Source organism: Helicobacter pylori, assembly GCF_011140715.1.
In the GTDB taxonomy this organism is placed as follows: Bacteria; Campylobacterota; Campylobacteria; order Campylobacterales; family Helicobacteraceae; genus Helicobacter; species Helicobacter pylori_DA.
The window spans coordinates 1-107351 of the sequence record NZ_SFZZ01000013.1 but is presented as its reverse complement, the minus strand read 5'-3'; the positions used below and the strand labels follow the sequence as shown (position 1 = coordinate 107351).

Below are 107351 nucleotides of genomic sequence, written 5' to 3'. Positions count from 1 at the left end.
TATTCAACCCTAAATCTAAAGAAGTCTTAAAGAAAATGAACGCTGAAAAAAGAGCGAATTTAGTGGATGAGAGGGAAGAGATAAAAGAACAAGCCAACCAAGAAGTGTATAGACCAATGAAAAAAGCATCTAGTGGTGATTACGACATGGGGATGTGAGTTTCACTAATGCGTTCAATAACATGTTATTAAATAATGTTATTGAATTTAGCGTAATGCCTTTTAATATTCTTTTTCTCTAAACTTTTCCCTTTTTAAAAACACCCTAAAAAACCACTACTAATAAAATTCTACTAATCATTTCAAAAAGAACTAATAGATAATATAACTATTTACAATAACATAGTATTAAGTTTTTCTATTTTATATACTTTTAAGCTATTTATCTTTAAAATATGTTTAACAAAATGATAAAGGAATAAGAGATGATAATCACCATAGCTAATGAAAAAGGAGGGAGCGGTAAATCCACTTTGTGTTTGAACTTGTGCGTTCAATTATTGCTAGACAAGAAAGATATTGCCGCATTAGACACTGATAGTCAAAAGAGTTTGGAAGTGTTCAATAATATTAGGAGTGAAACCAGTTTGCCCAATTTCACGCTCTTTAATCGCACAGGTAATATCACAGACACCTTAAAACAGATGATGGATAAATACGAATACATCCTTATTGACACTAAAGGCGAACATTCTAAAGAAAGCCAAAGGGCTATGTTATTGAGCGATTGGGTGCTAATACCCACCACGCCAAGCCAACTAGACACAGCGGTGCTATTAGACATGCTAGAAAGGATTAGAGACATCCAAGCGTTGAATGAAAACTTAAAAGCTTGTATTGTGATGAACCGCATTCCTACTATCCCCACTCTTAAAGAGAAAAAAGCTCTCATTGATTTTATCAACCAAAATAACGCTAATGAAAGCGTGTTTTTAATGGATAATATATTAAGCGAAAGGATAGCTTATAAGCGTTCAGTGAGTGAAGGTATGGGCGTGATGGAATACAATGATAATAAAGCTAAAAACGAATGGTCTCAATTCTATGATGAATTGAGCGGGTATTTAAGGATCAAAAAATGATGAAATGGTAGAATTTATAGTTTAATTCTAAATAACGCTTAATTGTGTTATGATATTAAAAACAATCTACTTTAAAGGATAAATATGGAATTTAAAAACACTAAAAAAGACAGGCTGAGCGATTTAGAAAATCGCTTTGAGAATGCCAACAAGCATGAAACAAACCAACATGAAAAAGAAGACAGGAAAAAAGCCCACACGCTCTATATTTCAGAGAAAGTGATGAATAGCGTAGAAGAGTATTTGAATGAATTTGGAGCGTTCAGGGAAAATAAAAGCGTGTTTGTTCAAGACGCTATTGTTTTTTATTTAGAACACAAGAAAAAAGAAATGAAGCAAATGCTTTTAGATAAGGCGAGCAAGTTGTGATTTTATGGTGTTTTCATACCAAGGAGCTTAAATGAAAAAAACAAGACTTTTAAAGTTGAGAGCGTTGAGTTTGGCATGTTTAATGGGATTAGGCGTGAGCGGGTGCATGTTTGTAGATAAGCAAATTTTAAACGACCACTTGACTAAGGCTAAAAATAACCCAAAATATGATTGCCAAAAAGAAATGGGGTATTTCCCTAAAAAATACGATGGAATAAATCAGTGTTTAAAGGCTCAAGAAGAGCTTATTGAACCAATCATCACTAAAAAGATTGATCAGTATCAATGCGATGATTTCACTAATGAAGGCTTAAAAGATAAGTGCTTTAAAAGAAACGATGCCTATTTAAACACTCTCTTAACTCCCATCATTCAAAAACAAGAGCGTCGTTTTAGCTGCTCTGATTTCCATAACCCAGAGCTGCAAGAACAATGCAAAAACAAAACTAACGCTTATGAAAAACAACAATACCAACAAAAAAGGCTGATTAATCTTGCGCAATGAAGCGTTTGAAAAAGAATACGCACAATATAAACCATACATTATCCCTTATTTCACCAAAGAATGCGTTAAAAATTCGCCCCATTTAGCTAACAAGGAAAGGCTATGCCAAAAAGAAGCGTATGAGAAATTTCACGACCCTTATTCTAGCTCTAAAGAATTGAGCGTTCAATTGGCTATTTCTTTTTGCATTAAAGAAATTGATCCCAAATTAGAAAAAGCCGCTCTGATGAATGGCGTTTTTATAAGCCCTTATAAAAAATCCACCCATTGCCAAAGAACGCATTTAGACAATAAGAGCTTGAAAGAAATCGCTTTGGATATGAACCCTAAATTAGAAAAGCAAAGCCCTTTTATTGATGCGGATAAAATGGCTATGCAATCTGCGGGGTTATTGAGAAAGAATAAAGGTGTCTTGATCGCTTTTGCTACAGATATTTGCATGGAGCGTAACGAACACAAAAAAGAAGAGTTTATCAGCTTTAAAGATAGCTGTGCCCAATCGCAAGCCAAAATCTATAACAACAAAGAGCGCTTTGACAAATTCATACAAGATTACCAAAAAGACTTAAAAACTTGTCTTTTAGACACTTCTAACACTAAAGAAGAAATGGAGCAAAATGTTTCACAATGCCAAAAAGAGCAATTGAGAGACGATAACAAAGGATTCACTTTAGAAGAATTGGTTCAAAAATACGCTAAGTAAAGTTATTAAATTTTATGGATGGTTTTAAAAATCCATTTCATAGTTATTGTTAGGGCTTATAGGCTCATTAGTAGTTTTGTTAAAATCTTTGAGTGGTATTTTTTTGAGCGTGTTTGTGTTTTCTTGCGTGTCTTGTGTAACGGCTGTGATTTGATGGTTATTTTGCAAGTTTTCTAAAGCTATGCTTGCACTTTTTGATAGGGTTTTAAAGCATTGCAATTCTTTCTGTAAAAAATTAAGCGATTTTTCACAGCGTTTGATGATTTTATCCCTTTGCCCTCTTTCATAAATGGGCAAATCATTTTCATTAGCTTGCGTTAAAAATTTCAAATCTTTTGATAGTTCCATAGCTCTAGTCTCTAAGAATTCTTTTCGCTTCTTAGCAAAACAATAATTTTCCTCTTCAAGTCTTCTTAAATGTCCTAAAAGATTGAGCCAAGCCTGTCTATCCAACAAATTGTCTTGTGGGCTAGAATTTCTAACATTATCATCTATCTTTTTTATTTCAAGCCGAGCAATACCAACAAGTAAAGCGCTATCTTTAAAAAACTTAGCCACTAAAAACATATTACTTTTATCAGTCAAGCTTAAATTTTGATAATTCATATACCTAAAAAATTCAAAAGCTCTTTGCGAAATACTGTGTCTATCGCTTTTAAAATCTAAAGCAATTTTTTCTAAATTTTTAACAATGTTTTTGCTTATAAAAACTTTGCTCATGCTTTTTAGTTTAGTGTAAAGTTCAAAGCGTTTTTTTGAATGGGATAAATCAGTTTCTAAATCTTTGCTAAATTCTTCCTTTAAGGCTCTTAAATCTTTATAATCTTTTTCTAAATCTATAATCTTTTTTTGTGTGGCAAAAAGTTTTTTGATGGTATAAAGATAGTCTTTTATTAAAGGGCTTTTACAGACAGCTAATTTTTGAATTTTTTTATAAGTGTTTTTAGGAGTTGGAGTTTCTTTATTGAGCCATTTCATTTCTTTAAGTTGCCTATTAAGTTCTTTTTCATTTGTAGGGGGCGTGAAATTTTCTTTTTCCCAATGTGTTTTTTCTAATAGATTTTTTAGACTATCTAAATGATCAGATAGGGCATTTTCTCTTTTTTCAAGCTTTCTATTTGAGAAGTTACACTGCCAAAAACTTTATAAAAATAGTTTTCATGCCTAAAACTCTTATTATTTCTAGCCTGTGTTTCTAGCGTATCTAACTCTGTTTCTATACTTTTAATCGCCTTATGAATATTGGGCGTGTTAGAATATTGCAATTCGCCTTTTGAGTTAGCAAACAAATAATTTTTAAATGTTTCTCTCAGTGTGTGGTAAAACTCTTTACAGCTGTCTTTAGAATGAAAGCGTAGTTGCTTATTGGTAATTTTGTTAGTTTTGTTGATAATCACATGCACATGCGGATTGTTTTGGTGCGCATGGAGTTTTATTATGAAAGGATAATCATAACCTATCGTATTAGTGAGTGTTTGATACACGCTTAATTCCAAAGCTTTTAAAATTTTTTCATTACAATTTTCATCAATGCTAAACACCAGATGTAAAGCGCAATTTTTAACACGGCTCTTATTTTCTAACAAGTTTTCAAATTGCTTATTCCATTGCTCTGCTATATCATCATAATCAACTGCACTAAAAAATTCATCTCTCACTAGCTCACCATGCTTAGCGATATAATCCATAGCCCTTTTTGAATGCAAGCGTGTCATGTTGCCTATGTTTTTGATGACCACTTGTTTTTGCGGCTCTCTTAAACGCATGAATTTTTCTTGTGTGAGTTGGGTTAAATTTTTAGCAAACTTTTCTGCTTCTTCATAATAGCGTTTAGCATAAGTGTATTGTATCTTAAGCGTCTTTTTGGGCTTGATGATCTCATAATCAAAAAGCTCATCGCTTTCAAAGTCTTTACTATAACTTTTTTCTAACGCCATTTTGTTGTAATTTTATCCTCCCAAAAACTTTGCCGCTTGTTTTAATTTTTAGCTCTTATCCTACATTATTATTCCCTCTTTTCAAAGTGCAGGATAACACTTCAATTCCGTAAAAATTGAAGTCAATTTGACCTTGCAGGTGGCTAAAACACGCACTTTTAAGATATTCTTAAATCAAACTTAATCAAAAAAACTTATTTTAAAACTTTCAATTTGCTTTTTTAAGATCATTTTTTACAAGAATTTGAAATCTTTACCGACAAGAAAAGGGGGGAGAGATAAAATAAAAAGGCGTTTGTAATGCGTGCGATTTTTGATTGAGAGAAAGAATCAATGCAAATAACGCTTATGACAAGTTGCGCTAAAATCAAAACAAGTTGCGCTAACTATCATTTATTAGAAAGGAGTTCAATATGCCAAATGTTATTACAGATTACTCGCAATACAATGAAAAGCAACTGCACAATTTTTTAAACTCCATTGAAAAACAATTGCTTAAGGCAGAAGGGGATAAAAATAAAGCGATAAAAAAATCCAAGAGTGTGAATTGCAAGAACAAATGATCAGACAGGTTTTAGCCCAAAAACATTCTCAAGAAAAAGAACCCACACCAAGTTTGTTAAATACGATTAACTCAAAAGATGACCCAGAATACGATGTTTCGTTTGGAGACTTCAATGATTTTTTACAAATAGCAAAACAAGAAAGAGAAAGGCATGATACTTAAAGTCAGAACTAAGAAAGATTTTCTTAAAGAGTTTAATAAGCATATTTTAGTCTTGGCGTATTACAGAAAGCGATGTTACAAGCGTTGTTGATTGCCTAAAAGAACAAAAACCACTCCGACAAAAATATTGCGACCATGCTTTGAGCGGCAATCTTAAAGGGTTGAGAGAATGCCATGTCAAGCCAAACTTGTTATTGATTTATGAAATCAAAAAACAAGAAAACGAACTTGTTTTATTGCGTCTAGACACTCATAGCGAGCTATTTAAAAAGTGATCAAACAATATACAAGAAAATTTATCTACAACAACAATCCGTGCTAATTTTTAATTCAAGTTGCGCTAACTTTAAAATAGAACATGCTAATTTCTAAAAATAAGTTGCGCTAAGCCACACTACAAAAATGTTAATCTTTATTTTTTAAATCTTACTCATGCGAGTCTGCGCTATAAATCAGCGCATTCCTTTTAACAATAAGGATAAAAAGTTGCAGAAAGCGATTTTCAAAAAGCAATTAAAAAATATTCATACAACCTTTTTTGACTCATCAAACACTTCTTCATTGGGTTTGACTTCCCAGTTAATACGAGAGAGTAATTCTTTGTTTTTGAAATAATAATTCGCTTTTAATTTTAGGGGTTTAGCCTTATGGCCGCTTACTAAAACGATCACTTCATCTTTATCAATATTCATAATGTCTTGTGCGCTCAATAAATCCCACGCTTCTTTTCCTATACTAGAAGTCCCACCCATAATGAGCTGTCCTTTTTCTGTAGAGTGGCTTCGTGTTTTTCTAGTCATCTTGCCGATTTCTTCGCTCACTTGTTTAGCGTATTCTAAATCATCCATTTTGAAAATTACTTTGTAAGCCACGGTGCTATTAACAATTCTTGCGTCTTCTTTGCCGTAATATTTTTCAATAAGAGCGTTGGATTGCGTGATAAAAATTAAAACCACACCATAGCTCCTACTCAATGCGGGCATTTCTAACAAAAAAGGCAATTTACCAAAACGCACAAATTCATCTAAAAAGAGATAAACCCTTTCTTCAAATTTCTTACTCTCTTTCAATAAAAGATTTTTAGCAATACTTTCCAAAAGGATACGGATAAGCGGTGCGAGCGTGTCAATATCTGTTTGAGCGATTTTAATATAGAGTGAAATATTATCAGCCCTTAAATCCTCGTATTCAAAACTCATGCTATCTGTAGCGCTTTTAACCTGATAGCTTGTAAAGACTTGCATAAAACGACTATAAACTGATTTAATGCTCGCAAACTCTTTGTCATTTGCTTTAGCCCATCTGTTCGCTTCGTTTCTAATAATGGGGTCTAACATGCCCTCTTTCATTATAATATTGCCTTGATCGTCTTTTTCTAAATGATTCACAGAGCCATCATAATTTTTAGGATTTTCTGGGTCAGTATAGACTTGTTCGGCTACTTGTTTATACCATAGCAATTCCACATTGACATTAGGTTTCATTTTTTTAACGCCATTTTCTACTTTAGCCATATAACGCCCATTCTCTTTAACAAAACCATTATCGCTACTTTGACATTCATATAATTCAGTATAAAATCGGCTTTGTGGATTGATTAAGGGGACATAATTTTTTATAGGAGCGCTTGCAATTTCAAAAAAGGTGCTGGTGTTATGCACGCACAAATCATAAAGGGCGTAAAAGACAAATAAGTTTTTAGCTTGCTGTGTCCAATGAGGGTCTTTATTTGCCCCATCTTCAGCAAAAATAGTATTACCCACTTCATCTACAAGCCTTCGCTTTCGGTTAAAATCTAATTTTTCTACAATGCGTTTGTCAAATGGATTGAATTTAAGCGTGTTATCATTTCCTAAGGGATCAAATACAAAAATTTTATTTTTTAGAACTTGTTGTCTGTAACCAGCCGTTAAATCAAATAACTCCCCTTTAATATCCAACACCACACAAGAGCTAGGCACATTTAAAAGATTAGGAACAGCCACAGCTGCGGTTTTACCACTTCCAGGAGGAGCGATGATTAAAGTAGAAAGTGGAGCATCATAATAAGTAGGCTTAAGCGAATTTAAACCTTTATATAGCCCCACACAAAAACCTTTGTTAAAATTTAAGGTCATAGGATAACTTTTAGAAGAACCCAGCGTAAAGACATCTTTGCAAGCCTTAGGAAGAATTTTAGTGTAATAATCTTTTTGAATGCTATTAAGCTTATGGAATAAATTGCTGGCTTTATCCTTAAATCTATCTTTTAATGTTTTGGACTTTTCTCTCATTTAAAATAATCCTTTTAGATATTTCATAAATAGCGTTAGTTTTACACTTAAAAATCCCCTAAATATAAAGGTTAAGACACAAATCACTACTAAAAAGGATAAGATCGTAAAGAAAATCTTAGGTCTTTTCTTGGCAAAATGATAAACTTCATAAAATATACACCCTATAAAAACAGGCAATAGCGTAAAGCTAGAGACAACAAGTATTAGAGGTAAAAACAAAATTAAAAACAAGCCTTTAAAAATATTAAAAATATTGTATTCGTATTTAATAATATCTTTCATTTCAGCCCAAACCGCCTTGCCATGACTATCCATATTGCGCCCATTAAAAAATAAGTAGGCTGTCAAAAATAGCGGTAATAACGCACAAAAAAATGAAAAATAAATCTCAAATTTAAAATGGGAAAAATTATGTAGATTAAGAATAATTTTTTTTAGATAGTTATAGCTCGCTGAAAAACTAGGAAAATCTAAGAAATAATGCGATACACCTAAAAAGATAAAAGGAATGGCTAAAATAGAGATAATATAGCAATAAGGCTTATAAATTTGCATTTATTCTACTTTGATTTTACTATCTAATAAACTCATAAAATGCATAAAATCATTCTCAAAACTCTCATCTTTCATAAACTCTTCAAACTCCTCTTCGCTTTTAGCCCAAACTTCACTAACATATTCCATTAAAAGAGTGAAATTTTCTTTTAGATTTTCTTGCAATATTTTTGCTTGGTTTTCATCTTTTAGAAAATGGGGGGCATTGATAATGCTTTGAGAATTTTTAATAATAGACGCCATTTTTTCTAAATAATTTCTAATCAAATCAATATCAGTTTCTTTTGTCATAAATTCATCCCTTTAAAAATTTTCTTATCCCCTTTTAAACAATGCGCTACGATGAAAGCGCTTTTTTTGATAGCTAGGTTTAAAATTTTTGTTTTTTCGCTCCAAGCTTTCAGTTGCATTTCAATATCTTGCAATAAGCCAAAATGGATAACATTTTCTCCTAAAAGTGCCGCATTATTTAAATGGTAAGCAATCTGGTTAAAATTAGAACAAGTCGCATTCAATGAGCTATATAGCATCGCTAAACTGCCTAAAGCGCTTGTGATTTTTTGCTGTTTGTAGAAACTAATTTGGCTATTTAAAATAAGATTTTCTACAATTTTGGTGTAAGACTTGTTATGTCTCGTTTTTAAATCATTTAAAATTTGGACACATCTAACATCCAATAAAAATTCCATCCTTTTAGCACCCCCTTTTTGTTTAGATTTTCTATAAAGTCTTGGATTTTTCATAACATCAGCTCCTTTTTAAATTCGCTTTTAACATTTAAAACATCATCAATTATCCTATCGCTACCTTTTTTTTTGATTTGGATAACGTAGTCCATACCAGTGCAAAAATAATCTAAAAGCGTTTCTTTAGGCGTAGGTTTACCGCCTTTATTCAAGTTGATATTTTGACAAATAGCTATAAAAGCATCTACCACACTATTAGCGTGTAAGGTGCTTATCATTCCGCTATGCCCAGTATTTGCTAAACGCAAAAATAACGCAGTGTTATGCGTGTCAATTTCGCCTAATAATAATCTATCAGGAGACATTCTCATAGCCGCATTTAAGCCATCTTCATAAGTGAAAAACCCGCTCCCGCTTTTATCCACTAAAATATTGACTTGGTCTTCGTTACTGATTTTTAATTCAGGACTATCTTCAATAGTAACCACCCTTTCGTTTTTGGGAATATTTTCAATCAAGGAATTAACAAAGCTAGTCTTGCCACTAGCTGTGCCGCCACTGATTAAAATATTTTTACCTGAGCTTACTAAGCTAAGTAAAAAATCATAGGTAATGTTTTTAGCCAGACATTTCTCACTTAATTTAAAGGCGTTAATTTCAAACTTGAAATTGCTAGGCACTCTAATATTGATAGAAATATTAGAACTAGCAATAATGCTAGGGTGTAATGCGTTAATTCTAATTTGCGTGTAAGGCAAAGAAGTGTTTAACTTAGGCGTTTTTAGAGTGAATTTTTGGTTTCTAAAAATGGCTAATTGCTCACAAAAAACTAACAAATAATCATTAGTAAATTTTTCATTAAAACACCTCACTTTTTCCTTTGGGCGGTGCAAAAAATACTCTTTTTCTTTATTAAAAACCACTTCGTTTAAATTAGGTTGGCTTAAAATAGGCATAAAGTCATCAAGGTAACTTTTTAAAAGATTGGAAATCATTATGGTTTTCCTTGATAATTATCAAAATCCCTTAATATTTTTCTTTGAAGCTCAATGCACTCTTTCTCTCTTTTATCTTCTATTCTTTTAGCTAAAGAATAGAGATAGTGGATTTTAGAAAGCCTTTTATTATTATTTTTAATCTCTAGGGTTTTTTCACAATTTTCGCGCTTCTCTAATAAGTACTCTTGATAAATTTTATGGCTTGTGATTTTTAGATTAGATAGCTCTTTTTCTAAATCTAGTTTATCTAACTCATTAAGCTCTAATTTTAATAATTTGTCTAGTTTTTCTTTCATAATTGTTTCCTTAAGTTTTCTAGTTCTTTTAATAAACTATTGAGTTCTTGCTGTTTTTGTTCGCACAACCTATAAGTCTCATCAAATTTTTTTTGGATTTCAACATTTTTGCTCACATAGGAGGCATAAAAATCTAAACTCTTGATTTTAGAATTTCTAGGCTTTTTAGGTTTTTTATCTTTTTTAGGCGCTTCTAAAATGGGTTGCTCTTCATTTAAATGAGCAAGCTTTTTATCGCAATTAACATCATCACCAATCATTGTTATAAGTCCTCTCTATATCAAAAATAATTTCAAGCGTTTTCTCGTTTTGGATAATCTTTTTTGAAAAATGCTCTTCGGTATTTAAAATTTCTGAAACCAGCCTTTCAGTAATCCTTGCTTGCATTCTGGATCTTACCTCTTTGGTTTCATTTTCTAGGCGTTTATCCATAACTTTCCTTAATTCCATTTGCATCTCTACTGCTTTTTTGCAAAGCTCCACATATTCTGCATCTTTGCTTTCTTCTAGAGTGTTCAATAATTCTCCTTCAGGGTTGAATTCCATTGGCAATCCTTATGTTTAATATTGTATTTTAATTTTACACTATTTAGAATAAAATTATTATTAATAATGCTATTTTGTATCATTGTTTTGCTCCTTTTCTTCATTAAAAAATTTCGCTAAGACTTCATTGTTTTTAGGGATAGGAAACCAAATATCCGTATTAGGACTAATAAAGATATGGCTTCCTTCTCTAATAGTGATAATGGGCTTAATCCTGATTTGCTCTCGCATGATTTGAGCGATAATGTTATTCAGGCTGATACCAGTTTGTCTTGTCATTTGCATCATCATGTAATCTCCAAAATAGTTTTGATTGAAACCACCTCTTTTGTTTTTCATCGCTTCGGTAAGACCGCTAGTAAGACCTATGAGTAGCCCGTTTGACAAAGTGCTTAAGGATAAGGGGATACCATAGCGTTCCCAATATTTGTTATGGAGTGTGCCTATCATGCCGTTATAGCCCTTAACATCAGCTCCCTTAGCATCGCTTAAAATAATATTAACCCCTTGTGGCGTGATGATCCTGTTCCAAGCAATTTCTAATCGGTATTCTCCTATTTTGTTATTAGAGTTGTAATAGCCTATGGCTCTACTCCCTTTAGGGATTAAAACCGCTCTACCCATCGTTGCGTATATATCGCTCTCCACTTGAGCGACTATCTTACTCCCCCCTATTTCACTGCTAATAGGAGTGATCAGAATGGCTGGGATCATCCTGTCAGCTGTAATCGTTCTTAAAAGTTTGTTTTCACTGCTCGCTACATTTTTTCTTTTAAAATTTTTAAACCCGTTAGAGCCGTATTCTTTTTCAAGCTCTCGTTTTTCTTTATATTTTATGTGAGAAACGCTATTTTTTATAGAAATGGGAGGTTGCGTTTCTTTTTGGCTGCTAATACGAGACGCTAAAATCACAAGGCGGGTTTTTTCATCTTCGTTAGCGGTATTGTAGTTGAAGGATGGACTTTGTGGTTTGATAAGTGTTTTATTAAAGTCCTTAGGCAAATTTGGTAATTTTTGCACTAGTGCATTAAAATCATCTAAATCTTTTTGTGTTTTTTCTATATTCTCATTAACGCTTTTAGTTTCATCGTTTGGTTTCACTTCATTGATAGCATCTATTTTATTCTTAATGCCTTCGTAAGCTTGAAACAAATAAGACGAAGTAGGGAATTTACCTTGAGAAACATTAACAGCTTTTTCTTTGATTTCTTGTTCATAAAAAAGAAAAAAACCCACTAACACAATCACAATAATTAATCCAATTTTTACGATCTTATGCTCCAAGAGTAAAAGAAGTTTTTTCATTTCTTGTTTTCTTTATCCCCTTTAATAGGGTTCGCTTGATTTTGTTTTTTGGTGTTATTTAACCCCTTTTGATGCTTCTCTAAACCATCAGTGGTTTTTAGTCTTTCAATATAAGGGATAGGCACGCAATACTGGGTTTTGATGGTGTGTTTTTTGAGCTTGTTTTTCAAATCTTTTTGCAAAGGCTTAGGAGCTTTTATGATGTTTTTAACCTCTTCTAAAGTTTTAACTTATTCTTCATTTAAGGCTCGGCATTCTTTGCTTGGAGTTTGGTTTTTGATTTGAGTTAACAACTCCGTTACGCTAATGGCATTTTTAGGTTGAGGCGTAGTGTCTTCAATCAAATGCATGTTGTTTCGTTTGGCTTTCATGGCTTCATCTTGCTCTAAAAGCCTTTTTAAAAGCATGAAGTCCTTAGACTTTTGGTATTTGCGCTTGTCTCTTCTCACGCACACGTATTCCTTACCGCTCCTTAAAGTCCATTTTTTAGAAACGTCTTCAGCAATAATGTAATTCCCTACCACACGGCTATTGATAGGATTATCATACCCATCTACAACCTTATAGGTGTAAGGAAATTTTGAAAAGGCTTGATCCCTGTCATATCTAAAATAAGTGTATTTGCCATCATCAAAGACATCTAGCACCTTTATATCAAGCGCGTCATCACTGGGTTTTTTATAGAGCCACAAACTCCACCAGGTGCGTTTGTGTTTGGGGTTTTGCAAATAACCACGATTGATTTTAGCTTTTTCAATGAAAATGTGATTGACTTCATCTCCAATTCTTATAAACTTGCCATCATCAATTTCCTTGCTCTCATAATTGATTTTTCTGTAGTCAAGCTTGTGCTTATCTTGTTTATTAAAGTTATCTGTTTCTGTTTTAGCCAATTGTTCTTGCTCCCTTTTTTCTAACTCGCTCTTAGACAAAATATTGAGCTTGCCAATAGATCTTTTATTAGAAACAAACACTGAAAAATAGCTTTGAAACTTGCTGGTGTAAGTGGTACTAAACAAGTAAAAGGTATAAATTGTGCCGCTCGCTCCGACTACGGTTAGGTTCGTATCCACCCCTATAAGTAACGGCTTGATCACTAGCATGTTAGACAAATCGTAATGATCATTAGTAGGATAAGTGAGTTCAAAACCGCTAGGATCTCCTAAACTCACATAGATAATAGGATCATTATCAAAAATAAAAGTAGTGGTCATCGCATAGCGCAAGCGGATTTTATTGGTGTTGCCTGCCACATATAAGACATTGAAATTATTGTCTTGCAATTTTCTATTTTTAGAAAAATACACGCTCTGTAGGGCCTTTAAATCCATAAGCTGTTTGGCTTTTTCTTTGTTTTCTTGTTCTTTGAAACTTTCTAAACTATCGGATTTTGCTGGGATAAGATTGTTGTTTTCTTTGCCATGTTCAAAAGAACTTGTAGGATCAGTTTCATTTGTGTTGTTCCTAAAAATATCCTCTTCAGCGCTAAGTAAAGCGCAATACAAAAATAGCGATAGGGTAAATTTTTTCATTATTGTTCCTTAACATCTTTATACTGGCTCATATGAGGGTCTTTTTTCTCGGTATGGATAATCCTAGATTTCACACCATCATCTTTGACTTTATTTTTCTCATCTAAGTCTTTTAAAATCGCAATCTCAGTTACATCATAACCTGTAACAATAAAGCCTGTAGGGTTTAAAGACATGGAGTCAAAATTGATTTCTTGTTTTTTAAATTCAAAACTCATCACCACTTTATAGCGCTTTAAGCTCTCTAATTCTCCACTATGATACAAGCTCACTTCAATGTCAATATAGGCTAAATCTTTATCTAAGTAAATATTTGCAATCTTTACTTTTCTTGTGAGTAAAGGATTAGTGTAAATGCTGTCATAATGAGCGATGAGTTTTTCAAATTCATACCACACCTCATTGGAACTTTGCTCTTTAATGGTGTTTTGACGCATTTTTTCATGTTGCTCAATATGAGTAATGCTTTCCCTGTTTAGCACATACGCTCCCACTAATGAACGAATAAGAGCTTTATTGGCTGTAATGGTGCTATCTGCCTTTTGAACTAAAGCAAAATTTTCTTTATTGTTAGAAAATTGCACTAAATACGGTTCTTTTTGTTTTAAGGGCAACAGAACAGTCAGTAAGATAATAAGCAACGCTGTTGTGCCAAAGAAGAAACACGCTACATAAAAGATATAATCGCCTAATTTTTTCTCTAAATGATAGATAACGCTTGCATCTCTCACTTCTTCAAAGAGCATTGTGGGGGCAATGCTTTTATCAAAGCCTATTCTGGAGAAAAAGTTTTTAAAAATTCTTTCTTTTTTTTCTTGGATTGGCTCGTTTTGGGGCATTTCTTTTTTCTCTGTTTCTATCACAGGCTCTTCTACAAATTCTTTAATTCCATTGATGGTGGTTTGATTGGGCAATGGCAAAGAAAACAAATCGTTAGATTGGTTTTCTTTAGTGTCTTGAGTTTCTTCTTTAAATTCTGTGTTGTTGTCTGCTTTAAGATTTTCTTTGTTTTCTAATTGCTTTAATTCATTTTCAATTTCTCCTAAAAGCAAAGTTTGTTCTTCATTCTCTTTTAGATCGCCCCACAAATCCATGCGTCTTTTAGTTTGTAATTCTAAATTTTTTAAACCGCCATGAAATTGTTCTAAAACTTCGCTTCTTTTTGACATCAACTAGCCTATGGATTGATTTAAGTGAAAAAAGGCACAAGGGCTTTTATACATTTCATATTGTTTATTAGAACATCCACTTAGTGCTAACAAAATTATTCCTATTAAAAATATTCTCATTTCTTTGCTTTTTTGTGTTTATCAATCCATTTAGAGATAGCGAATTTGTCATTCAATATTTTATTGGTGGGCATTGCCAATTTACACTCTTCACAAATTTTTTTAACCAGATTTAGTTGTTTTTGACTAGGTTTTTCTTTAACATGCTCTGCAATCCAATCAGAACATTTTTCCTTATTCTGCAGGATTTCTTGACTGGGTTTTTGTAATTTTTTATCTTTACAGATTTTGTCTATGAGTTCAAATTGCTTATCAGTAGGCATGTTGTTGTCAGTAGATTGTATTTGATAAAACTTGGCGGTACTTTTTAATTTGCTTATGACTTCAAGCATGAACTTTTCATAACTAGCTTCACCTCTCATAATTAAATCCAAACATTCTTCAAATTGTTTGGTAGTGCTTCCTAATTTGCTCTTATCCTTGCTTGTAAGAGCGATGAAATCCACTTCTTTATCTTTCTTGAAAAATGAAATCACTTCTAATCCTTGACTAGTAGGGGTGATAGCGTTAGTTTTTGCATCAATGCTAATGTATTTACGCTTCAAAAGAAGATCTAAGAAGCTCGCATAAGTGCTAGGACGACCAATCCCCTCGCTTTCCAATAAGGGAATAAAGGCACTTTCTTTATAAGGTTTGGGACTGGGTTTTTCTATTTTTTTAATAAAAACTTCTTTTAATGGGACACTATCATTTTCTTTTAATGAAAAGTTTTCTATTTCACTTTCTTGTTCTTCCTTGTTAAATTCTTCTTTGCCTTGAATGAGTTCTTCAATCTCTAAAAAACCTTTTTCTTTTAAAAGTTTGAAAGAGAGCTTAAAACTCTCGCTTTTAATTTTAAAGTTACAATCATATTGATTGTATAAGGCGTTTCTACTTTGAGAACAAATTGTATTGGCATAGATAAGTTGATACAACTTCAGCGCTAATTCTTCGCTTATTTTAGCGTCACTGCACACTTTTTCTAAGTCTTTTAAAGCATGCGGATGTGTAATTCTTATGGCTTCATGCGCTTCAGCTTGTGAGTTTTTGCCAGCCTTATATTCCCTGTATTGATAAACACTCGGATAAATAGGTTCAAAAAACACTTCATGTTCTTTGAGATACTCAGGACTTAAAAATTCACTATCAGTTCTATGATAAGTGATGAGACCAGCTTCAAAGAGTTTTTGAGCAAGTTGTGCGATTTCTTTAGTGGGTATTTTTAAGGATTTGCTCGCTTGGGATAAAAGTTTAGAGGTGGTGAAAGGTTTTTTGGGTTCTTTGTTGGATAGACTTTCTTTTAATGAAACTAGAACACTCATAGAGCCTAATCCGTCCTTTAGATCTTTTAAAAATTGAGATGCTTCGTTTTTGTCTTTAAATTTAAAATCTACTAGTTCGTTTTTTTCATTCGCCCTTACATGCTTAATAATCACTTCTTTTTCATTGCACACAATATTAGCTTGGATTTGATATTCTACTTTTTCTTCAGCATCCAACTTATCAAAATCCCTTATTTCTTGATCTCTTTGGCAGATTAAAGCTAGAGCTGGAGTTTGCACTCTACCAGCGCTCAATTCACTAATATTTAAACTTTTTCTTAAATAGCTTGTTAGAGCAAATCCAACAACCTGATCGCTTGCAATCCTGCCTAAGAATGATTGGTATAAATTAGTGTTAGAACGAGAAAATAACACCGCATTTTTTAAGCCGTTTTCAATACCGCTTGGTGTGATCTCATGAAATTCTGCACGATAAATTTCATTAGCTACATTTTTAATTTTTTCGTAAAATTGATAGCCAATACCATAGCCCTCTCTATCAGGGTCAGTAGCAATATAGACTTTTTTGTCCCTACAAGCATTGATTAAAAAATTTATTTTCTTAGCCTTGTCTTCTTTGATTTCAAACTTACAAGCAAAATTATTTTCAATATCTACGCCTATAAGGTTAGTAAAATGCCCTATAGTTGCATAAACTTCCGCACCTGTTAGTTGTTTAATCTTTTCAACCTTATTAGGGCTTTCAATGATAATCACGCTATCTTTCATTCCTACTCCTTTGTCAAGTAAATTTCTTTATAATTCTTTGGATTATCCTTTTTAAGCATCTCTAGTTCAAAAACGCTAGACGTGCTAGAGCTATACGCTCTTAAAAATTTTTTACTGGTGCTGTTTAGCTTTTCTAAATTGATTTCTAAAAATACGCTAGATTGAGTGAGAAGGTTTTTCACTAATACTTGCCTAGCGTTTAACGGCGTTTTGTTTAAAAAGGATTTTTCAATAGGACTTAATAAAATGCCATAGCTCTCTAATTTCTCAAAATTGTTTGTAGGATAGAGTATGACTTGAGCGGCGTTTTCAATAATGGACTTTGCTCCCTCTACGCCATCAAGTTGGTTAATGTCTTGAAAGGCTAAAGTTAAAACCCCATTGAGTTTTCTAGCTTGAGCGAGTGTGTCTTTGATTTTAGCTAGCATGATGGGATTTTCAATAACAGATTTTGCTTCATCAATGAAGATATAAAAAGGCTTATTTTCTAATTTAGCTCTATTCATGACTTTATAAAATAGATATAACACTGCCAAGTTAAAATCTTTTTTACTACTAGAAAGAGCATCCATATCAATAACAGAAAGCTTTTTAGCAAAGTCTAAACAATCAGTAGAATGCTTGTATAAGTCTTTTGAGCTCTCTTTTTCTAAAATGTCTTTACTATCTAAATAGTCTCTTTCTAGCGTGTCTTTAAAATCTCTTAACTTAAAAATAGCACCCCCTTGTTTTGTGATATTGTTATAGCAAACTCTGATCGTTTTGGATAAAGCGCTTAAAGTCTTTTTTTCTTTTTCATCTTTAGTATCTTCATCAATATTGAGCATGAATGCCAACCAACTCACTAAAAAGGTGCAATTAGCGCTTGTATCTTTTAAAGAAAACGGATTAATGTAGAAATCATTGCTATCGTTGTATTGACCATCTAAAAACTCAGTCATCACACGCATGCCATTATTTCTGTCTAAAGCCAAAATACTTAAATCTTCATATTTAAAACAATTGGTGATTAAAAATTCAATTAAAGTGGTTTTACCAGCCCCTGTGCCACCAAAGATGATGGTATGCCCTGATACCATATCATTTTTTCTTTTTGCCTCATAAGCATGGAAATTGAATAAATAAGGCGATTTGTCTTGGTTTCTAAAAATAGTTAAATGGCGATCACCCCATGAATTTCTAGAAAAACCACAATTTTGTTTTTCCAATATGATTAAAGAAGCAATATTTTGACTAGACAACAAACGCTTTCTAAAATTCAAGCGATTACGATTGGGGAAAAAGCTAAAAAACATAGGCAACATGCCAATACTCTCTTGTGTGCTTACAATACCTTTTTGTTTAAGCAAGTTGGTAATTTCTATACAAGCACTATCTAAATCGGTTTTAGTTTTGGCATGAACTAAAATGTTTAAAGAAATCTCCTGCATCAAAACCCTGTCTGTTTTAATCATGTCATTCAATTTATCAATTTCAACTCTAATGCTCTTATTCGCTCTTTTTCTTTTAGTTTCAATCCTTTTTTCAGCCTTTGCTTTAGGAATATTGTCAATATTTAAAATCACATCGAATTCTAAAGATAAATGCAATACTGAAGAAAGAGCGGTGCTGACAATTTTGTCTATATCATAAGTCTTAATGCTGATGAAACGCTTGAAAATCTCTTTATTATTATGAATGTGAGTGAAAAAATCTTTTTTAAAATGCACATCAGAATTAATCATGCCATCATGCAAACGACCTCTAGCAAAAGTGTATTCACTAGGAACGCCATTGATATATTCCGCATAAAAATTAAGCAAACTGTTGGCATCTATTTTTTCTACAAACAAGCCAGAAAGCATGTTTTTAACATTATTGATAATGCTGTCTAATATTTTAGATTTATCTAATAGATTAAAATTATCAAAGCCTATGAAATAGTTTTCTTGATATTTAACTTCATCTTGTTTGTTATTTTCTTGAATATTTTCTAATTCATTAGTAGTGATTTTTTTCTTAAATCGTTCCAAATAACCTTTAATGCTATCATTCTTAGTTTCAAAAATTAAGTAATAGAAATTTTGATAAACATCCTCAACCCCCTGCTCCCATAAATTGATAACCTCTAATGCAAAAGGATTGCTTATCTCCTCTTGAGTATATTCATGGTGCATGAAAATCTTACGCCTTTTAGCTACGATTTTAAAATGCACGCCATCTACAATCTCATTAAGAGCTAAAATGCGTTCATTAAATTTTTGCGCTATTTCTTTGTCATCTAAAGATAAATAAGAAATTCCATCTAACTTAAGAGCGCCTACAAGGTTTGATTTTTCACTTAAAAGATAATGCTCATTGTAAATGCCCACTATGTTAGTTTCTTCTTTCATGCTATAACGCTTAGGAACTAGCGAGCATAAAGAATTAAAAATTTTCTCAAGCATAATAATTTCTAGCTCCTGTCCTTAATGTGAAAAGCACATGCAAAATGGCTGTTATATCTTCATCAAAAAATTCTAAAATATAGAATACAAACACACAACTAGCCATTAAACCCATAGCATAAAGTGGTTGGAATGAAAGTAACCATGCCGACATTAAGAAACTAACAATCCAACTATCCAAGTTTAATCCCAAAAAAGTTTCTCTTTTGCTAATTTCTCTAATGTTGATACTTTCAACACAAACAATATGCAATGCCATCTAAAATAACCATTGACTTAAAGTTTTAGCATTAGAAATAGCAGCGGTTATAATGATAATCCCAACGCATTTCCAACCAATTTCTCCAAGCCTGTCCCAATTTTTATAGGCGTAAATGCAAGTCCCAACAATGATTAGACCACCAATAGCTTTGATAAAGTCATTGCTTATGAAATCCAATATTTGAGTGAATTTTTGTTTGTAATCTGGCACCGCCAATAAAAAACTAGGCATTAACATTGCCAAACTCATCATTCTACGAATTTGCTTAAACATTCTTATTCCTTTATGTTTTATTTTCATCTTTCATGTCCTTTGTTTTGAGATTGATTGTTGGTGTAATAGACAGAATTAGCTACATATTTAGATCCAAAGCCATGATCTTGTTGGTAACCATGAAACACTCCTTGTAGTAGTTTAGGTTTTGGCATTAGATCTTGTAGTTTTTGTAATTGGTTAGCCAAGATGCTTTTTTGTGATGGTGTGGTAGTAGGGTTTCGCATTTTTTCTTTGGCATCAAATAAAAAATCTTGTAAAATCCTATTGCTAATTTGCTTCAATCCTAATGCTTTAGCGATTTTCAAATCATCGTTCGCATCTTTGCTGATAGGCGTATAAATGTTTGGAATTTCTTTAGTGTGAGCGTAAAAAATTTTTTCCAAAATAGCGTTGAATTTTCGCCCCTGTTCATCATTATCCATTGCTAAAATAACATTAAGACTTAAATTAGGAATTTTTGGTTCTTTTAGGCGTAAGGCTAGAACAGGCTTAAAAACGGGTCTAGGGATAAGATTATTTTTATCTCTTATGGGCGAGAAAATGGGATCATTAGGGACTTTTTTAGGCTCATTATCGTGTTTAGCTAACTCTTTAGCACGCCATTTTTCATATCTTTTTTGAAAATTTGTGTAATTTTCATAGTCCTCTAATTGCTTGTTGTAGCGATCAATTTCTTTGTGGTATTCATTGTATTCCTTACACTTATAAGTGCTGATGGTATTAAGAAATTTATCTACAAATTTTTGCATTCTTTCTTCTGTGAAATTACCAATAGTAGAAATAATAGCTGTTTGATTAGGATCAAACCCTTGCATTTCTAGCACGCTTAAGCCATCAAAAACGCTTTCAGCTACAATGATATTTTGAATATTTTTAATATTTTGTGGAGATAAAACTTCAAAACCCTTGATAGAACCTGCTTGCATTAAGTGTTTAGTGGGATTAGTAGCGCCTTGCATAGTGAAAGGTTTGGATAATCGCTTGTTATACCCACCCTGTATTAAGTTTCCATTATCATTGGTCAAATAGCAAGGTACACATAAATTTGCATGTCCATCTTCTTTGATTAAATGACTATAAGGTTTGAGTAAAGTTTTATCCAAAGAGCGACTATCCAATAAAGTGTGAAACAAATCTGAGCTTTCTATATCGTAGGTAGGGAGCTTTTCAAATTGTTTCACTACTTTTTGACGCTCTGCTTCCTGTTTTTTGGTAATGATTGTATAAGGCTTGGAATTGTTATATTTGTGGTTTGGCTTATCGCTAATTTCTAAATCATCTCTATTTTTGATCAAATCATTAAAATCTAGCCCACGATTTTTACAAAAGGCGATAATCGTGCCTTTATCTTCATCATTATGAGTGTTGAAATAATGATAACTCCCATCAGGTTTTCTTGAAACAATAAGTGTGCCTTTAATGGTATCGTACTCATTGTAAAGAGCCGGGTTATTTTTGCTTGATTTCTCTACTTTGTGTTTATAGCCATTAGAGAGTAAAATCTCATCTAATGGTAAGAATTGTAAATTAGAGATATAAGCCATAATCTTTCACCCAAATCTACTTTTTTTAATCTTTTTGGCTAGTCTCATTTCATAATGTTTGGCTCTCGCATCATACAAAATACGATCCATTGCTTGAGTGAAAAATTTCATGACTTCAATTGCAGTCTCTACTTCGTTGATTTCAAATAATAATTTCATAGCGATTTCAACTTCCCTATACACTGATTTGGGTAGATCTTTTACCAAAAGATTTTTGTATTCTTTGCTTGTAGGATTAAAGCCTTTAGGGATCACATATTTTTGTGAAATTTTTAAATCTTTTTTGAGTGGAAATTGCATTTTTTATCCTTTGTTTTCTTTATGATGCTAGAATTTCCTTATCTATAGATAGTTCATCTAATGCTCTATGGATATTCTTTTTTACAATTGCTTGTTGGTAAGAGCACTTGATGTTTGGAATTTTTTTGCCAACAAGTTGATCATAAGTCAATCTGTAAGAAAGACAAGGATTATTAACCGACACAAACTCCAAAAAAATATTGTTAAAGTTTTGCATTTGAAAATGCTTAGGAATTTTCAAAAAGAATACACCGTGCTTGTTTGCGAGCTTGAATGCTCTATCTTTTAATTTCTTGAAAATTTTTTTCAAATACCCACAAATTCCTAAAAAGAAGTTATTAGGTAAGTTGCTCTCCCCATTCAAACCTAAATGTTCGTAGTCTTCTATTTTAGTGAAGTCATGCATAGACAAAAAAACATAACCCTTTTTGTTCTTAAAAGCAGTTAAAAATCCTATTTCCTCTAAAATCTGGAGATTATGTCTTAAGGTTCTATCACACCATTGCAAGCGAGTTAAGGCATAATGGCGGTTTAACGCGATTTTAGAACTTCTAGAATCTATAACAATTTCACTTAAAAGTTCCATGAGTTTCTTACAGCCTGTGCCACCAAAGAAAGTTGTATTGCTAGAAAAGTTCAATATCTTTTTAAAGAGTTTACATTCAATATAACCAAATTTATCAAATCTGAAAGGAATAAACCTATCTTTTGAATGCTTGGAATAACCGACATTGTTCGCATGCATTTCTTTTAAGATGTTTGCATCTAAAACTTTTCTTTCAAAAACTCTTTCTTGCATAGTCATAATCCCTAGATATTGATTTCTTAAAGATTAGAAAATAATTGCATTCCCTAAAGAATGGTGCCAATCTTTTTGGAGGTAAAGAAAGGTTTAAGGAAAATAATTATGAGTAAAAAGACACTCATTTATACAGAAGGAGAAAGTGATAAAAAATTTCTAAGTTGGTGTCTTGATGTTTGGAAAAATGAAGATCATTTTGATCAAGCTCATTTTGATATAATCCATGTAGAAGGTAAAGATAAATTATTCTCAGATGAATTTTGTAAAAGAATCGAGAATATTTTAAAGAATAAAAACCAAGAATATAGACAAGTGTGCATTATTTTTGATACAGACATAAAAAAAGAGAACCAAGAAAGAGATGCAGGTAAAGAGAACCAAGAAAGAGATGCAGGTTTTGATAACAAGCTTAAGCATATTCGTGAAAAATTCAAAGAAAAAGGGACTGATTTTCCAAAAGAACAAATCTTTTTATTCCCTAACAATCAAGATGATGGTGATTTAGAAACCCTATTATTAGAAATTGCTAAACATGATGATTTTCTTAAATGCTTTGAAGGATACTTAGAATGTATTAAAAGTAAAGAACATTATAAACCGATTAACAACATAAGAAAAAGTAAATGGTATGCCTATTTAGAAGCACTTGGATTAGAGAATTTGACCAAGACCAATATAGATGTTTTTGATGATAAAGGTAAAATAAAGGAAAAACACAAAGAAGAATATGAAAAACTAAAAGAAGCGATTGATTTTAACTCGAATTCTCTCATTCCCCTTAAAAATTTTCTAGGGCAATTAGCAGAAAATAAACAAAAAACAAAACTTAAGATTTTCTAATTTAACAAAATATATTACAATTATTTAAAAAATACTATTTTTACAAAAGGTGCGCGGTGAAATTGTGGTTTCCTTATTTTTTAGCGATTGTGTTCTTGCATGCGTTAGGTTTGGCGTTGCTCTTTATGGCCAATAACGCTTCGTTTTATGCGGCGGCGTCTATGGCTTACATGCTCGGGGCAAAGCATGCGTTTGATGCGGATCACATCGCTTGCATAGACAACACCATTAGAAAGCTCACCCAACAAGGCAAAAACGCCTATGGCGTGGGGTTTTACTTTTCTATGGGGCATTCAAGCGTGGTGATTTTAATGACCATCATCAGCGCGTTTGCGATCGCTTGGGCTAAAGAGCATACGCCGATGCTAGAAGAAATAGGGGGGGTAGTGGGGACTTTAGTTTCAGGGCTTTTTTTGCTCATTATAGGGCTATTGAATGCGATTATTTTAATAGATCTATTAAAAATCTTCAAAAAATCGCATTCTAATGAAAGCTTGAGCCAGCAACAAAACGAAGAGATTGAACGGCTCTTAACGAGTAGGGGCTTACTCAATCGCTTTTTTAAACCCTTATTTAATTTCGTTTCCAAGTCGTGGCATATTTATCCTGTGGGCTTTCTTTTTGGGCTAGGCTTTGATACCGCTAGTGAAATCGCGCTTTTGGCCCTCTCTAGCAGCGCGATTAAAGTGAGTGTGGTGGGCATGCTTTCTTTACCCATTCTTTTTGCCGCTGGCATGAGTTTGTTTGACACTTTAGATGGGGCGTTCATGCTCAAGGCGTATGATTGGGCGTTCAAAACCCCTTTAAGGAAAATCTACTACAACATCTCCATCACCGCTTTAAGCGTGTTTATCGCGCTTTTTATCGGGTTAATTGAGCTTTTTCAAGTCGTTAGCGAGAAACTCCATTTAAAATTTGAAAACCGCCTTTTAAGCGCCCTACAAAGCCTGGAATTTACAGACTTGGGCTATTACTTGGTGGGCTTATTTGTGATAGCGTTTTTAGGCTCATTCTTTTTATGGAAAATCAAATTTTCTAAATTAGAGGGCTAGATTTTAAGCCCTCAAATTATCGCTCAACAAATCTTTAAGGCTTTTATTTGAAAAACTTTGTTTTGGCATGAAAGCTTTAGGGTTTGAAAGGCTTTCGCTCAAATAACCTAATAATTCCTTAATTTCGTTTAATTTTTCTTCCAAATAAGCTTGAAACCCGCCCGCATTTTCCAATAAATCCAAAGGATTAGCCACAATCATGGAAAAAACCTCATCGTTAATGGCAATGTTGAGCTGAGTGTCAAACAAAGGGGAGGCTAAAAACTGGCAATTTTCTACAATTTCTCGCAATTCCTGTTTAATGATAGAAGCTTGCAAAGTGTCTTTATCTTCCAAACCCATGCTCTTATTCAGGAGCTTTTTGCAAGCGATTTGCAAGATTTGCAACGCCCCAACGCTCTCGTTTATATTTTTCATGTCCCTACTGAATTTAGCGATTTGTTGGGATTTTTCTATCGCATTGGTTTTGAAATCGCTTGTTTCAACATCGCCCAAATGCTTTTGAAGAGTTTTTAAAATATCCATAAAAAACCTTTTAAATAGAATTAAACGATCACAAGCATTTTTCGTTCCTTTTTTATGGAAACTTCAAAAAACACCCTTAAAAAGGTTTTTAGGTATAATTAGCGATCTTTTAGTTTTAAATAGTAGAGAGATTGGATGAAAAAAATATGGCTTTTGGTGTGGGGCTTGTATTCTTGGGTGTTTTTGCATGCGATAGAAACGATAGAAAAAGCCCCTACAAATGTAGAGGATAAAGACAAAGCCCCCCATTTGTTGCTTTTAGCAGGGATTCAAGGCGATGAGCCTGGAGGGTTTAATGCAACTAATTTGTTTTTAATGCACTATAGCGTTTTAAAAGGCTTGGTGGAAGTGGTTCCCGTATTGAATAAGCCTTCCATGTTAAGAAATCATAGGGGCTTGTATGGGGATATGAACCGTAAATTTGCCGCTTTAGACAAGAATGACCCTGAATACCCCACTATCCAAGAAATCAAATCCTTGATTGCAAAACCCAATATAGATGCCGTCTTGCACTTGCATGATGGCGGTGGGTATTATCGCCCTGTTTATATTGATGCGACGCTCAATCCTAAACGCTGGGGGAATTGCTTTATTATTGATCAAGATGAAGTTAAGGGGGCGAAATTCCCTAATTTGCTTGCTTTTGCTAACAATACGATTGAGAATATTAACGCCCATTTATTGCACCCCATTGAAAAATACCATTTAAAAAACACGCGCACCGCTCAAGGCGATACAGAAATGCAAAAAGCCCTGACTTTTTATGCAATCAATCAAAAAAAGAGCGCTTTTGCCAATGAAGCCAGCAAAGAACTCCCACTAGAATCAAGGGTGTTTTACCATTTGCAAGCCATTGAGGGCTTACTCAATCAGCTCAATATCCCTTTTAAGCGCGATTTTGAGCTTAACCCTAACAGCGTGCATGCCCTAATCAACGATAAAAATTTATGGGCAAAAATCAGCTCTTTGCCCAAAATGCCCCTTTTTAACTTGCGCCCTAAACTCAATCATTTCCCCTTGCCTCACAACACTAAAATCCCACAAATCCCCATAGAGAGCAACGCTTACATTGTAGGGCTAGTCAAAAATAAACAAGAAGTGTTTTTAAAATACGGCAACAAGCTCATGACACGATTATCGCCTTTTTACATAGAGTTTGATCCTTCTTTAGAAGAAGTGAAAATGCAAATTGACAATAAGGATCAAATGGTTAAAATAGGGAGCGTGGTTGAAGTGAAAGAGAGTTTTTATATCCATGCTATGGACAATATCCGCGCGAATGTGATTGGCTTTAGCGTTTCTAATGAAAATAAGCCTAATGAAGCGGGCTATACGATTAGATTTAAAGATTTTCAAAAACGCTTTTCACTGGACAAGCAAGAAAGGATCTATCGCATAGAATTTTACAAAAACAACGCATTTAGCGGGATGATTCTAGTGAAATTTGTGTAGGAATGGATAAATCTTACCAAAATTTAAGGCAACGCCTAATATAAGATAACTGCCAATAAAGGATAGTCATGCTAGACATTAGAAATCTTTATTTATCATTACCTAACTTAACGAATAGGCTATGCAAAATAAGCAATAGACTCTACACCATGCATTCATCTTGTTCTTTTTCAGCAAGGGAATATCGTGTTTTAGAAATAATGCATGAGATAATCCAAAAGGGTCCAAAAGGGTATGGATGGCTTAATACAGCGACTAGACAATGACTTAAAAGATAATCACTCTCGTATTCTTGTCCCTATTGGATGCATAAGGGGCTTAAGTCTCGTTGACAATAAAAAAACCTGATGGAGCTATGCATGTTGTTTATTAAAATCTGTGAACTTATTCGCTCATCATTCAAAAGCCATTTATCTCGTAGCTCTCTTTCTTTTATTGGTGGTGTAATTAGCGGCTTGAACAAGCAGATCCGTATGTATAAAAAATTGGAGTAAGAAAAGGAGAAAATGCGATAATTTCTTTCTCTTATTTGTTATGATAAATCACCATTGAAAGGCGTAAAAACACCCAAACACATTAAAAGACAACAACCCTTTTGCATGTTGCGGTATTTGGCTTATTTTTATACTAAACCACTTTCAACATTAATCCGCTAACTCTATATCACACCACTTCTATATCACACCACTTCTATATCACACCACTTCTATATCACACCACTTCTTGCCCCGCATCTAGTAAGGCTTCCTTAATCAAATCCTGTGTCGCTGGAGCGTCAAATTCTACAACCACGCTCTTTTTTTCCACGCTCGCATCAATAAAGCTCACGCCTTCAATTTCGCCCACAAATTTTTCAATCTTATCCACGCAATGGCTGCAAGTAATGCTTGGCACTTGAAAAGTAACTTTCATTCAATGATCCTTAATTTTAAAATTCCTTAGCCTTTGGGAGTTTAAGACCACACTCACAGAGCTTAAGCTCATCGCTAAACCCGCAATCGCTGGGCTTAACATGATATTAGCCTTATAAAGAACCCCACAAGCTAAAGGGATAAACACGCTATTATAACAAAAAGCCCAAAACAAATTTTCTTTGATATTTTTAATGGTCGCCTGGCTCAATTTAATCGCGCTATAAACCGATTTAATGTCGTTATTAAAGCTCACAATGTCCGCTGCTTGCACGCTCACATCGCTCCCTTTAGCCATCACCACCGCTACATCGCTCATAGCAAGGCTAGGAGCGTCATTCAAGCCATCGCCCACCATCATAACGATCTGCCCTTTTTCCTTAAGCTCTTTAATCTTGTTGAGCTTGTCTTGTGGTTTAGCGTTGCTGATATAACCATCTATCCCTAATTCAAGCGCGCATTTTTTGACATTCTCCCTATTGTCTCCGCTTAAAAGAAAAGTGCTAATGCCTAAATTTTTGATTTGAGCGACATGCTCTTTCACGCCTTTTTTGGGCAAATCCTCTAAAACAAACGCCCCTAAAAGCTCGTCTTCTTTTTCATTGATCGCTCTACCCACAAACACTAAAATCCCGTTTTCTTGAATTTCTAGCGTGTTAATAGGGTTAAAAAACTCACTATTACCTACTTTAATGATCTCTTTAGTGCCTTGATAATCTACTTTAGCGCTGATGCCAAAGCCCGTTTTCACTTTAACTTCACTCATTTCTTTTAAGGGAGCGTTACGCTCTTTTGCGTATTCTACAATCCCCTTAGCAATGACATGTTCGCTGCTCTTTTCAATGCTGCTCGCTAAACTCAATAGCTCTAATAATTCTATGTTAGAATGAACGCTTTTAACGACAGGTTTGCCGTTAGTGAGCGTGCCGGTTTTATCAAAAACGATCGTATTGACTAGCCTTGCTTTTTCTAAACTTTTAGCGTCTTTAAAAAATAAGCCCAAAGAACTCGCTTTTTGGTTCGCCACTAAAATACTCATAGGCGTAGCCAACCCCAAAGCGCAAGGGCAAGAAATCACTAAAACCGATACAAACACTTCTAAAGCGGTGCCAAAATTCCACCAAAAATCAGGCTTAGGCGCGATGATGAGCCATACCACAAACGCTAAAACAGCGATAGCGATCACGCTTGGCACAAACACGCTTGAAACCTTATCCGCTAAGCGAGAAATCTCTGCCTTTGAGCTTTGAGCGTTATGGATCATTTCTATAATTTGAGACAAAGTGCTGTTTTTGTTATTTTGCGTGGCTTTCATTAAAAAACTCGTGTTGCTATTGAGCGTCCCTGAAAAGACTTTATCGCCGACTTTTTTATAAACCGGCAACGCTTCGCCGCTTAACATGCTCTCATCTAATTCCCCTTCGCCCTCTATGATTTCGCCATCCACCGCAATCGTGCTTCCAGGGAGGACTTTTAGAATATCCCCCACCACAATGCTATCCACTAAAACCTCAATCTGTTGGTTATTTTGCATTTTAAGGGCGGTTTTTGGGGCGTTTTTCATCAAGGCTTGCATAGCGTCTAAAGCTTTGTCTTTAGAAACATTTTCAATGCGTTTGCCCACCATCACAAACATTAAAATCACGCACACGCTTTCAAAATAATAATGCCCATAAGACCACTGATTGGTATAAACGAAATACAATTGCCACAAGCTTGAAATTAAGGCAGCGCTTGTGCCTATGGCGATAAGGCTGCTCATGTTAGGTTGTCTGTGCCATAAGGCTTTGAACCCTTGAATGTAAAAATCCCTCCCCCAATGCATGACAATGAGCGTGCCTATAAGCTGTAAGCAAGCGTTTAAAAAATTACTATGGTTGTTAATCGTGAGCAAGCTTTCAGGTAAAAGGCTAGGGCTAAGCATCGCCCCCATAGAAAGATACACCACAAAAAGCGTGAAAATAACCGCCAACGCTAATTTAACATTAGGGCTAAAAAATTCTTTTTTTTCTTCCGCCAAAGTTTTTTTAGGGCTATAGCCCAATTTTTCAATGAGTTTAAAAATTTCGTCTAAATTGGTTTCGTTTTCGTTAAATTCAATGTTAGCACTCTTATTTAAAAGGCTCACTTCTATTTTTTTCACAAAACTCTTACGCCCCAAAGAGCGTTCAATCCCACTAGAACACGCCGTGCAAGTCATTCCCTCTATGTAAAAAGATTCTTTCATGCGCTTTTATTTTTATTAAAAATAATTTTTACCATTAAAAATAGCCACCGAATGATGCCATAAATCAAATACAGCCCCATAAACACGCTCAAAGCCTCTAAAGGGCGCACAAACACTAACGATAAAAAAATCAACACTAAGATGAAAAGCTTGAGATTCCACTTGACTTTTTTAAAATTAGGGTAGCGGATATTGCTCACCATAAGCACCCCTAGTAAAACAATAAAGCCTAAAAATAACTTTTCGGTATTGCCTTCTAAGAAATGGTATTTATTATCTAATAACACGCAAAGCACCACCAATACCGCCGCCGCAGGAATGGGGATACCGATGAAAGAATAGGGGTCGCTTGTGTTGGTGCTGATATTGAATCGCGCCAATCGTATCGCTCCAAAAATCACAAACAACGCGCTCACTGCCATACCTATGCGCCCAAAATTATACCCCACATAAAAGTAAGTAATAAGGCTTGGGGCGACTCCAAAAGCGATTACATCAGCTAAGGAGTCAAATTCAATACCAAACTTGCTGGTGGTGTTGGTAAGCCTTGCGACACGCCCATCAAGTCCGTCTAAAATAAGACTCGCTACCACTAACCAGCATGCCATGACAAATTGGTAACTGGAAGCGTAAAAAATACTCATCATGCCTAAAAAAATACTGCTAGCGGTGAAAAGATTGGGGAAAAGATAGAGAGGGTTAATAGGCATTAGAGATTCTTTTTAACTTGGCTTTTAGAATAGGAATAAAAACGATTTTAAAATCCATTATGGGAATAAAAATTTTACAAGCACTAAAAAACTCACAAAAAAAGAGCGTTAGAGCAAACGCTTTATAACGCTGTTGGTAAGCATGAGTTTTTAGAAAACAAAACCTAAAAAAAAACTTTAAACAAACAGAATGTTTGTAATAAGGCTTTAAACCCTTATCAAAAATCTGTTTGTAAGCTAGCACTCTTAACTCGCTTGCTCTTCTAAAGGGATCAAACGGCTTTCTAAATTATTGGCGGTCTCGTATTCGCTGATGATTTCACGCACCCTTTCGCCCGTAATGACTTCTTTGTCAAACAATTCTTTGACCATGATTTCAATCGCCTCTCTATAGTCGCTTAAGGTTTGTTTGACATGCTGATAGCGCTCTTCTAGCAGGTTTTTAATGAAAAGATCCATTTCTTCTGCGGTTTTTTCGCTAAATTCCCTACTGCTCCCATAACCGCCTCCTAAAAAGGCGTTCCGTTGCTTTTCTAACACCATAAGCCCGCTGACACTGCTCATGCCGTAGTAACTCACCATGCCTTTAATAATATCAGTCGCTCTTTCTAAATCGTTGCTCGCACCGGTAGAAATTTCTTCCAAAAAGACCTCTTCAGCCGCCCTCCCGCCTAAAAGCACATCAATTTCAGCGATGAGTTCATGCTTTTGCATCAAGTATTTGTTTTCTTCAGGCGTGTTAAGGGTGTAGCCTAAAGCCGCCATGCCCCTTGGAATGATAGAGACTTTATTCACCCTAGCACTCCCTTTAGTCATTTCAGAAATCACGGCATGCCCGCTTTCATGGTAGGCGACGATTTTCTTTTCTTTAGGACTGATACGCCTGCTTTTCTTTTCTAACCCTGCAATCCCTCTTTCAACCGCTTCTTTTAAATGCTGTTGTTTGACTTCTTTTTGGTTGTTTCGTCCCGCTAAAAGCGCAGCTTCATTGATGATATTCGCTAAATCCGCTCCCGCAAGCCCTGCGGTGAGTTTGGCGACTTCCTGCAAATTCACATCATTAGCGAGTTTCACGCCTTTAATATGCACTTTTAAGATTTCTACCCTGCCATTAAAATCAGGCTTATCCACTAAAACCTGCCTGTCAAAGCGCCCTGGACGCATTAAAGCCGGATCCAAGATTTCAGGGCGGTTCGTTGCGGCTAAGACAATCACAGGCGCGTTTTCGCTCCCAAAACCATCCATTTCAGCTAAGAGCTGGTTTAAGGTTTGCTCTCTTTCATCGTTCCCGCTTATCATGCCTCCAGCCGCTCTGCTCTTACCTATGGCATCAATTTCATCAATAAAAATGATGCTAGGGGCTTGTTTTTTAGCGGTTTCAAACAGATCCCTAACCCTGCTTGCCCCTAAGCCCACAAACATTTCAATGAAACTGCTCCCTCCCATAGAGAAAAACGGCACATGCGCTTCGCCAGCCACCGCCTTTGCTAAAAGGGTTTTACCGGTTCCTGGAGGCCCTACTAACAGCACGCCTTTAGGGATTTTAGCCCCTAAATTGGCGTATCGTTCAGGGTATTTTAAGAAATCTACGATTTCTACCACCTCTTCTTTGGCTTCTTCATTGCCTGCCATGTCATTAAAACGCACATTGGGTTTTTCAGCGTTAATGAGTTTTTTCGCACTCCCCATGCCAAAAATACCCCCACCCATATTTTTTTGCATGCGGTTTGCCATAAACATCCATAGCCCTAAAATCACTAAAATAGGCATGAGCCACCCTAACATGTCGGTAAAAAAGTTAGATTCGCTAAAACCAGAATAATTGATTTTTTTCTCGTCTAACAAAGGCACTAAGGTTAGATCAGGCACTCGTTTAGCGATATAAATCACACGATTGTTGCCCTCTTTATGGCTGGCTTTGATCAAAGTTTGACCGATACTCACATTTTCCACTTCATTATTACTGATGAGCTGTTTGATTTCATGGTAGCTCACATTTTTAGTGCTAGAAGCTAAGAAATTGTCCGAAAAACTGCCATCAGAATTGAAAGAGCGTAGAAAAAAAATGAGTAAAATCCCTCCAAGAACCGCAAGGACAATGGGACTTTGAAAAAAAGGTTTTTTAGGTTCGTTCGTTGGTTTCATTATAATCCTTAATTTATTGATTGTTTTTTAAGCAATTTTAGAGCGACCCATTCGTTACGCTGTCGCTGTTCTAAAACATCAAATCCATTATAATAGATCTGTAAAACAGAGTTTAAATGGGTTTCTAAAATCCCTGATAAAATAAGAGTGTGGTTACAAAGCCGCACAAATTCACTATACAAACTCTTAATCACATCAGCGACAAGGTTCGCCACAATGATATCAAAACGCCCTCCAATTTTTTGCGTAGATCCATAAATGATTTTATCTTGCGTTAATAGGGGTATTTCATTCAAGCTAAAATTTTTTAGGGTTTCTTCAATGGCTAAACTATCCGTATCGCAAGCAGTTAAAGCGCTAACGCCTTGTTTTTTTAAGGCGATGCTTAAAATCCCGCTCCCACAACCCACATCTAAAGCGTTTTTGCGTTTTAAATCAAGGTTAGAGAGCAATTCCAAACACATAGAAGTGCTTTCATGATGGCCTGATCCAAAGGCCAAAGCTGGATCGATCATTATGCAATCATCTATAGCGGCATGGCTTGGTTTTTGATGCCAGCTAGGGTGTATGTAAAATTTGGCGCATCGCACCGGTAAAACAGCTTGTTTGTAGGCTTCTAGCCAGTCTTTTGAAGCGAGGTTGCGTGAAAGGTAGAAAAAATCAAACTCGCTTTGCAAGCTTTGCTTTAAGTTCAAACAAAACGCTTCTAACGCCGGAAAAAGCGAATCGCTCAAATTTTTTTCAGAGCGTAAAATAACGAAATTTTTGAGGTGCGGGGGTTTTTCTTTTAAATTTTCTTTTAGGGGGTCATGAGTGGTGAAATAACGCCAACTGGATTGGCTTACAAATTCAATGGTTTCTTCATCGTCAAACGCTTTTAAATTGTCTAAGCTTGATTCTTCTAAGGCTAGATGTGTGGTGTCTAAAAGAAAGCTCTCAAAAAGCTCTCGCTCCTTAGGGAATATAAAGAAAAACTCATAATACATTGATTCTAACACTCAATCGTTTGTCCCTAAAACAACCTCTAATTTTTCTTTCAAAACTTGGGGGGTAAAAGGTTTCACAATGTAGTTATTCACGCCCGCTTTTAAAGCCGTAATGACCTCAGCTTTACCGCCCTCTGTGGTGATCATAATGATAGGGATTTCTTTAAATCGGTTATCCGCACGCACCTTTTTAACGAGATCCAAGCCGTTCATTTCAGGCATGTTCCAATCCGTAATAAGCACCTTAGTGTCCGCATTAGCGTCTAGTTTTTCCCAAGCTTCCACCCCATGCTCAGCTTCTAAAACGTCTTCATAACCTAAGCGTGAAAGTGTGTTTTTAATAATCCTTCTCATAGTTGAGCTATCATCTACTACCAGTAGTTTCAAAGCGCTTCTCCTTTTAAGATTGCATTTAAATTAGGCTCTTTTTAAACAGCCAAAGCGTCCTAAACGCCTTATAATAATAAATCATTCCAAATAATAGCATGTTTTGATTAAAATTACCTTGACCGACAATAATCATTGACTAAATGGAGCGTTCAATGAGCGTTCTCATTTGTAAAAAAATTCAGTTTGTTTGCTATCATAATCGTTTAAAAGTAATAAAATAACTTTTGAGTGCGATAAAGGGTATTGGATGGTTTGAAAAAAGAAAGACAAGGATTTTACAAGTAAGTGTATTATTTAAGAATTTTAATACTGGGTATAAGTTTTTTAAATATTTTAAATGCTGAAAATTTGAGTTATATGTCTTCTTCTTATCAAATAGGCACGGTATTTATGCGCCCTTTAAACACCAACAAGCTTTTACAAGGGGCTTCAATCCTTCAAGGCTATGAAGTGAATCCTAAAAACGATTGGGCTTATTCTAGGTATTATTTCTTTATAGATTATGGTAATGTGCTTTTCAATAATGATTCCACTTTGCAAGCGAACATGTTCACTTATGGGGTGGGAGGGGATTTCATGGTCGCCTACGCTAAAAACCCTATCAACCGCTGGGCTTTTTTCTTTGGCTTGCAACTGGCCGCCAACACATGGATACTCAATAATAAAGTCAAAGATTTGGTGGTGAATACTTGGGATTCGTTAAAAGATTTCAATTTTCATAACACTTATTTCAGGGCTATCGGGAAATTTGGGGTGCAGTTTCGCACGATCGTTTTGTATCATAAGGTGGATGTAGAAATTGGCATGAAAATCTTTCTAACCCCTGAAAGGCACAGTTTGTTTGAAAGGAGCTTTTTGTTTTTTGTTTCACACTCGTGGCATTTTTAAGTGGCATTTTTAAATGGCGGAGAGAGAGGGATTCGAACCCTCGAAGGCTTGCACCTTACACGCGTTCCAGGCGTGCTCCTTCAACCACTCGGACATCTCCCCTTAAAAAAGGGCTTATTATAACTAAGATTTGTTTAAAAAGGGCTTATTTTAAAAGGAGTGAATCTTTAGAAATAACGCCATCAATCTGACTTTTAGCGCAAATTTCCCACGACTCTGTATCGTTTAAATCCATAGAAAACAAGATTTTGCTATCTAATAAGTAATTAGTGGCGTGTTGTTGGGCGAGTATGGCTTGCTTAATATCCTTAAAAATACAATAGAGCGGTTTGAAAGCGTTGAATAAAAAAAAGGTGTCCGTCTCTATCTTGTGCGATAAAAAGATCACGCTAAAATGGACGCCATTTTCACAGCAATACTTAGCTAACTCCAAATTTTTTGGGTTTGCTTCAAAACACACTATATCGTTATTGGTGCTGGAATGAATAGCATCGGTGTTTTTAATGAAAACAAAACGAGCGCTAGGGATTAAAGGGTGTCCTAAAATAAGCATTTTTACCTCTTATCTTTCAAACAAGTTTCACTGCAATAGGCTACCGCCCCGCTATAAATAGCGTCTTTGCTAGAGACATAGGTTTGGCATTTAGAGCATACAATCATGTGATCTTCTAATTCTTTGGGGGTTTGTTGCGTATAAGAGTGGTTGTCTTTGGGGTCGTCTTTAAGGGGTTTTTGCTTTAAAAACAAACGCCATAAAATCCATGCGATAATGAGTAAGGGGATTAAAATTCTTAACATAAACTTTCCTTTGATTTGTAAAAATAAACTCGTTTTTGATGCATAAAACATTCAGTGTCTTCACAAGCGATTTCATTCTTTAATTGCTCGCCTTTATAGAATAAAAAATACCCCTTATCTTTTAGGAAACATCGGCTTTTTTCTATCAAAAAAGAAGAGCTAGCGACCGCTCTAGAAGTGATCAAATCCACTTGTAAAAGATTTTGATAATCTTCTAAACGCTTTTTAATGATTTCAATATTTTTTAAAGGCAAAACGCTTTTAAGGTAGTTTAAAAAAGCCGCTCTTTTTATTCTTGGCTCTAAAAGAATGAATTTGACTTCAGGTTTTTCAAGGGCTAAAGGGATAGCAGGAAGTCCTGCTCCGCTCCCAATATCCAAGCAGCTTTTAAAATCTTTGACAAATTCTAAGGGCTTTAGAGCGTCTGTGATCTGGGGTTCTAACTCGCTTAAATTTTTTGCACCGCTCAAGTTGTGCGTTTGATTCCATTCTAAAAGGATGCGTGCATAATCTTGTAATAAGGGGTTCATAAAATCAGCATCCCATCGCCATAAGAATAAAAACGATATTTCTTTTCTATGGCTATTTTGTAGATTTCTTTGGTTTTTTCTAAGCCTATCATCGCGCTCACAAGCATTAAAAGGCTTGATTTGGGCAAATGGAAATTAGTGAGCAAATAATTGACATGCTGGATAGGATTAGCAAGATGCAAAAAAATGTCGCATTCAAACGATTCTTGATTAGGGTTTTTTAAACGCTTAAAGTATTCCACGCTCCTTAAAGCGGTTGTGCCGATGCATAAAATCTCTTGGGATTCTTGCAAAATTTCTTGGCTCTTTTTAGGAATGCGTAAAACTTCTGTATGGATTTGATGCTCTCTAATATCCTTAGTTTCCACGCCAAGAAAAGTCCCAGCTCCCACATGCAAGGTCAAAAAAGCGTGCTTGAAATCTTTCAATAATTTTTCTAAGGCATTTTGAGAAAAATGCAATGACGCTGTAGGGGCAGCCACTGCGCCGGTGTGTTTAGCGAACACGCTCTGGTATTCATGCGCATCCAAACTTTCATCCGTTCTTTTAATATAAGGAGGTAAGGGCATATGTCCGTATTGCTCTAAAAGCTTTAAGATATTTTCTTGATTTAAGGGGGTTTGATTGTCATAAAAAGCGATCAAGCGCTGGCCGTTATGAAGCAATTCCAAAACTTCAGCGTAATAATTTGCATCAAAGAAGATCTTATCCCCCGCTTTGATCTTACCCTTGATTTGAGTTAGGGCGGTGTTGCCTTTAAAAAAGCGGTGGAAAAACACTTCAGTCGTTTTTGATGGCAAAAAGGCATGCTTAGATCCAAAAAGCCTGGCCTTAATCACTTTAGTGTCGTTCAACACCACAAGGGCGTTTTTAGGGAAAAAGTCTAAAACATGCTCAAAAGTGGTGTGCGTGATTGTTTGCGAACGCCTTTCATAGACGAGTAATTTAGCCTTTTCTTTGGGCAAAACGGGGTAATTTGCGATCAATTCCTTAGGCAAATGATAATCATAGCTTTCTAAATCAAATTCTTTCAACTACGACTCGCTCTTTGTATGCTCTTTGGTGTCATTTTCGTGATCGCTTTCGTCGTCTTTAGGAGCCGGATTGACCATTTTGGCAATCAAAATAGAAAGCCCATAAAGCCCCACTAAAGGCAATGCCATAAAGATTTGACTCACCACATCAGGGGGAGTGATAATGGCTGCTACAATAAAAATCACTACAATAGCGTATTTGAAATACGCTTTCAAGCTCGCATCGGTAATCAAGCCCACTTTGGCTAAAAAATACGCCAAAACAGGCAATTCAAACGCCACGCCAAAGCCTAAAATCAAGCGCGTGAAAAAGCTCATGTAACTGGATGCAGAAATATTGGCCGCAAACACATCGCTCCCAAAAGTGGCTAAGTATTCAATGATGAAAGGAAACACCACATAGTAAGAAAACGCCGCCCCAATTAAAAACATGCCACTCCCAAAAAACACAAAAGGCAAAATCACTTTTTTTTCATTCTTATAAAGCCCTGGAGCGATAAAGAGCCACAATTGCCAAAAAATAATGGGCATGGAAATGACAATAGCGGCTGAAAAACTGATTTTAACCGCTACCATGACCCCTTCAATAGGGGATAGCTGAATGAGCGTGCCTTTATAAGAATTTTTAACAAATTCAAAAATATTTTTCCAAAAATGAAAGCACCCCAAAAACGCCACTAGAATCGTCCCTACAGAAACCATCAAACGCTTTCTTAATTCCTGTAAATGCGGTTTTAAATCTTCAAACATGCTCTTTTTCTTTGTCGTGTTCTTTGGTGTTGTTATCGGTTGCTAATTTGACTTCTTTAGGAGGTTCATCGCTTGAAACTTCTTTATTTAGGGCCTCTTCATTGGAAACTTCTTCGTTTAAATGGTTAGGGGTTGTGTTGGTTTCTAAACTGCGTTGGTAATCTTGCATCAAATCCTGAATGCTTTTAATCTCATTTTCTGCAGTTACCTTAGCGTCTTCTAATTCTTCAATCTTAACGCCTTTAAGACTCTCCACTTTGTTTTCAAAGAGTTTTTGATACTCTAAGGTTTCTTTTTTGATTTCTTCAATATTGATTTCTTTATCTAAAGTGTCCTTAGCGTCATTGAGCGTTTTTTTAACCGCGCGAAAAAATTTCACTATATCCACGACAGCTTGGGGGAATTTTTCTGGCCCTAAAAAAATAATCGCTACAATCAACACCACAAGGATTTCAAAAAAGCCCATGCCAAACATAATGATCTACTTTCACACCCTTTAAATTTTATCGTTATTGTAGTGTAATTTTCTTTCTAAACAAGATTAAAAAGTAAAAGTTTGAAATGAAAAGGGTTTAGGGAGAATATTCTCAAAAGATAAATCCTTAAAACAAACTTTGAGATCTTAAAGTGGGGATTTTTAAAAGTGCATGGGTTTTAGGCGTGGCGATCCTGCCTTTAGCGGTGCGCTCTAAATAACCATTAGCGAGTAAAAAAGGCTCAATCACGTCTTCAATCGTGCCTTCATCTTCTCTCATAGATGCTGCAATCGTGTTCAAACCCACCGGCTTTCCTTGAGCGTTAGCCAACAAAGATAAATACGCCAAATCCGCTTCATCAAAGCCCAATTCATTCACGCCTAATTCATTCAAAGCATGCAAAGTGATGTTTAAATCCATCAAGCTTGAATTTTTGACTAGCGCAAAATCGCGCACCCTTTTCAAAAGCCTTAAAGCGATCCTTGGCGTGCCTCTACTCCTTTTAGCGATTTCATCAGCGCTTTCTTCTTTGATGTCTTGGTTGAGTTTAGCAGCGGCTTTTTTGATGATGAGAGAAAGTTCGCTAGGGCTATAAAATTGCATCCTAAAACTCATGCCAAATCTGTCTCTTAAGGGGTTAGAGAGCATTCCGGCTCTAGTGGTAGCGCCAATAAGGGTGAAAGGGGGTAAATCAATTTTAATGGTTTGAGCCGCTGGGCCTGAGCCTATGATAATATCCAATCTAAAATCTTCCATAGCCGGGTATAAAACCTCTTCAATCGCTGGGCTAAGCCGGTGGATTTCATCAATAAAAAGAATGTCTTTAGCTTGCAAATTCGTCAAAATGGCGGCTAAATCACCGCTTTTTTCTATCATGGGAGCGGCGGTGATTTTGATATTGGTTTCCATTTCTTTAGCGATGATATGGCTGATTGAAGTTTTACCCAAACCGGGCGGGCCAAAAAAGAGCATGTGATCCAAACTTTCTTGGCGTTTTTTAGCCGCACAAATAGAAATTTGCAAGTTGCTTTTAATCTTTTCTTGACCGATAAAATCTTCCCAAAGATTGGGGCGCAAACTCACTTCTTGAGAAGTTTCAAAATCCAAAGTTTCTAAATTGACTATCCGTTCTTTCATTTAATGGTAACTTTCTAATTCGTTAGGGAAGTTTCCCTTTTTCACATCATCAGCGTATTGCTTGATAGCGTTTTGAACCAATTCTTTCCCTTTAAGGTATTCTCGCACGAATTTAGGCTTAAAACTATCAAAAAAGCCTAACATATCGCTCCACACTAAAATCTGCCCATCGCAATCCTTGCCGCTCCCTATGCCGATCGTGGGGATTTTGATTTTTTGCGTGATTTTCTGAGCGATAGGGGTGGTTATACCCTCTAAAACCAACAAACCCACCCCAGCTTCTTCTAAACTCAAGGCGTCTTCTAAAAGCTTTTTTTGTTGCTCTTCATTTTTGCCCTTAATCTTATAACCTCCATCAAGACGCACGAATTGAGGCATCAAGCCAATATGCCCTACCACGATAACGCCCTCATCAGTGAGCGTTTTAACCAGTTTCGCTTTTTCTTTCCCCCCCTCTAGTTTGATCGCGCTCGCTTGGGTTTCTTTATAAACCCTAATGGCGTTTTTTAGGGCTGTTTTTTCATCTTTATAGCTTCCAAAGGGCATGTCTGTGATGATAAAAGGAGTCTTAGCGCCCGCGCACACGGCTTTAGTGTGATAGAGCATCATTTTTACACTCGCGCTTAAAGTGTCGTTTTGATTGAAAAAACTCATATTCAAACTATCGCCCACTAAAATCACATCCACTAGTGGATCAAATATTTGAGCGAATAGTGCGTCATAAGCGGTAATGGCGATGATTTTTTCTTGATTTTTTTTAGCTTGGAGGTGGTTGAGAGTGATCTTTTTAATTGGGGCGGTTTGCATGCTCATTAAAAATCCTAAGTGTTAAATATAGTGGCATTGTAGCATGACTTTATTAGGGTGGGTAAAAATTTTACTCCATTTTAACCGGTCATTTTAATTATTTTAGTATAATTGAAAGAAACTTTTAACAAACAATTCAAGGGATTTAGCGATTTTGGGTCTTAAAAAACATGCTATTTTATGGTCTTTAATGGGGTTTTATACGGGATTGAGTGCGCTTGATTATGATACCCTAGACCCGAAATATTACAAATATATCAAGTATTATAAAGCTTATGAAGATAAAGAAGTTGAAGAATTGATCAGAGACTTAAAAAGGGCGAACGCTAAAAGCGGGCTTATTTTAGGGATCAATACCGGGTTTTTTTATAACCATGAAATCATGGTCAAAACCAATAGCTCTAGCATCACCGGGAATATTTTAAATTATTTGTTCGCTTATGGCTTGCGTTTTGGATATCAAACCTTCAGGCCGTCGTTTTTTGCGCGCTTGGTTAAGCCTAATATTATTGGCAGGCGTATCTATATTCAATATTATGGAGGGGCTCCTAAAAAAGCGGGCTTTGGGAGCGTGGGGTTTCAATCGGTCATGCTGAATGGGGATTTTTTATTAGACTTTCCTTTGCCCTTTGTGGGGAAATACCTTTATATGGGGGGGTATATGGGTTTAGGCTTGGGAGTTGTGGCGCATGGGGTGAATTATACGGCGGAATGGGGGATGTCTTTTAACGCAGGATTGGCTCTAACGGTATTAGAAAAAAACCGCATTGAATTTGAATTTAAAATTTTGAATAATTTCCCTTTTTTGCAATCTAATTCTTCAAAAGAGACTTGGTGGGGAGCTATAGCAAGCATTGGGTATCAATATGTGTTCTAAAAAAATAAGAAATCTCATTTTATGCTTTGGTTTTATTTTAAGCTTGCGCGCTGAAGAGAGTATGACTGAAAGAAATATGACTGAAGAAAATACCCCTAAAGACGCTCCCATTCTTTTGGAAGAAAAACGCGTCCGAACGCTAGAGTTTAAAGAAGAAAATGAAGTGGCAAAAAAGATTGATGAAAAAAGCCTGCTTGAAGAAATCCATAAGAAAAAACGCCAGCTTTACATGCTCAAAGGGGAATTGCATGAAAAAAATGAATCCATCTTGTTCCAGCAAATGGCTAAAAATAAGAGCGGTTTTTTTATAGGCGTGATCCTTGGCGATATAGGGGTTAGCGCTCATCCTTATGAGAAGTTTGAACTTTTAAGCAATATTCAAGCTTCTCCTTTGCTGTATGGTTTAAGGAGCGGGTATCAAAAGTATTTCGCTAACGGGATTAGCGCCTTACGCTTTTATGGGGAGTATTTAGGGGGGGCGATGAAAGGGTTTAAAAGCGATTCTTTGGCTTCTTATCAAACCGCAAGCTTGAATATTGATCTATTGATGGATAAGCCTATTGACAAAGAAAAAAGGTTTGCGTTAGGGATATTTGGAGGCGTTGGAGTGGGGTGGAATGGGATGTATCAAAATTTAAAAGAGATTAGAGGGTATTCACAGCCTAACGCCTTTGGGCTGGTGTTAAATTTAGGGGTGAGCATGACGCTCAACCTCAAACACCGCTTTGAATTAGCCCTAAAAATGCCTCCCTTAAAAGAAACTTCGCAAACCTTTTTATATTATTTTAAAAGCACTAATATTTATTATATTAGTTACAACTATTTATTGTAAAGGCTCAAGGGTTGAAACTCAAATACTGGTTAGTTTATCTGGCGTTCATTATAGGACTTCAAGCGACAGATTATGACAATTTAGAAGAAGAAAACCAACAATTAGACGAAAAAATAAACCATTTAAAGCAACAGCTCACCGAAAAAGGGGTTTCGCCCAAAGAGATGGATAAGGATAAGTTTGAAGAAGAATATTTAGAGCGAACTTACCCAAAGATTTCTTCAAAGAAAAGAAAAAAATTACTCAAATCTTTTTCCATAGCCGATGATAAGAGCGGGGTTTTTTTAGGGGGTGGGTATGCTTATGGGGGATTTAACTTGTCTTATCAAGGGGAGATGTTAGACAGATATGGCTCAAATGCCTCTAGCGCGTTTAAAAACAAGATCAATATTAACGCTCCTGTTTCTATGATTAGCGCTAAATTCGGGTATCAAAAATACTTCGTGCCTTATTTTGGGACACGATTTTATGGGGATTTATTGCTTGGGGGTGGGGCGTTAAAAGAGAACGCGCTCAAGCAGCCTGTAGGCTCGTTTTTTTATGTTTTAGGGGCTGTCAATACCGATTTATTGTTTGACATGCCTTTAGATTTTAAGACCAAAAAGCATTTTTTAGGCGTTTATGCGGGTTTTGGGATAGGGCTTATGCTTTATCAAGACAAGCCTAATCAAAACGGGAGGGATTTGGTAGTAGGGGGTTATTCAAGCCCTAATTTTTTATGGAAATCTTTGATTGAAGTGGATTACACTTTTAATGTGGGCGTGAGTTTAACGCTTTATAGGAAACACCGCTTAGAGATTGGCACCAAATTACCGATTAGCTATTTGAGGATGGGAGTAGAAGAGGGAGCGATTTATCACAATAAAGAAAATGATGAACGATTGTTGATTTCAGCTAACAACCAGTTCAAACGATCCAGTTTTTTATTAGTGAATTATGCGTTCATTTTTTGAGGCTTGATCTTGGGGTTAGGGTTTAAAATTTTAGCGTTAGTCGTTTTAATTTTGGGGGGTTATTTGATTTTTAACGCCTTTATCACAAAACCCAGAGCTTTAAGTTTTAGTTTAAAGAGCGAAGAAAATGCGCTTAATGACAACAATGAAGCGCTTTTTTGGGATCTAAAAAAACCCATTAAGATTAAAATAGCAGCCCCAAAGGGCATCAAACGCTATGAGATAAAAGTAACCACAAAAGACAATTTGATCTTATATAAAAAAGAAAGTCTGGTATTGGATAAACCCAAGTCTTTAGAAGTGCCTTTAATTAGGCCTGAAATCATGGGGTTAGAAGACAAGTGCCTTTTGTATGAAATTCAAGCTAATGATTGGAGCTATGCTAATTTTTTCAATGGCAATAAGGCGTCTTTCAAACAAGAAGTGTGTGTTGATACGATAAAACCCTCAATCGCTATTTTATCTCGTTCTCCAAGCATCGCTTATGGAGGGAGCGCGATAGTTGTCTTTGAAGCTTTGGATAAGAATTTGTCTCAAGCGTTTGTGCGCGTCAAAAAAAAGGATTTTAAAGCTTTCAGGCTTTTAGAATTCAAACAGCGTAATGTTTTTATCGCTTTAGTGCCTTGGTCTTATAAAAATAAGGATTTTAAAGCGTTCATTGTCGCTAAAGATAAAGCTTATAACTCTAATACCACCCCTTTATTGTTCAAGCGAAAAACCCATCGTTTGAGGGAAAAAGATATAAACTTAAGCGCCTTAAAAGATAAGATTGCAAAGCAAGAAAAATTTCAAAATCACACTGAGCAAACTTTATTAGAAATGTTTTCCAACGCGCGCTTAAAAGATTTAGAAAAAATCCAAAAAATCGCTTTAGAGCAAGGGGATTTTGATAAGGATTTTTCCCATTTTCAAGCGCTAAAACCCTTGAATGGGTCTTTTAAAATGATAAGCAATTTTTTAGAAAATCGGCGGTTTTTAAAGGATAATCAGGTGTTGTTTAAATTCTTGCATTTAGGGGTGGATTTGATGCCCAGTAAGGATTTATCCTTAGCGTTTGATCCATCGGTGAAGAGGGTTTTTAAGGGGGAATTGGATTTTTATGGTAATAGTTTAATGGATTGCTATGGTTTAGGTTTGTGCGTTTTTTTAGCGCATTTAAAAGATGATGAAAGCGTGGGGAGTAGTGGTTTGAAATTAGGGATCGGGTTGCATTTAGGGATGCTTTTGCAAGGGGTGTTTGTCCGGCCCAATGAATGGCTTAATGAGCAATGGATAAAAACCAATATCATTGCCCCCATAGAGCAAGCCAAACGGCTTTTAATGAAAGGATAGTCATGTTAAAAACCAATCAAAAAAATGTGCATGCGTTTGAAATTGAAAAGCAAGAGCCTGAAGCGGTCATAGGATTTTTAGAAAAAAACCACGCCCTTTTGCAATATTTTCTTATTATTTTTAAATATGATATTGAACCAGAAGTCAAAGCCGTTTTGCGCAAACACCAGCTTTTGTTTTTAGAAACGAATCGCGCTTTAAACGGGCGCTATATCAAAACCACAGAAAAAGACGCTAACCCTTTAAAGCAAAATAGCCCTAATGCGATAGAACCCAAGACAACGATTTATGAGCGTAATATTAGGAGTGGGGAAGAGATTTATAGCGCTAACCACCTTATTTTTTTGGGTAATATCCACAATGGGGCGAAGATCATTTCAGAAGGTTCTGTGTCAGTTTATGGGGTTTGCGAAGGGGCGATTGTGTGCTTTGGAGAGTGCTTGATTTTGAAAGAAGTCAAGAGCGCTCAAATCGTTTTTCAAAATCAAATTTTCTCTTTAAAAGAGGTTGAACGGCTTTTGGTAAATAAAAATATTAAAATAATCACTAAAAATGACGATATACTAGACATAAAGGAAGTATTATGAAACAAACAACCATTAACCACTCTGTGGAATTAGTAGGGATAGGCTTGCATAAGGGCGTTCCTGTGAAGCTTGTTTTAGAGCCTTTAGGAGAAAATCAAGGCATTGTTTTTTACCGCTCTGATTTGGGCGTGAAGCTCCCCTTAAAACCTGAAAACATCGTGGATACCAAAATGGCAACCGTGTTGGGTAAGGATAACGCTAGAATTTCTACGATTGAGCATTTGCTTTCAGCTATTCATGCGTATGGTATTGATAATCTTAAAATCTCTGTGGATAACGAAGAGATCCCTATCATGGATGGGAGTGCTTTGATTTATTGCATGCTTTTAGATGAAGCAGGGATTAAAGAATTAGACGCTCCTAAAAAAGTGATGGAAATCAAGCAAGCCGTTGAGATTAGAGAGGGCGATAAATTTGTTAAAATTGAGCCAGACAGCCAACTTTCTTTGAATTTCACGATTGATTTTAACCATCCGGTTATCGCTAAGCAAGCCCATCATTTCATCTTTAGTAAAACCGCTTACAAAGAGCAAGTCGCTAAAGCCCGCACTTTTGGGTTTTTGCAAGAAGTGAATTACTTGCGATCCATTGGTTTGGCTAAAGGAGGAAGCTTGAATAACTGCATTGTGCTGGATGAAAACAGCATTTTGAATAAAGAGGGCTTGAGGTGCGAAAAGGAATTCGTGTGCCACAAGATTTTAGACGCTATGGGGGATTTAATGGTCTTAGGCATGCCTGTGATGGGCAAATACACTTCTTTTTCGGGGAGCCATAAACTCAATTCCATGTTGGTTAAAGCCATTTTAGCGGACGCTAAAAATTACGAAGTTTTGATCGCTACGGATCCGGCTAAAGAATTTGCGTTGCAAAAGGCTTTCGCTTAATCCTAAATTAGGGTTTATTTTTTGGAATTGGATTTAGTGCTTATCTCTTTAGGCGATGGGGTTTTGCTTGGGGTGTATCAAAACAATTTTTTATGCACTTCTTACACTTCCAAATCAAAAACAAGCGAAGCTTTAGTGGAAGTTTTTTCACAATTATTCAAAGATTTTAAAAACCCTACTTTACCGGCGATTAAAGGGGTTTATTACGCTAAAGGGCCAGGGAGTTTCACTAGCCTAAAGCTCACGCATGTTTTCTTACACACTTTGGCTTTAATCCATGACTTTGAACTCTATTCAACCACAGGCTTTGATTTTAACGACAACACGCCCATTTTGGCGTATGCCAATAAATACTTTGTTTCACAAGAAAGGGAAAGCTTAACCGATTTTAAGGATTTGAAAATTGCACCAAAAGATTTCATGCTGCCCTCTTTTTTAGAGAAAGACAAATTCACCCAATTGAACACGCCGTTTTACATTTTGCCTCCTATTTAGTGTATAATGCTAGTTTTAAAAATGAAAGGGTATCAACAATAGGGGTTTAAAATTTGGTAGTGAGTGTTCCTGCAACAAGTGCGAATTTGGGCCCCGGTTTTGATTGCTTGGGTTTGAGTTTGAATTTACGCAATCGTTTTTTTATTGAGCCTAGCAGCTTCCATGCGGTGAAATTGGTTGGGGAGGGTGAAGGAATCCCTAAGTTTTTAACCAACAATATTTTCACTAAAGTGTTTTATGAGATTTTAAAAAAGCATGGGAATGACGGCTCGTTTAAATTTTTATTGCATAATAAAGTCCCTATTACAAGGGGCATGGGATCTAGCTCGGCGATGATTGTGGGGGCGGTCGCTTCAGCGTTTGCTTTTTTAGGGTTTGCTTTTGATAGAGAAAATATTGTCAATACCGCTTTAATTTATGAAAACCACCCGGATAATATCACCCCAGCGGTCTTTGGGGGGTATAATGCAGCGTTTGTGGAAAAAAAGAAAGTGATAAGTTTAAAAACCAAAATCCCTTCTTTTTTAAAAGCGGTGATGGTGATCCCTAATAGGGCCATTTCCACTAAGCAATCGCGCCACCTCTTGCCCAAGCGTTACAGCGTGCAAGAAAGCGTGTTTAACCTTTCGCATGCGAGCTTGATGACCATGGCGATTGTGCAAGGGAAGTGGGATTTGTTGCGTTGTTGTTCTAAAGACAGGATGCATCAATATAAGCGCATGCAAACTTATCCTGTATTGTTTGCGATCCAAAAGCTCGCTTTAGAAAATAACGCCTTAATGAGCACGCTTTCAGGGAGCGGTTCGTCGTTTTTTAACATGTGTTATGAAGAGGACGCCCCTAAATTAAAGCAGGTTTTGAGCAAGAAATTCCCTAAATTTAGGGTAGCGGTTTTAGATTTTGATAATGATGGGGTCCTTATTGAGAAAGACTGAAATTAAAATCCGCATGTGTGTGGCGTGCAGAATGCGCCAACCCCAAAAGGATTTGTTGCGTTTGAAAAGCTTTGAAAATCAAATCATGGAATTTGATGGCACAGGCCGTAGTTTCTATGTGTGTGGAAATTGTTTAAAAAATGGAGAAAAAAAGTTGTTGAAAGCGGTTTCAAAAATAAAGAACGCCCCAAAAGATACCAAAAATATCATTACTTGGATTAAGGAGAGAAGCATAGCATGAGCGAGATGGTTGATTTAAAAGAATTTTTAGCCGAGCTTGGTAAGACCCAAAAAGAGCTTAAAAATGTGATCGAGCAAGCCAAAGATATTGGTTTAGAGCTTAAGACAAATTCTAAAATGACCCCAGAGCAAGCAGGCAAGCTATACAAATACATTGTGGATGGCATTAAAGAACAAATACAAGCCAATCAACCCACTAAAAATCCTGAACAAGACAATAAAGACGATTTGAATATGGCCCAAACGCCCAAACCTCTTAACAAAAAGGTTTCAAAAACGCCTAAAAAAGAAGAAAAAAGCCAGCCAAAGCCCAAAAAAACTAAAGAAAAGAAAAAAGAAGCTCCCACGCCCATTGCCAAAAAGAAGGGAGGGATAGAGATTGTCAATACTTTTGAAAACCAAACGCCCCTTACAGAAAACACCTCTAAAGCACTAACCCCCTCTCAATCTCAAATAGAAAAAGCCAAACAAAAGCTCCAAGAAATCCAAAAAAGCCGAGAAGCCCTAAACAAGCTCACCCAAAGCAACGCTAACAGCACCAATAACGCTAATAACGCTAAAAAAGAAATCAGCGAAGTTAAAAAACAAGAGCAAGAGATCAAACGCCATGAAAACATTAAAAGACGCACCGGTTTTAGGGTGATTAAACGCAACGATGAAACAGAAAATGAAATTGAAAACAGCGTAACCGAAAGCAAAAAACCCACTCAAAGCGCGGCGGCTATTTTTGAAGACATTAAAAAAGAATGGCAAGAAAAAGACAAGCAAGAGGCTAAAAAAGCCAAAAAACCCAGTAAGTCCAAACCCACCCCCACAGCCAAAAACAACAAATCCCATAAAATTGATTTTAGCGATGCGAGGGATTTTAAGGGCAATGATATTTATGATGATGAAACCGATGAAATCTTATTGTTTGATTTGCATGAACAAGATAATCTCAATAAGGAAGAAGAAGAAAAAGAAATCCGCCAAAACATCAACGACAGGGTACGCGTCCAAAGAAAAAACCCTTGGATGAATGAAAGCGGGATCAAACGACAATCCAAGAAAAAGCGCGCATTCCGTAACGATAACAGCCAAAAAGTGATCCAAAGCGCGATTGCAATCCCTGAAGAAGTGCGCGTCTATGAATTCGCGCAAAAAGCGAATTTGAATTTAGCCGATGTGATTAAAACCCTCTTTAATTTAGGGCTTATGGTAACTAAAAACGACTTTTTGGATAAGGATAGTATAGAGATTTTAGCCGAAGAGTTTCATTTAGAAATTTCTGTTCAAAACACTTTAGAAGAATTTGAAGTAGAAGAAGTGCTAGAGGGGGTGAAAAAAGAGCGCCCGCCTGTGGTGACTATCATGGGGCATGTTGATCATGGTAAAACTTCATTACTGGATAAAATCCGTGATAAAAGAGTCGCTCACACGGAAGCCGGGGGGATCACTCAGCACATTGGCGCTTACATGGTAGAAAAAAATAACAAATGGGTGTCTTTCATTGACACTCCAGGGCATGAAGCTTTCAGCCAGATGCGTAATCGTGGGGCTCAAGTTACAGATATTGCAGTGATTGTGATAGCGGCTGATGATGGCGTGAAGCAGCAGACTATTGAAGCTTTAGAGCATGCAAAGGCCGCTAATGTGCCTGTGATTTTTGCGATGAATAAAATGGATAAACCCAATGTGAATCCGGACAAACTCAAAGCCGAATGCGCTGAACTTGGTTATAACCCTGTGGATTGGGGCGGAGAGCATGAGTTTATCCCTGTTTCGGCTAAAACGGGCGATGGCATTGACAATCTGTTAGAAACCATTCTCATTCAAGCGGATATTATGGAATTAAAAGCCATAGAAGAGGGCAGTGCTAGAGCGGTTGTTTTAGAAGGGAGCGTGGAAAAAGGGCGTGGGGCAGTAGCCACTGTGATTGTCCAAAGCGGGACTTTGAGCGTGGGGGATAGTTTTTTTGCCGAAACGGCGTTTGGTAAAGTAAGAACGATGACTGACGATCAAGGCAAGAGCATTCAAAATTTAAAACCCTCTATGGTGGCTCTCATCACAGGCTTGAGCGAAGTGCCGCCTGCGGGATCTGTTTTAATAGGGGTAGAAAACGATTCTATCGCGCGCTTGCAAGCTCAAAAGAGGGCGACTTATTTACGCCAAAAAGCGTTGAGTAAAAGCACTAAAGTGTCTTTTGATGAGCTTTCAGAAATGGTCGCTAATAAGGAATTGAAAAATATTCCTGTAGTCATTAAAGCGGATACGCAAGGAAGCTTAGAAGCCATTAAAAACAGCCTGTTGGAGCTTAATAACGAAGAGGTAGCGATTCAAGTGATCCATTCAGGGGTGGGGGGCATTACTGAAAATGATTTGAGCCTAGTCTCTAGCAGTGAGCATGCGGTGATTTTAGGTTTTAATATCCGCCCCACCGGTAATGTGAAAAATAAGGCTAAAGAATACAATGTGAGCATTAAAACTTACACGGTGATTTATGCCTTGATTGAAGAGATGCGATCGCTGTTATTAGGCTTGATGAGTCCTATCATTGAAGAAGAGCATACCGGGCAAGCGGAAGTGAGGGAAACCTTTAATATCCCTAAAGTTGGCACGATAGCCGGGTGTGTGGTGAGCGATGGGGTGATCGCTCGTGGCATTAAGGCGCGTTTGATTAGAGATGGCGTGGTGGTTCATACCGGCGAAATCCTTTCTTTGAAACGCTTTAAAGATGATGTGAAAGAAGTTTCTAAGGGCTATGAGTGCGGGATCATGCTAGACAATTATAACGAGATTAAAGTGGGCGATGTGTTTGAAACCTATAAAGAAATCCATAAAAAAAGAACTCTCTAATGAACGCTCATAAAGAACGCTTAGAATCCAATCTTTTAGAATTACTGCAAGAGGCTTTAGCGAGCTTGAATGATGGCGAGTTGAATTCTTTAAGCGTTACTAAAGTGGAATGCTCTAAAGGGAAGCACCACGCTTATGTGTTTGTGCCTTCACAAGATCATAAAATCCTTTCTAAATTAAAAAAAGCTGAGGGTTTGATCAGGCAATTTGTTTTGCAAGCGAGCGGGTGGTTTAAATGCCCAAAACTCAGTTTTGTTTTAGATGATAGTTTAGAAAAGCAGCTCCGCCTAGACGCCATATTCAATGAAATCGCTAAAGGGAAAGATAATGACTAAAAGAATAGAAGAGAAAATAGAAGGCGTGATTGAAAGCTTGGGATACTTGCTTTATGATGTGAGTTTGGTTAAAGAAAACGAGCAGCATGTTTTAAGGGTGAGCCTTAAAAACCCTAATGGGGCGGTTAGCTTGGATATTTGCCAACAAGTGAGCGAGATCATTTCGCCCTTATTAGATGTGTGCGATTTTATTCAAGACGCTTATATTTTGGAAGTGAGCTCCATGGGATTAGAAAGAACACTCAAAACCCCTAAACACTTCAAGCTTTCTTTAGGCGAAAAAGTGGAGGTCAAACTCACAAATAAAGAAAGCTTTCAAGCACTCCTTAAAGACGCTAACGATTTGAGCGCAGATTTTGAATTAGAGGATCACGCTATCAAAAGCGTGGAGTATAAGGATTTAAAGAAAGTTAAAACGCTTTTTGAGTGGTGAAATAATGCGAAGCGGTAGCGTTTCTGCACTCTATAAGAGATGCTTGATTGAAATTAGCTCTTGTTATTTGGCTAAAAAACGCTAAAAAGCATTTTTTAGATTTCACTCCTCCATTTGAACGATACTCATTATTTCTTTAACCACATTCACATCTTCCAGCGTGCTTAAATCTTGAGTGATGGGCTCTTTTTTGGCGATAGATTTCAAAAGCCTTCTCATGATTTTCCCGCTCCTGGTTTTAGGCAAACCTGGCACATACATGACATTGTCTAATTTAGCGATCTTTCCAATTTCAACGGATAAGATATGATTCATTTCTTTTAACAATTCTAAACTCTCGCCAAGATTGCATTTAGCCCCATCGCACAGCACCACAAACGCAAACAAGCCCTCTCCTTTAATCGTATCAGGGATACCCACTACCGCGCATTCAACCACCATTTCATGTTTAGAAATAGCGCTCTCCACTTCAGCCGTGCCAATCCTATGCCCGCTCACATTCACAATATCATCTGTGCGCCCAATAATAGTGATGTATCCGTTTTCATCCACGATAGCGCCATCTCCAGAGAGGTAGACATATTCCCCATTCAACTTGATCTGAGAAAAATAGCTATCAATGTATCGTTTTTCATCGCCCCAAATGTTTCTTACCATAGAAGGCCATGGCTTAGTGATGCATAAAAACCCTTGCTCTCCGGGCTTTGTTTTGGTGCCGTCTTCGTTTAAAACTTCTGCATGGATTCCAGGCAAAGGTAAAGTCGCACAACTGGCCCTTATAGGCGTAGCTCCCGGTAAAGGGCTGATGATATGCCCGCCTGTTTCTGTTTGCCACCAAGTATCCACGATACTGCATTTTGAATTGCCGATTTTTTCATAAAACCATTTCCATGCCGTAGGGTTAATGGGCTCTCCCACCGTTCCTAAAACTTTGAGCGATTCTAAATTATACTTTAAGGGTTCGTTTTCGCCTTTAGCATGCAGCATTCTTATAGCGGTGGGAGAAGTGTAGAATTTATCCACGCGGTATTCTTCTATCATCCTCCACCATCTCCCATAATCCGGATAAGACATCGTGCCTTCTAGTATCAAAGTCGTCGCCCCACAAGCTAAAGGCCCATAAACCACATAAGTGTGCCCTGTGATCCAGCCAATATCAGCGGTGCACCAAAAATTATCGTTATCTCTAATATCAAAAACCCACTCCATCGTCATTTGTGCCCACAGCAAATACCCCGCACTGCTGTGTTGAACGCCTTTAGGTTTCCCGGTTGATCCGCTTGTATAGAGCAAGAATAAAGGATCTTCAGAGTCCATCATTTCAAGTTCGCATTTATCGGATTGGTAATTGACCATTTCATTATAGACAAAATCGCGCCCTCTCACATAGTCAATCTCTTTGGCGTTTCGTATCACAATGAGCGCTTTTTCCACACTAGGGCAGGCATTATTTTCTAGAGCCTTGTCAAGGGCTGGCTTGAGCATGTAAGGTTTGCCTTTTCTAAAAGTCCCGTCCGCTGTGATAACTAATTTGGCTTGAGCGTCGTTGATCCTATCCCTCAAGGCTTCAGGGCTAAACCCAGCAAAAACGATGCTATGGATCGCTCCAATCCTAGCACATGCGAGCATCATATAAACGCTTTCTACAATCATGGGCATATAGATAATGACTCTGTCGCCTTTTTTGACATTGAATTCGTTTTTTAAAAGGTTGGCTGTTTTATTGACTTCAGAGTGGAGTTTTCTGTAAGTGATGACATTATAATCCCCCATTTCCCCTTCAAAAATGATCGCCACTTTATTTTTTTTGTCTTTTAAATGCCTGTCTATGCAATTGTAAGAAACATTGATTTTGCCGTTTTCAAACCATTTGAAAAAAGGGGCGTTATCGCTGTTTAAAACCTTATCAAAAGGTTTAAACCATGTGAGTTTTTGCTTGGCTAACTCGCCCCAAAAATGTTCGTAATCTTCATTGGCTTCATGCACTAAATCCTTATATTCGCACATGTTTTTAATCCTGGCTTGCTTGGCAAACGCTCTGTTAGGGTTAAAGACTTTTGTAACGAATTCTAAATCTTCGTCTAATTGCATTATATCTCCTTTCTATGGCTTTAAGCGCATTTTTTATTATTATATCCAAACTCACACTCTTTTAAAGGGAGGGATACTTTTCTCTTTCTGTGGGGATTGAGACTGATAAAAAAGGAAATAGCACGATGAAACCTAAAGGGTGCATTAGCGTTAATATGCTAATATAGTAGAACATTATGACTGCAAAAAGGGTGGTATGCTGATCTCCATAGCGTTTTTATTGGTTTTGTGTCTTTTGAATTATAGTTCTTTTAGGATGTTGAAATCGTTTTTAACCTTAAAGAAAATCTCTCAATACGCTTATTTGGGGTTTTTTATCCTTTTGAGCGCGGGCGAGGCGGCTTTTGCTTTTTATAGAAATGCTATGCCTAGCCATTTGTTTGTTTTGACTTCGGCGTGTTCGTTTGTATCTTTTATTATTTTTATCCTTTCTTTAAGTTTTTACGGGTTTTCTTACTCTGTAGAAAAAATAGATTTCTTACCTTCAAGGCGTAAAGGTTTAAAAAACTTTTTAAGAATAGGGTTTTATCTGGCGTTGTTAGGGTATTTTTGGCGCGGGTTTTATGAAGGGTTGGCCCGCCCTAAAATCAAAGAAACCGCTATTTATTTGGATAAGCTAGACAAGGAATTAAAGGTTATTTTACTCACAGACATGCATGTGGGGAGTTTGTTGCAAAAAGATTTTGTCAATTACATTGTAGAAGAAGTCAATCAAAAAGAAGTGGATATGGTGCTGATTGGGGGGGATTTAGTGGATGAAAACATTGAAAAAGTCAAATCCTTTTTACTGCCTTTAAACAACCTTAAAAGCACGCATGGCACTTTTTATGTGCCAGGAAATCATGAATATTATCATGGTATAGAGCCGATTTTATCGTTTCTTAACACGCTTGATATGACGATTTTAGGGAATGAATGCGTGCATTTAGGGGGGATCAATTTGTGCGGCGTGTATGATCATTTCGCACGAAAGCGTCAAAATTTTGCCCCCAATATTGATGAGGCGTTAAAAAAGCGTGATAGTAGTAAGCCCACGATCCTTTTAGCCCACCAGCCTAAACAAATTAGAAGCCTCAAAGAAAGCCACTCTGTAGATTTAGTGCTTTCAGGGCATACCCATGCAGGGCAAATCTTTCCTTTTAGCCTTTTAGTCAAGTTAGCGCAAACCTATTTATATGGTTTATACAAGCACAGCCCCACCACTCAAATTTATGTGAGCAGTGGGGCAGGGTATTGGGGGATTCCTTTAAGGTTTTTAGCCCCTAGCGAGATCGCATACCTTAGGCTTTTACCTAAAAATCAAGCTTAGTTGAACAAAATCTTAAAATCGTAATCAAGCGGTTAAAAATAAGGATAAAAAACAACCGCCAAGACAAAGGGAAAGGAGGGGGAGGTGACCCTTCAATCTTAGCGGTGCCAACCAAACCATAAGGAATGGTTGGATTGTAATTATACAATAAAATGGTGATTTTTAGCAAATGATTTTAAAAATTATCCATAAAAAACGCTTAAAGGCATTTTTTACAACCAACAACCAAACACAAAAGAGCTTGATTTTAACTAAAGCTTTTATTAAAATTTTCTTAAACTAATTTAAATTTATGATATAATCAGTGCTTGAATTACTCTTAAATGCAGGAGTCCATACACCATGCGCGTTCTACTGATTGAAAAAAATTCTGTTTTAGGTGGAGAAATTGAAAAGGGCTTAAATGTTAAAGGCTTTATGGCTGATGTAACAGAGAGTTTAGAGGATGGGGAATACCTTATGGATATTAGGAATTATGACTTAGTTATGGTTAGCGATAAAAACGCTTTGAGTTTTGTTTCTAGAATCAAGGAGAAACATTCTTCTATTGTTGTTTTAGTTTCTTCTGATAACCCTACAAGCGAAGAAGAAGTCCATGCGTTTGAGCAAGGTGCGGACGACTATATCGCTAAGCCTTATCGCAGCATTAAAGCTTTAGTCGCAAGGATTGAGGCTCGTTTGAGGTTTTGGGGTTCTAATGTGATTGAAATTGGGGATTTGACCATTAGCCCTGATGAAGAAAAGATTATTTACAAGGGGCGTGAAGTTGAGGTTAAAGGGAAGCCCTTTGAAGTACTGACCCATCTTGCTAGGCATAGGGATCAAATCGTCTCCAAAGAACAGCTTTTAGACGCTATTTGGGAAGAGCCTGAAATGGTTACCCCTAATGTGATTGAAGTGGCTATCAATCAAATCCGCCAAAAAATGGATAAACCCTTGGGGATTTCCACGGTTGAAACCGTGAGGCGCAGAGGCTATCGTTTTTGTTACCCCAAACCGGCATGTGAAGAGTAAATTCCATGGTTTGCTAAAAAATAGATTAAAATGAGGGTGTGGAGCGGGTAAAATCAAATATTTTAATAGCGATAATAGAGACACTCATATCATGTTGGTGTTTAGCTAGGAGCATGATCATTTCATCTGCGATTAGTAGGGTGTTTTGGTTAAAAAAAACACTCAAATAAATTCATATCAACTCATGGATTTAAATATCCATCAAAATACAAAAATATAAGATTTGGCTCTGTTTTCATTGGATATTGACAAAGTCTTATTTTTGTGGGATTTTTATGGGATACAAGAAAAATACACAAAGAAAACGCTGGCAAGATTTTAAGCTTGTGCTGAAATTTTAGTATAGTGGCGTTGCGAGAACCATTAAAACTATGACTAATCGTTTCATAGTTGGTCATCTCCTTTTTAAGATAACCGCTCGCTATTACCCCAAACCCTCTAACATGCTCCAAATACCCGCAACACAAAAACAATAAAATAGAGGGATAACTTAAACCACTATTGGCTGTGATTACGGATTAAAAAACCTAAAAATATTAAAAAGCATTTTTTACAATCAATAATAAAAGGGCTTGATTTTAATCAAGCGATGAATTTTTAAGCGACCTTTTGGGGGTTAGGGGGATTTAGTTGGAGGTTTGTAGGGGAATAGTTTTTAAAATACCCCTTTACCTTAAAGAAATGAGTTTATACAAAAATGATAAAATAAAAATTTTTAAACCTTTCAAAAAGAGTTTTAAACTCTTAGTTTTTATAACTAACGCTTTTTACAAACAACTTATTGTTAAGCGTTGTTGAAAATTTCTTCAACTTGCTCTTTAATGTCCTTATAATTAAAGCTTTCTTTAAAGCCATCAATCTTGCCTCCGCTCGCATTCCTATGCCCGCCCCCATTGAAACACATTTGACTGAGTTCGCACACATCGCAATTCCCATTCGCTCTTAAGCTCACATTCCCTTTAGCGTTCACATCTATATAAAAATCAAAATCCGGATTTTGCGTTAAAAAAAGGTTAGCCAACACGCTAATACCCCCCATAGAATAGCTTAAAAACCCTTTCTTATCCTGGTAATAAACGCTGCAATCATGCTTTTTTAAAGAGAGCAAATGCGTTTGCGCATTTGAAGAGATATTGTCCATCGTTTCTGTAGTAGGGTCGCCTCCTAGAGCGATTTTTTTGAGTTTGAACAAATCGTTATCGTAGGCTACAGGGGCGTTTTCTAAAAACAAATAGTTTTTAACTTCTTCTAAAAGCTTTAACTTATAGTTGCGGTTTTCATCATCAAACATGAAGCGGTTCAATTCAGAGCTTTGAGTGATCATGCGCATGCACACTTTTCCTAATTCAAAGCCATAACCTTGCGTGTCCCAAATATCCACAGAATTGACCATTTCCACTAAAGGCTCTAGCCATAGTGTGTTTTTTGGCTCTAAAATAGCGTAATGCTTTTTCAAAAATTCATACACGATTTTAGTCGCACAGCGGTTCGTGTCTAAAAAATACCAATGGAAACTCTCAGCCACTTCTTTACCACTAATATGGTGATCCAAAAGCTGGATTTGAATGTCTTTATTTTGCAAGCGGTGTTCTTGGATTTTATCTTGCAAATACTCTGCTTCGTTTAAGTTCAGATTCAAATCGCTAACCAAAATAAGGAATTCACTCTCTTTAGATTGAGCGATTGCGTTTAAAATTTCATAAATTCTCGCTGAGACTTCACGCCCGTAATTAGCGTTATAGTATTGGATATTTTTAAAAAATTGTTTTGAAACAAGCTGGCATGCATAGCCGTCTAAATCAATGTGTGAAAGGTGGTAAACTTGCATCATTCTCCTTTTTATTTTATAAATTAAATTAAAAGTTAATATGGATCGTGCCTAAGGCTTCAAAATTAGAGTTAGGATCTAATTCCGCATGGCTTAGCACGACCACATCAATCCTGGCCTGCTCCATTTGATTGGAAAGGGCTTTTCTTAAATTAGGCTCTACGATCAAAATCACCGGAGCGATCCCTTTTTGCAAGACTTTCATAGCCTCTTCAGAAACCCCTTCAATGAGTTTTTGCAATTCGCCCACATTGAGTAATAAGCTCTTAGAAGCGCCATTTTCTCGTAATTTATTAAGCAAAAATTGTTCGCTATCGGTAGAAAAGGTTAAAAATTTCAAACGCCCATCTTCAGATTTAAAAGCGTTAGTGATCACCCTAGAAAGCCTCGCCCTCACTTGTTCGGTTAAGATATTCACATCGTTTTGAACCAATGGGGCAATATCGGTAATCGTTTCTAAAATAGTAAGCATGTCTTTAATGGGGATTTTTTCATGCAACAAGGCTTGCAAGACTGAGCGGATCGCACCGGTGGGGATTTTTTTACTCTCTTCTACAATCGTAGGATAGTCTTTAGCCAAGCGCTCTAAAAGGGATTTCACTTCATCTTTGGTGATAAAATCTTCAGCGTATTTTTTCACTAATTCGCTGGTGTGCGTCGCAATAACGGTGCTTGGATCAATAATGGTGTAGCCTTGAATGATGGCTTCTTCTTTATTTTTAGCGTCAATCCATAAAGCGTCCATTCCAAAAGCTGGCTCTTTAGTGGGAATGCCCTCAATTTCTTTATTCACAAAACCGGTATTCATGGCTAAAAACTTATCCGGCATCACCATGCCCTCACCAATCACAATGCCCTTAAGCTTGATTTCATAATGCGTTGGGGGGAGTTGTAAATTATCCCTGATTCTAATTTGAGGCATCAAAAAACCATAATCGCTCGCTATCTTTTTTCTAATGCCCCTAATCCTTTCTAACAAATCGCCCCCTTGTTTCATGTCCGCTAAGCTAATGAGCTGATAGCCTAAAGCCAGTTCTAAAAATTCAATTTTTAACACTTCATCAATGGCTTGCTCTTCTTCTCTTTTAATCTCTTCTTGGGTTTTAGTTTTTGTGGTGGGGGCGTGGGGTTTGATTTTAGAGCTGTGGGGTTTTTCACTCAAATCCAAGCCGAATTTTTGACTCAAATAATTTTCTAATTTAGTGAGCAGCCCGTCTTTTCCCTCCCTACTAATCAGCCATGCGATGAATAAAAAGAGGGTCCCTACAAACGCTAAAGAAAAGGTAGGGAGTCCAGGAATGGTGGCAAAAAGCAATAAAATCGCCCCCACAATCACTAAAGTTTTGCTTTTATTCGTAAGCTGTGTGATGAGCTTAGAAGCGAAGTCTTCTTCTTCGTTTTGCGTGGTGCGAGTGGCGACAATACCGGTCGCTGTCGCAATGATTAAAGCAGGGATTTGCCCCACAAGCCCATCGCCAATGGTTAGGATAGTGAAAGTGCTAGCGCTAAAGCTCAAGCTCATATCCCTTTGAAACACGCCCACTAAAAACCCTCCAATGATATTGATAAGCGTGATAATGATAGAAGCGATCGCATCGCCTTTGACGAATTTAGACGCGCCATCCATCGCGCCATAAAAATCCGCTTCTTGGCTTAGAGCGGCACGCCGTTTTTTGGCTTCCTTATCATCAATAAGTCCTGAGTTTAAATCCGCATCAATCGCCATTTGCTTTCCTGGCATAGCGTCTAGGGCGAATCGCGCCCTCACTTCAGTCACCCGAGTAGAGCCATTAGTAACCACTAATAGATTCACCAGCACTAAAATACTAAAGATAATCGCGCCAATCACATAATTCCCGCTCACGCTAAATTCCCCAAACGCTGTGATAATATCGCTCACCGCGCTAGGCCCTTTATAGCCTTGGGTTAAAATCATTCTAGTAGTCGCTACATTTAAAGCCAAGCGGTATAAGGTTACAATGAGTAATAAAGTGGGGAAAGCGCTAAAATCAGTAGGCTTGTCAATATAAAGCCCAATTAAAATAATCAACACCGATAGCGCGATAGAAATCGTGAGTAAAAAATCCAACACAAAAGGCGGTAACGGCACGATAATGATCGCCAAAATAGCGATCACAAAGACCACAAGGGCTAAGTCTTTGGATTGCAAGAAGCGTTTAAAGACAGGGAAAGTCTTTTTAAAAGCTAATTTGGAGCGTTCGTTTGCCATAATCTAAAATCAATGCCTTAATTTTGGTAGGTGTGTTTGTCTTTTTAGGCTTATTATAATATAAAGTTTAAGAGTATGGTGCAAAAAAACTTATTTTACGCTATAATGCGATCTTTATTAAATTACCAATTAGGAGGTCGTTATGGCTTTGAATCTGGAGAAAAAACAAGAAATCATTAAAGCGTTTGCCACTAAGGAAAACGATACGGGTTCTTGTGAGGTGCAAGTGGCGTTGTTGAATGAAAGGATCAAGCTTTTAACCGAGCATTTGAAAACTAACCCTAAAGATCATTCCAGTCGTTTAGGGCTTTTAAAATTAGTCGCTCAAAGACGCAATTTGTTGAAATACATCAAACGCACCGATCATGCCCGTTATGTGGTTTTGATTGAAAAGTTAGGCATTAAAGACAGATAGTTTTTATCGCTTTTAGGGGATTTTAAATCATGGCGATTTTGTGTTGAAAGAGCGTTTGAAAGCCTTTTTCAGTGCGGACTCTGTTTTCACTTTAATTTTTGCCCTTTTTTTTCTCACTTCGTTTAAAAAACCTTTAACTCAAGTCTTGTTGATTGTTTTAATGGTTTTTTTGTTTTTTAGGTGTTATTTCCAAGCGTCTTTGAAAGAAACTTTCACGATTAATCATTTAAAAACCATGCCCTTTAAATGGCTCACTCTGGCTTTTTTGGGCGTGTTTTTAAGCATCTTCCCTAACATGTTTAACATGTATGATAGCCAAACCTTCCGCTACAACTTATTCGCTCTAAACATGTCCTTAACTTATGCTTGCGGGGCGTTATGCTTGCTTTTTGCCAGTCGTTTAAGAATCAAATTGAATCAAAAAATCCTTTTTTATAGCATGGCTGTGGCAAATTTTATCAACGGCTTGCTTTCATTGGTGCAAAAAATTTATTTTAACATGCCCAGAGCGCAAGGGTTTAGCACGGTTAAGGAGTATGTGGTTTTAGTGAGCGTGTCAATCTTAGGCTGTTATATTTATGCACTTTATTCGCACAATCAAAAAGAAAAACTTTTTTTCACCCTTTCTGTTTTCGTGGGGTTTTTAGTCGTTATTTTAAGCGCTACAAGGAGCGCGACAATCGCTTTTGTTATTACTTTTTTGATCCTGTCTTGCTTTATTTTATACGCCAAAAAATCGCTCAAACCATTGGGTTATATGATCGCTGTGAGCCTTGTTTTGAGCGCTTTGTATGTGGGGAGTAACGCTTTAGAAAAAAGGGGGGCAATAGAGCAATCTAGGGTTCAAAACCAAAGCTTTGAAGAGGATTTGAAACGCTACGCTAAAAAGGACGCTGATAGCAGTATCGGGTGGCGTTTGGAGCGTTGGAAAGAAGCCCTAACGGTGGCGCGTTTAAGGCCCTTTTTTGGTATGGCCGCTAGCGAGAAATGCCAGAGGTTAGAAGAGATTTTATCTTTATCGCATTCTTACAGAGCCAAAGATTTGATTCTTTGTTATGAAAGATACGACAATCAAATCATTCATGTTCTAGCCACTAGGGGGATCATAGGCTTTTTAATCTGGCTCTTTTTTTTACTAGTCATTATAAAGATTTTTTGGAGCGGGATAAAGCAAAACTCTTTAATCTCACTCTTTATATTAACGACGCTCACTTTTTACCTCGTTTTTGGTATTGGGTTTGACCCCTTTGATTTCTTCATTACGGGAAGTTTTTTTGCAGGAATGGTCATGATGGCTGTTTTTTTAAAAAAGGATAAAAGCGCTTTTTAGCATCAAAGGGTTTAATGTTAATCAAGCGGTAGTTTCTTGTGATGCGCTCTTATGGGGATTTAAGGGGTAAGATAAAAACTTATGCTATAATGCGATCTCATTCCATATTAAACAAGGAGAAATCAACAATGAAAATTTTAGTGATTCAAGGGCCTAATTTAAACATGTTAGGACACAGAGACCCAAGACTTTATGGCATGGTAACCTTAGACCAAATCCATGAAATCATGCAAACTTTCGTGAAGCAAGGCAATTTAGATGTGGAATTAGAGTTTTTTCAAACCAATTTTGAGGGTGAAATCATTGACAAGATCCAAGAGAGCGTGGGCAGCGATTATGAGGGGATTATCATTAACCCTGGAGCGTTTTCGCACACTTCTATTGCGATTGCTGATGCGATCATGCTAGCGGGCAAACCCGTTATTGAAGTGCATCTCACTAACATTCAAGCCAGAGAAGAATTCAGGAAAAATTCTTACACTGGAGCAGCTTGTGGAGGCGTGATCATGGGATTTGGCCCGCTTGGTTACAACATGGCTTTAATGGCGATGGTCAATATTTTAGCCGAAATGAAAGCGTTCCAAGAAGCCCAACAAAACAACCCTAATAACCCCATTAACAACCAAAAATAAAGGGGGCTATTAATGAGAGAATTAGAGAGAAATGCCCATTTCACGCTCAATGAAAATGCGATGTTTTTTGAGTGTGCTTATAGTTGCGATAACGCTTTGTTTTTGCAATTAGAGGATCGCTCGTTTTTTATCACTGATTCTCGCTACACTCAAGAAGCTAAAGAAAGCATTCAGCCTAAAAATGGCGTTTTAGCGGAAGTGGTAGAATCTAGCGATTTAGTGCAAAGCGCGATTGATTTGATTGCTAAACACTCGGTTAAAAAGCTCTTTTTTGACCCCAATCAAGTGAATTTACAAACCTACAAGCGTTTAAACTCAGCACTTGGGGATAAGGTTACTTTAGAGGGCGTGCCTAGTTACCACCGCCAGAAACGCATCATTAAAAACGATCATGAAATCCAACTCCTCAAAAAATCTCAAGCGCTGAATGTTGAAGCTTTTGAAAATTTTGCTGAGTATGTGAAAAAGGTTTTTGATGAAAAAGAGTCATTGAGCGAGCGGTATTTGCAGCATAAGGTTAAGGACTTTTTGACTAAAGAGGGGGTTTATGATCTGAGTTTTGAGCCTATTTTAGCCTTGAATGCGAATGCGAGCAAGCCTCATGCCTTGCCTAGCGCGAAGGATTTTTTAAAAGCGGATCATAGCATTCTTTTGGATATGGGGATCAAATACGAACGCTATTGCTCTGATCGGACTCGCACGGCTTTTTTTGACCCTAAAGATTTTGTCTTCAAAAGAGAGCAGAGTTTCAAGGATAAAGAGCGTCAAAAGATTTATGACATTGTGAAAGAAGCGCAAGAAAAGGCTATTTCAGGCATTAGAGCGGGCATGACCGGTAAAGAAGCGGACAGCTTGGCTAGGGGAGTGATTAGCGATCATGGTTACGGGCAGTATTTCACTCACAGCACCGGGCATGGCATTGGCTTAGACATTCATGAGCTTCCCTATATTTCATCGCGCAGTGAAACCATTTTAGAAGAGGGCATGGTGTTTTCTGTAGAGCCTGGGATTTATATCCCTGGTTTTTTTGGGGTGCGCATTGAAGATTTAGTGGTGATCAAAAATTCTAGGGCTGAGCTTTTGTGATGCGAGAGATCCTTACTAGCCGCTTTTTCCCTAGCCTTTTTAAAAAAAGGCTTGATTTTTCTAACAGGGTGGTTTTAGGGCTGGGATCTAATCTTAAAAATCCTTTAAAAATATTAAAAAATTGTTTTTTATATTTTAAAAATCATAGTAAAATCGGGAAAATTTTTTCTTCGCCTGTTTATATCAACCCGCCTTTTGGTTACACGAAGCAACCTAACTTTTATAACGCTACGATTATCCTTAAAACATCTTTAAGTTTGCGCCATTTTTTCGCTCTGATTTTTTATATAGAAAGGCGTTTTGGGCGCCAAAGGAAGCGCGATTTTAAAGACGCTCCAAGAACTTTAGACATTGATATTATCGCTTTCAATCAAGTCATTTTAAGACAGAATGATTTGACTTTACCTCATCCTAAATGGAATGAAAGGGATTCGGTGTTAGTGCCGTTAGCTTTGCAACAAATTCTTTTTAAAAAAGGGGAGTGGTGAAATTCTATACCTATAGTGGGGAGACGGCCGCTGAAGCTTTAAAGATCGCTCAAAGCCACCATGGGGTGGATACGCTGGTGTTTAAAACCCAAGAAATCCGTAAAAAAACGCTCACTTCTTCTGGGCTTTATGAAATCGTTGTAGCGGTTGAAGAAGAGAACGAAAACAAACCCCCTAAAGCCCCCCTTATTCCAGAAAGTTTGTATGATGAAGAATTGAATGAAGAAGATGTGATCATGCAGCTTTCAAGCACTGTGGAAGAAATGCGCAAACTCGCCGGGGTTTCATCCAGTCAGCGCAATTATAGTTTTTCAAAAAATAAGACCCTTTTAGAAAAAGACGCTCCATTAGAGGATACGCCTTTAGAGGCTAATCAACAAGACGCTTTATTGCAAGCTTTAAAAGATGAAGCCAACCATAAAAAAGAAAGAGAAAAAAGAGAAGTCAAACAAGAAGAAGAAATTAAAGACATCAATCTGCAATTAAGTAAAATCAGAGACAGCCTAAAACTCATTCAAAACATGTTTTGGGATGAGAAAAACCCCAATTCTGTCAATATCCCTCAAGAATTTGCCGAAATTTACAAACTGGCCAAACAAAGCGGGATGAAATCCAGCCATTTAGATGAGATCATGCAATTGAGCCTGGAATTGATGCCTTTACGCATGCGGGAAAATTCCGTAACGATCAAGCGCTATTTCAGGGAAGTGTTGCGTAAAATGATCTTGTGCCGCCCTGAAGATTTGAATTTAAGGCAAAAACGCATCTTAATGCTTGTAGGGCCAACAGGCGTGGGGAAAACGACGACTCTGGCTAAATTGGCCGCGCGTTATTCTAGAATGCTAGCGAAAAAATACAAGGTGGGCATTATCACTTTAGACAATTACCGCATTGGGGCTTTGGAGCAATTGAGTTGGTATGCTAATAAAATGAAAATGAGTATAGAAGCGGTGATTGACGCTAAAGATTTTGCTAAAGAAATTGAAGCGTTGGAATACTGCGATTTTATTTTAGTGGATACGACAGGGCATTCGCAATACGATAAAGAAAAAATTGCCGGTTTGAAGGAATTTATAGATGGGGGTTATAATATTGATGTGTCCTTAGTGCTTTCGGTTACCACTAAGTATGAAGACATGAAAGATATTTATGATTCTTTTGGGGTGTTAGGGATTGACACTTTAATCTTTACGAAATTAGATGAGAGTAGGGGGTTAGGGAATTTGTTTTCTTTAGTGCATGAAAGCCAAAAGCCTATCAGTTATCTTTCTATCGGGCAGGAAGTGCCTATGGATTTGAAAGTGGCTACTAACGAATATTTAGTGGATTGCATGCTAGATGGCTTTAGTAACCCCAATAAGGAACAAGCATGAACAATCAAGCGAGCCATTTGGATAATTTTATGAACGCTAAAAATCCCAAAAGTTTTTTTGATAATAAGGGGAATACCAAATTCATCGCTATCACAAGCGGTAAGGGGGGCGTGGGGAAATCCAACATTAGCGCTAATTTAGCTTACTCTTTATACAAGAAAGGTTATAAGGTAGGGGTGTTTGATGCGGATATTGGTTTAGCGAATTTGGATGTCATTTTTGGGGTGAAAACCCATAAAAATATCTTGCATGCCTTAAAAGGCGAAGCCAAATTGCAAGAAATCATTTGCGAGATTGAACCCGGGCTTTGCTTAATCCCTGGGGATAGCGGTGAAGAAATTTTAAAATACATTAGCGGCGCGGAAGCTTTGGATCGATTCGTAGATGAAGAGGGGGTTTTAAGCTCTTTAGATTATATTGTGATTGATACAGGCGCTGGGATTGGAGCCACTACACAAGCGTTTTTGAATGCGAGCGATTGCGTGGTGATTATCACCACACCAGATCCATCAGCGATTACCGATGCGTATGCATGCATTAAAATCAACTCTAAAAATAAAGACGAATTGTTCCTTATCGCTAACATGGTAGCCCAACCTAAAGAAGGCAGGGCGACTTATGAAAGGCTATTCAAGGTGGCTAAAAACAATATCACTTCATTAGAATTGCACTATTTAGGGGCGATTGAAAACAGCTCCTTATTGAAACGCTATGTGAGAGAGCGGAAGATTTTGAGGAAAATAGCCCCTAACGATTTGTTTTCGCAATCCATTGACCAGATAGCGAGCCTTTTAGTTTCTAAATTAGAAACCGGCACTTTAGAAATACCAAAAGAAGGTTTAAAAAGCTTTTTTAAAAGGCTTTTAAAGTATTTGGGGTAGGCTGATGAAAGTTCAAAATTTTATCCATTTTTCTGTTGTGGTGGGGTTTTTCTTAGGGTTAGTGTTTTCGGTGTTGAAATTCAATGAGCCAGAGAGCATTCTATTATGGACGGTGTTATCCACGCTTGGGGGGTATTTGATCGCCTTATTGTTCGCGTCTATTTTTATCGCTTGCACGGATTTAGATATTTGTCTTTTTGACAAAAAAGGCACTGAAGAGAGTTTGCTTCGTTTCAACCATGAGTTTAAAAACAGAGAAAAAGAAGTGGCTAGTATTTTAAATTACATTAGAAATTATGATTTTGATGATGGAAAATAGAATGCCCAAAGAAATTCAAAAAACTGAAGCGAGCGAAAAAAGTATAGAAAAGGTTTTGAACGCCTATGACAAGCAACAACACCACCATCAAGACGCGCTCGCTATCCAGTATTTACCAGCCGTGCGTGCCATGGCGTTTCGTTTAAAAGAGCGCTTGCCCAGCTCTATTGATTTTAACGATCTGGTTTCTATTGGCACTGAAGAATTGATTAAATTAGCCAGGCGTTATGAGAGCGCGTTAAACGATTCTTTTTGGGGGTATGCGAAGACTCGTGTCAATGGGGCGATGTTAGATTACTTGCGCTCTTTAGACGTGATTTCTCGCTCTAGCAGAAAGCTGATTAAAAGCATTGATGCTGAAATCACCAAATACCTTAATGAGCATGGGAAAGAGCCTAGCGATGAGCATTTAGCAGAAGCTTTAGGTGAAAATATTGAAAAGATTAGAGAAGCCAAAACGGCCTCAGATATTTATGCGTTAGTGCCAATAGATGAGCAATTCAATGCGATTGAGCAAGATGAAATCACTCAAAAGATTGAAGCAGAAGAGTTGTTAGAGCATGTCCAAAAAGTATTGAATCAAATGAGCGAAAGAGAGCAAATCCTTATCCAGCTCTATTACTTTGAAGAGTTGAATTTGAGCGAGATTAAAGAGATTTTAGGCATTACTGAATCGCGCATTTCTCAAATCATCAAAGAAGTGATTAAAAAGGTGCGCCAATCCTTAGGAGTGAATCATGGCTGATATTTTAAGCCAAGAAGAAATTGATGCGCTTTTAGAAGTCGTTGATGAGAACGTGGATATTCAAAATGTCCAAAAAAAAGATATTATCCCCCAACGCAGTGTAACCCTCTATGATTTCAAGCGCCCTAATCGTGTGAGTAAGGAGCAATTGCGCTCTTTTAGGAGTATCCATGACAAAATGGCTAGGAATCTTTCCAGTCAAGTCTCTTCTATCATGCGTTCTATTGTAGAGATCCAGCTCCATAGCGTGGATCAAATGACTTATGGCGAATTTTTGATGAGTTTGCCTAGCCCTACGAGTTTTAATGTCTTTTCCATGAAGCCTATGGGAGGAACAGGGGTTTTAGAAATCAATCCTAGCATCGCTTTCCCTATGATTGACAGACTATTAGGGGGCAAGGGGAGCGCGTATGATCAAAATAGGGAGTTTAGCGATATTGAATTGAATTTATTGGATACGATTTTACGCCAGGTGATGCAAATTTTAAAAGAAGTGTGGTCGCCCGTGGTGGAGATGTTTCCTACCATTGACGCTAAAGAATCCAGCGCGAATGTGGTCCAAATCGTCGCTCAAAATGAAATTTCTATCATGGTGGTTTTAGAGATTATTATCGGTCATAGTCGTGGGATGATGAATATTTGCTACCCGGTGATTTCCATTGAGAGTATTCTTTCTAAAATGGGGAGTAGGGATTTGATGCTTTCAGAGACGAACTCCAAAAAGAGCCGTAATAAGGAATTGCAAGCGCTATTGAGTGGGGTGAGCGTGGATATGATGGTGTTTTTGGGTGCGGTGGAATTGAGTTTGAAAGAAATGTTGGATTTAGATGTGGGGGATACTATCCGGTTGAATAAAGTCGCTAATGATGAAGTGAGCGTGTATGTGCATAAAAAAAAGCGTTATTTAGCGAGCGTGGGGTTTCAAGGGTATAGGAAAACCATTCAAATTAAAGAAGTGGTTTATAGCGAAAAAGAACGCACTAAAGAAATTTTAGAAATGCTAGAAGAACAACGCAGAGGCAAAGTGGGCGATATTATGAAGATAGAAGAAGAGTGAGAAATGCAAGATTTTATTAAGATTTTTATTCAAGAGGTTGTCTCTACTTTAGAAGGGTTAGTGGGTAAGGCTCCAAGCGTGGGATTAGAAAAAGAAGTTTCTAACAATGAAGAAGCGAGTTTAATCAGCACTCCTTATGCAAGGGTTAAGATTAGCGCGATTGAAAAAAATGAAAGTCCTATTGAATTACTGGCTCCGGTAGATTTAGTTACCGCTTTGAGCGATTTGATGCTAGGGGGTGATGGGGCGAGCAAGGAAGAAATGGATAATGACGATTTAGACGCTTTTAAAGAAATGGCTTCTAATATTTTTGGCGCTATCGCTACAAGCTTGAAATCTCAAGAATTGCTCCCTAAATTGAATTTCACCACCACGAACGCTGAAATCGCTAAAGAGCTTCCTAAAAAAGAAGATTACGCTAAGGCGATGGTGTTTTCTTTTAAAATGGAAGCCATCAAAGAAAGCCAAATCGTTTTATTGATCACTTCAGCGTTTGAGGGCCAATTTGAAAAAACGCATAAAGAAGAAAAAGAAGAAACGACAAAGAGCGCTACTGAAGAGACTAAAACCCACGACGCGTCTTTAGAAAATATAGAAATCCGCAATATCAGCATGCTTTTAGATGTGAAATTGAACGTTAAGGTGCGAATCGGGCAAAAAAAGATGATTTTAAAAGATGTGGTTTCTATGGATATAGGGAGCGTGGTGGAGTTGGATCAATTGGTAAATGACCCTTTAGAAATTCTCGTAGATGATAAGGTGATCGCTAAGGGCGAAGTGGTGATCGTGGATGGGAATTTTGGCATTCAAATCACGGATATTGGCACTAAAAAGGAACGATTAGAGCAACTGAAAAATTAAACCATTTTAAAGTAAAGAAGGAAGGAATTATGGCTGTTTTTGGGGAATTAGGCTCGCTTGGGCATTTGTTTAAAAAAACGCAAGAATTAGAAATTTTGCATGGGTATTTGCAAGATGTCATGCAAAAGGGTAGTGAAGCTAATCAAAGGGTTTTAAACCTCGCTATTAATACAGAATTTCAAGCGCCTTTAGGGCATGGCATTTTTAGCATAGAGCAGAGCTATTGTTTAGAGCATGCTAAAGAGGGCGAGAAAGGCTTTTTTGAAAGCCACCGACAATATGTGGATTTCCAATTGATCATCAAAGGCGTTGAGGGGGCTAAGGTGGTAGATATAAATAGGGCTGTCATTAAAACCCCTTATAATGAAAAAAGAGATTTGATCGTTTATGAGCCAGTCAGTGAAGCTTCTTTTTTGCGTTTGCATGCGGGCATGCTGGCTATTTTTTTGGAAAACGATGCGCATGCGTTGAGGTTCTATGGAGAGTCTTTTGAAAAATATAGGGAAGAGCCGATTTTTAAAGCGGTCGTTAAAATGCCTAAAGGATTGATCAAATTAAAATTATGAAATTGGTGAGTCTTGTTATAGTTTTTTGTTGTTTTTTATGGGCTGTAGAGTTGCCTGGAATTTATCAAACTCAAGAATTTTTATACATGAAAAGCTCTTTTGTGGAGTTTTTTGAGCATAATGGGAAGTTCTATGCTTATGGTATTTCTGATGTGGATGGCTCTAAAGCCAGAAAAGACAAGCTCAATCCTAACCCAAAGCTAAGGAATCGCAGCGATAAAGGCGTGGTGTTTTTAAGCGATTTGATTAAGGTTGGAAAACGATCTTATAAAGGCGGTAAAGCGTATAATTTTTATGACGGCAAAACCTACTATGTGAGAGTTACTCAAAATTCAAACGGGGATTTAGAATTCACTTCAAGCTATGATAAGTGGGGGTATGTGGGCAAGACTTTCACTTGGAAACGCTTGAGCGATGAAGAAATCAAAAATCTAAAGCTCAAGCGTTTTAACTTGGATGAAGTCCTTAAAACCCTTAAAGATAGCCCTATTTAAGCTAGCTTCTTTAAATTTTTTTAATCATCGTTCTCTTGGCATTCTTTGCACCACACAAACATTTTCATGTCATGGCTGATCAGCTTGGCTTGATATTTTTTAACGACTTCATTCTGGCGGTTTTCAATTTCAGGGTCTGCAAATTCAATGATCTTACCGCAATGCAAACAAATGATGTGATCATGGTGTTCTTTAGCCGCAATTTCATAGCGCCGACCGCTTTTTGAAGTCTCTAAAACACAGATAAAATTTTCTTTTTCTAAGAAATTCAAAATGCGATAGACTGAAGAAATGCTGGTGTTTTTGTCCTTTTGGCGGATAGAATGCGTGATTTCTTCAGGGCTTAAGTGTGTGCCGCTGCGATACAAAACGCTCACCACTTCTTCTCTCTGTTTTGAATTTTTGAGTCCGTTTTTTTTGATAGACATTCTCAAGCGCTCTAAAATGGATTCCAAAGTTTCTAATCTTTTCATGCTGATATTTTCCTTATCCGTAAAATGATTTTTATAACTAGAATATTATTATACAATAATAATGCGATGAACCATAGATAAAACTCATTATTATTTTAATTTAATCAAAAAATATTGATTTTTTATTACCATTGTCGCATTTTAATGCAACTTATAAGATCAATTTTTTATTTTATCAAGCCATTCTAAAAGGGTTTTTTCAAACCCTATGCCTTGAGAAGAAACCAAATTGAGGGGTTTTTCCAAATAATCTTGTTTGACATAGCCGTTATAATCATGCGGGTAAAGGTAGTCTTTAGCGTTAGGCAGCAGGTGTTTAGGAATAGGGTAGAGTGAGCCTTTTTGAACGCAATCCAAAGCCTGATTGATCGCTCTATAAGCCGTGTTAGACTTGGGCGAACAAGCCAGATAAATCACGCACTGGCTTAAAATAATGCGCGCTTCAGGGTAGCCGATTTGTTTGACTGAAAACAAGCAAGAAGAGGCTAAATTAAGGGCGTTTGGGTTAGCGTTACCAATATCTTCGCTCGCAAAAATCACCAGCCTTCTGGCGATAAATTCCGGGTTTTCCCCGCCAGCAATCAAGCGCGCCAGATAATAGATGGAAGCGTTTTCATCGCTCCCTCTTAAAGACTTGATTAACGCGCTAGTGAGGTTATAATGCGTATCATCGCTATAAGATCCGTCATTTAGGCTATGAGGCCGTAAGGATTTGAGCGTTTTTAAAGTGATAGGATTTTCTATTTTAGTGCTCAAATCTAAAAGGTTTAATAACGCTCTGGCATCGCCAGCGCTGTTGTTTAAAAGATAGGTTTTAGCGTCAGGCTCTATTTGTTTTTTTAACAATGTTAAAGCCTTATCGCAAAGCCTGTCTAAATCGCTCTTTTTTAGGGGGGTTAATTCAAAAGTAAAACTTCTTGATCGGATCGCATGGCTTAGGCTGTAATTAGGATCTTGCGTGCTAGCCCCTAAGATTAGAGCGTGATCTTTTTCCATAATGGGGAATAAAAATTCTTGTTGGGTTTTATTCAATCTGTGGGTTTCATCAATAAAAACAACGGGTTTTAAAAGGGTGTTTTGGTAATTTTTAAGCTTAAGGCGTAAATCCTCCAATTTGAAATCCGTCGCATTAAACAAAAGAATGGGGCGCTCTAGGGAGCGAGCGATGATTTGAGCCAGGCTTGTTTTACCCACGCCAGGAGGGCCATAGAAAAAGGCATGGGGGAAGTGTTTGGATTGTAAGGCTTTAAATAAGGGGGCGTCTTTCCCTATTAAATGCTCTTGGCCTAAAAAATCTTCTAGGCTTTTTGGGTTTAAAAGCGAAGTCAGGCTCATTTTTTAAATAAAATCAGTTCATAAAAATTCGTAGGGGTGTTTAAATTTTTCGTTGGGGTTTTGGTGTTTTTAGAGTGTTTGTGCAGAGCGTCTTGCAATTCTTTATTGAGGTTGTCTAATTCATCAAGCTTTTCTTTTAAACGCAAGATAATATCCACGCCCGCTAGATTAACCCCCATATCCCTTGTAAGGCGTAAAATCGTTTTGATTTTGTCCATGTCTCGTTGGGAATACAAGCGCATTTTCCCATCAGTCCTGCTAGGCTCTATCAAACCCTCTTTTTCGTATTGGCGCAAGGTTTGAGGGTGCACGCCTAAGATTTTAGCCACGACGCTGATCAAATAAAGCGGTTCATCATAATCGTACACGATTCCTCCTTACAATTCTTTTTCTAATAACGCTTTTAACTCATCAGAAAGCGTTTCGGTTTTAGGCAAGATCAAACGAGCTTGCAAATACAAATCCCCCACATGCGAAGTTTTTCTGTTTTTGATCCCTTTGTCTTTGATGCGGAATTTTTGCATCGCTTTGGTGTTAGGAGGAATGGTTAGGGTTAAGGTTTTATGCCAAGTAGCGATTTCAATTTTTCCTCCAAAAAGAGCCGTCTTTAAGGGTAAATCAAAGATTTGAATAATATCGTCTTTCTCGCGCCTATAAATTTCATCTTCTTCAATATGGATCTGCAAGAGCAAATCGCCCCTACCCATTCGCCCCGTTTTCCCTTTGTTGCGAACCCTGATTTTTTCGCCCTCTTCCACGCCGATAGGGATTTTAAGGCTAAAAGTCTCATTATTGATGCTCACTTGTTTTTTATTGCCTAAAAGGGTGTCTAAAACAGAGACATTTAAAGTGGCGGTCATGTCTAAATTTTCAGGGGCGAAATTGGAAAAATTAAAGCCAGAAAAGCCTTGCGAGTTTTGAGAAAATCTTTGCGAAAAGCCTCCTCTCCCAAAAATAGAGCTTAAAATATCGTCTAAATCTTCACTAGTGCTACGGCTTCTTGCAAAATCGCTGAAATTCTGCCCCCCAAACATGTTGTCGCCAAACTGATCGTATTGGCGGCGTTTTTCTTCGTCACTCAAAATTTCATAAGCGGCGTTGATTTCTTTGAATTTTTCTTCGGCTTCTTTGGTTTTATTCAAATCCGGGTGGTATTGTCTGGCTAAACGGCGGTAGGATTTTTTGATTTCATCTTGGCTGGCGTTTTCGCTCACGTTTAAAGTTTGGTATAAACTCTTGCTCATGGATCACCTTTAAAATAGTTTTATTAGAATACTATCATAAATCTTTAGTGTTAGTCAATCAAGTTTATTGATAATGTTTAGTGGTCATTGAGATTTTAAACCCGTTTCAGCGCAATTAAAAGGAATTTTAACTAAAATATTGAGTTTAAATCCACGATGAGTTTTTAATGCAATATAAGAAAAATAAGAAAAGATATTATTATTTAGCGTTAGGGATCCTTTTTTTAAATGGTCTGTCTTTGAAAGCTTTAGAAATCGCAGTCAAACCTTTTGGCTATCTGGGGTTATTATATAATCAAGGGGCGCAAAAAAACCCTCACAGCTATGTGGGGGCTTTAGCGCGTCTTGGGGTGGATTTTTCTTATAGCAATGGGTGGTCTTTTGGCATTGGAGCGATTGGGGCTTGGAATATTTATAACAAACAGCGTTTGGCTAACCTTTACATCAGTCTAGGGAATTTTTTTGGTAACCCTAACAACGTTAAACCTTATTTGAGTGCTGGCGATGTTTCTGATGCGTATGTTCAATACACTAACCAGCGTTTTAAAATCGCTTTAGGGCGTTTCAATACCGATTTCGTGGATTTTGATTGGATAGGGGGCAATATTCAAGGGATCTCTGTGGCTTTTAAGCAAAATTCCATGCGTTATTTTGGGATTTTTATGGATAGCATGCTTTATAATGGGCATCAGATCAATAAAGAGCAAGGGAATCGGATCGCTACTTCCCTAAACGCTCTAGCGTCTTATGATCCTGTGTCTAAACGCTTGTATGTAGGGGGGGAAGTGTTTGTTTTGGGCGCAGAATACAGGCATGAAAATCTTAAAGTGGTGCCTTTTATTTTAACGGATACCCGCTTGCCTTTGCCCACTCAAAATGTTTTAGTGCAAGTGGGGGGTAAGTTGGAGTATAACGCTTCTTTAGCTAAGGGTTTCACTTCGCACACTCTAGTGCATGGCATGTATCAATACGGCAACACTGATGCGGTTACAAGCGCTAAAAATGCCGGCTTGTTTTTGATCGATCAAACTTTTAAATACCAAATTTTTAATTTTGGAACGGGTTTTTATATCGTTCCGGCAAGAAACAATAAGGGCTATCTATGGACTTTTAATGACAGGACTAAATTCTATGGCCGTGGGATCAATGCGCCCGGCGTGCCAGCGATTTATTTTGCAAACTCTAGCATTTCAGGCTATGTTTTTTTAGGGCTTAAGACTAAAAGGGTGCGTTTAGACGCGATGGTGGCTTTTGGGGATTATCAAGAATATTCTTTAATGAGCAGCTTTAGGGTTTGGACTTATAGGGATTTGTCTTTTGATATGGGTGGGGGGTATGTGTATGCTTATAATTCTAAAGCCACGAGAAAAAGCCTTGGAGATAGCTCTTTTGTCTTTTTTGGGAAGTTTTTGTTTTAAAAAATACCATTTTATAATCAATAGTGAAGAGTTTGCAATAAAGTAAGCGATAAAACAAGCGGTAATTTCTTTTTTAAAAAATCAATATTAAAAGAAGTTTTTGTTTTAAAAATGTTTTAAGAAATTCTTTTGAAATCAGGTTTTTGTATTTTTTTAGGGAAAAAAGTTTTTTTAAACTCAGGCTCCCATAGTTTGATCACGCCATGGTGGGTCATCTGGTGCATATTGACTAAACGCATGTTTAAAAGAGCCTTTTCTTTAGCTTCGCTGTCGCTCAAATCTTCTTTAATTTTGAACGCTTGAATGATTTGCTCCCACAATTCATGCTCTTTAGCGTCTTCGTTTAAAAAATCTTTATAGTTGAAGCCGCCAATCCCTTTAACCCCTTTAATATTATCCCCTTTATCCCCCACAACGCATTGGTAATAAGCAAAAAAATGAGCCTCTTTTTGACTCACATTAAAAAAAGCGTTGGTTTTGAGATTGAAATGAGAACCTCTATTGGAATACAAAATATCCTTATCCATGCTGGCTATCACGTAATTGTTGGGGTCTTTCTTTTTGTAAAAAGAGATAATATCATCGGCTTCATATTCAAAACAATGTTCGCCCTGGATTTTAGCCCCTTTTTTTAGGGGGTATTTTTCCACGATGGCGATTTTTAGGGTTCCTAGAAGGGCTTTAAAATCTTCATCAAATTGGTGGCGTTTTTGTTTGTAATGATCGCACAGCTGGTAGCGGAAACTCTCTCTGCCCCTAGTGATAAAAAAAAGCGTTTTAGAGCAACGGGTTTTGCGCATGATAGATAAAATTTGAGTGGTGAGAAAAATAACGCCCACTTCTTGCAAGCTATAAGCGGCGAATCTTTTGGGGAGCGTTTTATTAGAGAGCAAACGCCTAACAATATTAGGGATAACGCAATCAATGTCCAGTAAAAGAGTTCTTGAATGCATGGATCTTGTTTTGTTAAACGCCTGTCTAATGGTTAATCCTTAAGTTGAATTTCACTTTTTTAAAAGTTAAACTATTATAGTAAATACATAGCAAATAATAAGTTATTTTAATAATAATTAGCTCTATTCTCATTAAATACGCTAAATTTTGAGAGATCACCGCTTGTTTTAGCTCTTTTGATTGCAAAAATGCTTTTGGCATTCTTGCATTTTATGATCAACGCCCCACAAAAAACAGGGCTTAAGGATTTTCTGTTATTTGCGCGGTAAGTTATATTTCCGGCGTTTTTCCCAAAGGCTTTTGCGGCTAATGCCAAGCTTGTTGGCTAATTCTGTATCGGTGCAAGTGGAAGAAAAATGCCTGATCGCTTCTTTTTCATACTCTTGAATGGAAAGGAAAGTCGTGTGGTTATTAAATAAAGATAGGGGCTTATTGCCGCATTCAATGCTCACAATTTTAGGAAATTCTAGGGGTTCTTTATGGGTATAAGATAAAACAATAGGGCATGAACGGGCCAATTCTAACAATTTCAATTGCTCATCTTTTTTAAGCTCTTCTAAATGCATGATGTAAAAAGGGCGTTCTAGTTTGTCTTTATTCTTGTATAGATCTTTCCAAGTGGTATCCTTTAAAGAGAAAAAAGAAAAATCCATTTGCCTTTCTTTAGCGTATTGCAATAAATAAGCGTTCGCAAGCTCTTGAGAGGGCGTGTGGATGATGAAAGGCGGCCGGTAGGAAAAATCTTTAGGCAAGGGCAATTCCGCATGGATAAAGTCTAAGTAATTTTCATAAAATCCCAAGCGAGCGGTCATTTCTTGGTAGGCTTTGTGGTATTGGATCTTACGCAACAATTCATCCATTTTAAAAGGTTTTAGAATATAATCTCTCGCTCCCGCTTGAATGGGTTTATTCACGCCATCTTCATTGACATGCGAAGCCATCATGATAATGATTTGCTTGGAATTATAACGCACAAAGTGTTCGCAACGCCCTTGAGTGCAAACTTTAGAAGAAACCAAAATCACATCATAAGGCTCTTTATTTTCTTCTGAAATGCTAGAGATGATCTCGCAAAAATGCCCTAAATCATGCAAATTATGAGAGATACTCCTAGCTAGCGCTAAATCGTCTTCAATGATTAAGATTTTCATCCATTCTTCCTTTTATCGCGTTTAAAGTTTTTGTTTATAATGCATGCTCACATGCGCTTGGACTAACAGCCCTTCTTGTTTGCCAATGAACCCCATTTTTTCCATTGTAGTGGCTTTCAAGCTGATTTGAGATTTTTCTAAACCTAAAAGTTGGCTCAAATTCTCTAAAATCGCCGGTTTGTAAGGGGTGATTTTAGGGATTTCGCTAAAGATAGTCGCCCCCATTTCAAACAATTCAAACCCAATGCTTTGTGAAAAATCCAACACGATTTTTAAAAGCTCTTTAGAAGAGGCGTTTTTGTATTTGGGGTCATTATCAGGGAACCATTCGCCAATGTCCCCCCCTTTAATCGCCCCTAAAATCGCATCAATAACCGCATGCAACAAAGCATCGCCGTCGCTATGAGCCTTTAACCCAAACTCGCAATCCAAAACAACCCCCCCTAAAACCATAGGCTTATTTTTAACAAACGCATGCGTATCAAAACCCATGCCGATAAAAGTGTCCTTTGCTGGGTTGAAAAAGAACGCGAAATGTTTCAAATCATCGTTCGTGGTGAGTTTGTGCAAATTTTTACTGCCTTCAATATAACTCACACGATTAGGGAAAGCTTGTAAAATCGCGCTGCTTTCATCTTTAAAATCCCCTTGGTTTAGGGCTGATCGGAGCGCTTTGGTGTGGCTTAATTGCGGGGTTTGAATGAGTTTGATCGCCTCTCTGTCTAAAGCCTCGTTATAATAGATCGCTGTGTCATAGCAAGGCAAGTAAGGAGCGATGCAATAATGGCTGGTTTGTTGGAGGGTTAAAAACAAACTTTTAAGCGCTTCCATATTGGCTAAACCCCTAGCCACATCGCTTGTGAGCGTGTAAGCGCTATCAATTATTTTTAAAGCGTTACGGACGGATTCTTGCCTTGATGCCCCGCCTTTTACAAGCTTGATTTCAGGGTAATGGCGTTGGATATAAATATAATCCAATCCGCTTACAACTAAAATGATTTCCTTAAAGTCTAGGGCTTCTTTAAAGCTCTCATAAACGCTGAGCCATAAGGGGGTATGATTAGAGCGCAACCATTGTTTTTTGATGGTTTGAGAAAAACGCTTAGACTCCCCAGCGGCCAATAAAACAACGCTCGTTTGTTTAACAAGAATCTCTAGCGTTTCTTTAGTTTCAAAAGGGTCTTCTTCTAAACTTTCTAAAGAGAGTTTAAAAGCTTCCCCATTCACTCTAATCAAAGACATGCGACTAACAACCCATCTCTATCATTTCACCAAAATGATCCTATAACCTTGATTCAAGTCTAAAACTAAGAATCGTTTGGGTTTGCCTTTATACTTTTCTAAAGCATGGTTAAAATCCGCAACGCTTTTCACTTCAATCTCTTCAATTTTTGTGATGATGTTGCCTTGCCTGAAGCCGGCTTGCTCTGCTGGGGAATTTTCATTCACTTGAGAGACTAAAACCCCTTGAACATCATCGCTCAAACGCATAGACCTTTTGGTTTTTTGGGTTAAATCTTCTACTTGAAGCCCGTTCAATTGGCCTTGTGCACCGTTTTGAGCAGAAATGGTTTCTTTTTTGTTAGGGTTTTTCCTTTCAGCTAGAGTGAGGGTGAAGGTGCGTTCTTTTTTGTCTCTAATGACTTTTAAGGTTACTCTTTGATTGGGTAGCATGGAGCCGATTAGATTTCTTAACTCATTCGTGTTTTTAACCTTTTTCCCATTGACTTCAGTGATCAAATCCCACACCAAAATCCCTGCTTTTTTAGCCGGAGAGTCTTTTTCTACGCTAATGACTACCGCCCCTTCTTTGTTGTCATAAGAATTTTGCAAATCGCCGCTCAAATCTTGCAAGCCCACGCCCAAGTAACCTCTTTCAATCTTACCGGTTTTGATGAGTTGGGTTACAATATCTTTAACCATGTTAGAAGGGATGGCAAAGCCAATGCCGTGGTTGCCCCCGGTTTTAGAGATAATAGCGGTATTGATCCCCACTAACCCTCCACGGCTGTCAATCAAAGCGCCACCAGAATTTCCAGGATTAATGGAAGCGTCTGTTTGAATGAAATTTTCATAGCTGTTGATCCCAATCCCGCTTTTATTGAGCGCTGAAACAATGCCTTGCGTAACGCTTTCGCCCACGCCAAAAGGGTTACCGATCGCAAAAACCAAATCGCCCACTAAAATATCATTAGAATCAGAGAATTTGATCGTGGGCAGGTTGTCTTTAGTGATGCGAATCACAGCTAAATCGCTTTCAGAATCCGTGCCTACTAAAGTGGCGGAATATTCTTTATTGCTCCCTGGAATGGTCACTTTAATCTTATCCGCGCCATCAATCACATGGTTATTCGTAACAATATAGCCATCTTTAGAAATGATTACGCCGCTGCCTAAAGCCCTTTCCATTCTTTCTTTAGGGATCATACCGCCCAAATCCCCGAAAAATTGTTGGAAAAAGGGGTCGTTAAACACACCGCCACCTATAAAGTTGTTTTTAATCTTCTTTTCAGTGGAGATATTCACCACCGCTTTAATAGAATCCTTAATAGAATCGTGGTAAGAATAGATCGTATCCTCTTTAGAAGGGACGCTTATTCGCTCTTTCACTTTGGGCATGTTTTGGATTTGGATATTGCCCGCATTCAAACTTAGCGCTAAAGCCAAAGAGACAAAAAAAGTTTTTTTCATCATGGTTACTTCCTTGATTGATGTCAATTTCAAAATTAAAAAAAGATTATATCAAATCTTTTTTGTTATTTTCATTAGCTTTTTGTGTAAAATAGTATCCAATGTAACACACAACAGCAAAAACAATCGTTAAAATCATCCCAATGCGTTGATCCTTATCCATAGCCGAACCAATCACGCCGATAATACACCCAGTGATCCCTATGAGTTGCAAAAAGGGCAGGAAAGGGGCTTTATAAGGCAAATCCTCTAAAGAATGCCCGGCTTTTAAGTATTGCTTGCGGAAAGAATATTGCGAAATGGACACGCTAACCCACACGATAATCACCGTGAAACTGATCACATTAATCAAAGCTTCAACGACATTTTCTTTGGCATAAATTTGGACTAAAAGTCCTATAAGGGAAAAAGAAAGGGAAAAAAACATCGCATAAGTGGGCGTACCTTGTCGGTTGAGCTGGGAAAAAACTTTAAAAAACATCTTTTGTTTGGACAGCCCATAAATCATGCGGCTCGCCCCATAAAGCCCTGAATTAGCGGTAGAAAACATCGCCGTAATGATAACAGCGTTCATTATATCAGCCACATAAGGGATACCCATGCCAATAAAGGGCAAGTTGATGCGTTCTAAAACGCTCACAAAAGGGCTTTGTGCGATAGAAGAATCGCTCATGGGTAAAAAAACAGAAATGACAAACACAGAGCCTAAAAAGAAAAAGACAATCCGCCACAAGGTCGCTTTAATCGCTTTGGGCATCACTTCGCTAGCGTTTTTAGTCTCTCCTACAGCCACCCCAATGACTTCTGTGCCAGTGAAAGCAAAAATAACAGCGAGCATCACAGAAAAAACCGCCGCGCTCCCGTTAGGGAAAAACCCCCTATCGCCAAAATGGAAATTATCAAAAACAGAACTAAACCCATGCAAATAGATTTGATAAATGATCCCAATTACGCCAATGCCTATAAAAGCGATCACCGCTAAAACTTTAATCAGGCTAAAGAAAAACTCGCCCTCGGCAAAAATTTTAACCGAAAAAAAGTTCAATAAAAAAACCAATGCAATGCATAAAATAACCCAATAATGGATAGGAATACCCGCAAACCAGCGTTGCATGAGCATGCCTATAGCGATGTATTCTAACGCAACCGTGATCACCCAGCCAAGCCAATACATCCAAAAAACCATATAGCCCGTGCCAGGGCCTATGAATTTAGCCGCATAATCCCCAAAGCTTCCCGTAGTGGGATAAACGCTAGCCAATTCGCCTAAAGAGAGCATGATACAATAGACCACAAGCCCTCCAAAACAATAAGCGATCAAGGTCCCTAAAGGGCCAGCGCTCGCAATATTACCCCCAGTGCCTACAAAAAGCCCTGTGCCGATCGCTCCCCCAAAGGCAATCATCAAGAGATGGCGCATTTTCATGTCTCTTTTAAGCTCGCCTTGTTTTTGCGTGGTATTTTGATGCGTTATCTTTTGATTGTCCATGCGACACCTCCTTAGATTAAAAATAAAAATAGCTTGAATTATAACAAAAATAAAATAAAAAGATTTTTTTTAAATAAAAATAAGGATTTGTTTTAATCAAATTGGATAAGCCTTATTAAATTTTAATATTTTTAATTTTTAAAAAATGGGATTTTGGTTACTTTATTAAACTCGTTTTCTTAAAAAGCTATCGCTTGGTTGGCATCAATTCTTTTGTGTTTTTTATTATCAGTATTATAAAATTAATCTAAAACTTAAGATTTATAATATTTAATCGTGTAATCTATCCCCGAATAAAGGGTTAAAAAAACCGCTATAGCCACAAGCACATAAGAGTAAGTTAAATTGGCTAATAAAGCGCCAATCGCCACGACTTGAGACACGGTTTTATACTTGCCTAACGCATTGACAGGAATATCCTTTTTTTCATTAGCGGCTAAGACTCTAAGCCCTGAAATAAAAAATTCGCGCCCTAAAATCACAAACGGGACCCACGCATTCACACGATCCAAATAAACTAACCCTAAAAACGCGCTCAAAATAAGGATTTTATCCGCTAAAGGATCAAAAATTTCCCCAAAGCGCGATTTGGCTTTATAGCTTCTGGCGATATAGCCGTCCAATAAATCCGTGAGAGCGGCAAACAAAAAAACCAATGAAGAGATCATGTTGATGTGAAAGGGGGTTAAAAAACTAAAATAAGTGCGCGTGTTTAACAATAAAAACAATAAAAATAAGGATAAGACAATGCGTAAAATCGTTAAAAAATTAGGTAGGAGTTTTAAAACTTTCATGCTTTCAAAAAGACTTGTGAAAAATTCAAGAACGCGCGCCCTAAAAAACTGAGCGCCACACACATTAAAATCACAGCGATCGTTAAAAAAATGATAACTAACGCTTGCGCTAAAACCCCTAAAAGAGCCAGCATGAAACTAAAAAGCAACAATCTAAAACCGCTTAAAAAAAACCTTTCTTGCGTGTAAAGGCTCAATTCTCTATAGAGTTTATGCAGATAAAAAACAGAAACACCATTACCGATTAGTGAAAGGGCGTTACTGGCGTTAGGGACAAGATAGCTTAAAAGAGCACATAAAATCACCGCCAAAAAACTGAAAGCAAAATTTTCAAAAAAACTCAGATGGCGTGTGATTTTAGAAAGCCTGTAAAAACCAATCGCTCCGGCAATAAACCCAAGCGCGCACAAAAAAAGAGACAATAACACGATATAAGCCAATTGATTATTGAAGAGGTTAGAAATTTGAAACGATTTTGTTCCGCTTGAAACAAGAAAAAGCACCAACAAAATAGCCCCACACAAAGGGGCGAAAAAATAGCCCAACAAGCATTTTTTAATGAATTGCAACTCTTTATTTTGGTGGATATGGATAATGTTTTTCAAAAAAAATCTTTATTTAAAAGTAGTCCCACCATCCACAACGATCGTTTGCCCTGTAAGCCAACCGCTTTGGGTCTCATCGCATAAAAAATAAGCCGCTCCGGCTAGATCGTTAGGATTACCCATGCGCTTTAGGGGCGATTGCTCTTCTACTTTTTCTTTAATCTCCACATAATCAGGGAAAGCTTTCAAAGCGTCCGTATCAATAGGCCCGCCACTAACCGCATTCACTCTAATGTTAAATTCGCCTAAATCCACGGCAGCGTATTTGACCATGGTTTCTACGGCGTTTTTAGAATTGCCATGCCCAGCATAATTGGGCATATAGACCAGATTCCCAGTAGAGCTTAAGCTCACGATCGCCCCGCCGCCTATTTTTTGCATGCGTTTTGCCGCTTCTTGAGCCCCCACCACAAACGCTAACACGGTGGCTGTGTAAATGTTGTTTAACCCCTTAGGTTTTAATCGCATGAAAGGCGCAAATCCGCCCACGACAGAGCGCCCATAAATAATAGCGTTAGAAATAAAAAAATCCACTCTGTCAAAATCAGCGTCAATTTGCTTAAAAAGCTCTGTGTATTGCTCAGGCTCTAAAACATTAAGGGGGTAGGCTTTGGCTTTAATGGAATATTTTTGCTCCACATCTTCTATAATTTTGTTGGCTTCTTCAACATTTTTATTGTAAGTGAAAGCGATATTCACGCCGCTTTGAGCGAAACGATACAATATCGCCTTGCCAATCCCTCTCGTCGCGCCGCTAATCACTAGGGTTTTATTTTTCATGTGATTGGAACCATTCATGCAATTACCTCATATTGTTGTAAAGTTTTTTCTAAAAGTTTGATCGTTTCTTTGCTTGGGGCTACTAAAGGCAGTCTGTAATTTGGGTTTTCAATCAAGCCGGCTAAATGCATGGCCATTTTAATAGGGATAGGGTTCGTTTCCACAAAAAGGGCTTGATGCAAATCAAAAAGCTTATCTTGGATTTCTAGGGCTTGTTGGTATTCAAGTTTGAGCGCGCAATTGACCATTTGTGAAATCAAATTGGGCATTAAATTACCGGTCACTGAAATCACGCCGCACCCCCCTGAAAACATGATAGAGTGGTTGAGCGAATCTTCCCCACTAAAAATTTTAAAATCTTTTTCATAGTAATGCAATTCTGTTACTCTTTTCAAAGAGCCAGACGCTTCCTTAATGGCTTTAATGTTAGGGACTTCCCTAAAGAGTTTGAGAGCGGTTGGGACTTCAATAGACACGCCTGTGCGGCTTGGCACATCATAAAGCATGACAGGGATTTCCACCGATTGAGCGATAGTTTTATAATGTTCAAACAAGCCTTGTTGCGTGGGGCGGTTATAATAAGGGCTTACGCATAAAATCGCATCCGCGCCGATTTTTTGAGCGAACTTTGCTAAAGAAAGGGACTCGCTCGTGGCGTTACTGCCCACGCCGGCCAACACTTTCATGCGTGAATTGGAGGGCGTTTGAGTGTTTTTGCAAGTCTCTATGGCGATTTCAATGCAACGCATATGCTCTTTGTGGGTGAGCGTGGCGGATTCTCCTGTCGTGCCAACAGGCACGCATGCGTCCATGCCCTGAAAAATTTGGCGCTTGATCAAGGTTTCATAAGCGGCCTCATCAACGCTCAAATCTTTTTTAAAAGGCGTAATTAACGCGCTAGATGAATGAAATTGCATGCGATAAGGCTCTTTTAAGGTTTCAAAAACACGGTGGTTGATTGGGTGTCTTTAAAATATTCATTAGCCACGCGTACCAAATCGCTCACTTTCAAATCCAAAAATTGTTGCTGATAATCAGTCAAGCCTTGAAGATCGTTTTGCACTAAATAGTCCGCAAAAAGCCCCGCCACATCGCCAGAACTTTCTAAATTAGAAATAAAGTCAGCTTTTTGATTGATTTTGATTTTGTCTAATTCCGCTTGAGTGATTTCGCCTTTTTTCAGCTTTTCTAAAAGCGCTACGATTTCTTTTTGTAAGGCTTCGGCTTTGATATTAGGATTACCCCCAGCGATGAATAAAAACACGCTTTCATCTTGTAATTGCATGTTGTGCGAGAAAGCTTGAGAAGCTAGGCGCTTTTTATCCACTAATTCGCTTTGCAACCATGAGCTTTTGCCTTCGCCTAAAAGCTTGCTTAACGCGTCTAGGGCGACTTGATCTTTATGCTTGAAAGCAGGCACTTTATACCCTAACGCTACCCATTCTAAATGGACCCCATCTTTATGCACGACTGCCGTTCTTGCCCCATCTTGTTTAGGCTCTTTCATGTAAGGAGTGGGGATAGCCTTTTCATCAAGGTTTTTTAAGGATTCAAAATGCTTTTTAGTCAATTCAAAAACCTTTTGGGAATTGACATCGCCCACCACTAAAACGATAGCGTTTTTAGGCTGATAATAGAGCGAATGGAATTTTTTAATGTCTTTTAAAGTCCAGTTTTGAATATCGTCCATAAAACCAATGGGCGTCCAATGGTAGGGGTGATAAACATAAGCGGTGTTAAAAAAGCGGAAATAAAGCATGCCGATAGGGGAATTATCGGTACGCCATCGCCTTTCTTCAGCGACCACTTGACGCTCAGGCAAAAACTCATCTTCTTTTAAATTCAAAGAACCCATGGTTTCAGCGAACAATTCTAAAGACTTATCCAAGTTAGCCTGACTGGTTTTAATGAAATAGCGCGTGATGTCAAAGCTCGTAGAAGCGTTACTCACGCCCCCAAAACGCTTAACAATCTTATCAAATTCGCCGGCTTTAAGGTTTTTGGTGCTTTTAAAATTCAAATGCTCTAACATGTGAGCGATCCCGCTCTTGCCCATGACTTCGTTTCTAGAGCCGACTTTATAAAGCACATCCACTTCTATAACCCCGGTTTTATTTTCTAAGGGGACGCTCACGACTTGCAACCCGTTTTTTAAGGTAACGCTCTCATGTTTGGGTAAGTAAGATTGTGCGTGCATGCTCGCTCCTAAAGTGACTAACAAGACAGAACTAAGCCTTAAAAGTCTTTTAACAGAAAAATATTTCATCTTAAATCCGCTCCTATAGCCTCTTTAACGCTCAAAAATCCATCTTTTTGGAGTAATTTTACCAAATCTTTAAGAATATTTTGGCATAAATTTGGCCCATTGTAAATAAAAGCGCTATAAATTTGTAACAGACTCGCTCCCATTTTAATCCTTTCATAAGCTTCTTTCGCGTCGCTAATCCCCCCCACAGAAACAAGAACGCTTTTATTAAAAAAAGCTTTAGCCAATTCTTTAAAGACTTCACGGCTTTTTTTAGTCAAGCATTTCCCGCTCAAGCCCCCCATTTCTTTAGGAGCGAATACCAAGCTTTTATCAATCGTGGTATTAGTCGCAATGATCCCATGCGCTCCTGCTTTAATAGCGCTATTGACGATTTCTAGCATGTCATCTGTTTCTAAATCTGGGGCGATTTTTAAAAATAAAGGCTTATGAGTCATTTCTTTAGCCATGCAAAAAAGCTCATGCACAAACGCTTTATTTTGTAAATCCCTTAAATTAGGGGTGTTGGGCGAAGAAAGGTTGAAGGTGTAATAATCGCCAATATCTAAACATTTATTTAAAACCGCCTTGTAATCTTCTAAGGCATGCGCTTGCTCTATGTGTTTGTTTTTGCCTAAATTGATGCCAATGGGGGTTTTATAGGGAGCGAAGCGCTTAAACGATCTTACTCCTAAAATCGCCCCGTAATTATTAAACCCCATCGCATTTTGCAAGGACTCTTCTTCAATGTGCCTGAAAAGCCTTGGTCTTTCATTCCCCATTTGCGCTTCATTGGTGAGAGTGCCTGCTTCTAAATAGCCAAACCCAAAAGCGGTTAACGCCCTGAGCATGGAAGCGTTTTTATCAAAACCGGCGGATAAGCCTAAAGGGTTAGGGAAATGCAAGCCTAAAATTTCATTTTCAAGCTTTGGGTTTTGATAACCCCATTGAGAATCAATCAAATTGCACAAAAAGGGCGATGAAGAAAGCATTCTTAAAATCTTACAAATTTTTTCATGCGCGTCTTCAGCGTCCAAGCTAAAAAGATATTTTTTTAATAACGAATAAAGCATTTAAATCCTTATCTTTTATGATTTGAACGATAACCTTTAAAAGGTTTTAAGGGCTTGTTTTTCAAAATAATCCTGCGAATTTAAAGGATCGTTAGGGTTTGAAACTTTAGTGTAACGGCCTTTAGAATTTAACTCATAGCGTTTTAAGGTGTCTTTGAGTTGGATTTCTAAAATACGCAACAATTTATTGGCGATCTTTGGGTTTGTGGCGGGAATGAGCAATTCCACGCGCCTTTCTAAATTCCTGGGCATTAAATCCGCGCTAGAAAAATAAATATTTTCATGTTTAAAATAATAAATGCGTGCATGTTCTAAATATTTCCCCACGATAGAATACACCCTGATATTTTCGCTCAAGCCCTTGACTTGGGGCTTTAAACAGCAAATCCCCCTGATAATGAGATCAATTTTAACCCCTTTTTGAGAGGCTTGATAGAGCCATTCAATGATTTCGCTATCCACTAGGGCGTTGGCTTTTAAAATGATATAGCCTTCTTGTTTGTGGTTCATTTCGTTTTGAATGAGTTCAATGATTTTAGGTTTGATCTGTTTGGGCGCCATAAAAAGCGTTTCTAATGCGCTATTAGTCGCGCTGCTAGTGAGCAAGGAATGGAAAAGCTTGATAATGTCGTTAGCGATTTCATTTTTAGCGCTAAAAAAACTCACATCGGTATAGATTTTAGCGCTCAAAGGGTTGTAATTGCCCGTGCTTAAATGGGTGAAATGGCGTAATTGGTTGTCTGTTTTTTTAGTGATCACTAGCATTTTAGCATGCACTTTGAGTTTGAAAACGCCATAAACGACTAACGCGCCCGCCCTTTCTAAAGCTTTTGCCCAATGCAGATTGCTTTCTTCATCAAAGCGCGCTTTTAATTCCACTAAAACGCTCACTTGAATCTTGCTCGCCGCTTCAATCAAGGCTTTGACAATGGGGGAATGCTTGCCTACACGATAAAGCGTCATTTTGATAGAAAGGGTGGTCGGATCATTAGCGGCTTGCTCTATTAAATCGATCACAGGCTCAAAACTTTCATAAGGATGAAACAGCAACAGATCTTGTTTTTCTATGGATTTGAAAAGATCGTTTTCATTGAAATGAGGGTGGATTTTGGGCGTGAAATTGGGCGATTTGAGCGCTTTAAAGTCGCTATGATTGACTAATTCCCACAAATCCCCTAAATTGAGCATGATCGCGCTTTTATAGATATGCATGCCGGTGAGTTTGTGCTTTTTGTAAGAGTGGGTTTGAAAGCTCCTTAAAGACGCTAAAAGGGTTTTTAAAAGCTCTTGACTCCCTTTTTGGGTTTGCAAGCGCACGATTTCGCCTTGATTTCTTTTCCTCAAACTCTTACTCATCAAATCCGCATAATCATGCGCTTCGTCTTCAGTGATGGCAATATCCGCATCGCAAGTTACCCTAAACGCCATGCAATCTAAAATCTCATGCTCTAAAAACAATTCTTCTAAATGCGCTTCTACGATTTCTTCAGCCAGCACAAACAAGCCCTTTTCTAGCTCCACAAAACGGAAGATAAAAGAGGGGAGTTTGATGAGCGCATAGGAGGCACTTTGGGTTTCTTTGTCTTTGATGTGGGCAAAAAGCGCGAAAGTCAAATTCGCTAAAGGCGGGAAGGTGTGCGAAGAATCCAACTTAAAAGGCAAAACTAACGCATAAAGCTGCTCTTTAAAATAGGTTTTAGCCTTCGCTTTTTGCTCTAAATTCAATTCATTATAGGGGGTGATACAAAGCCCTTTTTTAAAGAGTAGGGCTTGGATTTTTTGAAATTCCAATTCCCTTTCTTCAATTTCATGCGCTAAATAATGCTTGATTTTTTCTAATTGTTCTTCAGGGCTTGCACCATCAATGCCTTTAGAGGCGATTTTATGCTCATAGAGTTGTTTAAGCCCTGCCACTCTTATCATGTAAAATTCGTCTAAATTCGTGTCATAAATGGCTAAAAATTTCAAGCGCTCTAATAAAGGCAAGCTCTCATCTTTGGCTTCGTTTAAAACCCTTGTGTTAAAAGCTAACCATGAAAGCTCTCGGTTAAAGAAACAATTCAATAAAAATCCTTTCAATCATCATGTTTAAAAATCAGTTTGTTTGGTGTGATTATATAATGAAATGATAATGATTGAAGCTTTTTTAAAAAGTCATGGTCGGAGTAGCGGGATTCAAACCCACGACCTCACCCACCCCAAGGGTGCGCGCTAATCAGGCTGCGCCATACTCCGCAATCAAAAAGAGAGATTATAGCGCGAGTTTGCTTAGTTGTTGCTTATTTTTGGTTTTTATGTTTTCATTGGGGTTTGACTTGCTGTTTTAGGAGTAGGGGGAGTAGAAAATCTCTGAGCGCGGTTAGGGTTTGGGTTTCAATGATATTATTAGAGATTTTTTCATAGAGTGGTTTAGTTATTTTAGAATAATTATCTAGTAGCTCTTTATTTGGTATAAGAATGAAAATATAGTCTAGCATCTCAATGTTGATAGCTTTTTGTGTAGCGCCGGTCGCTAGATTATTTTTTCTTGTTTCAAAAGGGGAGTATTTAATCGTGGAAGCTATGTATTCAAAAGTATGTTTTTGACATTGTAAGCCACAAAAACCTGTTGATAATATGCTTTCTTTTATCCATGATTGCATGTGTTGGTTTAAAAATAAGTGTTTTTTAGTGTCTTTCATTTTGGCAAACCATACTGAATGGATAGTGGGTTGCATGTTGGCTCTATTGGGGCGTTTGTTATAGCTAACTTTAAGTCCTTGATTAAGAGATAGGGTTTCTTGTATATGTTTTGTTTCATAATACACTTTTTGTTTAAAGGGGGTTACTCCGGTTTTGATCGTGTTGCATAGGGGATTATCCCCTAGCGTTTTAACTTCAAAATCGTTAGGGATAAGGCGGTTTAATTCTTTAGAAAATTTCATTTTTCCGCCGCTAGTTTGATAGGGCTTGTTGTTTTCATCTAAAAAATCAAAACGAACGAAGTATTGCTCATAAAGAAGTTCTAGGATTTTGTGTAAAAGCTCGTTGATTTTATGGTTGTTCTCTATTTTTTGATCTAAAATAGAAAGCGTGCGGGCTATTTTTTGTTGTGTTTCTAGTGGGTAAAGTTTGATTTTAATATTAAGAAAATCTAAGGGCGTGATAGAGGGGTAGCTAGAAGTCCCACATTCTGCGATGCGTTGCAAGTAATGAGTGATTTTATCTTGCGTAATATAATAATACAAATAATTAGGGTCTAATTTTTCTAAGTCTATAACATCTATTACGATAAAAGCGGTAGAAACTAAAAAATTTTTTGGAATTTCTTTGATAATCCCAAAGTGGCGTTGGTTGGGTCTTACACTAGAATAAATAATGCTATTAATAGAGCATTTTCGTTTAGCTCTTGAAGGCAATTTTTCTTTTGTCAAATCAATTTTTAGAAAAGCATTTATTCTATTGTTTGTGATGTTATCAGTATCTAAATAACAAACTTTTTTGTAATTGTCTTTTTTAGTATAGTTGTTTTGATTGATAGCAATTAGTGAATGATTTTTTAAATCTAAAAGTTTAATCATAATTAAGATTTCCTAAAGTTTCTAAAATTTCTTGTTGCAAGCTCTGGCTTTCATCAAAAAGGCTTGTCAGTTCGCTTGAATATTGCTGCATCAAGTTTTCAAACTCCGCTTGGCTGATTGTTTCGCTCGTGTCTTCTATAGTGAAATACTGCCCAGGGTTTAGAGAATAATTTTTTTCTGTGATTTCATCAAAAGAAACCAGAGCGCAAAAATCCGATTTTTTAGTTTTATTTTGAAAGGTTTCTAAAATCAAATCCATATCGCTTGCTCTTAAGCGCGTTTTTTTGTTTTTGTTTTCGGTGTATTCTTCGCCGAGTTTGGAAGCGTCAATCAAGATCACTTCCTTTGCGCTTGGCGTTTTTTGAAAAAAGATGATGCTCACGTTAGTGCCGGTGTTGGCAAAAACCTGACTGGGCATGCAAATTACCCCATAAACGAGCCTTTTATCTACTAAATGCCGGACAATCTTATTTTCTATTCCGCTTTTAGCGCTAATAAATCCGGTTGGCACGATAATAGCCCCCTTACCCTTATTACTAAGCATGTTCAAGCAATGCTGGAAAAAGAGCGTGTAAATGGGCATTTTGCTTTTATCGTTTTTAGGGATATTAGGCACGCCTAAGAAAAAATCGTTTTTGTTTTGTGAAATCTCGGCATGCTCGTTGGAAAAATCCAGCTTGAAAGGGGGGTTACTCACGATGAAATCCATTTTCCCATGACAATCTTTAGAATGGTAGGGGTTGGTTAAAGTGTTTCCCTCAATGGCGTATCTTAAAGAGTGGGTCAAGTCGTTTAAAATGAGGTTAAGTTTGAGCATTCTTAAGGATTTTTGCGAAATGTCTTGGGCATAAAGGGTGCAAGAATCGGTGCCTATTTGGTGGGCTAATGCCATTAAAAGCGTTCCTGTACCAGCGCTTGGATCATAGATTTTGACGCTTTGAGTTGGCTCATTGATTAAAAGTTTAGCGATGATGCTAGCGATGCTTAAGGGGGTGTAGTATTCGGCGTATTTGCCTGCGCCGGCGTTATTGTAATCTTTGAGCAAGTATTCAAAAATGGGGGCGAAAAAGTCATAGCCTTGTTGGTTTTGTAAGTTTAAAAAAGCTTGTTTGAAATTAAAATTTTTGAGTTTGTCTAATAAAGCTCTTGTAAAATTAGCCCTTTTAGATTCTTCATTAATGTATGGTGAGACGCTTTCAAATAAGGCGATAGTGGTTTTATCCGTGCTTTTGGTGTTAAAAAGTTCGGCGTTATTGCTAGAAATGCGATTAAAAATAGCGTCTAGTTTAAGGTGTAAATCGTTATCGTTAAAATGTTTTTCAAAAAGATAGTTTAAAAGCTCATCATAAGCGAGTTTGGGGAGTCTTTTATCGGTTAAGGTAATAAAGAAATCTTCTTTTTCTTCCTTTTTAAAGTCTTTGTAATCTTGTATCGTTTGGTTGGGGAATTCTTGTTCAAAAAGGAATTCAAACTTATCGCATAAGAATTTATACAAAAAGCATTGCGTGATGATCTTGTATTCGTTGCCGTCGTTCCCTAAACCAAAACTCGTGCAAATGACTTTTAAATCATCAATGAGGTTGAGGGTGTTTTGTTTGATTTGCAATAAAGCGTTATTAGGCATGTGAATTTCCTTGATGGTGGTTTTGTAGCTCGTTAAAAAGGGTTTGAATGATAAATTCTTTTTCTTTTTCTAAATCTTTTAAGGAGGGGTTTTCTTTGAAAGCGTCCCTCAATTCTGCTTTTATGGCAGTTTTTAGGGTGGTTTCTTCGTTTAAGATTTCTTGACGCTTAAAAATACGCGCATCAAGAGCTTTTTTGAGCGCGCTTAAAAGCGTGAAAATTCCCTTAGAAATGTTTTCTTCCATGAGGCGATTGTGAAGGCGCTTATGCGTGATCACATAAGCTCGATCATTATTGTATTTGTTTAATAGGTTGGTGGTTTGCTCCTTATGTTGCTTTAGTTGTGAAATGATTGCGCTGTAGGAATGAGAAATTCCATCAAAATTATGATTGGTTAGGGGTTCTTGGATCAGTTTTGAAAGCTCTTTAGAAATCTTTTGGATTTCTTTATCTTGTTTGTCTGGGATTTTTTCTAACATCTCTTTAGCTTGCTTGTATTTAGCGCTAATCTCTTCTCTTTCTTTAAAATGCAATTCTTTGCTTTCTTTAAATTCTATTTTAAAGTCTAAAAGAGCGATGAGATCTTCTAAAATCATTAAATCGTTTGGGTTTTTAGGCTCATTGATATTTTTTAACGCATGGAGTTGTTTGGCTTTTTTGCCAAGCATTGAAGAGATTTTATTGATCTTTTCAATATCAATTTTTTCTTTTAATGGAAGGATTTTTTCATCATTAGAAGTGCGGATTAAATTGTAGCGCTCTTTGAGCGTGTTGATGGCGTGTGAAACTTTTAAAAGCTCGTTCATTTCGCTGATATTGACAATGGCGCTAGTCATGGCCTCTATATTGTCAATGGGGTAATCAAAAAGATTGTTATAGGCGTTTTTAATGTCTTTTTCTAAAACCTCACGATCCGCAAAAATGTCTTTGATATTAGAATCGCTACTGGCAGTGCTTTGATTGAACCCTTTTAATTCTTTCAAATAATCATCAGTCGTTTTGTCAAAATTTTCTTGAATCCCTACAAAATCTATAAGGTAGCCAAAAGACATGTTGTTATAGGGGCGATTCACTCTGGCTAGGGCTTGGAGTAAATTGTGATCTTTTAACTCTCTGTGGATATAAAGGCGCTTGAGATTGGGTAAATCAAAGCCGGTTAAAAGCATGTTAAACACAAAGGCTATATCCGTATCTTCATGTTTGAAAGAATAAATCTTTTCTTTAACTTCTTGTTCATCATGCAAAATCAGGCTGGATTTGAGTTTGTTAAAAATCCTTAGGTTGGGGTTTTTTTGTAAGACTTCTTCTTGGACTTCATTAAAAAGAAAATTAGCTAATCCGGCTTGCTTGCTTGAAAAACAAACCACCATGGCCTTTAAGTGTTCGTTGTTATCATTCAGTTGTCTGAATTTCAATAAATCTCTGATGATATAAGAGAGCATTTCTTTAATGTATCTTTCATGATTAAAAATCGTTTCTTTTTTAACCTCTATGTCTTCAATAGTGATGCTTTCTTGTAAAAGGCGATAGATTGCTTGTAATTTTTCTTTGTAACTCTTTTCAATGATTTCTAATTGGAGTTTTAGGGTGTGTCTGTCTTTAATGGATTCTGTATAAGAATAGGTGTGCAAGTAGTTGCCAAAAGTGTTTTTAGTGGCTTTATCTTGCGCGTTGTCTTCTAATAGGGGCGTGCCTGTGAGGGCGATTTTTAGCGCTGTTTTGTCGCATTCTATCAAATTAGCGTAAAAACAACCTTTAGGATCATAGCTCCTGTGGGCTTCATCTATGATAAACACCCTTTGTAAATCGTGGCTATCTTTTGTCGCTTCTTGTAATTCTGTTTTAGAAACAATTTCTTTAGGAGCGCTATTAGAGGGGTCTTCATTAGGGGCTTTTTCTTCATTGGGGGCTTTGAATTTTTGGATATTCACAACGATGATTTCATCATTCCCTTGAGGGCCTTCAAACACTCTAGAGTTTTTTAATTTTTGGCTCAAATCCTCTTTATTTTCTGCCTCATGCACACAAAGGCCTCTTTTTGAAAACTCGTTTTTGGCTTGTTCTAATAAATCCAACCTGTCCACAATAAAATAAAATTTAGTCTTTTTGTTTAGGTTGGATCGGCTAAAAAAGTCTCTGATGAGTTTGGTTAAATGGTAGGTTAAGGCGGTTTTACCGCTGCCTTGCGTGTGCCAGATGATGCCTTTTAGAGGGTCTTTGGGGTTATTTTCATAATGCTTTTGCAATTCTTTTAAAACGTTCAAGCTCGCAAACATTTGCGCGTAACGCCAAATGTGTTTTTTAAACTCCGATTTTTCTTTTAAGAAACTAATGCCGTATTTTAGGATAAAGCAAAGCCTTTTGTGAGAACAAAACGAAGTTAAAAAGGGGTTTGTGGGGGCATCTTTAGGGCTTTCTAGGGTGTCGGTGTCTTTAAGGTTAAATTCGTTTAAGACGCGTTTTTGAATTTCTTCAAGCGATCTGTGGTTTTGTTCATTTTCGGGGGGGGGGGGGTAATATCTAGCTTATGAGCTTCAACAAAGCGTTGGAAAATGGGCGAATAAGAAGCGCTATAAAACACGCCTTGATCGGGGTTGTTTTCATCATAGGGCAAGTTATCGCTAAAGAGCCAGATTTGCGCGAGGTTATAAAAAACTTTGTTTTCGGGGTTTTCATAGCGTTGGATGTGGCGATCTCTTTCTTCTTTAATGCCTTTTTTGGCGTAAGGCTGCTTAACTTCTATATTCACCAAAGGCAAGCCGTTAATAAAAAGGGTGATGTCAGACCTAAAGGATTTATAAGGTAATTCAGCCATCATTTCATAAAGATTGCTGTTAGGGTTATCAAAGTCTATGATTTGATGCTCGCTTTTGAGTAAGTATTCATAAAAGCTTTTGCCTAAATCATCGTAATTCAAGCGTTTTTTCATTTCAGTAAGCGCATCTTTTGCGTTTTTATTGGGGTTTAATCGCTCAAAGGCTTGAGTGAAACTATCTATTAAAATATTGGTGGCGGTGTCTAGGTTAGGCTTATTTTTTTGAGAAATAAAGTTATAGCCCAACTTGGCTAAATGCATTAAGGCAGGGACTTGAACCCTTGTGATTTCATTGTATGGCATGCACACCCCTTTGATTTAAGGTTGTTATTATAGTGTAAAAATAAAAATCATGGTTGTTTGAGCTGCCTTTGCAATAACAAACAAGCTTTTTTAAGGAATTGTTTTAAGGTGTTTTGAGAGTGGTTGATAAAATGCGTCAGCTCATTTTCTTTAAGGTACAATGAAACGATTAAGACGCTTTGTAAGACATGAGCGATACTCCCTTCAAATAAAATGCCTATAGTGGGGTTTTTAGCGCTGGCTGTTTGACAAAACCCACTCAAGCTATCCACCCATTCAAATATTTCTTGCTTGGTTTTACAAGGCGTGTTTAAATATTTTAAAAAATCCTCTTTAAAACTCATCAGATTTTTTTGTAAATTGTTTAAATCCTTAGCATGGTTATTGGGGGGATTAAACATGCTTTTAATGCGAGCGGTAGCGTCTTGTTTGTTGGTTTGTTTCAATTTCACTTGAGAGTGATTGAGACTAACGGCATGCTTGATTTTCGCCCCATAGCTTAAATTATAGACTTTTTTAGGCTGGTAATAATGAAGGGCTTCTTCAATCCTTTCTTTAGAGAGCAAAAAAAGCGAGTCGCTAAAAGTTTCATAACCTTCAACATTACCCTCTACGCTGATTAAAGACGAAGTGTCAATTTCTTTTTCATTTTCATAATAGGAATTTTGAGCGTGCTTTTTAAACCCTTTGATATAAGCGCAATCTAAAGCGCACAAATAGATTTCATCGCTCATCAAACCCGCTAAAGCCACCCCGGCATTACCCACAAAAGGCGCTGCGTATTCTATACTCAAAGGGCTTATATACGCGCAAGCGCTCCCTCCACGCATAAACATCAACGCTTCTTTGGCTACATTAAAAGCGTTAGGATTGAGCATGTTAGCCCCCATTAAGGGGGTGTCTTCTAGGGGGGCTTTTTCTAAAACTTCCTTAAGATAGTCTATGCGCTCCACTTCTATTTGAAAATCCACTTTAACGCCATGCGTTTTTAAAGGCTTTAAAGCGGTTCCGCATGAAAAAATGATGCAATTTTTTTCATTTTCTTTTAAAAAATCTAACAATAAATCCAGGCTTGGCCCATTACCCACCACGCAAATGGGGGCGTTAATTTTTTTAGGTTTAATCTTTAGAGTTTGGTATAAGGGTAAGTTTTTGAGCGTGTTCTTTAGCCCTAGCAATTCATCTTCAAAACTCCCCCAACCCCTTAAGGCTTGTTTGTAATAGCTTTGAATGTTTTCTCGCATGCGCATATTGAAAGCGCTTTTATAGGGCATGATTTCTAATTTTAAAAAAGAATGCGTAACAGGGCGTTTCAAAAAATCCATTTTCAATTCATTAGGGTTAAAAAACCCTTGAATAAAGAGTTTAGCCCCTTTTTTAATCAAATCTTCATAACGCGCAAAATAACAACTGATCTTAAACAAATCTAAATTTTCTTCAAACAAATAAAGCGAATGGAAGCGGTAATTTTGAGCCTGTAAAATAGCCAAAAACAAGCCGTCTAAGACGCCATAAATCATGGTAGGGGGTAAGAATTTCTTTAAAGAGCAAGGCGTTTGATGATTGTTTAAAAAGTTTGAGATGGCATGCGTGGCTTTAAGGGTTAGGGGGAGTTTGTGGTTGTTTTGAGATTTTAAATAATGTAAAGAGAGGCGGTTATTGTCTAATGACCACCTGGGATTATTCAAGGGGTTAGAAGCCATGTTGAAAGCGGTTTCTATCATTTGATGTTTAGGGTAGCTTAAAGCGTTTGTAGGCGTGTGTAAGAGATTGAAATGGTTTGTTTCAAAAAGCAATTGGTAATTTTTAAAAGGCGTATTGAGAGCGTTAAACAGATTGGGGTGATAAGATTTGAAAAAAACTAAATTATCCCTAAAACGCTTTGAAATTTCTTTTTCTAAAAAGGGCGCATCAAAAGATTCCAAGGCTTTTAAAAAGGGCATTCAATAGCCTTTTTCATCACACCCCTATGAGTCTTTTAAATCTTTTTCTAAAAGTTGGGAAGCGAGGGCGATTTTTTTCAACGAGATAAAATCTTGTTCGCTGTAGCGTTTGTTGTCATTCATTTTATGGTAGTAGGGAGCGCTTAAATCCAAAGCTTTTTTTTCTAAATCTTGCATGGTGGTGTGAGTTTGGATTTCAAAAAGACTTTTTGCTTCTTCTAAAGACATAGGGATTTCTATTGCATTGAAGCGTTCAAAATTGTCATAAAGCTCGTTAAAATCTTTATTGTCTATCTGCAAAAACGCCCCCACATCTAAAAACAATTCTTTTTCTTTGCTATCCAAAATCCCATCAGCATAGGCTAATAACATAAGAAATTCCACTAATTTCAGGCGTTTGGTGTATTCTCCATGCGTGTGGTCGGCGATTTCTTGGCATAAGGATTCAAAATTTTCTTTTTTATCCATAGGCTCATTGAGAAGCTCTTTGGCTAAATTTTGCTGTTCGCTGTTTAAGGGCTGCTCTATTTCATGGATAAAAAGCGTTCTTAAGGCGTTATCCAAAGCGTTTTTTTGAATGTCTAAAAATTTTAAAAGACGCATATACGCGCCTGTTTGGGTTTGCTTGAATTTGTCTAGGGGGCTAGATTGCACCAACAAATAGGGGTCATTTTTCAAGTCGTATTCTTCGGTTTTGGTTTTAGGGTTTAGGGGGTTTTTCAAATATTCTTTGAGGGTGTTGTAAAAATAAAACAACACAACCGCCGCAACAATCAATAAAATGATTTCCATGATTTTCCTTTATGAGTATTTTTTCATTTGTTCTTTAAGGTCTTGTTTTTGCCTGCTCTCTCGCTCTTTTTTGGCTTGATAAAGACGCATTTGTTCTTCTTTTTGCTTGTCTTGTAAGATCATTTTCCTCTCATGGTTTTTTTTAAGCCGTTCTATATATTCTTCTCGTTTTTCTGGGTCTTGGAAACTCACAGGGCGGATGAAAAAAACAAACAAAATCAACACAAAAATCCCTATAGCGACAATCTCAGAGCCTTCGCCATTGAAAGCATACCAAAGCCCTCCCATCAAAGAAGCGAGCGCGAGTTTTAAAAAAGCGTTCATCTTAAATGAAAGTAACCTTATGATAATGCGTATCAAGCCCTAAATCTTGCTTATTTTTTTCCCCCATAGCCATTAGCGCGATTTGAGGTAAAAATAAAGTGGGGGTGTTGTCATTATCTCTTTTATAAATCTTTGAAGCTTTTAAGCTTAAATTTTCAAAAGCGTAAAAAAGCCCTAAAGAATGCACGATTAAAAAATCCGCCCCTAAATCAATCCCTAAATAGCGTAAATGCGCGCACTGGAGTAAGCCGTTTGTTTCATTGACTTCTAAAAGGGGGGCGTAATTTTGAAAAGATTCTAAAAAATGGGGAGCTTTTAAATGGATTTTATGGAAAAAATGATCGCTTCGTTTAATGCGAGAAAATTCAGCCCCTAAAAACGCACCAAACGGGCTTTTCAATTCCCATGCCAAAAACTCATTAACCCACTCATTGAGATAGGCTATCTCAATATCTTTTTCATAAACGAGTTGGTATTTTTTTAATTTTTCATTGACAGAATCGATGATTTCAGGGTTGTTGTCTAAAACTTCTTTAGCATGCAAGATATTCAAATACGCGTCTTCTTCACAAAAAATGAGCGAAACGCCATTGGCTTTAGCCAAAGCCAGATTATACGCGCAAGCCGTGAGGAAATCATGCGTGCTTATGATCTTCCCATAATAGCCCCCATCATAACAAAAAGGCAGATCAATGACTTTTTGCCCCATTCTTTCTAAATAGAGCTTAGCGCTTTTGAGAAGCGCTTGGGCGTTTAAATGCTTCACATAAGCGTTAAAGAGCGCGCAAGTTTTAGGGGGGTTATGCGTTTTGGGGGGGTTAGAGTTGTATTGAAAAAGGCTTAAAAGGTTTTTAGAAAAATCTTTCCATGGCTTGATTTTGGAATTAGTGAGCATTTCTTGCAATTCATAGATTTCATGGTCAATATTATCATCGTTTTTATAGAGGCAATGCGCCACGCTTAAAAAATTCATCACGCCGCTTTCAGGCTGAGAAATCATCTCTAATAACCGATTCCGCTCTGTGGGGTAGCGTTTCATCAGCCATTTAACATACAAGAAAAAGCCATCGCCCAGATATTTAGGGTTGATTTGGGGGTTGATAAAATTGATTTGAATAAATTTTTCTAATTCTTCTTTTTCGCCTTTAGTGATGTAGGGGACTTGTTTGAAAAAGTCTTCATAATTTTTTAAAACTTCCTTTTCATCAATCATTAAATCTTTTAAAGCGTATCGTTTGGATAGGGGATCTAGCACCCATTCTTTAGAAAAAAACGCCACCAAATCGCTCACTTTAGCGTCTTCAAACACCGCAATCTGGTTGATTTTAAGCGCGATATTTTCACTATAGCTCACGCCTTTGAGTTGTTTTAAAAGATCCAAAAGGTATTGATCTTCTTGGTATTCTAAAAAATAAGACTCATAAGCTGGATTGTAATCTTTATTGGTTTCAAAACGAAAGACTTTTACATGCAATTTCAAAACGCTCATCAATGATTCCTTTAGTTTTTGTGCAGATTTTCTAAAATCGCGCGGTTTTTGGAATTGGAAAAAAGAGCCTCTTTAGAATCCAACCATTCTTTAGACTCTCGTTCGTCTTTCTTTGGCTCTTGCATGAGCGGCTCTTCTTTTTGGAACAATTCAAGCGAATCGCAACGATTGAATAAAACGATATTTTCATTTTTTTCTTTGATAAGGATTTGAATGATGCCAGAAAGCCCTACTTGAACCACGCTGCCAATATTATTAGGGCCAAACCCAGCTTCAAATTGCACGCTTTGCGCGTCAATCATCAAGCTTTCTAAGGTGTATCCGGCTAAAACAAACAACACCAACGAGCCGAATTTTTCATGGATTTCTTTAGGGAGCTTGGGGGAAAAATCAATCGCATCTCTTTCGCACAAAAGGTTGAAACTCAAATGGTTTTTGGACAGAAATTGCAAGTATTCAATGCAATGCTTGTTGTTTAAAAGCCTTAATTCTCTTTGCATGCGAGCAACCTTTCAAATTCTTCTAACAAATGACGCACCTCTTGCATGCCAATTTCCCAAAATTCCTTACTATCAATGTCAAAGCCAAACATGGACACTAATTCTTTAGGGCTTTTTGACCCTCCTAAGCTCAAAAATTCCGTGTAAGTTTTAACAAATTCTTTAGCGTCGCTTTTTTTATAAAGCCCATAAAGCGCTAAAGTCAAAAGCTGCCCGTAACTATAAGCGTAGCAATAAAAAGGCGAATGGATGAAATGGGGGATATAGCTCCACCACAAATGGTAGTTTTTAGTGAGTTTCACGCTCTTTTCAAACATTCTTTGGTTTTCTTCAAACCAGATTTGATCAAAATCTTTGGTGTCTAATTCTTCATCCATTTCGTGGATTCTTCTTTCAAAATTCGTCATCACCACTTGCCTAAAAAGGGTAGAAAAAATATCCTCTAACTTGCCTGCCAGCATGAAAAGAAGCTCATCAGATTTCAAACCCTTTTTCAAATGCTCAAAAAACAGCATTTCAGAAAAGACAGAAGCGGTTTCTGCGGTGGTTAAGGGTGTATCCATGTTCAATACGCCTTGTTTTTTGGATAATTCTTGGTGGATCATATGCCCAAATTCATGGGCGATAGTGAAAGCGTCTCGGCGATTCCCTGTGTAGTTTAACAGCACATAAGGGTGAGCGCTAGGCACCGCGCCATGGCTAAAAGCCCCACCTTGCTTAAAGTCTTTGGGGTGTGAATCCACCCAGCCTTCTTTGATCGCTTTAGAAGCGATTTTATGAAATTCAGGGCTAAAGGCTTTAAGGGTTTTAAGCACTTCTTCTAAAGCTTGAGAGTAAGTCATGGTGATGCTCTCATTGTTTAAAGGAGCGTAGCGATCGTAATCTTTGAGTTTATGCCCTAAAATTTGCGCTTTTTTATGATAGTAACGATGCACTAAGGAAAAATTAGCGTTCACGATCTCTATCATGCTATCCACGCTCTCTTGCGAGATCTGGTTGTCAATGTGGCGGAAACTCTCTTTTTTGTCGTATTTTCTCAGCTTGGTTTCAATGAGTAAATCTTTACGCACCATGTTTAAAATATAAGTGAGTAAAGGGCGGGATTTTTCTAACGCTTTGCTGAAAGCTTTTTGAGATTTTTTACGGATCTTGCGTTTGGGGTTGTGCAAGAGGGCTAAAATTTCTTCTTCGCTTAAAGTTTTTTCTTCAAAAGGGATTTTTAAAGAAGAAAAATGCTCATCAAAAAGACGGCTAAACGCGCCCACCCCCACAGGCGAAAGGGCTAGGGCGATCTTTTCTTCATCTAAATTTAAGGTGTGCTTTTTCTTTTCTATGAGGTTGTTTAAATAAAAAGCATGGTCTTTGCATTTTTTAATGAAAGCGAGTTGTTTTTTGGCGTCCAAATTTTTAAATTCAATTTCAAAGAATAAAAGGTGTTGTTGGATATTTGCGCAAGCCATTTCGCATTGCGAATAAAACTTCGTTTCTTTAGTGTTCTTAGCAAAGAGTAATTGAGCGTAAGTCATCGCCCTAGAAATTTTTTCTAACAAATTTTCGTAATGTTTAAGAGCGTCGGCAAATTTTGTAGCGTCTAAATCCTTAAGGTTATTTTGATAAGCGCTCTCCAATTCTTGTGCTTCTGTTTGTAAGGTTTTTAAAAATTCTTCTGCGCTTTCTTTATTTTCAAATAAAGCGCTTAAATCCCATTCTTGTTCTTTCATGAAATCCCCTTTTTATACCAATTTGAAGTTAAAATATGCTTGTATTTTAACATAACACTGACAATACAAGCAAACTTATCATTTGGTTTTTGCGCCATTATTTTTTAGCCGGCTCATTTTCTTGGCTCTTTTGGTGCAAAATAAATTGAGCGATAGATTCTAGGTATTTTAAAATAAAAGGGGTTGCCAACATAGAAAAGACCACCATGAGAATAAGGAGTTGATGGATGTCATTTTGAGCGATATTTAAGATATTTTTTTGGTGCAAAAAACCAAGAATCCCTTTTTTTTCTTGCAAATTAAAGAGCTGGTGCGAGCCTGAATTTAAAAAGATAACAAAAGAAAACTCCCCGATTTGCGCCAAAGAAAGAGCGGTTTTTATGGCAGTTTTAGCGTCTCTAAAAAAACGCAAAAGTGCATAAATGATAGCCGTCTTAAAACCCATCACTAAAATGAGTAAAAAGATGACAACAAAGAACTTCTCCATAAAGAAACTCACATTAATTTGCATCCCTATCGTAATGAAAAAAAGGGCTAAGAAGAGGTTTTTTAATTGCGCGAATTCTTCTTGGACATTGATTTTATAGCGCGATTTAGAAATCGCCATGCCCACAATGAACGCTCCTAAAGACATAGAAAACCCAAAAAAATGGCTCAACCCTGCTGCGCTGCAAACAATCACTAAAATCGTGCCTATAAAAATTTCAGGCAAGCGCGTGTCTTTTGCTTGCTCTAAGATGAGATTAGCCCCTTTTTTTCCAGGCAATAATAAAAGAACTAAAATAATCCCTGCTGAAATAAAGGTTTTAAGAATGAGTAAATTAACATTAGAATCTTTGCTGCCTAGAATAGTGAGAATTAAAAGCATGGGAATGGCGGCAATATCTTGGAAAATCAAAATCCCCACCGCGCTCTTTCCCATGGGCGTGCTAAGCTGTTTGGAATCTTCAAAGAATTTCAGCACAATAGCGGTTGAAGAGAGCGAAAGCCCCATGCCTAAAACAAGGGAAAAAATGGGTGAAAGACCCAAAATAAAATACCCCACTAAAAAAGCGATTAAAGCACACAAAACGACTTGTAAAAGCCCAAAAACCAGCACTTCTTGTTTGATGGATTTGAGCTTGTCAAAATTAAACTCAATGCCTATCATAAACATTAAAAAGACGATACCAAATTCACCAATATCAGATAACAAATTAAAATCATTAATTTTAAAAAAAGCCGCTAAGACCGTTCCTGTGCAAATGTAGCCAATGATAACCGGCATGTCTAATTTCTTTAAAAAGATTCCAAAGCCTACAGCAAGCCATAAGCCGGCAATAACAATATAAAGTGTGCTGTTTTCCATAAAAACCTTTCCCCAGTAGAATCAATTTGTTTTAAAGAAATAAAAGCGAAACTATCCTATTAAATTGAGCCATTAAATAACACTATTGAATAAAATAATATCTATCAAATATATATAAGCAATTTATTATTTAGATCTTACTAAACCCGCCTTCAAACGCAAACGCCAAACACCCTATTGAGTAAAATAAAAATTGAAACGCTAGGATTATACTGCACTAAGGCAAACTTTCTATTTATGAAAAAGATTTTTGAACCCCAACCTTTTAAGAGTTGGCTAGGGTTTGATTTGATAAAGAAGAGCGAATGAAAGAACGGATTAGAAAGTAAAGACATAATCCACATACCAAGAATAGTAGCGGATAAGCCCTACATCCTTGCTGCCCTGATTAACCATAGGGAATTTCACGCCCGCTTCAAACGCACTGCGATCCCCAACGCGCATTCTTCCGCCTAAATTCCATAAGAACTGGAATCTGGTTTGATTGACATCATAAGGGAACATCCAAGTGTTTCCGGCTAACTGAACGCCACCGATGAGACCTAGAGCGAATTTATCCAAAGGAATGAGATTGACGATCAAATCGCCACCGCCGCCATAGGTGAGCAAATTGGTTTTGGTGTGTTCAGTCCCTGAAGTGTTAAACCAATCTAAAAAGCCATACACCCTAGCCCCAAACCATTTATTGGCAAAGCCTACAAAACCTAATTTGAAATTCAAACCATAAAGGTCATTGCCATGACGCCAATCAGAGTAATTGCTGTTATAAGGGCCATAACGACCTTGTTGATAACCCGCACCCATGAAAAACCCATTCACTTCGCCAGCAAGCGCTAAACTCGTGCTCAAGCTTAAAATACAAGCAATTCTTTTAATCATAATAAATCCTTCTTGTTGAATTAAAGTTACACCCTAAAATCGGTTATTTTTCTAAAAGATTTAATTTTTTATCAAAGATGAAGATTTTAGAGTGGAAATGTTGGTTAAATACTGATAAGTGGGATACGCCCACAAAACAAACCGCCTCAAACTTTTAAAATACAAATTTTTAAGATACAAATAGGTATAATCACGAATTTCAATCATTTAAATAAAAGGGAGTTCTATGAAAAATGCTTTCAAAGCGTTTGCCTGGTTAATCGTATTTTTCTCAAACGCTCTATTAGCACAGGATTTAAAAATCGCTGCTGCTGCTAATCTCACGCGCGCTTTAAAAGCCCTTGTTAAAGAATTCCAAAAAGAACACCCAAAAGACGCTATTAACATTAGCTTTAATTCTTCAGGCAAACTCTACACTCAAATCGCTCAAAACGCCCCTTTTGATTTATTCATTTCAGCGGATATGACCAGACCTAAAAAGCTTTATGATGAAAAAATAACCCCTTTTAAAGAAGAAGTCTATGCTAAAGGCATGTTGGTTTTATGGAGTGAAAATCTAAAAATGGATTCTTTAGAAATTCTTAAAGACCCTAAAATTAAACATATCGCTATGGCTAATCCTAAACTAGCCCCTTATGGAAAAGCCAGTATGGAAGTCTTGGATCGTTTAAAACTCGCTTCCAGTCTTAAATCTAAAATCATTTATGGCGCTTCTATTTCTCAAGCCCATCAATTTGTCGCTACTAAAAACGCTCAAATAGGCTTTGGAGCGTTATCCTTGATGGATAAAAAAGACAAAAACCTCTCTTATTTCATCATTGATAAAGCCCTTTATAACCCTATTGAACAAGCCTTAATCATCACTAAAAATGGGGCTAATAACCCTTTAGCCAAAGTTTTTAAAGATTTTTTATTCAGCCCTAGAGCTAGAGCTATCTTTAAAGAATACGGCTATATCGTGGATTGAAACGCATTAAAAAAGGCGAACAATGGATCATGAGTTTTTGATTACCATGCGTTTGAGCTTTTCTTTAGCTTTTATTACCACCCTTATTTTATTCCCTATAGGGATTTTTTTAGGCTATTTTTTAAGCCTTAAACGCAATCTTTTAACGAGCTTAACAGAAACGCTTGTGTATATGCCTTTAGTTTTACCCCCAAGCGTGCTAGGGTTTTATCTTCTTTTAATTTTTTCGCCTTCTTCTTTTTTGGGAGCGTTTTTACAAGATGTATTAAATGTGAAACTTGTTTTTAGTTTCCAAGGGCTTATTTTAGGGAGCGTGATTTTTTCCTTACCATTTATGGTAAGCCCCATTAAGAGTGCGTTAATTTCCTTGCCCACTTCTTTAAAAGAAGCCAGTTATAGCTTGGGTAAAGGGGAATATTACACCCTTTTTTTTGTCCTACTCCCTAACATCAAACCCAGTGTGTTGATGGCTATCATCACAACTTTTACGCACACTATAGGTGAATTTGGCGTGGTGATGATGCTTGGGGGTGATATATTAGGGGAAACAAGAGTGGCTAGCATTGCGATCTTTAACGAAGCTGAAGCACTCAATTATTCTAAAGCCCACCAATACGCCTTAACGCTCACGCTTATCAGTTTTAGTCTCTTGTTTGTTACCCTGTTTTTGAATAAAAAACAAAGCTCGTTTTTATGATAAAAGCGCGGTTTAAAAAACGCCTTTTAGGATCTAGGGGCGCGTTTGATTTGAATATAGACTTAGAAATTAAAGAAGCAGAAGTTGTCGCTTTATTAGGAGAATCGGGAGCGGGTAAAAGCACGATTTTACGCATTTTAGCGGGGCTTGAAGCGGTGAATAGCGGCTATATTGAAGTCAATCATTCAGTATGGCTAGACACTCAAAAAAAAATTTTTTTAAAACCACAACAACGAAAAATCGGCTTTGTGTTTCAAGATTACGCTCTATTTCCGCATTTAAACGTGTATCAAAACATCGCCTTTGCTCACCCTAAAGATAAAAATAAAATTCACGAAGTGTTACGCTTAATGCGTTTAGAAAATCTAAGCCAGCAAAAAATTCTTCAACTCTCTGGCGGGCAAGCCCAACGAGTCGCTTTAGCAAGAGCCTTGATCGCAGCCAAGAATCTATTGCTTTTAGATGAGCCTTTAAACGCCCTAGATAACGCCTTAAAAAACGAAGTGCAACAAGGTTTACTTGATTTTATCAAGCGTGAAAATTTAAGCGTGTTATTGGTGAGTCATAACCCCAATGAAATAACCAAACTCGCGCAAACTTTCCTCTTTTTAAACAATGGAATTATTGATTCTAATCAAGAAAATCGGCTTTTTTCAAACCGCTTGTTGATAAAACCTCTCTTTGAAGATGAAAATTATTGCCATTATGAGGTCATTCCTCAAACGATTAGTTTGCCCAAAGATTGTCTGAATCCAACTTTTAAGCTTGATTTCAATCAAGGCAAAAAATTTTAGAAATATTTTTTCATTTTCCTCTTAAAACCCTCTTATTTTTAAACTTTATACACCCATTTCAGTGTTAGGAATAACGCTAAAGTTTTAGGGAGTCGCTCTCATAACAACTGCTAAAATCAAGCTCTTTTATGATTAGCGTTCAATGAAAACAGAGCCAATTTTTTAGTTTTTCAAAAACTTTTCTATTCTTTTGACGCTCTCTGTTTTGCCTAAAATAAAAAGCGCTTCTTTAAGGCCTATCCCGCCCCCCTTACCTAAAAGGGCTAATCTTAAAGGCTGCATAAAATTACCCGCTTTAATCTTTTCTTCTTCAATGATTTGGTGCATGGCGTTTTCTAGCGCGTTTTCATCGTTGAAATTGACCTTATTTAATTCTAGCTTAAATTTTTCTAACAAGGACATAACGAGTGCTTGATTGAGCTTTTTAAAAACCTTTTCTTCATACTCTATAGGAGCGGTTAAAACCTCATCTATTTTAAGGGCTAATTCTTTTAGGGTTTGGGATCTTTCTTTGAGAGCGTCCAACAAGCGATCCAATTGAGTGGGGTTTAAATGAGAAAGATCGCTAAAACTAAAAGGCTTTAAAAGTTTTAACAATTCTTGTGCGCTTTGGTTTTTTAAATAATGAGCGTTGAGCCAATTAAGTTTGTGCCAGCTGAAGCAACTGGGCGAAGAATTTAAATCTTTAGGGTCAAAACATTCCAATAATTCTTGCATGCTAAAAACCTCTTTATCTTGATAGCTCCACCCCAAACGCGCTAAAAAATTCACTAAAGCTTCCTTAAGATAGCCCCTTTCTTGATAGTCCATCACATTAGTGGCCCCATGGCGTTTGCTTAATTTTTGCCCTTCTTCATTCAAAATCATCGGCACATGGAAAAAATTAGGGATTTTAAAATTTAAAGCCTTATAGAGAACGATTTGTTTAGGGGTGTTAGAAAGATGATCATCGCCTCTAATCACATCAGTAATCCCCATTAAAGCGTCATCAATAGTAACCACAAAGTTATAAGTGGGCGTCCCATCGCTCCTGGCGATAATAAAATCGTCTAATTCGTTAGTATTCACTTTCACTTCGCCTTTAACCCCGTCATTAAAACCAATGATTTCATTTTGTGGGACTTTAATCCTTACCACAGGCTCTATGCCTTTAGGGGGCGTGCCTTTAAAATCACGATAACGATTGTCGTAGCGTGGGGTTTCTTTCCTGGCCTTTTGCTCTTCTCTCAAAGCGTCCAACTCATCTTTACTCATGTAGCAGTAATAGGCTTTGTCTTCATCTAAGAGTTTTTGGATATATTCTTTATAAATTTCAAAGCGTTTGGATTGGTAGAGAATTTCTCCATCGTGTTCTAGCCCCACCCATTTGAAAGCTTCTACAATGGCGTTAGCCGCTTCTATGGAGTTACGGCTCAAATCCGTGTCTTCAATGCGTAAAAAAAACTTTCCTTGATTGGCTCGTGCAAAAAGATAATTGAAAATGGCTGTTCTTAAGCCTCCTATGTGGAGATAGCCAGTGGGCGATGGAGCGAAGCGTGTAACGATCAAACTCATTATTCTAACCTTAAAAATAAAATACTCTTATTGTATTCAAAAATGGCTTAAAAATGGTTTCACTTTTTTCTATTAAAATTAGTGTATGATTGAGATTATTTTTGATTAGGATCACCCATGCAATTTCAAAAAACCTTATTTCCTTTACCTTTATTATTTTTATCTTTTTGTATCGCTGAAGAAAATGGGGCGTATGCGAGCGTGGGGTTTGAATATTCTATCAGTCATGC

At 37.1% G+C, this 107351-nt stretch carries 104 protein-coding genes, 2 tRNA genes and 6 pseudogenes; 41 read left to right on the top strand and 71 right to left on the bottom strand.

Annotation, left to right across the window (positions count from 1 at the left end):
* The first annotated feature begins 424 nt into the window (after nucleotides 1-424).
* The 3 genes and pseudogenes from EWZ81_RS02145 (at nucleotide 425) to EWZ81_RS02135 (ending at nucleotide 2658) form a co-directional block, all read left to right on the top strand.
* Nucleotides 425-1081 carry an AAA family ATPase gene (locus EWZ81_RS02145; RefSeq protein WP_165528941.1) on the top strand — a complete coding sequence of 219 codons (657 nt, stop codon included), beginning with the start codon at nucleotides 425-427 and terminating at the stop codon, nucleotides 1079-1081.
* Between the two features lie 84 nt (nucleotides 1082-1165).
* Nucleotides 1166-1450: a hypothetical protein gene (locus EWZ81_RS02140; protein ID WP_000394655.1), complete on the top strand. Its 285-nt coding sequence runs from the start codon at nucleotides 1166-1168 to the stop codon at nucleotides 1448-1450.
* Nucleotides 1451-1481: 31 nt separating this feature from the next.
* Nucleotides 1482-2658: pseudogene (locus EWZ81_RS02135) on the top strand (hypothetical protein).
* A gap of 24 nt (nucleotides 2659-2682) precedes the next feature.
* Here the strand turns inward: EWZ81_RS02135 and EWZ81_RS02130 are convergent.
* Nucleotides 2683-4595: pseudogene (locus EWZ81_RS02130) on the bottom strand (relaxase/mobilization nuclease domain-containing protein).
* A gap of 413 nt (nucleotides 4596-5008) precedes the next feature.
* Here EWZ81_RS02130 and EWZ81_RS02125 point away from each other — a divergent pair.
* Both EWZ81_RS02125 and EWZ81_RS02120 read left to right on the top strand, forming a co-directional pair.
* Nucleotides 5009-5322, top strand: a pseudogene (locus EWZ81_RS02125) (hypothetical protein).
* Nucleotides 5315-5597: pseudogene (locus EWZ81_RS02120) on the top strand (type II toxin-antitoxin system RelE/ParE family toxin). Before EWZ81_RS02125 ends, EWZ81_RS02120 begins: the two co-directional pseudogenes overlap by 8 nt.
* Nucleotides 5598-5846: 249 nt before the next feature.
* On the opposite strand, the gene EWZ81_RS02115 reads toward EWZ81_RS02120, so the two are convergent.
* The 18 genes and pseudogenes from EWZ81_RS02115 to EWZ81_RS02030 form a co-directional block, all read right to left on the bottom strand.
* Nucleotides 5847-7595: a type IV secretory system conjugative DNA transfer family protein gene (locus EWZ81_RS02115; RefSeq protein ID WP_165548867.1), complete on the bottom strand. Its 1749-nt coding sequence runs from the start codon at nucleotides 7593-7595 to the stop codon at nucleotides 5847-5849.
* On the bottom strand, nucleotides 7596-8153 hold the full coding sequence (locus EWZ81_RS02110) for a hypothetical protein (protein ID WP_165548866.1): 558 nt from the start codon (nucleotides 8151-8153) through the stop codon (nucleotides 7596-7598).
* Nucleotides 8154-8444 carry a hypothetical protein gene (locus tag EWZ81_RS02105; RefSeq protein ID WP_000159813.1) on the bottom strand — a complete coding sequence of 97 codons (291 nt, stop codon included), beginning with the start codon at nucleotides 8442-8444 and terminating at the stop codon, nucleotides 8154-8156.
* Entirely contained in the window at nucleotides 8441-8896 is a 456-nt protein-coding gene (locus tag EWZ81_RS02100; RefSeq protein WP_165548865.1) for a mobilization protein, read from the bottom strand. Before EWZ81_RS02100 ends, EWZ81_RS02105 begins: the two co-directional genes overlap by 4 nt.
* The gene (locus EWZ81_RS02095) at nucleotides 8893-9834 is read right to left on the bottom strand and encodes a CpaF/VirB11 family protein (protein ID WP_000625142.1); all 942 of its coding nucleotides are present in this window, start codon (nucleotides 9832-9834) and stop codon (nucleotides 8893-8895) included. The genes EWZ81_RS02100 and EWZ81_RS02095 overlap by 4 nt, the downstream gene beginning before the upstream one ends.
* Complete coding sequence (locus EWZ81_RS02090) at nucleotides 9834-10133, bottom strand: hypothetical protein (protein ID WP_165548864.1); 300 nt, start codon at nucleotides 10131-10133, stop codon at nucleotides 9834-9836. The genes EWZ81_RS02095 and EWZ81_RS02090 overlap by 1 nt, the downstream gene beginning before the upstream one ends.
* Nucleotides 10130-10393, bottom strand: a complete 264-nt coding sequence (locus tag EWZ81_RS02085) for a hypothetical protein (protein ID WP_078263915.1) — start codon at nucleotides 10391-10393, stop codon at nucleotides 10130-10132. Before EWZ81_RS02085 ends, EWZ81_RS02090 begins: the two co-directional genes overlap by 4 nt.
* Nucleotides 10383-10679, bottom strand: coding sequence for a hypothetical protein (locus EWZ81_RS02080; RefSeq protein ID WP_165548863.1), 297 nt, complete (start codon nucleotides 10677-10679; stop codon nucleotides 10383-10385). Before EWZ81_RS02080 ends, EWZ81_RS02085 begins: the two co-directional genes overlap by 11 nt.
* Nucleotides 10680-10748: 69 nt before the next feature.
* Complete coding sequence (locus EWZ81_RS02075) at nucleotides 10749-11984, bottom strand: DNA type IV secretion system protein ComB10 (RefSeq protein WP_165548862.1); 1236 nt, start codon at nucleotides 11982-11984, stop codon at nucleotides 10749-10751.
* Nucleotides 11981-13516 (bottom strand): annotated as a pseudogene (locus EWZ81_RS02070) (TrbG/VirB9 family P-type conjugative transfer protein). Before EWZ81_RS02070 ends, EWZ81_RS02075 begins: the two are co-directional and overlap by 4 nt.
* Entirely contained in the window at nucleotides 13516-14685 is a 1170-nt protein-coding gene (locus EWZ81_RS02065; protein ID WP_165548861.1) for a VirB8 family type IV secretion system protein, read from the bottom strand. Before EWZ81_RS02065 ends, EWZ81_RS02070 begins: the two are co-directional and overlap by 1 nt.
* Nucleotides 14686-14801: 116 nt before the next feature.
* Nucleotides 14802-16835: a type IA DNA topoisomerase gene (locus tag EWZ81_RS02060; RefSeq protein ID WP_165548860.1), complete on the bottom strand. Its 2034-nt coding sequence runs from the start codon at nucleotides 16833-16835 to the stop codon at nucleotides 14802-14804.
* A 2-nt stretch (nucleotides 16836-16837) separates the two neighbouring features.
* Nucleotides 16838-19261, bottom strand: coding sequence for a VirB4 family type IV secretion/conjugal transfer ATPase (locus tag EWZ81_RS02055; protein WP_165548859.1), 2424 nt, complete (start codon nucleotides 19259-19261; stop codon nucleotides 16838-16840).
* The gene (locus EWZ81_RS02050) at nucleotides 19254-19520 is read right to left on the bottom strand and encodes a hypothetical protein (protein ID WP_064431320.1); all 267 of its coding nucleotides are present in this window, start codon (nucleotides 19518-19520) and stop codon (nucleotides 19254-19256) included. The genes EWZ81_RS02055 and EWZ81_RS02050 overlap by 8 nt, the downstream gene beginning before the upstream one ends.
* Nucleotides 19521-19823: a virB2 type IV secretion protein gene (locus EWZ81_RS02045; RefSeq protein ID WP_082231441.1), complete on the bottom strand. Its 303-nt coding sequence runs from the start codon at nucleotides 19821-19823 to the stop codon at nucleotides 19521-19523.
* On the bottom strand, nucleotides 19820-21343 hold the full coding sequence (locus tag EWZ81_RS02040; protein ID WP_165548858.1) for a toprim domain-containing protein: 1524 nt from the start codon (nucleotides 21341-21343) through the stop codon (nucleotides 19820-19822). The genes EWZ81_RS02045 and EWZ81_RS02040 overlap by 4 nt, the downstream gene beginning before the upstream one ends.
* Before the next feature lie 6 nt (nucleotides 21344-21349).
* The gene (locus EWZ81_RS02035) at nucleotides 21350-21643 is read right to left on the bottom strand and encodes a hypothetical protein (RefSeq protein ID WP_165548857.1); all 294 of its coding nucleotides are present in this window, start codon (nucleotides 21641-21643) and stop codon (nucleotides 21350-21352) included.
* A gap of 19 nt (nucleotides 21644-21662) precedes the next feature.
* Nucleotides 21663-22442 carry a hypothetical protein gene (locus EWZ81_RS02030; RefSeq protein WP_165548856.1) on the bottom strand — a complete coding sequence of 260 codons (780 nt, stop codon included), beginning with the start codon at nucleotides 22440-22442 and terminating at the stop codon, nucleotides 21663-21665.
* Between the two features lie 108 nt (nucleotides 22443-22550).
* Between EWZ81_RS02030 and EWZ81_RS02025 the strand changes: the two genes are divergently transcribed.
* Both EWZ81_RS02025 and EWZ81_RS02020 read left to right on the top strand, forming a co-directional pair.
* Nucleotides 22551-23285: a DUF3226 domain-containing protein gene (locus EWZ81_RS02025; protein WP_165548855.1), complete on the top strand. Its 735-nt coding sequence runs from the start codon at nucleotides 22551-22553 to the stop codon at nucleotides 23283-23285.
* A 56-nt stretch (nucleotides 23286-23341) separates the two neighbouring features.
* On the top strand, nucleotides 23342-24337 hold the full coding sequence (locus EWZ81_RS02020) for a HoxN/HupN/NixA family nickel/cobalt transporter (protein ID WP_000780400.1): 996 nt from the start codon (nucleotides 23342-23344) through the stop codon (nucleotides 24335-24337).
* Nucleotides 24338-24340: 3 nt separating this feature from the next.
* Here the strand turns inward: EWZ81_RS02020 and EWZ81_RS02015 are convergent, their stop codons facing one another.
* Nucleotides 24341-24862: a flagellar FLiS export co-chaperone gene (locus EWZ81_RS02015; RefSeq protein WP_079295148.1), complete on the bottom strand. Its 522-nt coding sequence runs from the start codon at nucleotides 24860-24862 to the stop codon at nucleotides 24341-24343.
* Between the two features lie 135 nt (nucleotides 24863-24997).
* Between EWZ81_RS02015 and csd4 the strand changes: the two genes are divergently transcribed.
* Together csd4 and EWZ81_RS08405 are read left to right on the top strand one after the other, a co-directional pair.
* Nucleotides 24998-26314 carry a DL-carboxypeptidase Csd4 gene (gene csd4 / locus EWZ81_RS02010; RefSeq protein WP_165548854.1) on the top strand — a complete coding sequence of 439 codons (1317 nt, stop codon included), beginning with the start codon at nucleotides 24998-25000 and terminating at the stop codon, nucleotides 26312-26314.
* Between the two features lie 200 nt (nucleotides 26315-26514).
* A pseudogene (locus EWZ81_RS08405) lies at nucleotides 26515-26808 on the top strand (hypothetical protein).
* 217 nt (nucleotides 26809-27025) lie between these two features.
* On the opposite strand, the gene copP reads toward EWZ81_RS08405, so the two are convergent.
* Genes copP through EWZ81_RS01980 form a run of 7 tightly spaced genes read right to left on the bottom strand, consistent with a single transcriptional unit; the run spans nucleotide 27026 to nucleotide 33680 of the window.
* Entirely contained in the window at nucleotides 27026-27226 is a 201-nt protein-coding gene (gene copP / locus EWZ81_RS02005; protein WP_000869076.1) for a copper-binding metallochaperone CopP, read from the bottom strand.
* The gene (copA, locus tag EWZ81_RS02000) at nucleotides 27227-29452 is read right to left on the bottom strand and encodes a copper-translocating P-type ATPase CopA (protein ID WP_165548853.1); all 2226 of its coding nucleotides are present in this window, start codon (nucleotides 29450-29452) and stop codon (nucleotides 27227-27229) included.
* Nucleotides 29449-30162, bottom strand: coding sequence for a CDP-diacylglycerol--serine O-phosphatidyltransferase (pssA, locus tag EWZ81_RS01995; protein WP_001122188.1), 714 nt, complete (start codon nucleotides 30160-30162; stop codon nucleotides 29449-29451). The genes copA and pssA overlap by 4 nt, the downstream gene beginning before the upstream one ends.
* Nucleotides 30152-30406 (bottom strand): hypothetical protein, encoded by a 255-nt coding sequence (locus tag EWZ81_RS08310; RefSeq protein ID WP_000881890.1) that lies wholly within the window; start codon nucleotides 30404-30406, stop codon nucleotides 30152-30154. Before EWZ81_RS08310 ends, pssA begins: the two co-directional genes overlap by 11 nt.
* 2 nt (nucleotides 30407-30408) lie before the next feature.
* Nucleotides 30409-32307 (bottom strand): ATP-dependent zinc metalloprotease FtsH, encoded by a 1899-nt coding sequence (gene ftsH / locus EWZ81_RS01990; RefSeq protein WP_001943162.1) that lies wholly within the window; start codon nucleotides 32305-32307, stop codon nucleotides 30409-30411.
* Nucleotides 32308-32315: 8 nt separating this feature from the next.
* A complete protein-coding gene (prmA, locus tag EWZ81_RS01985; RefSeq protein ID WP_165548869.1) occupies nucleotides 32316-33293 on the bottom strand; it encodes a 50S ribosomal protein L11 methyltransferase in 978 nt (325 codons plus the stop codon).
* Nucleotides 33294-33305: 12 nt separating this feature from the next.
* Nucleotides 33306-33680, bottom strand: coding sequence for a chemotaxis response regulator CheY (locus EWZ81_RS01980; protein ID WP_000772146.1), 375 nt, complete (start codon nucleotides 33678-33680; stop codon nucleotides 33306-33308).
* 360 nt (nucleotides 33681-34040) lie between these two features.
* Between EWZ81_RS01980 and EWZ81_RS01975 the strand changes: the two genes are divergently transcribed.
* Nucleotides 34041-34571 (top strand): outer membrane protein, encoded by a 531-nt coding sequence (locus tag EWZ81_RS01975; protein WP_001868748.1) that lies wholly within the window; start codon nucleotides 34041-34043, stop codon nucleotides 34569-34571.
* 14 nt (nucleotides 34572-34585) lie between these two features.
* On the opposite strand, the gene EWZ81_RS01970 is transcribed toward EWZ81_RS01975, so the two are convergent.
* From EWZ81_RS01970 to panB, 9 genes are all read right to left on the bottom strand, one after another.
* Nucleotides 34586-34673 (bottom strand) — tRNA-Ser (locus tag EWZ81_RS01970).
* 43 nt (nucleotides 34674-34716) lie between these two features.
* Nucleotides 34717-35124 (bottom strand): hypothetical protein, encoded by a 408-nt coding sequence (locus tag EWZ81_RS01965; RefSeq protein ID WP_165548852.1) that lies wholly within the window; start codon nucleotides 35122-35124, stop codon nucleotides 34717-34719.
* A 2-nt stretch (nucleotides 35125-35126) separates the two neighbouring features.
* The gene (locus tag EWZ81_RS01960) at nucleotides 35127-35369 is read right to left on the bottom strand and encodes a PP0621 family protein (RefSeq protein ID WP_165548851.1); all 243 of its coding nucleotides are present in this window, start codon (nucleotides 35367-35369) and stop codon (nucleotides 35127-35129) included.
* Nucleotides 35363-35899, bottom strand: coding sequence for a 16S rRNA (guanine(527)-N(7))-methyltransferase RsmG (rsmG, locus tag EWZ81_RS01955; RefSeq protein WP_165548850.1), 537 nt, complete (start codon nucleotides 35897-35899; stop codon nucleotides 35363-35365). Before rsmG ends, EWZ81_RS01960 begins: the two co-directional genes overlap by 7 nt.
* Complete coding sequence (gene queA / locus EWZ81_RS01950) at nucleotides 35896-36933, bottom strand: tRNA preQ1(34) S-adenosylmethionine ribosyltransferase-isomerase QueA (protein WP_165548849.1); 1038 nt, start codon at nucleotides 36931-36933, stop codon at nucleotides 35896-35898. Before queA ends, rsmG begins: the two co-directional genes overlap by 4 nt.
* Complete coding sequence (tatC, locus tag EWZ81_RS01945) at nucleotides 36934-37683, bottom strand: twin-arginine translocase subunit TatC (protein ID WP_165548848.1); 750 nt, start codon at nucleotides 37681-37683, stop codon at nucleotides 36934-36936.
* Nucleotides 37676-38158, bottom strand: a complete 483-nt coding sequence (gene tatB / locus EWZ81_RS01940) for a Sec-independent protein translocase protein TatB (RefSeq protein ID WP_165548847.1) — start codon at nucleotides 38156-38158, stop codon at nucleotides 37676-37678. Before tatB ends, tatC begins: the two co-directional genes overlap by 8 nt.
* Before the next feature lie 127 nt (nucleotides 38159-38285).
* A complete protein-coding gene (gene ruvB / locus EWZ81_RS01935; RefSeq protein WP_165548846.1) occupies nucleotides 38286-39296 on the bottom strand; it encodes a Holliday junction branch migration DNA helicase RuvB in 1011 nt (336 codons plus the stop codon).
* Entirely contained in the window at nucleotides 39297-40109 is an 813-nt protein-coding gene (gene panB, locus EWZ81_RS01930; protein ID WP_127948877.1) for a 3-methyl-2-oxobutanoate hydroxymethyltransferase, read from the bottom strand.
* A 148-nt stretch (nucleotides 40110-40257) separates the two neighbouring features.
* On the opposite strand from panB, the gene EWZ81_RS01925 reads away from it, so the two are divergent.
* Genes EWZ81_RS01925 through rimP form a run of 12 tightly spaced genes read left to right on the top strand, consistent with a single transcriptional unit; the run spans nucleotide 40258 to nucleotide 50841 of the window.
* The gene (locus EWZ81_RS01925; protein ID WP_165548845.1) at nucleotides 40258-40980 is read left to right on the top strand and encodes a hypothetical protein; all 723 of its coding nucleotides are present in this window, start codon (nucleotides 40258-40260) and stop codon (nucleotides 40978-40980) included.
* Nucleotides 40970-41812 (top strand): outer membrane beta-barrel protein, encoded by an 843-nt coding sequence (locus EWZ81_RS01920; RefSeq protein ID WP_165548844.1) that lies wholly within the window; start codon nucleotides 40970-40972, stop codon nucleotides 41810-41812. The genes EWZ81_RS01925 and EWZ81_RS01920 overlap by 11 nt, the downstream gene beginning before the upstream one ends.
* Nucleotides 41813-41823: 11 nt before the next feature.
* Entirely contained in the window at nucleotides 41824-42765 is a 942-nt protein-coding gene (locus tag EWZ81_RS01915) for an outer membrane beta-barrel protein (protein ID WP_165548843.1), read from the top strand.
* Nucleotides 42766-42774: 9 nt separating this feature from the next.
* Nucleotides 42775-44097, top strand: coding sequence for a M23 family metallopeptidase (locus EWZ81_RS01910; RefSeq protein ID WP_165548842.1), 1323 nt, complete (start codon nucleotides 42775-42777; stop codon nucleotides 44095-44097).
* A gap of 2 nt (nucleotides 44098-44099) precedes the next feature.
* A complete protein-coding gene (minC, locus tag EWZ81_RS01905) occupies nucleotides 44100-44684 on the top strand; it encodes a septum site-determining protein MinC (RefSeq protein WP_165548841.1) in 585 nt (194 codons plus the stop codon).
* Nucleotides 44681-45568: a UDP-3-O-acyl-N-acetylglucosamine deacetylase gene (gene lpxC, locus EWZ81_RS01900; RefSeq protein WP_120849770.1), complete on the top strand. Its 888-nt coding sequence runs from the start codon at nucleotides 44681-44683 to the stop codon at nucleotides 45566-45568. Before minC ends, lpxC begins: the two co-directional genes overlap by 4 nt.
* A 21-nt stretch (nucleotides 45569-45589) precedes the next feature.
* Nucleotides 45590-46063, top strand: coding sequence for a tRNA threonylcarbamoyladenosine biosynthesis protein TsaB (locus EWZ81_RS01895; protein ID WP_165548840.1), 474 nt, complete (start codon nucleotides 45590-45592; stop codon nucleotides 46061-46063).
* Between the two features lie 53 nt (nucleotides 46064-46116).
* Entirely contained in the window at nucleotides 46117-46998 is an 882-nt protein-coding gene (gene thrB / locus EWZ81_RS01890; protein ID WP_000261712.1) for a homoserine kinase, read from the top strand.
* Nucleotides 46985-47239, top strand: a complete 255-nt coding sequence (locus tag EWZ81_RS01885; protein ID WP_001232508.1) for a DUF448 domain-containing protein — start codon at nucleotides 46985-46987, stop codon at nucleotides 47237-47239. Before thrB ends, EWZ81_RS01885 begins: the two co-directional genes overlap by 14 nt.
* Nucleotides 47236-50073, top strand: a complete 2838-nt coding sequence (gene infB / locus EWZ81_RS01880; protein WP_165548839.1) for a translation initiation factor IF-2 — start codon at nucleotides 47236-47238, stop codon at nucleotides 50071-50073. Before EWZ81_RS01885 ends, infB begins: the two co-directional genes overlap by 4 nt.
* The gene (gene rbfA / locus EWZ81_RS01875; RefSeq protein ID WP_120946966.1) at nucleotides 50073-50408 is read left to right on the top strand and encodes a 30S ribosome-binding factor RbfA; all 336 of its coding nucleotides are present in this window, start codon (nucleotides 50073-50075) and stop codon (nucleotides 50406-50408) included. Before infB ends, rbfA begins: the two co-directional genes overlap by 1 nt.
* Nucleotides 50401-50841, top strand: a complete 441-nt coding sequence (rimP, locus tag EWZ81_RS01870; protein ID WP_165548838.1) for a ribosome maturation factor RimP — start codon at nucleotides 50401-50403, stop codon at nucleotides 50839-50841. The genes rbfA and rimP overlap by 8 nt, the downstream gene beginning before the upstream one ends.
* Before the next feature lie 102 nt (nucleotides 50842-50943).
* Here the strand turns inward: rimP and acs are convergent, their stop codons facing one another.
* Nucleotides 50944-52932, bottom strand: coding sequence for an acetate--CoA ligase (gene acs, locus EWZ81_RS01865; protein ID WP_001175440.1), 1989 nt, complete (start codon nucleotides 52930-52932; stop codon nucleotides 50944-50946).
* A gap of 196 nt (nucleotides 52933-53128) precedes the next feature.
* On the opposite strand from acs, the gene EWZ81_RS01860 reads away from it, so the two are divergent.
* Nucleotides 53129-54241, top strand: coding sequence for a metallophosphoesterase (locus EWZ81_RS01860; RefSeq protein ID WP_165548837.1), 1113 nt, complete (start codon nucleotides 53129-53131; stop codon nucleotides 54239-54241).
* 342 nt (nucleotides 54242-54583) lie between these two features.
* Nucleotides 54584-55255 (top strand): response regulator-like transcription factor HsrA, encoded by a 672-nt coding sequence (hsrA, locus tag EWZ81_RS01855; RefSeq protein WP_001264984.1) that lies wholly within the window; start codon nucleotides 54584-54586, stop codon nucleotides 55253-55255.
* Between the two features lie 182 nt (nucleotides 55256-55437).
* Here the strand turns inward: hsrA and EWZ81_RS08665 are convergent, their stop codons facing one another.
* The 3 genes from EWZ81_RS08665 to flhA form a co-directional block, all read right to left on the bottom strand.
* Nucleotides 55438-55653, bottom strand: coding sequence for a hypothetical protein (locus EWZ81_RS08665; RefSeq protein WP_341846685.1), 216 nt, complete (start codon nucleotides 55651-55653; stop codon nucleotides 55438-55440).
* A 386-nt stretch (nucleotides 55654-56039) separates the two neighbouring features.
* Nucleotides 56040-57083, bottom strand: a complete 1044-nt coding sequence (locus EWZ81_RS01850; RefSeq protein ID WP_165548836.1) for a 3',5'-cyclic-nucleotide phosphodiesterase — start codon at nucleotides 57081-57083, stop codon at nucleotides 56040-56042.
* 28 nt (nucleotides 57084-57111) lie between these two features.
* A complete protein-coding gene (flhA, locus tag EWZ81_RS01845; RefSeq protein WP_001262876.1) occupies nucleotides 57112-59313 on the bottom strand; it encodes a flagellar biosynthesis protein FlhA in 2202 nt (733 codons plus the stop codon).
* 142 nt (nucleotides 59314-59455) lie between these two features.
* Here flhA and rpsO point away from each other — a divergent pair, with 142 nt between their 5' ends.
* The 13 genes from rpsO to EWZ81_RS01780 all read left to right on the top strand — a co-directional run bounded on the left by rpsO (nucleotide 59456) and on the right by EWZ81_RS01780 (nucleotide 69560).
* Nucleotides 59456-59728, top strand: coding sequence for a 30S ribosomal protein S15 (gene rpsO / locus EWZ81_RS01840; protein WP_001207127.1), 273 nt, complete (start codon nucleotides 59456-59458; stop codon nucleotides 59726-59728).
* 40 nt (nucleotides 59729-59768) lie between these two features.
* Complete coding sequence (locus tag EWZ81_RS01835; RefSeq protein ID WP_165548835.1) at nucleotides 59769-61058, top strand: O-antigen ligase family protein; 1290 nt, start codon at nucleotides 59769-59771, stop codon at nucleotides 61056-61058.
* A 128-nt stretch (nucleotides 61059-61186) separates the two neighbouring features.
* Nucleotides 61187-61690: a type II 3-dehydroquinate dehydratase gene (gene aroQ, locus EWZ81_RS01830; protein WP_000699289.1), complete on the top strand. Its 504-nt coding sequence runs from the start codon at nucleotides 61187-61189 to the stop codon at nucleotides 61688-61690.
* 12 nt (nucleotides 61691-61702) lie between these two features.
* Nucleotides 61703-62776: an aminopeptidase gene (locus EWZ81_RS01825; protein ID WP_165548834.1), complete on the top strand. Its 1074-nt coding sequence runs from the start codon at nucleotides 61703-61705 to the stop codon at nucleotides 62774-62776.
* The gene (gene folK / locus EWZ81_RS01820; protein WP_165548833.1) at nucleotides 62776-63264 is read left to right on the top strand and encodes a 2-amino-4-hydroxy-6-hydroxymethyldihydropteridine diphosphokinase; all 489 of its coding nucleotides are present in this window, start codon (nucleotides 62776-62778) and stop codon (nucleotides 63262-63264) included. Before EWZ81_RS01825 ends, folK begins: the two co-directional genes overlap by 1 nt.
* The gene (gene flhF / locus EWZ81_RS01815; protein ID WP_165548832.1) at nucleotides 63261-64637 is read left to right on the top strand and encodes a flagellar biosynthesis GTPase FlhF; all 1377 of its coding nucleotides are present in this window, start codon (nucleotides 63261-63263) and stop codon (nucleotides 64635-64637) included. The genes folK and flhF overlap by 4 nt, the downstream gene beginning before the upstream one ends.
* Nucleotides 64634-65518, top strand: a complete 885-nt coding sequence (gene ylxH, locus EWZ81_RS01810) for a flagellum site-determining protein YlxH (RefSeq protein WP_079339440.1) — start codon at nucleotides 64634-64636, stop codon at nucleotides 65516-65518. The genes flhF and ylxH overlap by 4 nt, the downstream gene beginning before the upstream one ends.
* A 4-nt stretch (nucleotides 65519-65522) precedes the next feature.
* A complete protein-coding gene (locus EWZ81_RS01805; protein ID WP_000868001.1) occupies nucleotides 65523-65837 on the top strand; it encodes a hypothetical protein in 315 nt (104 codons plus the stop codon).
* Nucleotides 65815-66582, top strand: coding sequence for an RNA polymerase sigma factor FliA (fliA, locus tag EWZ81_RS01800; protein WP_079343167.1), 768 nt, complete (start codon nucleotides 65815-65817; stop codon nucleotides 66580-66582). Before EWZ81_RS01805 ends, fliA begins: the two co-directional genes overlap by 23 nt.
* Nucleotides 66575-67639 carry a flagellar motor switch protein FliM gene (gene fliM, locus EWZ81_RS01795; protein ID WP_001968925.1) on the top strand — a complete coding sequence of 355 codons (1065 nt, stop codon included), beginning with the start codon at nucleotides 66575-66577 and terminating at the stop codon, nucleotides 67637-67639. Before fliA ends, fliM begins: the two co-directional genes overlap by 8 nt.
* Nucleotides 67640-67642: 3 nt before the next feature.
* On the top strand, nucleotides 67643-68500 hold the full coding sequence (fliY, locus tag EWZ81_RS01790; protein WP_079339445.1) for a flagellar motor switch protein FliY: 858 nt from the start codon (nucleotides 67643-67645) through the stop codon (nucleotides 68498-68500).
* Between the two features lie 29 nt (nucleotides 68501-68529).
* Entirely contained in the window at nucleotides 68530-69066 is a 537-nt protein-coding gene (locus tag EWZ81_RS01785) for a YhcH/YjgK/YiaL family protein (RefSeq protein ID WP_001930343.1), read from the top strand.
* Nucleotides 69063-69560, top strand: coding sequence for a DUF2147 domain-containing protein (locus EWZ81_RS01780; protein ID WP_165548831.1), 498 nt, complete (start codon nucleotides 69063-69065; stop codon nucleotides 69558-69560). The genes EWZ81_RS01785 and EWZ81_RS01780 overlap by 4 nt, the downstream gene beginning before the upstream one ends.
* A 20-nt stretch (nucleotides 69561-69580) precedes the next feature.
* On the opposite strand, the gene fur is transcribed toward EWZ81_RS01780, so the two are convergent.
* From fur to EWZ81_RS01760, 4 genes are all read right to left on the bottom strand, one after another.
* Nucleotides 69581-70033, bottom strand: coding sequence for a ferric iron uptake transcriptional regulator (gene fur / locus EWZ81_RS01775; protein ID WP_165548830.1), 453 nt, complete (start codon nucleotides 70031-70033; stop codon nucleotides 69581-69583).
* Between the two features lie 159 nt (nucleotides 70034-70192).
* Nucleotides 70193-71368 carry a replication-associated recombination protein A gene (locus tag EWZ81_RS01770; protein ID WP_165548829.1) on the bottom strand — a complete coding sequence of 392 codons (1176 nt, stop codon included), beginning with the start codon at nucleotides 71366-71368 and terminating at the stop codon, nucleotides 70193-70195.
* A complete protein-coding gene (locus EWZ81_RS01765) occupies nucleotides 71365-71736 on the bottom strand; it encodes a heat shock protein transcriptional repressor HspR (protein ID WP_000272467.1) in 372 nt (123 codons plus the stop codon). The genes EWZ81_RS01770 and EWZ81_RS01765 overlap by 4 nt, the downstream gene beginning before the upstream one ends.
* A gap of 9 nt (nucleotides 71737-71745) precedes the next feature.
* Entirely contained in the window at nucleotides 71746-72612 is an 867-nt protein-coding gene (locus EWZ81_RS01760; RefSeq protein WP_165548828.1) for a DnaJ C-terminal domain-containing protein, read from the bottom strand.
* A 167-nt stretch (nucleotides 72613-72779) separates the two neighbouring features.
* Between EWZ81_RS01760 and EWZ81_RS01755 the strand changes: the two genes are divergently transcribed.
* Nucleotides 72780-74030, top strand: coding sequence for an outer membrane family protein (locus tag EWZ81_RS01755; protein ID WP_165548827.1), 1251 nt, complete (start codon nucleotides 72780-72782; stop codon nucleotides 74028-74030).
* 116 nt (nucleotides 74031-74146) lie between these two features.
* Here EWZ81_RS01755 and EWZ81_RS01750 read toward each other — a convergent pair whose 3' ends face one another.
* The 26 genes from EWZ81_RS01750 to EWZ81_RS01635 all read right to left on the bottom strand — a co-directional run bounded on the left by EWZ81_RS01750 (nucleotide 74147) and on the right by EWZ81_RS01635 (nucleotide 103109).
* A complete protein-coding gene (locus EWZ81_RS01750; RefSeq protein ID WP_165548826.1) occupies nucleotides 74147-74983 on the bottom strand; it encodes a 5'-3' exonuclease in 837 nt (278 codons plus the stop codon).
* Between the two features lie 255 nt (nucleotides 74984-75238).
* Nucleotides 75239-76135, bottom strand: a complete 897-nt coding sequence (locus tag EWZ81_RS01745) for an OriC activity response regulator (protein WP_000697532.1) — start codon at nucleotides 76133-76135, stop codon at nucleotides 75239-75241.
* Nucleotides 76136-76156: 21 nt separating this feature from the next.
* Nucleotides 76157-77377, bottom strand: coding sequence for a bifunctional 2-C-methyl-D-erythritol 4-phosphate cytidylyltransferase/2-C-methyl-D-erythritol 2,4-cyclodiphosphate synthase (locus EWZ81_RS01740; protein WP_165548825.1), 1221 nt, complete (start codon nucleotides 77375-77377; stop codon nucleotides 76157-76159).
* 21 nt (nucleotides 77378-77398) lie between these two features.
* Nucleotides 77399-78829: a Do family serine endopeptidase gene (locus EWZ81_RS01735; protein ID WP_000976588.1), complete on the bottom strand. Its 1431-nt coding sequence runs from the start codon at nucleotides 78827-78829 to the stop codon at nucleotides 77399-77401.
* 43 nt (nucleotides 78830-78872) lie between these two features.
* On the bottom strand, nucleotides 78873-80315 hold the full coding sequence (locus EWZ81_RS01730) for an amino acid permease (RefSeq protein ID WP_165548824.1): 1443 nt from the start codon (nucleotides 80313-80315) through the stop codon (nucleotides 78873-78875).
* Between the two features lie 254 nt (nucleotides 80316-80569).
* Nucleotides 80570-81109 (bottom strand): CDP-diacylglycerol--glycerol-3-phosphate 3-phosphatidyltransferase, encoded by a 540-nt coding sequence (gene pgsA / locus EWZ81_RS01725; protein ID WP_000866199.1) that lies wholly within the window; start codon nucleotides 81107-81109, stop codon nucleotides 80570-80572.
* A complete protein-coding gene (locus EWZ81_RS01720) occupies nucleotides 81106-81714 on the bottom strand; it encodes a hypothetical protein (RefSeq protein WP_165548823.1) in 609 nt (202 codons plus the stop codon). Before EWZ81_RS01720 ends, pgsA begins: the two co-directional genes overlap by 4 nt.
* 9 nt (nucleotides 81715-81723) lie before the next feature.
* Nucleotides 81724-82512 (bottom strand): enoyl-ACP reductase, encoded by a 789-nt coding sequence (locus tag EWZ81_RS01715; protein ID WP_001014507.1) that lies wholly within the window; start codon nucleotides 82510-82512, stop codon nucleotides 81724-81726.
* Nucleotides 82509-83411, bottom strand: a complete 903-nt coding sequence (gene dapA / locus EWZ81_RS01710) for a 4-hydroxy-tetrahydrodipicolinate synthase (protein WP_165548822.1) — start codon at nucleotides 83409-83411, stop codon at nucleotides 82509-82511. The genes EWZ81_RS01715 and dapA overlap by 4 nt, the downstream gene beginning before the upstream one ends.
* Before the next feature lie 14 nt (nucleotides 83412-83425).
* The gene (gene pqqE / locus EWZ81_RS01705) at nucleotides 83426-84760 is read right to left on the bottom strand and encodes a zinc protease PqqE (protein ID WP_165548821.1); all 1335 of its coding nucleotides are present in this window, start codon (nucleotides 84758-84760) and stop codon (nucleotides 83426-83428) included.
* Nucleotides 84757-85812 carry a quinone-dependent dihydroorotate dehydrogenase gene (locus EWZ81_RS01700; RefSeq protein ID WP_165548820.1) on the bottom strand — a complete coding sequence of 352 codons (1056 nt, stop codon included), beginning with the start codon at nucleotides 85810-85812 and terminating at the stop codon, nucleotides 84757-84759. Before EWZ81_RS01700 ends, pqqE begins: the two co-directional genes overlap by 4 nt.
* 36 nt (nucleotides 85813-85848) lie before the next feature.
* Nucleotides 85849-87876 carry an RNA degradosome polyphosphate kinase gene (locus EWZ81_RS01695; RefSeq protein WP_165548819.1) on the bottom strand — a complete coding sequence of 676 codons (2028 nt, stop codon included), beginning with the start codon at nucleotides 87874-87876 and terminating at the stop codon, nucleotides 85849-85851.
* Nucleotides 87877-87969: 93 nt separating this feature from the next.
* Nucleotides 87970-88047, bottom strand: a tRNA-Pro gene (locus tag EWZ81_RS01690).
* Nucleotides 88048-88112: 65 nt separating this feature from the next.
* A complete protein-coding gene (locus tag EWZ81_RS01685) occupies nucleotides 88113-89372 on the bottom strand; it encodes a restriction endonuclease subunit S (RefSeq protein WP_165548818.1) in 1260 nt (419 codons plus the stop codon).
* Nucleotides 89365-90996, bottom strand: coding sequence for an N-6 DNA methylase (locus EWZ81_RS01680; RefSeq protein ID WP_165548817.1), 1632 nt, complete (start codon nucleotides 90994-90996; stop codon nucleotides 89365-89367). The genes EWZ81_RS01685 and EWZ81_RS01680 overlap by 8 nt, the downstream gene beginning before the upstream one ends.
* Nucleotides 90989-93271, bottom strand: coding sequence for a DEAD/DEAH box helicase family protein (locus EWZ81_RS01675; RefSeq protein WP_240146730.1), 2283 nt, complete (start codon nucleotides 93269-93271; stop codon nucleotides 90989-90991). Before EWZ81_RS01675 ends, EWZ81_RS01680 begins: the two co-directional genes overlap by 8 nt.
* Before the next feature lie 173 nt (nucleotides 93272-93444).
* Complete coding sequence (locus EWZ81_RS08400; RefSeq protein ID WP_240146729.1) at nucleotides 93445-94113, bottom strand: type I restriction endonuclease; 669 nt, start codon at nucleotides 94111-94113, stop codon at nucleotides 93445-93447.
* A 47-nt stretch (nucleotides 94114-94160) separates the two neighbouring features.
* Entirely contained in the window at nucleotides 94161-96056 is a 1896-nt protein-coding gene (locus EWZ81_RS01670; protein ID WP_165548816.1) for a motility associated factor glycosyltransferase family protein, read from the bottom strand.
* A 24-nt stretch (nucleotides 96057-96080) separates the two neighbouring features.
* A complete protein-coding gene (locus EWZ81_RS01665; protein ID WP_165548815.1) occupies nucleotides 96081-96848 on the bottom strand; it encodes a TerB family tellurite resistance protein in 768 nt (255 codons plus the stop codon).
* Nucleotides 96849-96857: 9 nt separating this feature from the next.
* A complete protein-coding gene (locus tag EWZ81_RS01660; protein ID WP_001861281.1) occupies nucleotides 96858-97172 on the bottom strand; it encodes a hypothetical protein in 315 nt (104 codons plus the stop codon).
* A 1-nt stretch (nucleotide 97173) separates the two neighbouring features.
* Complete coding sequence (locus EWZ81_RS01655; protein ID WP_165548814.1) at nucleotides 97174-98661, bottom strand: DUF5644 domain-containing protein; 1488 nt, start codon at nucleotides 98659-98661, stop codon at nucleotides 97174-97176.
* 11 nt (nucleotides 98662-98672) lie between these two features.
* A complete protein-coding gene (locus EWZ81_RS01650; RefSeq protein ID WP_165548813.1) occupies nucleotides 98673-99161 on the bottom strand; it encodes a hypothetical protein in 489 nt (162 codons plus the stop codon).
* Nucleotides 99146-100882: a M3 family oligoendopeptidase gene (locus tag EWZ81_RS01645; RefSeq protein WP_165548812.1), complete on the bottom strand. Its 1737-nt coding sequence runs from the start codon at nucleotides 100880-100882 to the stop codon at nucleotides 99146-99148. Before EWZ81_RS01645 ends, EWZ81_RS01650 begins: the two co-directional genes overlap by 16 nt.
* A gap of 97 nt (nucleotides 100883-100979) precedes the next feature.
* A complete protein-coding gene (locus EWZ81_RS01640) occupies nucleotides 100980-102230 on the bottom strand; it encodes a cation:proton antiporter domain-containing protein (RefSeq protein ID WP_000431989.1) in 1251 nt (416 codons plus the stop codon).
* A gap of 152 nt (nucleotides 102231-102382) precedes the next feature.
* A complete protein-coding gene (locus EWZ81_RS08395; RefSeq protein ID WP_231624837.1) occupies nucleotides 102383-102565 on the bottom strand; it encodes a hypothetical protein in 183 nt (60 codons plus the stop codon).
* Nucleotides 102549-103109: an outer membrane beta-barrel protein gene (locus EWZ81_RS01635; RefSeq protein ID WP_000595790.1), complete on the bottom strand. Its 561-nt coding sequence runs from the start codon at nucleotides 103107-103109 to the stop codon at nucleotides 102549-102551. The genes EWZ81_RS08395 and EWZ81_RS01635 overlap by 17 nt, the downstream gene beginning before the upstream one ends.
* Nucleotides 103110-103335: 226 nt before the next feature.
* Here EWZ81_RS01635 and modA point away from each other — a divergent pair, with 226 nt between their 5' ends.
* The 3 genes from modA to EWZ81_RS01620 are packed head-to-tail and all read left to right on the top strand — an operon-like array spanning nucleotide 103336 to nucleotide 105567.
* Entirely contained in the window at nucleotides 103336-104076 is a 741-nt protein-coding gene (gene modA, locus EWZ81_RS01630) for a molybdate ABC transporter substrate-binding protein (protein WP_165548811.1), read from the top strand.
* Between the two features lie 22 nt (nucleotides 104077-104098).
* The gene (gene modB / locus EWZ81_RS01625; RefSeq protein WP_165548810.1) at nucleotides 104099-104773 is read left to right on the top strand and encodes a molybdate ABC transporter permease subunit; all 675 of its coding nucleotides are present in this window, start codon (nucleotides 104099-104101) and stop codon (nucleotides 104771-104773) included.
* Complete coding sequence (locus tag EWZ81_RS01620; RefSeq protein ID WP_165548809.1) at nucleotides 104770-105567, top strand: ATP-binding cassette domain-containing protein; 798 nt, start codon at nucleotides 104770-104772, stop codon at nucleotides 105565-105567. The genes modB and EWZ81_RS01620 overlap by 4 nt, the downstream gene beginning before the upstream one ends.
* 162 nt (nucleotides 105568-105729) lie before the next feature.
* On the opposite strand, the gene gltX is transcribed toward EWZ81_RS01620, so the two are convergent.
* Nucleotides 105730-107121, bottom strand: coding sequence for a glutamate--tRNA ligase (gene gltX, locus EWZ81_RS01615; RefSeq protein WP_165548808.1), 1392 nt, complete (start codon nucleotides 107119-107121; stop codon nucleotides 105730-105732).
* Nucleotides 107122-107351 lie beyond the last annotated feature (230 nt).

Bases quoted from the DNA above. Each gene is read 5' to 3' on its own strand.
- EWZ81_RS02145 (WP_165528941.1), top strand. From the start codon at position 425: ATGATAATCACCATAGCTAATGAAAAAGGAGGGAGCGGTAAATCCACT.
- EWZ81_RS02140 (WP_000394655.1), top strand. From the start codon at position 1,166: ATGGAATTTAAAAACACTAAAAAAGACAGGCTGAGCGATTTAGAAAAT.
- EWZ81_RS02115 (WP_165548867.1), bottom strand. From the start codon at position 7,595: ATGAGAGAAAAGTCCAAAACATTAAAAGATAGATTTAAGGATAAAGCC.
- EWZ81_RS02110 (WP_165548866.1), bottom strand. From the start codon at position 8,153: ATGCAAATTTATAAGCCTTATTGCTATATTATCTCTATTTTAGCCATT.
- EWZ81_RS02105 (WP_000159813.1), bottom strand. From the start codon at position 8,444: ATGACAAAAGAAACTGATATTGATTTGATTAGAAATTATTTAGAAAAA.
- EWZ81_RS02100 (WP_165548865.1), bottom strand. From the start codon at position 8,896: ATGAAAAATCCAAGACTTTATAGAAAATCTAAACAAAAAGGGGGTGCT.
- EWZ81_RS02095 (WP_000625142.1), bottom strand. From the start codon at position 9,834: ATGATTTCCAATCTTTTAAAAAGTTACCTTGATGACTTTATGCCTATT.
- EWZ81_RS02090 (WP_165548864.1), bottom strand. From the start codon at position 10,133: ATGAAAGAAAAACTAGACAAATTATTAAAATTAGAGCTTAATGAGTTA.
- EWZ81_RS02085 (WP_078263915.1), bottom strand. From the start codon at position 10,393: ATGATTGGTGATGATGTTAATTGCGATAAAAAGCTTGCTCATTTAAAT.
- EWZ81_RS02080 (WP_165548863.1), bottom strand. From the start codon at position 10,679: ATGGAATTCAACCCTGAAGGAGAATTATTGAACACTCTAGAAGAAAGC.
- EWZ81_RS02075 (WP_165548862.1), bottom strand. From the start codon at position 11,984: ATGAAAAAACTTCTTTTACTCTTGGAGCATAAGATCGTAAAAATTGGA.
- EWZ81_RS02065 (WP_165548861.1), bottom strand. From the start codon at position 14,685: ATGTCAAAAAGAAGCGAAGTTTTAGAACAATTTCATGGCGGTTTAAAA.
- EWZ81_RS02060 (WP_165548860.1), bottom strand. From the start codon at position 16,835: ATGAAAGATAGCGTGATTATCATTGAAAGCCCTAATAAGGTTGAAAAG.
- EWZ81_RS02055 (WP_165548859.1), bottom strand. From the start codon at position 19,261: ATGCTTGAGAAAATTTTTAATTCTTTATGCTCGCTAGTTCCTAAGCGT.
- EWZ81_RS02050 (WP_064431320.1), bottom strand. From the start codon at position 19,520: ATGGCATTGCATATTGTTTGTGTTGAAAGTATCAACATTAGAGAAATT.
- EWZ81_RS02045 (WP_082231441.1), bottom strand. From the start codon at position 19,823: ATGAAAATAAAACATAAAGGAATAAGAATGTTTAAGCAAATTCGTAGA.
- EWZ81_RS02040 (WP_165548858.1), bottom strand. From the start codon at position 21,343: ATGGCTTATATCTCTAATTTACAATTCTTACCATTAGATGAGATTTTA.
- EWZ81_RS02035 (WP_165548857.1), bottom strand. From the start codon at position 21,643: ATGCAATTTCCACTCAAAAAAGATTTAAAAATTTCACAAAAATATGTG.
- EWZ81_RS02030 (WP_165548856.1), bottom strand. From the start codon at position 22,442: ATGCAAGAAAGAGTTTTTGAAAGAAAAGTTTTAGATGCAAACATCTTA.
- EWZ81_RS02025 (WP_165548855.1), top strand. From the start codon at position 22,551: ATGAGTAAAAAGACACTCATTTATACAGAAGGAGAAAGTGATAAAAAA.
- EWZ81_RS02015 (WP_079295148.1), bottom strand. From the start codon at position 24,862: ATGGATATTTTAAAAACTCTTCAAAAGCATTTGGGCGATGTTGAAACA.
- csd4 (WP_165548854.1), top strand. From the start codon at position 24,998: ATGAAAAAAATATGGCTTTTGGTGTGGGGCTTGTATTCTTGGGTGTTT.
- copP (WP_000869076.1), bottom strand. From the start codon at position 27,226: ATGAAAGTTACTTTTCAAGTGCCAAGCATTACTTGCAGCCATTGCGTG.
- copA (WP_165548853.1), bottom strand. From the start codon at position 29,452: ATGAAAGAATCTTTTTACATAGAGGGAATGACTTGCACGGCGTGTTCT.
- pssA (WP_001122188.1), bottom strand. From the start codon at position 30,162: ATGCCTATTAACCCTCTCTATCTTTTCCCCAATCTTTTCACCGCTAGC.
- ftsH (WP_001943162.1), bottom strand. From the start codon at position 32,307: ATGAAACCAACGAACGAACCTAAAAAACCTTTTTTTCAAAGTCCCATT.
- prmA (WP_165548869.1), bottom strand. From the start codon at position 33,293: ATGTATTATGAGTTTTTCTTTATATTCCCTAAGGAGCGAGAGCTTTTT.
- EWZ81_RS01975 (WP_001868748.1), top strand. From the start codon at position 34,041: ATGTCTTCTTCTTATCAAATAGGCACGGTATTTATGCGCCCTTTAAAC.
- EWZ81_RS01965 (WP_165548852.1), bottom strand. From the start codon at position 35,124: ATGCTTATTTTAGGACACCCTTTAATCCCTAGCGCTCGTTTTGTTTTC.
- EWZ81_RS01960 (WP_165548851.1), bottom strand. From the start codon at position 35,369: ATGTTAAGAATTTTAATCCCCTTACTCATTATCGCATGGATTTTATGG.
- rsmG (WP_165548850.1), bottom strand. From the start codon at position 35,899: ATGAACCCCTTATTACAAGATTATGCACGCATCCTTTTAGAATGGAAT.
- tatC (WP_165548848.1), bottom strand. From the start codon at position 37,683: ATGTTTGAAGATTTAAAACCGCATTTACAGGAATTAAGAAAGCGTTTG.
- tatB (WP_165548847.1), bottom strand. From the start codon at position 38,158: ATGTTTGGCATGGGCTTTTTTGAAATCCTTGTGGTGTTGATTGTAGCG.
- ruvB (WP_165548846.1), bottom strand. From the start codon at position 39,296: ATGAAAGAACGGATAGTCAATTTAGAAACTTTGGATTTTGAAACTTCT.
- panB (WP_127948877.1), bottom strand. From the start codon at position 40,109: ATGAGCATGCAAACCGCCCCAATTAAAAAGATCACTCTCAACCACCTC.
- EWZ81_RS01920 (WP_165548844.1), top strand. From the start codon at position 40,970: ATGTGTTCTAAAAAAATAAGAAATCTCATTTTATGCTTTGGTTTTATT.
- minC (WP_165548841.1), top strand. From the start codon at position 44,100: ATGTTAAAAACCAATCAAAAAAATGTGCATGCGTTTGAAATTGAAAAG.
- lpxC (WP_120849770.1), top strand. From the start codon at position 44,681: ATGAAACAAACAACCATTAACCACTCTGTGGAATTAGTAGGGATAGGC.
- infB (WP_165548839.1), top strand. From the start codon at position 47,236: ATGAGCGAGATGGTTGATTTAAAAGAATTTTTAGCCGAGCTTGGTAAG.
- rbfA (WP_120946966.1), top strand. From the start codon at position 50,073: ATGAACGCTCATAAAGAACGCTTAGAATCCAATCTTTTAGAATTACTG.
- rimP (WP_165548838.1), top strand. From the start codon at position 50,401: ATGACTAAAAGAATAGAAGAGAAAATAGAAGGCGTGATTGAAAGCTTG.
- acs (WP_001175440.1), bottom strand. From the start codon at position 52,932: ATGCAATTAGACGAAGATTTAGAATTCGTTACAAAAGTCTTTAACCCT.
- EWZ81_RS01860 (WP_165548837.1), top strand. From the start codon at position 53,129: ATGCTGATCTCCATAGCGTTTTTATTGGTTTTGTGTCTTTTGAATTAT.
- hsrA (WP_001264984.1), top strand. From the start codon at position 54,584: ATGCGCGTTCTACTGATTGAAAAAAATTCTGTTTTAGGTGGAGAAATT.
- EWZ81_RS08665 (WP_341846685.1), bottom strand. From the start codon at position 55,653: ATGACCAACTATGAAACGATTAGTCATAGTTTTAATGGTTCTCGCAAC.
- EWZ81_RS01850 (WP_165548836.1), bottom strand. From the start codon at position 57,083: ATGCAAGTTTACCACCTTTCACACATTGATTTAGACGGCTATGCATGC.
- flhA (WP_001262876.1), bottom strand. From the start codon at position 59,313: ATGGCAAACGAACGCTCCAAATTAGCTTTTAAAAAGACTTTCCCTGTC.
- rpsO (WP_001207127.1), top strand. From the start codon at position 59,456: ATGGCTTTGAATCTGGAGAAAAAACAAGAAATCATTAAAGCGTTTGCC.
- aroQ (WP_000699289.1), top strand. From the start codon at position 61,187: ATGAAAATTTTAGTGATTCAAGGGCCTAATTTAAACATGTTAGGACAC.
- EWZ81_RS01825 (WP_165548834.1), top strand. From the start codon at position 61,703: ATGAGAGAATTAGAGAGAAATGCCCATTTCACGCTCAATGAAAATGCG.
- folK (WP_165548833.1), top strand. From the start codon at position 62,776: ATGCGAGAGATCCTTACTAGCCGCTTTTTCCCTAGCCTTTTTAAAAAA.
- ylxH (WP_079339440.1), top strand. From the start codon at position 64,634: ATGAACAATCAAGCGAGCCATTTGGATAATTTTATGAACGCTAAAAAT.
- EWZ81_RS01805 (WP_000868001.1), top strand. From the start codon at position 65,523: ATGAAAGTTCAAAATTTTATCCATTTTTCTGTTGTGGTGGGGTTTTTC.
- fliA (WP_079343167.1), top strand. From the start codon at position 65,815: ATGATTTTGATGATGGAAAATAGAATGCCCAAAGAAATTCAAAAAACT.
- fliM (WP_001968925.1), top strand. From the start codon at position 66,575: ATGGCTGATATTTTAAGCCAAGAAGAAATTGATGCGCTTTTAGAAGTC.
- fliY (WP_079339445.1), top strand. From the start codon at position 67,643: ATGCAAGATTTTATTAAGATTTTTATTCAAGAGGTTGTCTCTACTTTA.
- EWZ81_RS01785 (WP_001930343.1), top strand. From the start codon at position 68,530: ATGGCTGTTTTTGGGGAATTAGGCTCGCTTGGGCATTTGTTTAAAAAA.
- EWZ81_RS01780 (WP_165548831.1), top strand. From the start codon at position 69,063: ATGAAATTGGTGAGTCTTGTTATAGTTTTTTGTTGTTTTTTATGGGCT.
- fur (WP_165548830.1), bottom strand. From the start codon at position 70,033: ATGAAAAGATTAGAAACTTTGGAATCCATTTTAGAGCGCTTGAGAATG.
- EWZ81_RS01770 (WP_165548829.1), bottom strand. From the start codon at position 71,368: ATGAGCCTGACTTCGCTTTTAAACCCAAAAAGCCTAGAAGATTTTTTA.
- EWZ81_RS01760 (WP_165548828.1), bottom strand. From the start codon at position 72,612: ATGAGCAAGAGTTTATACCAAACTTTAAACGTGAGCGAAAACGCCAGC.
- EWZ81_RS01755 (WP_165548827.1), top strand. From the start codon at position 72,780: ATGCAATATAAGAAAAATAAGAAAAGATATTATTATTTAGCGTTAGGG.
- EWZ81_RS01750 (WP_165548826.1), bottom strand. From the start codon at position 74,983: ATGCATTCAAGAACTCTTTTACTGGACATTGATTGCGTTATCCCTAAT.
- EWZ81_RS01745 (WP_000697532.1), bottom strand. From the start codon at position 76,135: ATGAAAATCTTAATCATTGAAGACGATTTAGCGCTAGCTAGGAGTATC.
- EWZ81_RS01740 (WP_165548825.1), bottom strand. From the start codon at position 77,377: ATGTCTTTGATTAGAGTGAATGGGGAAGCTTTTAAACTCTCTTTAGAA.
- EWZ81_RS01735 (WP_000976588.1), bottom strand. From the start codon at position 78,829: ATGATGAAAAAAACTTTTTTTGTCTCTTTGGCTTTAGCGCTAAGTTTG.
- EWZ81_RS01730 (WP_165548824.1), bottom strand. From the start codon at position 80,315: ATGGACAATCAAAAGATAACGCATCAAAATACCACGCAAAAACAAGGC.
- pgsA (WP_000866199.1), bottom strand. From the start codon at position 81,109: ATGAAAGTTTTAAAACTCCTACCTAATTTTTTAACGATTTTACGCATT.
- EWZ81_RS01715 (WP_001014507.1), bottom strand. From the start codon at position 82,512: ATGAATGGTTCCAATCACATGAAAAATAAAACCCTAGTGATTAGCGGC.
- dapA (WP_165548822.1), bottom strand. From the start codon at position 83,411: ATGCAATTTCATTCATCTAGCGCGTTAATTACGCCTTTTAAAAAAGAT.
- pqqE (WP_165548821.1), bottom strand. From the start codon at position 84,760: ATGAAATATTTTTCTGTTAAAAGACTTTTAAGGCTTAGTTCTGTCTTG.
- EWZ81_RS01700 (WP_165548820.1), bottom strand. From the start codon at position 85,812: ATGCTTTATTCGTTATTAAAAAAATATCTTTTTAGCTTGGACGCTGAA.
- EWZ81_RS01685 (WP_165548818.1), bottom strand. From the start codon at position 89,372: ATGATTAAACTTTTAGATTTAAAAAATCATTCACTAATTGCTATCAAT.
- EWZ81_RS01680 (WP_165548817.1), bottom strand. From the start codon at position 90,996: ATGCCTAATAACGCTTTATTGCAAATCAAACAAAACACCCTCAACCTC.
- EWZ81_RS01675 (WP_240146730.1), bottom strand. From the start codon at position 93,271: ATGTTTGCGAGCTTGAACGTTTTAAAAGAATTGCAAAAGCATTATGAA.
- EWZ81_RS08400 (WP_240146729.1), bottom strand. From the start codon at position 94,113: ATGCCATACAATGAAATCACAAGGGTTCAAGTCCCTGCCTTAATGCAT.
- EWZ81_RS01670 (WP_165548816.1), bottom strand. From the start codon at position 96,056: ATGCCCTTTTTAAAAGCCTTGGAATCTTTTGATGCGCCCTTTTTAGAA.
- EWZ81_RS01665 (WP_165548815.1), bottom strand. From the start codon at position 96,848: ATGGAAATCATTTTATTGATTGTTGCGGCGGTTGTGTTGTTTTATTTT.
- EWZ81_RS01660 (WP_001861281.1), bottom strand. From the start codon at position 97,172: ATGAACGCTTTTTTAAAACTCGCGCTCGCTTCTTTGATGGGAGGGCTT.
- EWZ81_RS01655 (WP_165548814.1), bottom strand. From the start codon at position 98,661: ATGAGCGTTTTGAAATTGCATGTAAAAGTCTTTCGTTTTGAAACCAAT.
- EWZ81_RS01650 (WP_165548813.1), bottom strand. From the start codon at position 99,161: ATGCAAAGAGAATTAAGGCTTTTAAACAACAAGCATTGCATTGAATAC.
- EWZ81_RS01645 (WP_165548812.1), bottom strand. From the start codon at position 100,882: ATGAAAGAACAAGAATGGGATTTAAGCGCTTTATTTGAAAATAAAGAA.
- EWZ81_RS01640 (WP_000431989.1), bottom strand. From the start codon at position 102,230: ATGGAAAACAGCACACTTTATATTGTTATTGCCGGCTTATGGCTTGCT.
- EWZ81_RS08395 (WP_231624837.1), bottom strand. From the start codon at position 102,565: ATGTCTTTACTTTCTAATCCGTTCTTTCATTCGCTCTTCTTTATCAAA.
- EWZ81_RS01635 (WP_000595790.1), bottom strand. From the start codon at position 103,109: ATGATTAAAAGAATTGCTTGTATTTTAAGCTTGAGCACGAGTTTAGCG.
- modA (WP_165548811.1), top strand. From the start codon at position 103,336: ATGAAAAATGCTTTCAAAGCGTTTGCCTGGTTAATCGTATTTTTCTCA.
- modB (WP_165548810.1), top strand. From the start codon at position 104,099: ATGGATCATGAGTTTTTGATTACCATGCGTTTGAGCTTTTCTTTAGCT.
- EWZ81_RS01620 (WP_165548809.1), top strand. From the start codon at position 104,770: ATGATAAAAGCGCGGTTTAAAAAACGCCTTTTAGGATCTAGGGGCGCG.
- gltX (WP_165548808.1), bottom strand. From the start codon at position 107,121: ATGAGTTTGATCGTTACACGCTTCGCTCCATCGCCCACTGGCTATCTC.